We start from the raw sequence: 111565 nt of genomic DNA, 5'->3' as shown, positions 1-111565 counted from the left end.
GCTGGCCTCGACGCCCCCAACCATCGGCGCGACGAATTCGATCAGCGCGCCCTCCTTCTCCAGTGCCGATTTCAACGCCTTCACGAGGTCGATGTCGACCCCATCGGTGACGAGGGCGCCGAGCTTGCGGCCCTTGAAGCTCTCCGGACCGTTCAGGATGATCGACAGCTTCGGCGAAGCCTCGAGGTCGGTGCGCGGCTTGACTGCGGCATCGGCCGGCTTCGGCATCTCCTTCAGCCGCAGCCCCTTTGCGACCGTGTTGGCCAGATCCTGGTCGATGTTGAGCAGATGCGACACCATCCGCGAGCGGATCGCCAGCGTCTCGACCTTCGACAGCTCGAAGATCAGCGCCATGGCGATGTGGTTCTGCTCCGTCTCTGTCTGCGACACGTAGAACTGCCGGGCCTGGCTGTAGTGATCGGCGAAGCTCTCCGCACGGATGCGGCGCTTCTCACCCTCGACCGCCGTCGGATGCGTCTGGAACCCGTCCTTCGGCGCCTCGCGCGGACCACCGGCGACGCCCCACGAGTTGGGTTCGTAGTTCGCCCGTCCGACGGGGTTGCGCATGGCCATGTGGCCGTCCTGCTGGAAGTTGCGGACGGTCGTGCCCTTCGGCGTGTTCACTGGAATGTGGGTGAAGTTCGGGCCGCCGAGGCGCTTCAGCTGCGTGTCGAGATAGGAGAAGTTGCGACCCTGCAGCAGGGGGTCGTTGGTGAAGTCGATGCCCGGAACGACGTTGCCGGTCTGGAAGGCGACCTGCTCGGTCTCCTGGAAGAAGTTGTCGACGAGGCGGTCGAGCGTCAGCTTGCCGACGATCTTCACCGGCAGGATCTCTTCCGGGATGATCTTCGTCGCATCGAGGATGTCGAAGTCGAACTTGTCGGCAAAGTCGTCGTCGAAGAGCTGCAGACCAAGCTCCCACTCGGGATAGTCGCCGATCTGGATGGCGTCCCACATGTCGCGGCGGTGGAAGTCCGGGTCGGCACCGTTGATCTTGACCGCTTCGTTCCACACGACCGACTGCAAGCCCTGCTTCGGCTTCCAGTGGAACTTCACGTAGGTCGACTTCCCTTCGGCGTTGAGGAAGCGGAAGGTGTGGATGCCGAAGCCCTCCATCGTGCGGAAGGAGCGCGGAATGGTGCGGTCCGACATGATCCACATGATCATCGCCATCGATTCCGGGCTGAGCGAGGCGAAGTCCCAGAAGTTGTCGTGCGCGGTCTGGGCCTGCGGAAAGCCCCGGTCGGGTTCCTGCTTGGCCGCGTGGATCAGGTCGGGAAACTTGATCGCGTCCTGGATGAAGAAGATCGGGATGTTGTTGCCGACCAGATCCCAGTTCCCCTCCCTGGTGTAGAATCGCACCGCGAAGCCGCGCACGTCGCGAGCAAGATCAGGCGATCCCTTGTTGCCGGCGACGGTCGAGAAGCGCACGAAGACATCGGTCTTTTCGCCCTTGCGCTGGAACAGGTCGGCCGTGGTGATGTCCGACAGCGACTCGTAGGCCTCGAAGCTGCCATGCACGCCGAAGCCGCGGGCGTGGACGACACGCTCGGGAATGCGCTCATGGTCGAAGTGGAAGATCTTGTCGCGGAAGTGCTGGTCCTCCAGCAGCGACGGGCCGCGGCGTCCCGCCTTCAGCGTGTTCTGGTCGTCCGCGACGGGAACGCCCTGCGACGTCGTCAGCACCGGCACGTCGCCGCCCGCGACCTGGTGCGTCTCGCCGCCGGTGCCGCGCATCACCGCCTGGTCGCCCATCGTCGCCTTCGTCATCTTGGCATTGCTGGTCTCGGCCGCCATTGCACCGTTCCTTTACTCGCAGTCGGGAAGGCCGCGCGGAAGCGCGGCACCACGCGTCAATGGCCCGCCGGGGTGGATGTTCCGTCCTGCGACGTTCGGCGACCGGGCAGCGGCCCGTGCTGGCGCGAATACTTCCTCTATGTACCTGATCGTACAGCGCTCATTCGGCGGATCGACCGTCGGACAATTTTGTAACGGCACCGCACGATCGACGGTCCGGTCGATCCCGCTCAGGCCGGCAGCGACGACTTGCGCACGTCCTGCAGCAGTCGCACGAAGCCGGATGCGGCGTGCTCCGCGATCCGCCGGCCCTTCTCGGCCGTGCCTTTCGAGGCGTCGCCGACGGTGCCCTTGGGGTTGAGGTCGCTGGCGATCCAGGCATAGGCATGGATGCCGGTCGGGCGCAGGAGGTCGAACTCGGTCTCGTCGCGCACCGCGCTGGAGACGAAGGTCTCGGCCTTCTCCATCGCGACCGTGTCCGGACGGAAGTGCAGCATCAACGACGTCTCGACCTCCCCGCCGTGGATGCCGTAGCGCGTCTCGGCCGGATCGATCATCCCGGCCGGGTGGCCGAAGCGCGACCACGCGGTCTTCACCACCAGCATCTTCGCCCGCACCCGCAGCTCACGCGCGACGATGCCCATGATCTCCTCGTTGCCGCCGTGCGAGTTGACGATCACCAGCTTGCGCACCCCGGCGCGCGCCACCGAGAGGCCGAGCTCGGTCCAGGCCTCGATCAGCACGTTCGGCGGCAGAGTGAGCGTCCCCGGGGCGTGCAGGTGCTCGTTCGACTTGCCCACCGCCTGAACCGGCAGGATGCGCAGGTCGAGATCCTCCGGCGCCAGGCCGGCCATCGTCTCGAGCATGCCCTCGTTGATCATCTGGTCGGTGCCGGTCGGCAGATGCGGCCCGTGCTGCTCGACGGCCGCGATCGGCAGGACTGCGATGACCCGCATCGGGTCGAGCCGCTCGAACTCGGTCGTCTTGTACTGCGACCACCAGACCCGCCGCGCACCGTTCGCCATCATGCCTCCCTCACCGGCTGGACCCCGGCTTCCACCGGCCCCGCCGCCACCGCCTCGATCTCGACCACGAACTCCGGCCGCGCGAAGCCGGCCACGATCATCAGCGTCGAGGCGGGGAACGGCGCGGGGAACAGCCGGTCGCGCACCGCCATGTAGGGCGCCAGATGCTCCCGGCTGGTGACATAGGCGTTGATCCGCACGATGTCGGCCAGCGTCAGGCCCGCTTCGGCGAGGATCGCTGCGATGTTGGCGAAGCATTGCTCGGCCTGACCCTCGCAATCGGCGGCGACGCGTCCCTCGCGATCGATGCCGAGCTGCCCGGAGCAGAAGACGAGCCGGCGGCCCGGCGGCACCTCGACTCCGTGCGAATAGGCGGCGAAGGGCGGTTGGATGAAGGGCGGATTGAGACGGCGCATCGCGGATTCTCCCGATCGCAACGCTAGCTTCGCACATGCGGAAAATAAACGGCGGCTTGCGGAAAAACGCCTTGCAAATGGGCACGGCTCAAAAATAGTCTCCTCCTACCGTTCCCGCGGATCTGCAGGGTTCGGCCAGCCCGACGCCAGCCGCCGGAGCGCACGAGGAGCGACACGCATGATCTGCAGGACCGCCTTCTTCACCGCCCTCGCGCTACTGGCCGGCATCGGCGGCCCAGCGCTGGCGCAGGATCTCGACAAGGTCACCTTCGGCACCAACTGGCTCGCCCAGGCCGAGCATGGCGGCTTCTATCAGGCGGTCGCCGACGGGACCTACAAGAAGTACGGCCTCGACGTGACGATCCGTCAGGGCGGGCCGCAGGCAGCCAACCGCAACCTCCTGATCGCGGGCCAGATCGACTTCTACATGGGCGGTACGCTCGGCGCCTTCGACGCGGTCAAGCAGGGCGTTCCGCTCGTCACCGTCGCGGCGATCTTCCAGAAGGACCCGCAGGTGCTGATGGCGCACCCGGACCAGGGCGTCGACAGCTTTGCCGACCTCGCCAAGCTGCCGACGATCTTCATGGGCAAGGAGGGGTTCATCACCTACTTCTCGTGGATGAAGGCGAACTATGACGGCTTCTCCGACGAGCAGTTCAAGCCCTACCAGTTCAACCCGGCGCCCTTCATCGCCGACCCGAAGTCGGCGCAGCAGGGCTTTGTCACGTCGGAGCCCTTCGAGGTCGAGCGGCAGGCCGGCTGGGCACCGAAGGTCTTCCTCCTCGCCGACCAGGGCTATGCACCCTACGCCACCACCATCGAGACCCAGACCAAGATGGTCGCGGAGCATCCGGACGTGGTGCAGCGCTTCGTCGATGCCTCGATCGAGGGCTGGTACAACTACCTCTATGGCGACCACGCGGCTGCCGACGCACTGATCAAGCAGGACAATCCCGAGATGAGCGACGACCAGATGGCGTTCTCGCTCGCCAAGATGAAGGAGTACGGGATCGTCGTCTCGGGCGCTGCCGAGGACAAGGGCATCGGCTGCATGACGGACCAGCGCTACAAGGACTTCTTCGACACCATGACCAAGATCGGCGTCGTCGATCCGTCGCTGGACTACAAGACCGCCTATACCCTCCAGTTCGTCTGCAAGGGCGTCGGCAAGGACCTCGCCAAGTCCTGACGCGCACCGTGACGGTCGCATGATGAGCGATACCGAGACCCGCCCTTCCGGCGAAACGCGCCGCCGGCCGATCGTGGCGGTGCGCGACGTCTCCAAGCGCTTCTCCAACGGGACGCTGGCGCTGTCTCGGATGACGCTCGACGTGATGCCGGGCGAGTTCATCAGCCTGCTCGGCCCGTCCGGCTGCGGCAAGTCGACGGCGCTCCGCATCATCGCCGGGCTCGGCGACGCCTCGAGCGGGGCGATCGACTATCCGGGATCGCGCGTCGACGTTCGCGGCAAGCCGGAGGCCGAGATCGGCTTCGTCTTCCAGGAGCCGACGCTGATGCCCTGGCAGACCGTGTTCGGCAATGTCCACCTGCCGCTGCGCCTGAAGCGGATCGGCAAGTCCGAGGCGCGCGAGCGGATCATGCACGTGCTGGAGACCGTCGGCCTGGAGGACTTCGCCCGCGCCTACCCGCGCGAACTGTCGGGCGGCATGAAGATGCGCGTCTCCATCGCGCGTGCCCTCGTCACCCGGCCGAAGCTGCTTCTGATGGACGAGCCCTTCGGCGCCCTCGACGAGATCACCCGCCAGAAGCTGAACGACGACGTCCTCCGCCTCTGGCACGAGCAGGACCTGACCGTCGTCTTCGTCACCCACTCGGTCTACGAGGCCGCCTACCTGTCGAGCCGCATCGTGGTGATGGGCGCCCGTCCCGGCCGCGTCGTCTCCGACCTGCCGCTCGACGCGCCCTGGCCGCGCGTGGAGAGCTTCCGCACCACCGACGCCTATGCCGCGCTCTGCCGGCGCGTGTCGGATGCGCTGCAACTGGCGATCCACGCGCCGAGCGCTGCGGCATGAGCGACTATCCGGCCCTCAGCGGCGTCGCGGCCCCGGCCGAGGACGACGCCGGCAAGTTCGCCGCGGGGCAGGCCGGCGAGCGGGACGCGGCGGCGGCGCAGGCTGCCCGGATCGAGCGCAGCCTGAAGCTGACGATCCCGGTCGCGATGCTCGCGCTGACCATCCTCGTCTGGCAGCTCTACGTCGAGATCAACAAGGTGCCGCCCTACATCCTGCCGAGCCCGGTTGCGGTCGCGACGGCCCTGTGGACCGACTGGGGCACGCTCTACCCCGCCCTGCTCGTCACCCTGAAGATCACCGTCTCGGCGCTTGTGCTGGCGCTGATCGGCGGCGTCGGGCTCGCGATCCTCCTCGTCCAGTCGCGCTGGATCGAGCTCGCGCTCTATCCCTATGCGGTGATCCTGCAGGTGACGCCGATCGTGGCGATCGCGCCGCTGATCCTCGTCTACGCCTCCTCGACGCAGGTCGCGCTCCTGATCTGCGCCTTCCTCGTCGCCTTCTTCCCCATCCTGTCCAACATGGTGCAGGGGCTGAAGAGCGTCGATCACAACCTCCTCAACCTCTTCGAGCTCTACGGCGCCTCGCGCTTCCAGACGCTGTGGCTGCTGAAACTGCCGGCGGCGCAGCCTTACTTCATGGCGGGTCTCAAGATCGGCGGCGGGCTGGCGCTCATTGCCGCCGTCGTCGCGGAGTTCGCGGCCGGATCGGCCGGCGCCGGATCCGGCCTCGCCTTCCGTCTCCTGGAAGCGCAGTACCGGCTCAACATCCCCCGCCTGTTCGCCGCGCTGCTGCTCCTGTCGGCGACCGGCGTCGCGATCTTCGGCCTGACTTCGCTGATCTCCTGGCTGGCGCTGCGACGCTGGCACGAGAGCGCGATCAAGCGCGAGAACTGAGACGACCATGCGAGACCGACCCCCCATCGACGGCAGCGTGCTGCTCCGGAACGCCAGCCTGCCCGACGCGGCCACCGGCGAGCGCAGCGGCGCCGTCTCGCGCGTCGACATCACGATCCGGAGCGGCCGGATCGAGAGCGTGGCGCCCGCCGGAAGCGGGCTTGGCGACGACGACCTGCCCCTGCACGATTGCGACGGCGGCCTCGTCCTTCCGGCCTTCGTCGACATGCACACCCATCTCGACAAGGGTCACGTCTGGCCGCGCCAGGCCAATCCGGACGGCACCTGGCTCGGCGCGCTGCTGGCGGTGAAGGCGGACCGCGAGGCGAACTGGTCGTCGGTCGACGCCCAGCGGCGGATGGACTTCTCGCTGCGCTGCGCCTTCGCGCACGGCACCGCGGCGATCCGCACCCATCTCGACTCCGCGCCGCCGCAGCACGACATCTCCTGGCCGCTCTTCGCCGCCATGCGCGAGCGTTGGGCCGGCCGCATCGAGCTCCAGGCCGTCGCGCTGGTCGGTCCCGACCACCTGCTCGATCCCGCCGTGCTCGACGAGGTCGCCCGTATGGCGGCGGCCCATGGCGGCCTCCTCGGCGGCTCCGTTGCCGTCCACGACCGCGCGCCCGAGGCCGTCCGCGCCGCCGTCGAGACAGCCGGCCGGCATGGCCTCGACCTCGATCTCCACATCGACGAGAGCGGCGACCCCAAGGCGCGATCGCTGCGGGCGCTCGCCGAGGCCGTCATCGAGACCGGCTATGCAGGCCGCGTCACCGCCGGCCACTGCTGCTCGCTGGCGATCCAGGACGAGGGGTTCGTGCGGGATACCATCGCCCGGGTCGCAGAGGCCGGCATCACCATCGTGTCGCTGCCGATGTGCAACATGTACCTGCAGGATCGAGCGCCGGCGGACGGCCCGGCCCGCACCCCGCGCTGGCGCGGCGTCACGCTGGTCAACGAACTGCAGGCGGCCGGCGTCGCCGTGGCACTCGCCTCCGACAACACGCGCGACCCGTTCTACGCCTATGGCGATCTCGACATGCTCGAGGTCTTTCGCGAGAGCGCACGGATCGCCCAGTTCGACCATCCGGTGGCGGACGCGTGGGACTGGCTGCGTGCCGTCACCGCCCTGCCCGCCGCCACCTGCGGCTTCGACTATCAGGCGCGCATCACGCCGGGCGCGTCGGCCGACCTCGTCCTCTTCGGTGCCCGCACCTGGCACGAGCTGATGGCCCGCCCGCAGGGCGAGCGAACCGTGCTGCGCGCCGGCCGGGCGATCGACACCACGCTTCCCGACTATCGCGAACTCGACGACCTCATGCAGGACCGGTGATGGACAGAGCCTCGATGGACCTCGGCGGTTTCCGCCATGCGCTCGGCGACATTCCCGTCGAGGACAACCCGAAGCTCGTCCTGCAGAAGAGCCGGGACTTCTACTGGTACTCGCCCGTCCTCAAGCGCCAGCTCGACCACGTCACCGCAGATCTCGTCGTCTCGCCGCGCAGCGTCGAGGAGGTGGTGGCGACGCTCGCCGCGGCGCATCGCTTCGGTGTCGCGATCACCCCGCGCGGCGCCGGCACCGGCAACTACGGACAGGCGATGCCGCTCGCCGGCGGCGCCATCCTCAACCTTGCCGGCCTCGACCGGGTGATCGAGAGCGACACGATGCGGGTGCGGGCCGAGGCCGGCACGGTCCTCGCCAAACTCGATGAGGCGACGAAGGCCGGGGCCGGCACCGAGCTGCGCTTCCATCCCTCGACCTATCGCACCGCGACCATCGGCGGTTTCATCGCCGGCGGCTCGGGCGGCGTCGGCTCGATCCGCTGGGGCGGCCTGCGCAACTTCGGCAACATCCTCGGCCTGAAGGTCGTGACCTGCGAGGCGAACCCGCGCATCCTCGACCTCAAGGGCACCGACATCCTGAAGGTCGCCCACGCCTACGGCACCAACGGCATCGTCGTCGAAGCCGAGATGCCGCTGACGGCTGCCTATGACTGGGTCGACGTCCTCGCCGGCTTCGACACGATCGAGGAGGCCGTGCGCTTCGGGCGGGACGTGGCGCTGCAGGACGGCATCCTCCTCAAGGAGATCGCGCCGATCGCGGCGCCCGTGCCGCACGACTGGTTCACCCGGCACCAGAAGTTCATCCGGCGCGACCAGTCGGTCGTCGTGATGATGGCGGCGCCGCAGGCGATGGAGACGCTCGCTCTCTTCCTCGCCCACCAGAAGGGTGAGATGCTCTACCGCTCGGACCTGGCGAGCGAGGACGACAGGAAGCGTCTGCCGCCGGCCTACGAGCTCGCCTGGAACCACACGACCCTGCGGGGGCTGAAGATCGATCCGACCATCACCTACCTGCAGACGCAGTATCCTGACCTCGAAACGCTAAAGCGCATCATCGCGATCTTCGGCGACGAGCTGCCGATGCACAACGAGCTCATCCGCTTCGACGGCCGCGTCGTCTTTTCCGGGCTGCCGATCGTGCGTTTCACCTCTGAGGAGCGGCTGGAGGAGATCATCCGGATCCACGAGGACAATGGCTGCCTCGTCTTCAACCCGCACCGCTACACGCTGGAGGAAGGCGGCATGAAGCGCTCCGATCCCGGGCAGGTCGCCTTCAAGCGCGAAGCCGATCCCGCCGGCATTCTGAACCCCGGCAAGATGATCGCCTGGGAGAACCCGGACTTCGACTTTAGCGCCGGCAAGGCCTGGCTGTTCTCCGGCCTGCAGCCGGTCTCCGGCGCGGCCTGAGGGCGGTGCGCGTCCTCGTCGTCCACGCCCACCCGGTCGAAACGAGCTACAATGCGGCGCTGAACGCCATCGTGCTGGAGGAGCTGGAAGCGGCCGGCCACGCGGTCGATCACCTCAGCCTATATGGCGAAGGCTTCGACGCCGTGTTGTCGCGCGAGGAGCGGCTGCTCTACCACGACGTGCCGGACAACCTGACACCCGCGATCCGCTCCTATGTCGAGCGGGTGAAGGCGGCCGAGGCGATCGTCTTCGTCTATCCGGTCTGGAACTTCGGGCTGCCGGCGATCCTCAAGGGATTCTTCGACCGCGTCTTCGTGCCGGGCGTCGCCTTCGAGATGCGCGGCGGCACGCTGGTGCGCGTGCTGCCGCCCAAGAGGAAGATCGCGGTCGTCACGACCTATGGCGGCAAGCGCTCGCGCGCCTGGCTTGTCGGCGACCCGCCCCGCAAGGTCGCGACCCGCGTGTTCTGGACGGTCTTCCGTCCCGCGGGACCGGTTCGGTATCTCGCGCTCTACGACATGAACAACAACACCGAGCCGCAGCTCGAGGCGTTCAAGGACAAAGTTCGGCGGGCGATGGCGCGGTTCTGAGACCGCGCTCGGTAGGGCCGCGACGCGTGGAGCGGCCACACCCGATGGAGTGTGGCATAGCCCGACCGGTGCCGGGCGCGGGACGGCTGCATGGCCGTCCCAACGCGGCGAGTTTAGAAGACGCGCACGCCCGCGAAGGCGGTCGGATCGATGCCGAGCCGCTTGAGATCGGCGCCGCTCGGACGACGGCCCGATTCGATGGCGGCGGCGACGGACGCGGCGCTGCCGAAGGTCTCGGCGAAGCTGCGGATGCTGCGGCTGAGGCCCTGCGGGCTGATGGAACGGTTCGGCTGGCGGCTCATAACGATATCCCTCGTGCTGTTGCTATGGAATATGCGTTGTGCAGCGCAGCATGAGTAGACGGTGGTGGCGGGCAGCGGCCATGCGCTGAGCGCAGGCGTCCGGGCCCCCGCTGTTAAGGGTTCGGCAAGCCTGATCTGCATGCGGCATTTGCCTCAAAAGCGAAGCGACCGCGATCACACCGCCAGGTACTGGAGCCGCAGCTCCTTGTTGTCGATCACCTCGCGGGCCGCGCCGTCGAAGACGACCTCGCCCATGTCGAGGATCAGCGCCCGATCGGCGAGATGCAGCGCCGCGATGGCGTTCTGCTCGACGAGGATGGTGGTGATTCCGAGCGTCTTGATCTCCTCGAGAATGCGCTCGATCTCCTGCACGATCACCGGCGCGAGGCCTTCGTAGGGCTCGTCGAGGAGGAGCAGCTTGACCTCCCGGGCGAGCGCCCGGGCGACGGCCAGCATCTGCTGCTCGCCGCCGGACATCGTCACGCCCTCCTGCGTGCGGCGCTCGGCCAGACGCGGGAAATGCTGGTAGATCCGCTCGATCGACCAGCCGATCGGCGGGTTGATCTGGGCGAGCTTGAGGTTCTCCTCCACCGTCAGCCCGGGGATGATGCGACGATCCTCCGGCACCAGCTGCACGCCGCGCTGCGCCGCCTCGTGGCTCTTCATCTGGTGCAGCGGCGCCCCGTCGAGCCAGATCTCGCCGGCCTTCAGGTCGGGTGAGCCGGCGCGGGCAATGGTACGCAGCGTCGAGGTCTTGCCGGCCCCGTTGCGCCCGAGCAGCGCCAGGATCTCGCCTTCGCGGACGTCGAAGGAGACGCCCTGCACGATGTAGCTCTCGCCGTAATAGGCATGCAGGCCGCGCGCCGAGAAGAAGGCCGGCGCGTCCTCCTTCGCCGCCGGGCGGGCGGCGCCGGCTGCACGCGCGGGAGGATGCTTTGCCGTCGTCGTCGCCTGGCTCATAGGTGGGCACCTCCGAGATAGGCTTCCTGGACGCGCGGATCGTTCTTGATCTCGGCCGGCGTGCCCTCGGCGATCACGGTGCCCTGCGCCATCACCGACACCCGGTCGGCGAGCGAGAAGACCACGTGCATGTCGTGCTCGATGATCACCTTGGTGATGCCGCGGGCGGCAATCTTCTTCAGAAGGTCGATGGTGTTGTTGGTGTCGGCGCGCGACATTCCGGCCGTCGGCTCGTCGAGGAGCAGGAGCCGCGGATGCTGCACCAGGCACATCGCGAGCTCCAGCCGGCGCTTGTCGCCTCTAGACATCGAGCCGGCGTGATGGTCGCGCTGGTCCCAGAGGTTCAGGTCGTGGAGGATCTCCTCCGCCTCCGCCTCGACGTCGCGCCGGTCAGCAACCCGCCTCCACAAGCCGATGCGGAACGCGCCGTCCTTGCTGGCGAAGGCCGGCATCATGACGTTTTCCATCACCGACAGGTCCGGGAAGATCTCGGGCGTCTGGAAGACGCGCGCGACACCCGCTTGGTTGATCGCCTGCGGCTCGAGACCGAGCAGCGAGCGCCCGTCGAAATCGACCCGCCCCTCGTCCGGCTTGATCCGCCCGACAAGGCAGTTGAGCAGCGTCGACTTGCCGGCCCCGTTCGGCCCGATGATGGCGTGCACGCTGCCCTGCTTGATCGACAGGTTGACGTCGTTCAGCGCGCGCAGGCCGCCGAAGCGCTTGTTGACGCCGTGGATGGCGAGAAGACTCATGCTGCGAACCTCATTCGGCGGGAATGCGGCGGCCGACCTCGCGCGCCGCAGCCGAGCTGCCGGTGCGCTGGCGGCGGCTGGCGCCGGCGATGCGTCGTACGCCCTCCATGATGCCGCCCGGCAGGAAGATCACGATCGCCATGAACATCAGGCCGAGCGTCAGCTGCCAGCCCTCACCGACGAAGGGCGCGAAGATAGCCGTCACCACGTCGTCGGCCGCCCCCGGCAGGAAGTCGAAGGTGCGGTGCAGCAGCGCCTCGTTGAACGAGGAGAAGATCTGCTCGAGATACTTGATCAGCGCCGCTCCGATGACCGGGCCGAGCAGCGTGCCGACGCCGCCGAGGATCGTCATCAGCACCACCTCGCCCGACGCCGTCCACTGCATGCGGTCGGCGCCTGCGAGCGGATCGGTCGTCGCCAGCAGCGCCCCGGCAAGGCCGGCATACATGCCCGAGATGACGAAGGCGGTGAGCAGGTAGGGCTTGGCCGAGAAGCCGGTGAAGCCCATGCGCCGCTGGTTCGACTTGATCGCGAGCAGCGTCAGCCCGAACGCCGAATGACGGATGCGCATCGACACGTAGAAGGCGATCACCAGGAGCACGGCACAGAAATAGAAGCCCGACCAGCCCTGCAGCGCGATCCCGAAGAGGTCCGGTGGCTGCAGCCGCGAGGTGGTGACGAACAGCGCCCGGTCCAGGACGCGCGGGTCGCCGCCGGAGAGCTGCAGCCCCGTCTCGCCGTTGGTGATCGGAGTCAGCACCGAGTAGGCCAGATTGTAGGACATCTGAGCGAAGGCGAGCGTCAGGATCGAGAAGTAGATGCCGGAGCGCCTGAGACTCACGTAGCCGATGACGAGCGAGAAGATGCCGGCGACCGCGATGGCGAAGACGATCGCGAAGACCGCGTTGAGGCTGAACAGCTTGAAGGCCCAGACCGCGGCGTAGGACCCGGCGCCGAGGAAGGCGGCGTGGCCGAAGGACAGGTAGCCGGCGAAGCCGAACAGGATGTTGAAGCCGATCGCGAAGATCCCGAAGATGGCGAACTTCTGCAGGATGTCCGGATAGCCGGCGCCGATCGGGGCGAGCCAGATCGGCATCGTGAGGATGGCGAGCGCGAAGATCGCGAGCGTCAGGAGCTCGCGCTTCGGGCCCGGACGGGCGGTGACGGTGCTCATCGGCTCAGGCCTCCATCACGCCGCGCCGGCCCATCAGGCCACGCGGCAGCGCCAGGAGGATCACCACGGCGACGAGGTAGATGATGATCTGGTCGATCCCGGGGATGATCGCCTTCACCTGCGTCATCGAGGCGAAGGACTGCAGGATGCCGAGCAGGAATCCGGCGACCACCGCGCCGCCGAGCGAGCCCATGCCGCCGACCACCACCACCACGAAGGAGAGCACCAGGAAATCCATGCCGAGATGGTAGTTGGGCGACAGGATCGGGGTGTACATCGATCCCGCGAGCCCGGCGACGACGGCCGCGATGCCGAACACCACGGTGAAGCGCCGGCCGATGTTGATGCCGAGAAGGCCGACGGTCTCGCGGTCCGCCATGCCGGCCCGCACGACCATGCCGAAGGTCGTGAGCTGCAGGAACGCGAAGACCGCGCCGATCACGCCCAGCGAGAAGACGAAGTAGATCATGCGCCACAAGGGGTAGGAGATGCCGTGCAGGCCGACGAGGCTGCCGATGTCGGCGCTGCCGGACAGGGCTGCGGGGGCGGCGAGCGGGATCGGGTTGGCGCCGAAGAAGCTCTTGACGATCTCCTGCAGGACGATCGCCAGGCCGAAGGTGACGAGGATCTGCTCGGCGTGGCTGCGCTTGTAGAAGAAGCGGATCAGGCCGCGCTCCATCGCGACTCCGACGAGCAGCATCACGGGCACGGTCAGGAGCAGCGACAGCGGCACCGCCCAGTCGACGATCGACTTGCCGGTCTCGCCCCACCAGATCTCGAGGTACGGGACCTCCTTGTAGGCCTCGAAGAAGGTGACGCTCTCGTCGCGCACCCGCTCGGAGATGGTCAGGAGCTTGGCGAAGCTGACCGAGCAGAAGGCCCCGAGCATGAACAGCGCGCCGTGCGCGAAGTTGACGACACCGAGGGTGCCGAAGATGAGCGTCAGGCCGAGCGCGATCAGCGCATAGGCCCCGCCTTTGTCCAGCCCGTTCAAGACCTGCAGTATCAACGCGTCCATTCAAACTCCGCCGCAATATGGAAACTGCGGAAAAACCTGCCGCTCCGCCGGCCTCGTCCGACGGAGCGGCTGTGTGTGGCGATCAGGCCGCGCAGCCCTTGACCTCGGCGGGGCCGAGCTCGCCGCCGAAGATCGACGCGTCGTAGGTGACGGTGTCGCGCGGGACGATCTTGACCACTTCCATGAGGTCGAACTGGTTGGCCGGCTCCTCCTTGCCGCGCACGACCAGCACGTCCTTGAAGCACTGGTGGTCGGCGCCGCGATAGAGCGTCGGCCCGTTGCCGAGACCGTCGAACTCGAAGTCCTCCAGCGCCTTGATCACCTCCGGCGGATAGAAGGTGCCGGCCATCTCCACCGCGTTGGCGTAGAGCAGCGTCTGCGCGTAGCAGGTGTGGGCGGCCTGCGACGGCGGCCGGCCATACTCGGTGCCGAACGACTTGGCGAAGGCCTTGGTCGCGGCGTTGTCGAGCTTCCAGTCCCAGTTGGCGGTGCCGAGGATGCCCTTGGCCGCCGCACCGGCGCCTTCGGCCATCAGCTCGGAGAACAGCGGCACCACGATCTCGAAGTTCTTGCCGTTCACCTGCTTGGACTTCATGTCGAACTGGGTGACCGCCTGGCGCAGCGAGTTCACCATGTCGCCGCCGTAGTGGTTGAGGATCAGGACGTCGGCGCCCGAGTTCAGGACCGGCGTCAGATACTGGGAGAAGTCGCCGGCGCCGAGCGGGGTGCGCACGGTCTGCACCGTCTGCCAGCCCTGCGCCTCGGTGGCGTTCTTCATCGACTCCTCCTGGGTCCAGCCCCAGGTGTAGTCGGCGGTGAGGTGATAGGCCTTGCGGTCCTTGCCGTACTCCTCGGCGAGCACCGGGCCGAGCGCGACGCCCGACATGTAGGCGTTGAAGAAGTGGCGGAAGCCGTAGCGCCGCTTGTCCTTGCCGGTCGTGTCGTTCGAGTGGGTCAGGCCGGTCATGAAGATCACGCCCATGTCCTGGCACAGCGACTGCACCGCGACGGCGACACCGGACGACGAACCGCCCGAGATCATGATCGCCTTGTCGGCCTCGACCATGCGCTTGGCCGAGGCGCGCGCGGCGTCGGACTTGGTCTGCGTGTCGCCGGTGACGAAGGCGACCTTCTTGCCGAGGATGCCGTTGCCCTTCAGGCTCGACGGCTTGAAGGTCGGGATCATGCCGCCGTCGCCCTCGCCGTTGAGGTGCTTCACGGCCAGCTGGAAGGCGCGCAACTCGTCGGCGCCCTCGTCAGCGTACGGCCCCGATTGCGGCACGTTGAAGCCGAGCGTGACGGTGCCGCCGGTTGGGTTGTTGCAGAAGACCTTGTCCTGCGACCACGCGTTGCGAACGAAGACGTGGGGCGCGGCGAGCCCGGCGCCGAGCGCCGCGCTGGTGGTCAAGAAGCGTCGGCGGCTCCACTCGAGTTTGATCGACATGCTGTTCCTCCCAGACCGTTGCGATCAGTTTTTCAGCGACCGACCAGGTGCTCTTGCTCTGACACCCGTGACTCGTCGCCTCCTCCGTCTGTCATTCCTCCACGTCAAACCCCCGATTATCCAGTACGACTTTGGGATAATGCTGAAAATCGCCGCTCTATGTTGCGCAGCAACATGATTCTGCACGGTCTGTACTGCACCGCAGCGCCTGCCCGTTGAACGGGCCATCACATCTTCAGGAGCATGCAAACTCCCGCTGGGTATTCGGGGAACCATGACTCGGCCTGTGGCGCTGTCGCCGCGAGCGTGCCGCGTCGCGCGGGCGCCTGACCCAGGAGAGACTCATGCAGCGTCGTCACATTCTCGCCAGCCTCGCGGCAGCCACCACCGCCCTCGTCGTCGCGCCTGCCCTTGCCCAGTCGGGCTCGGGCGACGCGATGGCGATGAACGACACCGCCACCAAGTGGATGAACGACACCGCGATGGTCGGATCGCTGTCGCTCGCCATGAGCCGCATCGCGCTCGAGAAGGCGAGCGACGGCATGGTCAAGCAGTTCGCCACCTTCGAGACGAGCGAGCAGGAGACGATCGCCGACGTCCTGATGTCGATGCAGATGGATCCTTCGAAGGCGCAAGGCGCCCTGAAGAAGCCGACCGACGCAGAAGTCGAGCCCAAGATCGACCAAACCGGAAAGGACATGCTGGACAAGCTGCGCGGCATGTCCGGCGCCGACTTCGACAAGCAGTACGTCATGGGTCAGCTCGACGGCCACAAGAAGCTGCTGACCATCCAGGAGGACTACCTCAAGGTCGGCCAGAACCGCGAGCCGCTGGATGTCGCCAAGCTGGCGCGAGCCACTGTGCGCGAGCACATCACCCTGCTCGAGGGTCTGCAGTCGAAGATGGGCTGACCGGCGGCCTCGCCCGCCAACGTCAGACGTTCGACCCGCATCGTCCGTCCCTGCCGCCGCTGCCCGACGCAGCGGCGGTCGCGAAGCCTTCGGAAGCGTCTTCTCGTACGATCAAGGGGAACGGCGGCTTCTTTCGCGTTCCATGACATCCTCCCTTCGATGACCCCCAGCTGTTGTCGCACTGCTCGACGGCGACCTGACACACGGCTGTCATCGTCCCCGTCGTAGCGAACGGTCCTACCGAAGCATCAGCGCCGCCTCGCATCCGCACAGGATTTCGGGCGTGCGCCGGCTATCACCACGGGGGCGACCAGGATGACCGCAGGCAGGACCGGACCCCTTCTTTCGCAGCTGTCCCGTCGCTCGATCCTGAAAGGCGGCGCCGGCCTTGCGGCGAGTGCTGCCGCCGGATCGCTCTGGATGCCGCGCCCGGCGCGGGCCGCCCCGAAGAAGGGCGGCGACTTCAAGCTCGGGATCGCCTCGGGATCGACCACCGACTCGCTCGACCCCGGCACCTATGCCGACAACTACATGCAGTCGGTCGGCCACGCGCTGCACAACTTCCTGACCGAGGTCACCAACACGGGCGAGCTCCAGGGCGAGCTCGCCGAGAGCTGGGAGGCCTCCCCGGACGCCAGGACCTGGACCTTCAAGATCCGCAAGGGCGTCGAATTCCACGACGGCAAGAGCCTGACACCGGCCGACGTCGTCGCCTCGATGGAGCATCATCGGGGCGAGGGCTCGACCTCGGCCGCCACGTCGCTCCTCGACCCGGTGACCGAGGTCAAGGCCGATGGCGACGTCGTCGTCTTCACCCTCGCCGCCGGCAATGCCGACTTCCCCTACCTCGTCTCGGACTACCACCTCGCGATCCTGCCGGCGAGCGACGGCAAGGTCGACCCGACGAGCGGCGTCGGCTGCGGCGCCTACAAACTGAAGAGCTTCGAGCCCGGCGTTCGCACGCTGGTGGAGAAGAACGGCAGCTACTGGAAGAGCGACCGGGGCTGGTTCGACACGGTCGAGTTCCTGGTCATCGCCGACGTCGTGGCGCGCACCAATGCGATGGCCACCGGCGAGATCCACGCCATGAACCGCATCGACCTGAAGACGGTCAGCCTCCTCGAGCGCAACAAGGCGCTCGAGATCTACAGCGTCAACGGCGGCCAGCACTACACCTTGCCGATGAACACGCAGGCGGCGCCCTTCGACGACAAGAATGTCCGCATGGCGCTCAAATATGCCATCGATCGGCAGGTGATGCTGGACACGCTGCTGCGCGGCTACGGCGAGATCGGCAACGACCAGCCGGTCACCGCCGGCTACAAGTTCTTCAATGCCGAGCTGCCGCAGCGCGGCTACGATCCGGACAAGGCGAAGTTCCACCTCAGGCAGGCGGGCCTGGACTCGCTGAAGGTCGATCTGTCGGCCTCAGACGCGGCCTTCGCCGGCGCGGTCGACGCCGCTGTCCTCTTCAAGGAGCAGGCGGCCAAGGCCGGCATCGAGGTCAACGTCGTGCGCGAGCCGGCCGACGGCTACTGGGACTCTGTCTGGCTGAAGAAGCCCTTCTGCATGTCCTACTGGGGCGGCAAGCCGACCGCCGACTGGGCACTGACCATCGGCTACGCCAAGGACGCAGCCTGGAACGACACCCACTGGGACAACGAGCGGTTCAACACGCTGCTCGTCGCCGCCCGGGCCGAGCTTGATGAGGCCAGGCGCACGGAAATGTACGCCGAGATGCAGACCCTCCTCAACGAGGACGGCGGCGTCATCCTGCCGGTCTTTGCCAACTACAACGGCGCGATCTCGACCAGGATCGGCCACGACACGCTCGCCTCGAACTGGGATCTCGACGGCCTGCGCGCGGCCGAGCGCTGGTGGTTCGCGAGCTGATCCGGCGGCCGGCGCGCCCGATGGGCCCGCTCGCGGGACTGGTGGCCCGGCGCCTCGCGCTCGGCCTCCTCACCCTCTTCGTCGTCTCGGTGATCATCTTCCTCGGCGTGTCGCTGCTGCCGGGAGACGTCGCGACCGAGCTCCTCGGCCAGTCCGCGACCCCGGCGACGGTGGCGGCGCTGCGCCACTCCCTCGGCCTCGACCAGCCGCTGGTCGCACGCTACGGCCTGTGGCTCGGCGGCATCCTGCAGGGCGACTTCGGCACCTCGCTCGCCAACGGGCGGCCGATCGGGCACCTCGTGGCGGCCCGCTTCGGCAACACGATCTTCCTCGCCAGCGTCGCCGCGCTGATCTCGGTGCCGCTGTCGGTCGGGCTCGGGCTTCTGGCCGCGCTCTACCGCGGCAGCCTCTTGGACCGGACGATCAACGCGCTCACCCTCGTCTCGATCTCCTTTCCGGAGTTCTTCCTCGCCTACATCCTGATCGTCATCCTTTCGATGCAGGCGGGTCTCCTGCCGAGCCTCGCGACGCTGAACGAGGGGATGGGGCTCGCCGAGCAGCTCCACCGGATCGCCCTGCCCGCGCTGACGCTGACCCTCGTCGTGATCGCGCACATGATGCGGATGACGCGCGCCTCCATCCTCGGCGTCCTCGCCAGCCCCTTCATCGAGATGGCGCGGCTGAAGGGCGCCTCGCCGGCGCGGGTGATCGTCCGGCATGCGCTGCCGAACGCCTGGTCGCCGATCATCAACGTGATCGTGCTCAACCTCGCCTATCTCGTCGTAGGGGTCGTGGTGGTCGAGGTCGTCTTCGTCTATCCCGGTCTCGGGCAGCTGATGGTCGACAGCGTGCAGAAGCGCGACATCCCGGTCGTTCAAGCGTGCAGCCTGCTCTTCGCCGCGACCTTCGTCGGGCTCAATCTCACCGCCGACCTCTTGTCGATGCTCGCCAATCCGCGGCTGAGGCACGCCCGGTGAGTCCCGGCGCCGACACTCGCACCGAAAAGCTGGTCGCCGCTCCCCGCGATGGTGCGGCGGCCGGCGACGCCCTTCGGGGGCGCGGCCTCGCCCTGGTGCGCGAGGCGCCGCTGAGCGCCAAGGCGGGACTGGCGTTCATCGTCCTTTACGGCCTTGTCGCCCTCACCGCCCCGCTGATCGCGCCCTTCGGCGAGTCGCAGATCGTCGCCGCACAATTCGAGCCCTGGGGTTATCCCTATCTCCTCGGCACCGACAATCTCGGCCGCGACATGCTCACCCGGCTGATCTATGGCGCCCGCAACACCATCGGCATCGCCGCCGCGACGACCGCCATCGCCTTCCTCGTCGGCGGCACGGCAGGCCTGCTCGCCGCAGCGGTCGGCGGCTTCCTCGACCAGGCGATGTCGCGCGTCGTCGACGTCCTGATGGCGATCCCGCAGCTCGTCTTCGCGCTGCTGCTCCTCGCCATCTTCGGCACCTCGATCCCCGTCCTGATCGCCGTCATCGCCCTGCTCGACTGCACCCGCGTCTTCCGCATCGCGCGGTCGGTCGCGATGAACGTCGCGGCGATGGATTTCGTCGAGGTGGCGCGGCTGCGCGGCGAAGGGCTCCTGTGGATCCTGCGTCGGGAGATCCTGCCCGCCGTCGCGCCGACGCTGCTTGCCGAATTCGGCCTGCGCTTCTGCTTCGTCTTCCTGTTCATCTCCTCGCTCAGCTTCCTCGGCCTCGGCCTGCAGCCGCCGACCGCCGACTGGGGCTCGATGGTGCGCGACAACGCCACGTTGATCACCTACGGCGACCTCACGCCCCTGCTGCCGGCGGCCGCGATCGCGATCCTGACGGTGGCGATCAACTTCGTGGTCGATCACATCCTGCACGTCGCCGGCAGCCGCCATGCCCGCTAAGAGCGCCACACCGCCGCTCCTGAGGATGCGGGGCCTGCAGATCGAGGCCGGCGGCGCGGCGATCCTGCATCGGCTCGACCTGACGCTCGCGCGCGGGGAGATCCTCGGCCTCATCGGCGAGTCCGGCGCCGGCAAGTCCACCGCCGGCCTCGCGGCCCTCGGCTATGCCCGGCCGGGAACCCGCATCGCCGCAGGGCGGGTCGAGCTCGACGGCGAGGACATCCTGGCGCTCCCCGAGGCGGCGCGGCGCCGATTGCGCGGTGCGCGGCTCGCCTATGTGGCGCAGAGCGCCGCCGCCGCCTTCAACCCGGCGCACCGTCTGATCGACCAGCATGCGGAGCTCGCGGTGATCCACGGCCGCGATCCCCAATCCGCCCGCCAGGATGCCGTTGCCCTCTACGCCCGGCTTGGCCTGCCCGACCCCGGGCGGTTCGGCGAGCGCTCTCCGCACCAGGTGTCCGGCGGCCAGCTGCAGCGTGCGATGCTGGCGATGGCGATGGCCTGCCGCCCGGACGTCGTCGTCTTCGACGAGCCGACGACCGCGCTCGACGTGACGACGCAGCTCGAGGTCCTGATAGCCATCCGCGACGTGGTCAAGGCGGCCGGAAACGCCGCGATCTACATCTCCCACGATCTCGCGGTGGTCGCCCAGCTCGCCGACCGGATCATGGTGCTACGGCACGGGCGGCTGGTCGAGGAAGGGCCGACGGCCGCGCTGCTGTCGCGGCCGCGCGAGGACTACACGCGCCAGCTCATCGCCCCTCGCCGCCTGCAGAAGCCCGCTGCGGCAGGCGGCGGCGCGGTTCTTGCCGTTTCGGGGGTCTCGGTCAGCTACGGGACGACACGCGCGCTCGACAACGTGTCGCTGTCGTTGCCGCGCGGCACGACACTGGCGGTCGTCGGGGAATCCGGCTCCGGCAAGAGCACCCTCGCCCGCGTCGTCACGGGCCTTCGCGCGCCCGACGCCGGGACGGTCGAATTCGACGGCCGCGCCCTTCCTCCGACGCTGCGCCGACGGAGCGTCGACACGCTGCGCCGCCTGCAGATGATCTACCAGAGCCCGGACAGCGCCCTGAACCCGCACCAGACCGTCGCCGAAGCGATCGGGCGGCCGCTGCAGGTCTATGTCGGTCTGAAGGGCAAGGCGCAGCGGGCGCGTGCCGTCGAGCTGATGCGGCGGATCGAGCTCGACGAAGGCCTGCTCGACCGCTTGCCCGGCCAACTCTCGGGCGGGCAGAAGCAGCGGGTCTGCATCGCCCGCGCCCTCGCCGCCGAACCCGACTTTCTCGTATGCGACGAGATCACGTCGGCGCTCGACCCGCTGGTCGCTGGAAGCGTCCTCGAGCTCCTGCTGCGCCTGCAGCGCGAGCTTGGCCTGTCACTGCTCTTCATCACACACGACATCGCCACCGTCGGAGCGATCGCCGACGCCGTCGTCGTGATGCATCGCGGGCGCATCGTGGAGCGCGGCACCCGGGACGACGTCCTGTCGCGGCCGCAGGAGGCTTATACGAAAGCGCTCCTCGCGGCAGTGCCGCAGATGGCGCCCACCTGGCTCGACAGCGTCCTCGCCGGGCGCAACGGGGGCCCCGCCCCTCCCGTCTGATCGTCGGATATGCAAGGCGGCTGCATCGGGCAGGCGCGCGCGCGGCGGCGTTCAGGCCCGCAGCGGCACCGGATGGGACTGGCGCGGCAGGTGGTCGACCGGCTGGCGCTGGGCGAACGCGGCAAGCAGCCGCGTCGTCGTCGTCGCGTCGGCCGGGCGGGCGTAGTGGTACCCCTGCCCGAGCTGGCAACCGAGATCGCGCAGCCGCTGTGCCTGCGCCTCGCACTCGATCCCCTCCGCGACGATGCGCATGTCGAGCTTGCGGCCGATGTCGATCATGCTCTCCACGATTGCGGCGGACGGACGATCGGTGAGCAGCCTGTCGACGAAGCTGCGGTCGATCTTCAGGACGTCGACCGGAAAGGTCAGGAGGTGGGTGAGCGAGGCGAAGCCGGTGCCGAAATCGTCGAGCGCGATCAGCATCCCCTGCTCGCGCAGCTCCTTGATGGCACGCAGCACGTCCGCGCTCGTCCCGTCCATGAAAACGGCCTCGGTGACCTCGAGCACGATGTGGCGGAGCGGAACGTCGAGGGCGCCGAAGGCGCTGCGGATCGAGCTCCCGAGATCGCCGCGCATGAAGTCCACCGGCGAGACGTTGATTCCGACGCGCTGCATGGGAATGCCGGCATCCAGCCAGCGCCGCACGTCTTGCGCCACCTGCGTCAGCATCCGGCGGGTCAGGCGGTGGGCGATGTTGGGATCGGTGAAGGCCGCCTGAAACTCGCCTGCCGCCAGTATCGCGCCTTCGGCGTCGCGCAGGCGGACGAGCGCTTCGGTGCCGATGATCTCGCCGCTGTCGAGCCGCACCAAGGGCTGGTAGTGCATGACCGTGCGGCCCTCGCGCAGCGCCGAATCAACGCTGCGGATCGAGGTGATGCGGTGCGTGAGCGCGGTGCGCAGGTCATGGCGGAACGGCACGTAGCCGCCCCTGCGGGTCGCCTTGGCGTGATACAGCGCGAAGTCGGCGTTCTGCCGCAGAACTCCCGCATCGTCGCCGTCCTCGCCGGACACGACGCCGCCGATCGTCACCTGCGGAACGATCATCGAGCCATCGCACTCGAAGGGTGCCTTCATCCGGCTGAGGATGGCCGCCGCGGCCACCTGCAGCCACTGATGGTCGGGACAGGGATCGATGAACACGGCGAACTCGTCGCCGCTGAGCCTGAACGCGGCCTGCGCGAGCTCGACCTGGGCGAGCCGGTTCGCCACCTCGTTGATGAAGCGGTCGCCGACGACGTGGCCCATCGTGTCGTTGATCGCCTTGAGATGGTCGATGTCGACCAGCAGCAGTCCGAAAGACGGATCGGCCAGAGACAGCCGCTCGGCAATCGTCCGGTCGAAGGACCGGCGGTTCGGCAGATCGGTCAGCTGGTCGAAGAAGGCCAGGCGGTGATGGCGTGCCTGGACCCGCTCATGCTCGATGCCGATGCCGCACAGCTGCGCGCAGGTGCGCACGATGCTGCGCTCGAATGCAGTGGGGCTTCGCCGGGCCCGGTAATAGAAGGCGAAGGTCGCGATGACGCCGCCGTCCTTGCCGAAGATCGGCGTGGACCAGCAGGCGAAAATGCCGACGGGGAGCGCCAGCTGCTTGTAGTCCGCCCAGAGCGGATCCGCTTCGATGTCGACGACGGCAACCTCGGCGCGCCGGAACGCAGCGGTGCCACAGGAGCCGGCCGTCGGTCCGATCGGGCTGCCCTGGATCGCCGCCGTCATGTGCTTGGGCAGGCTCGGCCCGGCCAGCGGCTGCAGGCGTCCGTTCTCGACGAGGAGGATGCTGCAGAGGGCGTCGGGGACCATCTCCTCGACGCGCCGGCACAAGATGTCGGCGGCTCGGGCAAAGGGCACGCCGGTGGCGATCGCCTCCAGAATCTCGTTCTGAAGGCTCAGCAAGGTGGTCTTCGGCTCCGTCTCCACGCGATCCCCCGCCCTTTCACTCACTGATTACATGATAGGCGTTAGAAAAGCCTTGACGGGCGAGTGGCGGGACGTCGCCGAGCCAAGGGAGCGCACTTGGGAACGGACGGCGCCGCCGCGGATTGGCCAAGCGACCTCCTTTTCCCGCGATCTTTGCTCATGATCCCCACCTGGCTCCATCTTGTCTCGATCGTCGCCGTCGCCGCCGGTCTCCTCTGCGCTGTCCTGATCGCCGCCGACGAGTGGCGCGACCCGCAGCACATGTGGATCATGAACGTCGTGTGGCCGGCATCCGCGCTCTATGCCGGGCCGCTGGCGCTCTGGGGCTATCGTCGGTGGGGCAAGCTGGCTTCGCACCGCGCGATGCAGGAAGCCGAACGGCGGAACGAGCCGATGCCGAGCATGGCATCGCCTTTCGCCGTGAAAGTCGGCAAGGGGGCGACCCATTGCGGCAGCGGCTGCGCCCTCGGCGACCTCTGCGCCGAATGGATCGCCTTCGCTATCCCGACGGTCGCCGTGTGGTTCGGCTGGCACAGCCTGTTTGCCGAGAAGATGTTCGCCGTCTGGATCCTCGACTACATCCTCGCCTTCGGCTTCGGCATCGCCTTCCAGTACTTCACCATCAAGCCCATGCGGGGTCTGAGCCCTGCCGAGGGCCTATGGCAGGCGGTGAAGGCCGACACCCTGTCGCTGACCGCGTGGCAGATCGGGATGTACGGCTTCATGGCCATCGCCCACTTCTGGATCTTCGCCGGACTCTTCGGAGCCGAGGTGGAGGTGGCGAGCTTCGAGTTCTGGTTCGCCATGCAGATCGCGATGCTGTGCGGCTTCATGACCGCCTACCCGGTGAACTGGTGGCTGGTGAAGCGCGGCATCAAGGAAGCGATGTAGGCAGCCGCGATACTGCTTCCGAGTTCGGCGTTAACCACCTAGCTCGAGCCGGAAGCCGGGCAACCCTCTGCTGCAATGACGATTGATTGACGCGTCTTCCCGGGATCTTGCCGTAATCTAGAGGCATTCCAAACCTGCTCCTCCAGACGCAAGGATAGTCCCATGGCAGATCACCCCGGGACGGGAAAGAGCCGCCTTTCGCTGCATCGACGCGGCTTCCTCACCGCTGCGGCAACCGGTGCGACGGCTGCGGTCGTCGCACGTGGCGCAGAGGCACAGACTTCTGAGGCGACGCCTGCAGCCGGCGTCAATCCAAGGACCCCGCGGCCGGTGACCCTCAGCGTCAACGGCCAGACCCACGAAATCGGGCTCGACGCGCGCACGAGCCTTCTCGATGCGCTTCGCGATCACCTGCGGCTGACCGGGACTAAAAAGGGCTGCGACCACGGCCAGTGCGGCGCGTGCACGGTCCACATCGACGGCAAGCGGGCCCTCTCCTGCATGAGCTTCGCCGTGATGGCCGAGGGTCACGAGATCACCACCATCGAAGGTCTCGCAGCGCCTGCCGGCGACCTCCACCCGATGCAGCAGGCCTTCGTCGACCAGGACGCCTTCCAGTGCGGCTACTGCACCCCCGGCCAGATCATGTCAGCCGTCGCCTGCGTGAAGGAAGGTCACGCCGAGAATGACGACGACATCCGCGAGTTCATGAGCGGCAATCTCTGCCGGTGCGCCGCCTACCCCAACATCGTCGCCGCCGTGAAGCAGGCGAGAGACGCCATCAGGGAGGGCTGACGATGCATCCTTTCGCCTACCAGCGCGCGTCGAGCGAGCAGGCCGCGGTCGAAGCCGGCAATCCGGGTCCCGGCGTCAGGAGACCGCCGACGGAGGCTGCCGCGCAGTTCGTCGCCGGCGGGACCAACATGTCCGACTACATGCGCCTCAACGTCACGCGCCCGGACGTCCTGATCGACATCAATGAGCTCTCGCCCTCCGCGTACGGCCACATCGAGGCCGATTCTGCTGGTCTGAGGATCGGCGCCCTCGTCCGGATGGCCGAGGCCGAGGACCATCCGGTGATCCGCAGCGACTACCCGGTGATCCACGACACCTTGAAGCTCGCCGCGACCCGTCAGATCCGCAACATGGCGTCGCTCGGGGGCAACGTCCTGCAGCGCACGCGCTGTGAGTATTTCCGAGAAGCCTCGTTCCCGTGCAACAAGCGCCAGCCCGGTTCCGGCTGCTCCGCGCTCGACGGGTTCAATCGTCGCCACGCCGTGCTGGGCGTCAGCGACGCCTGCATCGCCACCTATCCCGGCGATTTCGCCCAGGCGCTGATCGCGCTCGATGCCAGGGTGGAGATCATGGGCCCGCAGCGCCGCCGGACGATCGCCTTCTCCGAGTTGCACCGCCAGCCGGGCGGCACGCCGAACGTGGAGACGGGACTCGCCCCGGGAGAGCTGATCACCGGCTATGTCGTTCCGGCCGGCCCACACACCCGGCGTTCGCGCTACGTGAAAACCCGCGACCGCGAGTCTTACCAGTTCGCCCTCGCCTCCGCGGCGATCGCCCTCGACCTCGACGGTGCCACGGTGAAGGACGTGCGCATCGCGCTCGGCGGCGTCGCCACGGTGCCGTGGCGCGCGCATGAGGCCGAGCAGCTTCTGGTTGGCCAGCCGCTTGACGAGACGCTCGCCCGCAGGGCCGCCGACGCTGCCTTCGCGCAGGCCCGCACGCGCGAGCACAACGGCTACAAAGTGCCCATCGGCAAGGAGACCCTCGTGCGTGCCCTCCTCGAAACCCAAGCCATGGACGTTTGACATGAGCGCCGCAGCACCTGAGCCCCAGACCAATCAGGGCAAGCCCGTTCCGCGCGTCGACGCGCGGCTGAAAGTCACCGGCGCAGCGCGCTATGCCGCCGACGAACCGGTCAACAATCTCGCCTACGGCCTGCTCGTCACCAGCGACATCGCCCGCGGCGAGGTCAACACTGTCGATCTCGAACAGGCGCGTGGCGTGCCGGGCGTGATCGGCATCCTCAGCTACGGCGACGTCGCGGAGATCGCGCCGCCCGAATTCGGCAATGCCAGTTACACCTCGCTTGGCCCTCTGCACGAGAAGAAGATCTGGCACGACGGCCAGATCATGGCGCTCGTCGTCGCCAACACGCTGGAGGCGGCGCAGGAGGCGGCCTTTAAGGTCACCGCCGAATACGATGTGCAGACACCGACCGCCTCGCTCGACTCCGACGGCGCCGAGGTGATCGAGGCCAAAGGCAACACCGAGCGCATCAAGGAGTATCCAGCCGTCGGCGACTTCGCCGCCGCCTTTGCGGCTGCGCCTGTGACCTTCGAGGCTGAATTCCGCACGCCGACGCAGCACCACAACCCGATCGAGCTGTTCTCGACCACGGCGGTCTGGAGCGGCGAGGAGCTGACCATCTACGAGCCGTCACAGAACGTCTACGGCTTCCGGTCGGCCGTCGCCAAGCAGCTGAAGATGGATGCCTCGAAGGTGCGCGTCCTCAGCCACTATGTCGGCGGCGGCTTCGGCTCGAAGGGTCCGATGACGCCACGCACGGCGATCGTGGCACTTGCGGCGAGGAAGTTCGGCCGGCCGATCCGCTGCGTCGTCACCCGCCAGCAGGGCTTCACCACGGCCAGCTATCGGGCCGCGACGCGCCAGCAGGTGAAGATGGGAGCGAACCGGGACGGCAAGATCACGGCCTTCAGCCACGAAGGGTGGGAGCTGTGCTCGCGCGTCGATAACTATGTCGTCGGCGGCATCGAGACGACCACCAAGATGTACGGCTACGGCGCCGTTGCCAGCAAGGTGAGCATCGTCAAGCTCGATCGGCAGACGCCCGGCTACATGCGCTCGCCGCCGGAGTTGCCCTACGTCTTCGCGCTCGAGACGGCGATGGACGAGATGGCCGAGAAGCTCGGCATGGACCCCGTGGAGTTCCGGCGGGTCAACGACACGATGAAGGAGCCGATCAAGGGCAAGCCCTTCTCGTCCCGCGCCGTCATGCCCTGCTACGACGCGGCGGCAAAAGCCTTCGGCTGGTCGTCCCGCAATCCCGCGCCGAAGTCGATGCGCGACGGCGACTGGCTGATCGGCATGGGCTGCGCGACGGCGATCTACCCGACCAACGTCGCCGCCTCCACGGCACGCGTGACGCTCCACGCGGATGGCCGCGTCCGGGTGCAGACGGCCACACACGAGATCGGCACTGGAGTTCGCACCGTCGCCTCCCAGATGGCGGCCGAGGAGCTCGGCACGGAGGTCGAGAAGGTCGAGATCGAGGTGGGCGACACGATGCTCCCGCCGGCGCCGGTGTCGGGAGGCTCGAACTCGACGGCCAGCGTCTGTTCGACGGTTCTGATGGCCTGCAACCAGATCAAGGCGAAGCTCTTCGAGGCCGTCGTCAAGGCCGAAGGCAACCCTCTGCAGGGCAAGGACCCCGACGAGCTGACGCTGGAAAACGGTGTGGTGCTGGCAGGCGACGGCGCTTCGCTCCCACTCGGGGACGCCTTTGCCGCGGCCGGCAAGGCGAGCATCGAGGAATACGCCGAATTCACGCCGAATGCGGTTCCCAAGGACGCGGTCAAGAAGCTCTATGACGGCAAGACCTCCATGGCCGAGGAGGACAAGCGCGAGAAGGCGATGTTCGCGTTCGGGGCGGAGTTCGTCGAGGTGCGCATCAACGCCCGCACCCATGAAATCCGCGTGCCGCGGATCGTCGGTGCTTTCGCCGCCGGACGGATCATGAACACCCGCACGGCCCACAGCCAGCTCATGGGCGGGCTGATCTGGGGCATCAGCTCGGCGCTGCACGAGGAAACCGAGGTGGACGAACGCAACGCCCGCTACGTCAATCGCGACCTCGCCGAGTACCTGATGCCGGTGAACGCCGACATCAAGTCGGTGGAGGTGATCATGCTGCCGGAGGTGGACACCGACGTGAATCCAGCGGGCGTGAAGGGTCTCGGCGAGCTCGGCAATGTCGGCACGAATGCCGCCATCGCGAACGCCGTCTACCACGCCACCGGCATCCGCGTGCGCGAGCTGCCGATCCGGCTGGAGAAGCTGCTCGCAATGAGCTGATCGGCAGACCGCGAAGCACTCGAAGCGGCGGCGGGCCTACGCCGCCGCTGTCGTACGATGCCGCACTCGGTGCGCCCGCGCGGCGATGTCTGCGACCTTGCGACGCGACGCGGGATGGGGATCACGCCGAACTGCGGGTTGGCGGGGGCACCGGTTGTTCCATATGCTGGCTCGGAGGGGTCGTAATACCGGCATGCTGTATGGCAGGCCCGGGTCTGCCGCATCGGCCGCCGATCGAGGGAGACCATGCCCGTGCTGCGCCTTGGCCTGAAAGACCTGCGTCCCAGTCTCTCCTGCAGCGCGATCGAAGCTCCCCCGCCGAGCCGGTCGGCGCTTTGCGGCACGCATGACCTGCGGCGCTGAGGCCACGTCGAGGTGGCCCAGATCTTCCGACCCGGCGCCGACACCTATGCGCGGATGGTGCTGCTTTCCATCGTGCTGCTGCCGACCCTCGCGATCTTCCTGACCTATCTCGTGATGCGCTCATCGACCGTCACCGGCCAGGACTTCGTGCTGCATCAGTGGCCGCCCTTCAGCCACGCCCACCATGCCGGCGAACTCGGCATCGGCTGCCGCATGTGTCACAACAGCGTGGAGAAGGCGGCCTCGGCCGGAATGCCCTCCACCCATGTCTGCATGACCTGCCACTCTCAGATCTGGACGAACGCGCCGATGCTGGCGCCGGTGCGCGAGAGCCTCGCCGACGACAAGCCGCTGCACTGGACGCGCGTCAACGATCTGCCCGACTACGTCTATTTCGACCACAGCGTCCACGTGAACAACGGCGTCGGCTGCTCCACCTGTCACGGGCCGGTCGACACCATGCCGCTGATGCGCCAGGCAGCGCCGCTGACCATGGGCTGGTGCCTCGACTGCCACCGCTCACCGGAGAAGTTCGTGCGCCCCACCGACAAGATCTATGACTTCGACTGGCAGCCGCCGGCCGATCAGGAGGAGAAGGGCAAGCGGCTCCTGGTGCAGTACCATATCGAGACCTCGCACCTCACCGACTGCTCGGTCTGCCACCGATGATCGTCGACCACCGCGCCACACGCCTCGCCCGATCGACCCGTCCGCCGGCCGCGCCCGGCCTCCTGTCGGAGCCGCGTCTGAACCGGCGTGACGCGCTGCGCCTTCTCGGCCTGGCATTGACCGCAGGCGTCGCCGGCTGCCGCGCACCGGAGGATATCGTTCCGGCGATCGCCAATCTCGACGGCAATGCCGCAGGCGTGCCGCTGCACGCCGCGACCACCCTCCCCCTCGGCGGCTATGGGCGCGGCGTTCTGGCAAAGTCGGTGGACGGGCGGCCGATCAAGGTCTCGGGCAATCCGGATCATCCGGCGAGCTTCGGCGCGACCGACATCTTCGCCGAAGCCGACATCCTCGGCCTCTACGACCCGGAGCGGGCCCGCTCGGCGATGAGGGGCAATCTGCCGCTCGGCTGGGAGGGCTTCCTCGCCGACCTCGCGCCACGGCTGGAGGTGCTCCGCCAGGCGGGAGGGGCCGGCCTCAGCGTCCTCACCGGCCGCGTCACCTCGCCGACGCTCATCGGCCAGCTCGCGGCGCTGAAGGGCATCTTCCCGCAGATGCAGTGGCGCCGCTTCGAGCCGCTCGGCGACGACAACGCCCGTGCCGGCAGCATCGCCGCCTTCGGCCGGCCGCTCGACCTCGTGCCGCACCTCGACCGGGCCGACGTCGTCTTCTGCCTCGGCGCAGATCCGCTCGGACCGGGTCCCGGCCAGATCCGCAACGCGCAGGGCTTTCGGCAACGCCGGACCGTGCGCCGGGGCACGACGGCGATGCAGCGGCTCTATGCCGTGGAGTCGGCCACCAGCCTGACCGGCGCGATGGCCGATCACAGGCTGGCGCTGTCGCCCGAAGCCCTCGCCGATCTCGCCCATGCGCTGGCCGCCCGTCTCGGGAGCGAGGGCGCTGTGCCGGCGGGCGCGCATGCAGGCTTCGTCGATGCGCTCGCGGCGGATCTGACTGCGGCGCAGGGGCGCGCACTCGTCCTCGTCGGCGAGGAGCAGCCGCCGGCGCTGCATGCGCTTGGCCACTGGCTGAACCAGCGGCTCGGCGCCTTCGGCGCGACCGTCGAGCTGATCGAGCCGGTCGATCCTGTGCTCGACGGCCATGGGGACAGCCTCGCTGCGCTGGTGGACGACCTCGAGGCCGGACGGGTCGACACGCTGGTGATGCTGGGGACGAACCCGGTCTACACGGCGCCGGCGGACCTCGACGTCGCCGCCGCGCTCGCCAAGGCCCCCTTCACCGTCCAGCTCGGCCTCGCGCCGGACGAGACGACGGCGCATTGCGACTGGCATCTCGCCGAAACCCATCCGCTGGAGGCCTGGTCCGACCTGCGGGCCGTCGACGGCACGGCGAGCCTCGTGCAGCCGCTGATCGCCCCGCTCTACGCAACGAAGACGTCGCACGAGGTGGTCGCGGCGCTCGCCGGCGAGACGAGCGTAGCCGCCCAGGATCTGCTACGCCGCACCTGGCAGAGCGCCGCCCCCGTCGGCGGTTTCGACGGCTGGTGGCGCAGAGCGCTGGAGACGGGCGTCGTCCCCGGGAGCGCCGCGCAGCCGGTTGCGCCACCGCGTGCCGTGCAGCTAGCGCCGCACGCAGCGGCTCCGGCTCAGCCGGCAGCCGCAGGCATCACCCTCATGCTTCGCCCCGACGCCACGATCTGGGACGGCGCCTACAGCAACAACGCTTGGCTGCAGGAGTGTCCGAAGCCGGTCAGCCATCTCACCTGGGGCAACGCGCTGGCGCTGACGCCCGAAGACGCGAACCGGCTCGGCCTCGCAGAGGGCGACGCGGCCCGGATCGGCACGAGCGGTCGCTGGGTCGAGGCGCCGGTGCGGCTCGATCGCGGCCTTGCGCCGGGCACCGCGAGCCTCTCGTTCGGCTATGGCCGCACCGGCATCGGCGCCATCGGCCTCGGGCTCGGCGCCAACGCCTATGCGCTGAGGACGCGCGGCCAGCCTTGGCAGGTGGAGGAGCTGACGGTCGAGCGCGTCGGGCGCGCGGACGAGATGCCGGTCACCCAGTTCACGCTCGACGATCAGGGCCGCGATCTCGCGCCGGTGCATCCCCTGTCGGACCTCCTCGCGGGCAAGCTGGACAGGACGAAGGACGCGCCGGCGAGCTTCTACGGCGAGCACCCCTACGAGGCGCCGTACAAGGGTCCGGAACAGGATTATGCCTGGGCGATGGTGATCGACACCACGCTCTGCATCGGCTGCAATGCCTGCGTCGTCGCCTGCCAGTCGGAAAACAACGTGCCGGTCGTCGGGCCCGACGAGATCCGCCGCGGACGCGACATGCACTGGCTGCGCATCGATGCCTACGAGACCGAGTTCGACGGGCAGATGCAGTCGGTGTTCCAGCCGGTGCCCTGCATGCACTGCGAGGAAGCACCCTGCGAACCCGTCTGTCCGGTCGGCGCCTCGGTGCACGACCACGAGGGCCTGAACGTCCAGGTTTACAACCGCTGCGTCGGCACCCGGTTCTGCCAGGCCAACTGCCCCTACAAGGTGCGCCGCTTCAACTTCTTCGGCTATGCCGACGGCCACGTATACGCCAACCTCGGCGAGGATCCGCTGCCGGCGCGCTACAATCCGGACGTCACCGTGCGGGCGCGCGGCGTCATGGAGAAGTGCACCTACTGCGTCCAGCGGATCAGCGGCGCGCGGCGCGATGCCGAGAAGGACGACCGGCGGATCCGGGAGGGTGAGGTGGTGACGGCCTGCCAGAGCGCCTGCCCGACGCAAGCGATCCAGTTCGGCGATCTTGGTGCGCCCGACAGCCGGGTGCGGCCGCTGCGCGACGAGCCCCAGCATCACGTGCTCCTCGAGGAAGTCGGGACAAAGCCGCGCACGACTTATCTTTCCCGCCTTCGCAACCCCAATCCCGCCCTCGCCGGAGACGGCGCGTGACCGCGCCTTCCGCTCTCGGTCTGCTGCCGCCGGGCGCGACCTACGCGTCGGTGACCGCTTCGGTCGCCGACCCGGTGCTGCGCGAGCAGGCCGGCCGCCGTTGGTGGCTGGTGTTCGTCGTCGGGCTCGTGCTGACCGTCGTGATGCTCGGCTCGATGTTCTGGCTGTTCTATGAAGGCATCGGCATCTTCGGCAACAACACCAGCGTCGTCTGGGGCTACCCGATCGCCAACTATGTCTGGTGGATCGGCATCGGCAATGCCGGCACGCTCATCTCCTGCATGCTGCTTCTGACGCGGCAGAAGTGGCGCTCGTCGATCAACCGTTTCGCCGAAGCGATGACGCTGTTCGCCGCTGCGATCGCAGGCCTCTTCCCCATCCTGCATCTCGGCCGGCCGATGTATTTCTACTGGCTCGTCCCCTACCCCAACACCATGGGAACGTGGCCGCAGTGGCGCAGCCCGCTCGTCTGGGACTTCTTCGCCATCGCCAGCTACATCATCTTCTCGATCGTCTTCTGGTATGTCGGCGCGATCCCCGACTTTGCGACCTTCCGCGACCGCGCCAAGAGCCGTGCGGGACAGTTGATCTACGGCGCGCTGGCGCTTGGCTGGCGCGGCTCGGCCCGCCACTGGGTGCGTTACGAGGCGTTCTACCATACGATGGCGGCGCTCGGCGTGCCGCTGGTGGTCTCGGTGCACAGCGTCGTCGGCCTCGACTTCGCGGCCGGCAACATGCCCGGCTGGCAGGAGACGATCTTCCCACCCTACTTCGTCGTCGGGGCGATGTTCTCGGGCTTTGCGATGGTGGTGGTGCTCGCCGCCGTCACCCGCAGCTTTCTCAAGGTGGAGGCGCTGGTCTCGCTCCACCACTTCGAGGCGATGGCCAAGATCCTCCTCGCCGGCTCGATCGTCATGGGCCTGTCCTACGCGACGGAGGCCTATCAGGGCTGGTACGCCGGCGACGACGTCGACCGCACCTTCCTCGCCTTCCAGTTCCACGGCGCCTATGCCTGGCTCTACTGGTGCCAGATCGCGTTCAACGTCTTCGTGCCGCAGCTGTTCTGGGCGCCGGCGATCCGCCGGAGCATCCCGGCGCTCCTCGTCATCGCCGTCCTGATCAATGTCGGCATGTATCTCGAGCGCATCCTCCTGATCATCAACACGCTGTCGCGGGGCCATCTGCCAGCGGAGTGGAGCCTGTTCGCGCCGACGCTCTGGGACTGGCTGCTGCTCGGCGGCTCGCTCGGCTTCTTCATGCTGCTCTTTGCCTGCTTCCTGCGGCTGGTGCCGGCGGTCTCGATGCACGAGGTCAAGCAGCTGGTGCCGGCGGAGGCTGCCGCGTGAGCATCCTCCTCCTCGCCGAGTTCCGCGATCCGCAGACGCTGCTCGCCGCCGCCCGGCAGACCCGGGAGGCGACGAGCTTCCGGGTGGTCGACGCCTTCACGCCGTTCTCGGTCGAGGGCATGGGCGCGCTGATCGACGAACTCCCGCCGAACCACGTCCGTCTGGCGATCCTTCTCGGCGGGATCGGCGGGGCGCTCTCCGGCCTCGGGCTGCAGCTCTACTCTGCCGTCTGGGCGCTGCCGATCGTCACCGGCGGCCGACCGCTCGCGAGCTGGCCGGACTTCTTCTTCGCGACCTTCGAGATGGGCATCCTCGGCGCGGCGCTCTGCGGCTTCGTCGCGCTCCTGTGGGGCTGCGGCCTGCCGCGCCTGCACCACCCGCTGTTCGACCTGCCGCAGTTCGAGCGGGCGACGCAGGACCGGTTCTTCCTGGCGATCGAGGCCGGCGGCGCTGATGCCGACGACGCGGACGACGGCGGCGCCCGTCTGCACCTCGCCGGTCTCGGCGCGCTCTCGGTGGCACGGGTGCCGGCATGAGGCGTCGCGCCCCCCTTCTCCCGCTGATCGCGCTGCTCGCGCTCGCCGGCTGCGACCAGAGCATGCAGGACCAGCCTTCGATCAAGCCCTATGAGGCGACGGCGATGTGGCCGGACGGCACGCCCGAGCGCGGCCTGCCGGACGGGGTGGTGACGCGCGGCGCGAGCGCGGCGCTGGCGGCTCTGTCCGAGCCGCCGCCGGTGAGCGAGGCGCTCCTCGCCCGCGGACGCCGCGACTTCGACGACTTCTGCGCGCCCTGCCACGGCTATGCCGGCGACGGCGACGGGATCGTGGTGCAGCGCGGCTTCCCGCCGCCCCCCTCCTACCATTCCGACCGCCTGCGCGCGGCGCCTGCCTCGCACTTCGTCGACGTCATCACCAACGGCTACGGCGCGATGTACGCCTACTCCGATCGGGTGGCGCCCGAGGACCGTTGGGCGATCACCGCCTATATCCGGGCCCTGCAGACCTCGCGCGATACGGCGCTCGCCGCCGTGCCCGATGCCGCGGAGGCGCTGCAATGACCCGCGCCGACCTCGAACGGTTCGCGCCCCGCGCGCTGATCGTCGCCGGCGGCGCGGCGGCGCTCTTCGTCGTGCTGGCGCTGTTCGATGCGGCCGACGCGCTGCGCGGGCTCCTCGCCGCCTTCCTCGCCTGCCTGTCGGTACCGCTCGGCGCGACCGTGCTGCTCCTGATCCACCGGCTGACCGGCGGCCGCTGGGGCGAGCTCGCGCATGGCGAGCTCGCGACGACGGCGAGCGGGCTCTTCGTCACGACGCTGCTCTTCGTGCCGATCCTCTTCGCGCTGCCGCTGGTCTATCCCTGGGCCGGCAACCCGGCCGCCGTCGCCCATCCGGACGTCGCACGCTACTATCTCAACAGCGCCGGGTTCATCCTGCGAAGCGTCGCCGCACTTGGCCTCTTTGCCCTCTTCGCCTGGGCCTTCACGCGGTTTCGCCGGCCGCCGCTGGCGGTCGCCGGCATCGGGCTGTTCGTCTACGGCCTCGCCATCAGCCATGGCGCGGTCGACTGGGTGCTCTCGCTCGACCCGCACTTCAAGAACACCGCCTTCGCCATGAGCCTCGCCACCTCGCAGCTGTTGTCGGCCAGCGCCTTCATGCTCCTCATCCGGCGGGAGGACGATCAGGCCACGGCCGACCTCGTACGGCTCAGCATCGCCTTCGCCCTCGGGCTCTTCTACCTCGACATGATGCAGCTCCTCGTCGCCTATGATGGCAACCTGCCGAGCAAGGCCGTCTGGTACCTGCGCCGGGCGACGCCGTTCTGGAGCGGCGCGATCGCCCTCGCCTTTGTCGGCGCGGTGCTGGTACCGTTCCTCGCCGGTCTTAACCCCGCCTGGCGGATCGGCCGGCTGCGCCGGGCGATCGGAGCCGCCGTGCTGATCGGGCTCCTCCTGCGCAGCCTCTGGCTGGTGCTGCCGGAATGGGACGGCGGCATCGGCCTGTGGCTCGGCACGCTGCTCGCCCTCGTCGCCGGTGTGGGTCTCGCCATCGGCGTCGCCTTCGACCCGACGCGCTGGTCCATTCTTCCCGGGCGGAGGCTTGCGCATGGCGCCTAGGCCGAACGGCAGCAGTCGCTCCGAGACGAAGCGCCCGGCACTCTGGGCGGCGGTCGGACTCGCCCTCGGCGGCCTCGTCGGGGCCGCCGCCGAAGCCGTACAGCACCGCCGGCGCCGGCCGGGCGAGCACCACGAGCCGCCGGACGTCGCGACGGGCAAGATTCTGGCGGTGGTGTTCGGGTGGGTACTGTTCGCGGCGGCGGGCATCTACGCCATCTGGGCCTTCACCAACACGCAGATCAGCACCGTCTCCGGCTATGAGAGCGTCACCGCCTTCCCCGAGCCGCAGATCCAGATCAACCCGGAGGGCGAGTTCGAGCAGCTCCGCGCGGCCCAGCAACGGCGCCTCGAAGGCTATGCCTGGGTCGACCGGCCGGCAGGCCGCATCCATGTGCCGATCGAGCGCGCGATGCAGGCGGTGATCGCGCGGGGCAGCGACGCCTATGCACCGCCCGAAGGCGCAACGCCTGCAGCGGAGGATGCACGCGCGAGAGCGGTCGGAGCGGCGAGCGATGCCCGGCTGGAGGCGCGGCCGTGATGCGCCGGCTCGCCCTTGCCGCCGCGTTCCTGACGCTCGCATCGGGAGCTGCCCGCGCGACACTGGCGCCGGCCGACCTCGCGGCTGTCGCGCTCTCGCCGCCGCCGGCCGCGGCGCTGCCGCCGGCGACGATCGTGCGGACCACCGCCGGGCAGGACCTGCCGCTCGCCGATGTCCTGCGCCGCCACCCGGCCAACCTCGTGCTGTTCGTCGACTACACCTGCAACAGCGTCTGCGGCGCGGCGCTGTCAATCGCGGCGAGTTCGCTGCGGACGCCGGAGGTCGCCGACCTCGACGCCGGCCTCGTCGTCATCGGCCTCGACCCGAAGGACGGGCCCGAGGCCGCCCGCGCGATGGCGGACGCCGCGCTGCCGCCCGACCCCGGGCTGCGCCGCAGCATCGCGTTCCTGAGTGCCGATCCGGCGGCCGTCGCGACGCTGACCGATGCGGTCGGCTACCGCTACGCCTATGATCCGCAGACCGATCAGTTCGCCCATCCGAGCGGCGTCCTCGCCACGGACGGCGGGGGCCGGGTCGCGCGTGTCCTGTCCAGCCTCTCGCTCGCGCCGGAGCCGCTGCGTCTGGCGCTCGTCGATGCCGGCAAAGGCAAGGTCGGAACGCTGCTCGATCAGATCGTCCTGCGCTGCTACGCTTTCGACCCGGCGGCCGGGGTCTACACCTCGCGCATCTGGACGATCATGCAGGTCCTCGGGACCGGCTTCACCCTCGCAGCCGGCGCCCTGATCCTGCTCCTTCTGCGGCGATCGCCGCGGCGCGCGGGAGGACCGGCATGAGCGGGAGTCCGATCTTCTGGCTGCCGGCCGCGTCCACGGAAGGCGCGCGAACCGACCACCTGTTCTTCCTCCTGTGCGGCATCTCAACGCTCATCGTGCTGCTGGTGCTGACGCTGATCGTCACCTTCGCGATCCGCTACCGGCACGGCTCGGCCGCTCCGCGCGGCCGGCTGCCGGAGTTCTTCCGCAGCGAGTTCGAGATCGGCTGGACGGCCGCCACCGCGTTCCTCTTCCTGTTCATCTTCTGGTGGGCGAGCGCGGCGCAACTCGCCGGCTACGCGCCGCCGCCGGACGCGATCGAGATGCACGTGACGGCCAAGCAGTGGATGTTCAAGACGCAGCAGCCGAACGGAGCGCGCGAGATCAACCAGCTGCACATGCCAGTCGACACCCCGGTGCGCCTCGTCATGACCTCGCAGGACGTGATCCACTCCTTCTGGGTGCCGGCCTTCCGCTTCAAGCGCGACATCCTGCCGGGCCGCGTGACGCAGGGCTGGTTCCAGGCGACTCGCACCGGCACCTTCCACCTGTTCTGCGCGGAATACTGCGGGACCGACCACTCCGAGATGGGCGGCGAGGTCATCGTCATGCCGAAAGCCGACTACGCCGCCTGGACCGCCGCGCAGCCGGAGGGCGACGATCTCGGCAAGGCGGGCGGCAAGCTCTTCGTCAAGATGGGCTGTGCCGGCTGCCATGCCGGGTCGAACGCGGTGCACGCGCCGAACCTTGCCGGCCTCTGGGGCCGCACGATCCCGCTCGCCGACGGCTCCTCGGTCGAGGTCGACGAGCGCTACGTGCGCGACTCGATCCTCCAGCCGCGGCGCGAGATCGCCGCCGGCTACGAGCCGATCATGCCGAGCTTCCAAGGGGTGGCGAGCGAGGCGGATCTCACGCGTCTCGTTGCCTACATCCGCTCGCTCGCCACCGGGGAGGACGCCGGGCAATGACCGACATGACGGCCGAGTCCGGGCTCACCGCGCCCCGGTCCGACACCTATCTCAACCACGGCAGCACGCTGTGGTCCTGGCTGACCACGACCGACCACAAGCGCATCGCGCTGCTCTATTTCGGCTCGATCACCCTGTTCTTCTTCATCGGCGGCGCGGCCGCCACGATGATCCGGCTCGAGCTGATCTCGCCGAACGGCGCGCTCTTCACCAATGACGGCTACAACCGGCTGTTCACGCTGCACGGCGTGATCATGGTCTGGTTCTTCCTTGTGCCGTCGATACCGACCACCTTCGGCAACTTCCTCCTGCCGCTGATGATCGGGGCGAGCGACGTCGCCTTTCCGCGCCTGAACCTCTTCAGCTGGTACCTCAACACCGTCGGCGGGTTGCTCGTGGTGGCCTGCCTCGTCCTCGGCGGTGTCGACACCGGCTGGACCTTCTACACGCCGTTCTCGTCGATGTTCTCCAACAGCTACGTCTTCCTGGCGGTGGCGGCGGTCTTCGTGGTCGGCTTCTCGACCATCGCGACGGGGGTGAACTTCATCGTCACGGTGCACGCGCTGCGCGCGCCCGGCATGACCTGGTTCCGCCTGCCGCTCTTCGTCTGGACACAGTACGCGACCGCAATCGTCATCATCCTGGCGACGCCGGTGCTGGCGATCTCGCTGGCGCTGATCGCCGCCGAGCGGCTGTTCGGCCTGCCGATCTTCGATCCGCAGCATGGCGGCGACCCGGTGCTGTTCCAGCACCTCTTCTGGTTCTACAGCCACCCGGCCGTCTACATCATGATCCTGCCGGCCTTCGGCGTCGTCTCGGAGCTGATCGCCTGCTTCTCGCGCCGCCAGGTGTTCGGCTACACCGCCATGGTCTGGGCGATCCTTGGCATTTCGGTGATCGGCTTCTTCGTCTGGGGCCACCACATGTTCGTCGCGGGCATGTCGCCCTTCGCCGCGCTGGTCTTCTCGTTCCTGTCCTTCATCGTGGCCGTGCCGTCGGCGATCAAGGTCTTCAACTGGACCTTCACGCTCTATCGCGGGCAGATCTATTTCGAGGCGCCGATGCTCTACGCGCTCGGCTTCATCGGCCTCTTCACCATCGGCGGCCTCACCGGGCTCTTCACCGCCTCGCTGCCGATCGACGTCCACGTCACCGACAGCTACTTCGTGGTCGCCCACTTCCACTACGTAATGGTCGGCGGTTCGGTGTCGGCCTTCTTTGGCGCCCTGCACTTCTGGTGGCCGAAGATCTCCGGCCGCATGGCGCCCGACGGCTGGGCGCGCTTCGCCGCGATCCTGATGTTCTTCGGCTTCAACTTCACCTTCTTCCCGCAGTTCGTGATGGGCTACCTCGGGATGAACCGGCGCTATCACCACTACGCGCCGGAGTTCCAGATCTACCACGTCGCCTCGTCGATGGGCGCGGTGATCCTGGCGGCGGCCTACCTCCTGCCGATGGGCTATCTCACCTGGTCGCTGTTCCGGGGGCAGAAGGCGCGCGCCAACCCCTGGGGTGCCACCGGCCTCGAGTGGCAGACGAGCTCGCCGCCGCCCAAGCACAACTTCGACCAGCGGCCGGTGGTGACCGAGCGCGCCTATGTCTATCACCCGGACCAGGAGTCGCCTCGGCACGAGGAGCCGAACGCCCGCGAGCCGCACAACCCGCAGGGGCAGCGCGGATGAGCAGCCCGGCCCTCCACGAACCGTTCGAGGCGATCGACCGCCAGCGCCTGTCGGCGGCGCTCGGCATGTGGGTCTTCCTCGCCAGCGAGATCCTCTTCTTCGGCAGCCTCTTCCTCGGCTTCACCGTCTATCGCTCGCTGCACCCCCAGGCGATCTTGGAAGCCGGCCGGGAGACCAACGTCGTCTTCGGCAGCGTCAACACCGCGATCCTCCTGATCTCGAGCGTCACGATGGCGGTCGCCGACAAGGCTGCGGAACGGGGCCTGCGGCGGATGGTCGTCGGCTGCCTCGCGGCCACCGCCGCGCTGGGGCTCGCGTTTCTGGTGCTGAAGGGGTTAGAGTATCGCGAGGACATCCACGAGCACCTCGTCCCCGGACCCGACTTCAAGCTGAAGACCCCGGCCGCGCAGCTCTTCTTCGGCTTCTACTGGTCGATGACGGCGATCCATGCCGTCCACCTGACGATCGGCATCGCCGCCGTCTGCCTCTTCGCCTGGCGGGTGTCGCGCCGCGCCTTCGATTTCACGGCGAGCGCGGCGCTGCCGAGCCTGGGGCTCTACTGGCACCTCGTCGACATCATCTGGATCTTCCTCTACCCGCTTCTCTATCTCGGCGGTCGCGCACCATGAGCCGGAACGCCCGCGACGGATCGATCACCGCCTGGCACCTCTGGGGCTCCAGCGCGCTCGTCGGCGTCGCGCTGATGCTGCTGCTCGGGCTGACGCTGTGGCTCGCCTACGAGCCGCTCGCCGGCTGGAACGCGGTCGCCAGCTACACGATCGCCCTCGCCAAGGCGCTGCTGGTCGTCCTGATCTTCATGAAGCTCGCCCGCTCGCCCTGGCTCCTGTCGCTGGCCGCCCTCGCCGGCCTCGTCTGGCTGGGCACGCTCTTTGCGATCACCTTCACCGACTACCCGTTCCGGCAGGTCGGCGAGCGCATCCAGACGATCCCCTCCGAACGCAGCCAAGGCGCCGACGCCAGGCCGCCGGGCTGGACGTTTCCGTAGCCGACCGAGCCGGGAGCGCGGCGGAGTCCGCGCGGCGGGCTCAGCCTTCTCAGCCCTCCTTAGGCGCCGGGATCGCCGGCTCCGAGGGGCTGCGGAAGGCCTTGGCGAGGCCGTGATAGAGCCGCTCCTTGCAGACGAGCGCCGAGATGCCGTCGGCGATCAGGGCAGTGGCCACCAGCGGGAGGATCATCGCCCGGCTGTCGGTCATCTCCGAGACGATCAGGACGGCCGTCAGCGGCGCCCGCACCACGCCGACGAAGTAGGCGAGCATGCCGAGGATGACCACGGCGCCGGCCGGCTCGGTCGGAACCAGCCAGGCGAGGATGTTGCCGAAGCCGGCGCCGGTCGCGAGCGAGGGGGCGAAGATGCCGCCGGGAATGCCGCTGAGCGTCGTCAGGATCGTCGCCATGAACTTCGCCGGGCCGAACCACAGCGACTGCGGGTCCCCCTCGACGAGCGCGCGCGCCGCCTCGTAGCCGGTGCCCCAGGTCGTGCCGCCGCTGGCAAGCCCGATGACGGCGACGAGGAGGCCGCAGCCGACCGCCCACAGCACCGGGCGTCGGCGCAGCATGGCGAGCGGTCCTCGCTCGAGCGTGCCGAAGCCGAGGACGCCGCGCGAGAACAGGCCACCGAACAGGCCCCCGAGCACGCCGGCCAGCGGGCAGAGGAGAAGGTCGGCGCCGAACGACAGGGTGTCGTGCATGGCGCCGAAGTAGAGGTAGTCGCCGGCGATGCCGAGGCTGACGAGGCCGGAGATCATCACCGCGCCCATCACCAGCACCGCGAGCCGCTGCTCGTAGGCCGACGCGAGCTCCTCGATGGCGAAGGCGACACCGGCGAGCGGCGTGTTGAAGGCGGCCGAAACGCCGGCCGCGCCGCCGGCGATGATGATCGCGGAGTTCACGGGAATGCGGAACAGGCGGTAGATCGACTGCATGATCGCAGCGGCGATCTGCACGGTCGGGCCCTCGCGGCCGACCGAGGCGCCCGCGCCGAGCGCGGCGAGCGTCGCCAGGAACTTGAAGCCGGCGGTGCGCAGCGAACTGAGGCCGCTGTTCTCCGTGGCGTCCGGCTTGCGGGCGGCGACGATCACCTGGGGGATGCCGGATCCCGCTGCCGCCGGCGCCCAGTGCCGGGTGGACCAGACGACGAGGCCGTAGACCAGCGGTGTCAGGACCAGCGGCACGAGGGGAGCCGCGGCGACGATCGCCTCGAACAGGCCCTGCGCGCGGTCGGCGAGCCAGGCGAAACCGAGGGCGACGAGGCCGAGGAGCACCGCGCCGCTGGTCGTCGCCACCCGGCGCCGCACCACGATCCCGGCCTCCCTGGCATGCTTCGACAGCGGCTTGCCGCCCCAGCGGGCCAGTCCCGGGCTGAAGGTCGCCTCGTCGTGGTCTTCGGGCACGCGCGGATCGTCTCCGCCAGCCGCGGCGTCCTGCCGTTCAATCTCCTGCATGCGCTCTGGAATGGCCGGAAGTGGCCGGCTTGACAAGCCTTTTCCGGCACATTTGCAGGCGTCGTCCCCGCATTGCAGCATCTTTGGCGTCAGCGTTACGTCGTCCCTCGACGGCCGCATGCGCCGGGCCGCGCAGCGGCCGGCACAGGACGCTCTCAATCGCCGCCGGTGCGGCCGAACCAGATGCCGAGCATCGCGGCGAGAGCGACGAGGCAGAGGAAGCCGTTGACGAGGATCAGCAGCCAGCGGTTGATCCGGCGCGTGTCGGGATGCGGCGGCGGCGGCCCGGGATTGATCTCTCGCCACACCGCAGCGCCGAAGCAGAAGCCGCTGAACAGGACGAGGATCGTACCGGTGGCGACGATCAGGAGGTCCGGCACGACCCCTTCGAGGAGCTTCTTGGCGCCGACGCCGCTTGCCAGTGCCGCCAGCCCGGTGCGGACCCAGGCGGCGTAGGTCCGCTCCGCGGCGAAGACCGTCCGGTCCGCCGCCAGTTCATTGCGCCTGTCCGTATCGGTCATCACCTGCCTCGCCCGGCCCTGCCGCCCGAGCGGAAGCTTCACCTCACCGGCAGCGCCTGGCAAGCGCTTCGGCCCGAGGTCATGCGCCGCGCCGTCAGCCGCCGGTCAGGGCGAGCGGCAGCGCCGCGGCGGGCAGCGACTTGCCGCAGGCATAGGACTTCAGGTCGACCGCCGGGCTCAGGCCGCTGCTGTCGTAGCGCGACAGCGGTCCGACGGGCTTCAGCCGCCCGGCGAAGCCGGCGTCGAACAGGGCGCTGACGTCGGCCGCGCGCGCCTTCGTCGACGGCTCGCCCATGGCGATCGCCAGCAACCGCCGCCCGCCGCGATAGGCCGTCGCGACGAGGTTGAAGCCGGACGGACAGGTGTAGCCGGTCTTCATGCCGTCGACGCCGGGATAGTCGCGCAGGAGACCGTTGGTGTTCTTGATCGTGCGCCCGTCGAATTGCGTCTCGGCGTTGCCGAACATGGCGAAGTTCTGCGGGTGCTCGCGCATGATCGCCAGGGCAAGCAGCGCCATGTCGTGCGCCGTCGTCACCTGCCCCGGGTCGTGCAGCCCGTTGGCATTGACGAAGTGCGTGCCGCGCATGCCGAGTCGGGCACATTCGCGGTTCATTGCTTCGACGAAGGCAGCCTCCGAGCCGGCCACGCTTTCCGCCACGGCGACGGCGAGGTCGTTGTAGCTGCGCACCAGCATGATCCGCAGCGCGTCGCGCAGCTCGATCTCGCTCCCCGGCTTCAGGCCGAAGCGCGAGGGCGGCTGCGAGGCCGCGTGGGTCGACATCGTCACGATGGTGCGCGGATCGAGTTCGCCGGCCTCGACCTCGCGCATCACCAGATGCGCGACCATCAGTTTGGTGAGCGAGGCCGGATACCACGAGGTCGCCGCATCGTCGGCGTAGAGCACCTGGCCCGTGCGGACGTCCACGAGCAGCCGTGGCGCAGCCGCCGCAGAATCGAGCCACAGGGCCGGCAGGACGGCGACCGCGATCAGGCAGCCTCCGATGAAGCGTCGCATCGACAAGACGATCCCCTCGATCTGGTGCGGGCAGGCCGCCGATTCCGCTCGCGCAACCCGGCCGATACTGCGGGAGCTAAAGCGAAAAATGCGGATTGGCTCAAGCCGCGCGGGCAGCGGCACATGCACCCACATCCTGCTGCCGCGCGTTGGCCGAAGGAACGGCATACAACGGAGACCGCACGATGTCAGACGAAAAGCGCGACGGCGACAGCGCCAAGATCTCGACCGGCCCGAACGACCGGCCGCGCGATGAGAGCATCGCCCAGACCGCAGGAGGCCTGCCGGACGACAGCTCCCGGACGGTGGAGGTGGAGACCGACGAGGCGGAGCGGATCGAGGAGCGGCTGCGGGCAGGCGGCGGCGAGCGGCAATAGCCGCGCGCCGCGCGCTCGATCAGACGGGCTCGAAGGTCAGCGCGACGCCGTTGATGCAGTAGCGCAGGCCCGTGGGCGGTGGCCCATCGGGAAAGACGTGACCGAGATGGCTGCCGCACCGGCTGCAGTGCACCTCCGTGCGGACCATCCCGTGGCTGCGGTCGACGGTGGTCTCGATCGACCCCTCGACCGGCACGTCAAAGCTCGGCCAGCCGGTTCCGCTCTCGAACTTCTGGCCGGCCTCGAACAACGGCTGATCGCAACCGGCGCAGGAGAAGGTGCCGGCGCGCTTCTCGTGCAGGAGCGCGCAGCTGCCCGGCCGCTCCGTGCCATGGCCGCGCATCACATTATATTGTTCCGGGGTCAGCAGTGTGCGCCACTCGGCGTCGCTGCGGGTCACGGGGTAGGTTCGGGCGTCCATGGCATGCTCCTCGCGTGGCGGATCGTGCGCCTGATATAGGTGGCGCGGCCGGGAGATCCGAGGCCCGCCTCTCTTCGCCGGCCGTGGTAGCGCGGTGTTTCCCGTCGACAAGTCCCTGCCCTGTCGGGACAAATTCGCGCGTCACTTCGCTCGTGCCAGCCGATTCGCCGGGGCATATAGTGATTCGGGTAGCCCTGTCCTTATGGAGGCTCCCATGAAGCACCAGAACCCGAGTGAGTTGGAGTTGGCCGCCGAGGCAGTTCCCTTCGGTGGCGGAAATGGGACCATGTCGCACAGCGAACGGTTGGATCGCTGGGTGACGCTGCTCGACCGGCATCGTGGCCCGGTCAACGCCCTGCGGGAGATCGAGTATCTTCCGCTGGCCGAACGTCGCCTTCTGCGCGGCGAAAACACGCCGCTGACCATCGCCTTCCAGGATCCGATCCTGCGCGGCGCGGGACTGTCCGGCGATCGTCTCGGTGATGCGATGGACTTCTTCGACATCTCCGAAGACGACGCCCATCACCTCTTCTGCGACTGTCACTATCACGGGACGATGACCGGAGCCGGCCTGGCGTCGCGCATGCGCCACCACCTCGACCGGGCCAACCGGCCGAGCCTGTGGAGCCGCGTTCGCGACTTCGTTCTCGGCCATCGGCTCTAGCCGGACAGCGCCGTACTGGCCGGCGCGCCGCGTCGGCCGGTCGTGCGTCGAGGCGGAGCGCCATCTCGTGACGCCGGAAGGTCAGGACGAGCCGATACGCGGTCGAAGCCTTGGCGCGCCCGCCTCCACCCCAATCCTCCGCCGCCCGCCTTGATCCGGTGTGAGGGATGCTGTTCCCAGTCGGCCGCGCGGGCGATAGAACGAAGCGCCAGCGACGTTCGGACACTGTGATGCAGATCTTTCAGGTCGATGCCTTCACCTCCACTCTCTTTTCCGGCAACCCGGCCGCGGTGGTGCCGCTGGAGAGCTGGCTGCCGGATGCGACGCTGCAGGCGATCGCGGCCGAGAACAACCTGTCGGAGACCGCCTATCTCGTGCCGGCCGGCTCTGCGGCATGGGAGTTGCGCTGGTTCACGCCGGCGGCCGAGGTGCCGCTCTGCGGCCACGCGACACTTGCCAGCGCCCATGTTCTCTTCGAGATCCTGGGCGCGCAGGCTCCGGCATTGACCTTCCACACCCGCTGGTCGGGCGACCTCGTGGTGGAGCGGGACGGCGCGCGCCTCGCCATGCGCCTGCCGCGCCGACGCACGATGCCGGTCGACCAGGCGGACGTCGCGGCCGGCGTGCTCGGCCTCCGCCCGCGCGAAACCTTCGTCGTGCCGGTGCAGGACGATGAGACGCTGCTGGCGGTGTTTGCGAGCGAGGCGGAAGTCCGCGATCTGACGCCGGATCTCGCCGCGATGCGAAGGATCGATGCGCGCGGCGTCCTCGTGACGGCGCCGGGCACACAGGCCGACTTCGTCTCCCGCTACTTCGCACCGAAATACGGCATCGACGAAGATCCCGTCACCGGCTCCGCCCACTGCGCGCTCGTGCCCTTCTGGGCCGAGCGACTGAACAAGACGGACTTCATCGCCCGGCAGCTGTCGAAGCGGGGCGGCGAGCTGCACTGCCGTCTGGAGGAGGACCGTGTCGTCGTCGCCGGCCGTGCGGTTCTCTACCTCAGCGGCGAGATCCACCTTCCCTCCTGACGGCTTCTACTCCGCCGCCTGCTGGAGCCGCACGTCGTAACGAGCGCGCGCGTCCCGTATCGCCTGATGGTTCGCTATCGCCCAGCGTCCGAGATTGCGCAGCGGCTCGAGCAGGCCGCGACCGAGATCGGTCAGCTCGTATTCGACCTTGGGCGGAATCGTCGGATGCACCGTGCGCAACACGTAGCCGTCCCGCTCGAGCCCCCGCAGCGTCACCGTCAGCATCTTCTGGCTGATCCCCTCGACGCTGCGCTTGACCTCGGTGAAGCGCTGGCGGCCCTCCCCGAGCTGGATGACGATCAAGACGCTCCACTTGTCGCCGGCGAGCGACACCACGTCGTTGACGATGCGGCATTGCAGCGGAATGGAACCGGAGGTTGGTGTCATGCAGGTGACCGAGTTTCGCGAAGGTGCCGTCTTGCGCTGTTCTACGGCGGTCGCCGATATAGCGCCAGTCACTTTTGGAGTGTGAGGCTCATATGAAAACCGTTGCCGTTCTCGTCGGGTCGCTGCGCCGCGACTCGATCAATCGCAAGTTCGCCGAGGCCGTCGGAAAGCTGGCGTCGGATCGTCTCGAGTTCAAGTTCTCCGAGATCGGCGACCTGCCGCTCTACAACGACGACCTCTGGGCCAACCCGCCCGAGAGCGTGCTGCGGCTGAAGCGCGAGATCGAGAGTGCCGACGGCGTGCTCTTCGTGACGCCGGAGTACAACCGGTCCTACACGCCGGCCCTGATGAACGCGATCAACTGGGCGAACCGGCCCTGGGGCAAGAACTCCTGGGAGGCCAAGCCCGCCGCGATGATGGGCGCGACGCCCGGTGCGACCGGTACGGCCGCTGGTCAGAACGCCCTACGGGGCCTGCTCAACGTCATCGACATGGTGCTGATGGGCCAGCCGGAGGTCTACTTCACCTACAAGCCGGAGCTGTTCGACGCGGACAACAACGTCGCTGACGAGTCCACCAAGGTGTTCCTGAACCGCTGGATCGACCGGTTCACGGCCTGGATCGAGCGGACGTCCGAGCCGCGCACCAAGGCGCAGGCCGACGCCGCCTGACCTTTCCGCTGCGACGGCGCTTCATTCGGCGCCGTCGCCAGCCTCGCCCGGCTTGGAAGACGAGGTCCAGCGCGTCTCCCAAGCCAGGCCCCGCGTCATGCTGACGCCATCGACGGCAGCGAGGATCTTTGACAGGACCGGAGCGGATCGCAGGCAGTCCGCCTGGACCGTCAGGCTCACTGATCTTGTTGTTGCCGTTAGAGCTAGCTCCGGGCTACAAAGGCGGCGCTGCGGATGGCGCAGGAGGCACGGAATGGAACGCGTATCGCCCCGACGGACCGGCTGGAGCCGCCTGAACATCTGGATGCACTGGCTCATCGTCGCGCTGATCCTCGTCCAGTACATCGACCACGAGTCGATGGTGGCGATGTGGCGCTCCTTCAGGCGCGGGACCGAGCTCAGCTCGACCGACCAGACTCTCGGCTGGGTCCACATCATCGCGGGCACGCTGGTCCTCGTCTTCGCCGCAATCCGGCTCTGGGATCGCTTCGCCCGCGGCCGTCCGCCCTATCCTGAGAACGAGCCGAGCTGGGCCTACTGGCTCGCCAAGGTCACGCACGGCCTCATCTACGCCCTGCTCTTCGTCATCCCCGTCACCGGGCTCGTCGCCTGGTTCGGCAACGTCCCCCCGGCGGGCGAGGTGCACGAGTTCCTCTGGAACCCGCTGCTGGTCCTGATCGCGCTGCACATCCTCGGCGCCCTGGCGCAGCAGTTCTGGTTCAAGACCGACGTCCTGCGGCGCATCGTCAGGCCGGGCTGACCTCGAACGCCGACCCCGATCCGCGTGGCTCCGCCGCTGGCCTAGAGCCCGGCGGCCCGCGCCAGCGCGACCATCGCCGTGCCGAGCGCGACGGTGGCGATCAGCGGCAGCCGCAGGGCGAGGAACAGCGACAGGACGATCGCCACCCGCTCCGGCCAGTCGCCGGTCAGGAGCACCGGCGCGACGAGCGTCGTCAGCACCGCTGCGGGCACGGCGTTCAGCGCTGCGGCAAGACGCGGCGGCACGCGTTCGAAGCGCGACAGGACGAGATGGCCGCCGGACCGCGTCAGGTAGGTCAGGCCGCCGCCGAGAAGCACGATCCACCAGATCTCGCTCATGCCGCGCCTCCATCCTGGGACCGGCCCTTCGGCGGAAACAGCGCCGCATAGCCGAGCCCAGCGAGCGCGCCGAGCGTGACGTGCCAGGGCGGTCCAATCAGCGCATAGACCGCGATCGATGCGACGGCGCTGATCGCGGCGACCGGATAGAAGCCGGCGCGGTGGCGGAACTCCATCACCATGGTCAGGAAGTAGACCGGCAGGATGAAGTCGAGGCCGAGCGCCGCCGGATCGCCGATGAAGCCGCCAAGGGTCGCACCGATCAGCGTCGCCACCTGCCAGCCGCCATACAGCGCCATGGCGAAGGCGAAGTAGTAGGTGGGGCTCAGGCGATGGGTCAGGACTCGCGTCTCAGCGGCGCCGAACACCGGATCGACGAGGAAGCAGAAGGCGAGCGCCTTCTGCCACCAGCTGAACGCGCCGAGATGCCGCCCGACCGACGCCGAGTAGAGGAGATGGCGCAGGTTCACCATCGTCAGCGCGAAGAGGACGACCCACAGCGGGGCACCCAGCCCGACCATCTGCAGCGCGACCAGCTGGCTGGCGCCGGCGTAGATCGTCAGCGACAGGCCGCAGGCTTCGAGCACCGACAGGCCGGCGTCGACGGCCAGAGCGCCGTAGACGATGCCGAAGGGCATGATTGCGAGGAGCACGGGCAGGACGTCGCGCAGGCCCGCGCGGAAGTCGGATCGAGATGACACGGGGCGGACTCGGGGGACGCTCTGCGGAAGGAAGGTCGTTCTAGCGGCTCACCCGCCCGAGGTCGAGCCTGCCTCCCCCCCTGCGCGCCCGATCCGCGCGAACCAGGCGTCCTCGTCGATCACCTCGATCCCGAACTCGCTCGCCTTGGCGAGCTTGGAGCCCGCGCCCGGCCCGGCGACGACGAGGTCGGTCTTCTTCGACACCGAGCCCGCGACCTTGGCACCGAGCTTCTCGGCCATCTCCTTCGCCTCGTCGCGCGTCATCTTCTCCAGTGACCCGGTGAAGACGATGGTCATGCCGGCGACGGGCGAGGACACCGGCGGCGGCGCGGCGCGCTCGTTGGTGGTCGACACCCCTGCATCGAGCAGCGCCTCCACCGCCTCGCGATTGTGCGCCTCCTCGAAGAAGTGGATCAGCGAAAGCGTCGCGACGGTGCCGATCTCGCCGTCGCTGGTGAGCTTGAGAAAGCCCTTGCCGGGCGCCTGGGCGGCCGCCTGAGCGATCGCCGCGCGCAGGCCAGCTCCATCCTCGCCGTAGCGCTCCCGCAGCGCCACGCGCTGGTTCGACTTCAGCGCGATCTCGGCGTCGCGCAGCGGGTTCCAGTCCGCCTCTGCGGCCTTTGCCGCGCCGATGGCGAGCATCCGCTCGAAGGTGCTGTCGCCGATGCCGCGCAGCGCGCTCAGCTCGGCCCAGTCCTCCCCCGGCTGGCCGTCGCGTGCCGCCGCGACGCCGTCCATCAGCGCCCGCACGTCCTCGAAGTGGCGGGCGAGCGCCTTCGCCGACGTCTCGCCGATCTCCGGAATGCCGAGCGCGAAGACGAAGCGTTCGAGCGAGACCGTCCGACGCGCGTCGATCGCGGCGAGGAGGTTCTGCGTCACGGTCGAATAGTCGTAGTCCTTGCGCTTGCCACGCGGCTTGGGCGCCAGCCCCTGCGCCGCACGCAGCGTGTCCTCGGTCTCCTCGCGCTGATCGCGCAAGGCGCGGTGATGCTCGGCGATGGCCGCCTGCAGCGGCTCGGTCCCCAGGCGGAAGATGTCGGCCGGCTGGCGCACGAGCCCGGCTTCGAACAGCGCCTCGACATAGGTCTCGCCGAAGCCTTCGATGTCGAAGGCGTGGCGCGAGACGAAGTGCTTCAGTCCCTCCTTGCCTTGTGCCGGACACGTCAGCCCCGCCGTACACCGCCGCACCGAATCCGGCCGTCCGGTGCGCGGATTGATCTCGCGCACCGCCAGCGACTGGCAGATCGGGCAGTGGTCGGGGTAGCGGAACGGCTCGGCCGTCGGCGGACGCTTGTCGAGGACGACGTCCACCACCTGCGGAATGACGTCGCCGGCCCGCTGGATCTCGATCGTGTCGCCGATGCGGATGTCGCGCCCTCCCCGGATCGGCTCCCCGTCGGCGTCCCGCCCGGCGATGTAGTCCTCGTTGTGCAGCGTGACGTTGGAGACGACGACGCCGCCGACGGTCACCGGCTCGAGCTTGGCGAGCGGCGCGAGCTTGCCCGTGCGCCCGACATTGATGACGATCTCGCGCACCACCGTCGTCGCGCGCTCGGCCGGAAACTTGTGCGCGATCGCCCAGCGCGGCGCGCGCGAGACGAAGCCGAGCTCGCGCTGCAGCGCGAGGTCGTCGACCTTGTAGACGACGCCGTCGATGTCGTAGCCGAGATGGGCCCGCTCCGCCTCGATGAGGCGGTAGTGCTCGATCAGCCCGTCCACCGTCTCCAGGCGCCGCATCAGCGGCGCGCTGCGCCCGTTCTGCGGGACGGCGTTGGTGCTGAAGCCCATGCGGCCCAGCGCCTCGACGACCTCGGTCTGCGTCTCTCCGGGCAGCTCGCTCGTCTCGCCCCAGGCATAGGCGAAGAAGCGCAGGGGCCGGGAGCGGGTGACGGCCGGATCCTTCTGGCGCAGCGAGCCGGCGGCGGCATTGCGGGGATTGGCGAACTGGCGGATCTTCAGCGACGAGGCGGCTGACGTCTCCTCGCCGATCGCCCCGTCCGGCGCGGCCTCGTCAGGCGCCTGCGCGCCCTCGTCGTCTTCGCCCGCCGTCTCCGTCGCGTCGGCCGGTGCCAGCGCGCCCGCGGTCGCAAGCCGCGCGTTCAGCGCGGCGAAATCGGCATGGGTCATGTAGACCTCGCCGCGCACCTCGAAGACCGACGGCCGGATGCCCGCGAGCCGGTGCGGGATGTCGGCGATGGTCAGCGCGTTGGCGGTCACGTCTTCCCCGACCGCGCCGTCGCCGCGGGTGGCCGCCGAGACGAGGCGTCCGTCCTCGTAGCGCAGCGACAGCGACAGGCCGTCGATCTTCGGCTCGGCGGTGATCGCCAGGAGGTCGTCCTCGCCAAGCCCGAGGAAGCGGCGCACGCGCTTCGCGAAGTCGGCGACATCCTCGTCCGAAAAGGCGTTGTCGAGCGAAAGCATCGGCAGCGCGTGCCGGATCTTGGCGAACTTCGAGGAGGCGGCGGCGCCGACCCTGAGGCTCGGCGAGTCGTCCCGCACGAGCTCCGGGAAGCGCTGCTCGATGGCGAGATTGCGCCGGCGCAGCGCGTCGTAGTCGGCATCCGAGATCGTCGGGTCGTCCTCGCCGTGGTAGCGCCGGTCGTGCTCGGCGATCTCGCAGGCCAGCGCCGCGAGTTCGGCCGACGCACCCGTCGCGTCGAGGGCCTCGACCGCTGTGTCCCGCAGACCGCTCATGCCGCGCGCCCCGCCGCGAGCAAGCGGCCGGCGGCCGCCCGCGCTTCTTCGGTCACCGTCTCGCCGGCCAGCATCCGCGCGATCTCCTCCCTGCGCCCGTCCTCCATGATCGCCACCACCTCGGTCGCCAGCCGCTCGTCTTCCGCCCGCGCCTGCCGCTTGGAGATCAGGAGGTGCGTCGAGGCGCGCGCAGCGACCTGCGGCGCGTGGGTGACCGACAACACCTGCACGCGATCGGCGAGGCGCGCGAGGCGGCGACCGATGGCGTCCGCGACCGCGCCGCCGACGCCGGTGTCGATCTCGTCGAAGACGAGGGTCGGCGCCGAGCCCTTGTCGGCGAGCGCCACCTTCAGCGCCAGGAGGAATCGCGACAGCTCGCCGCCGGAGGCGACCTTCATCATCGGGCCCGCGCGCGTGCCGGGATTGGTGCGCACCCAGAACTCGGCGGTGTCGATGCCGGCGGCGCTCGGCGAGGACGGGTCGCTGGCCATCTCGACGAGGAACTCCGCCCGTTCGAGCTTGAGGTCCGGCAGCTCGATCATGACGGCGCCCTCGAGCAGCTTCGCCGCCGTGTGCCGCCGCGCCGAGAGCTCCGCCGCCAGCCGGTCGAACAGCCGCCGGCGCTCGGCGACGTCCGCCTCCAGCTGGCCGAGGCGCTCCTCGCCGGCATCGAGATCGGCCAGGTCGCCGATCATTCGCGCCACCAGGTCCGGCAGGTCGTCGACCGGCAGGTTGAACTTGCGCCCGGCGGCGCGCAGCGCGAAGAGCCGCTCCTCGGTCCGCTCCAGTGCCTGCGGATCGAACTCGAGGCTGCGCAGCGCGCCCTCGAGGCCCATCTGCGCGTCGGACAAGGCGTCGAGCGCCGCGTCGAGCCGGGCGATCGGTTCGTCGAGGAGGCCGGGCAACTCGTCCTTCTTGCGGTCGAGGCGGCGCAGGAGGCCGGCGAGCGCCGGGATCGGCGAGGCCGGACCCGACAACTCCTCATGGGCGTCGTTGACGTCGGTTGCGATCTTCTCGGAGCGCATCATGATCTGGCGGCGCTCCGCCAGCTCCTCCTCCTCGCCGACGAGCGGCGCGAGGTCGGACAGCTCCTCGACGGACGAGCGCAGGAAGTCGGCCTCGCGCGCGGCCGCCTCGACCCGGGCGCGGTGGCGCACGAGTTCCGCCTCGCTCTCGCGCCAGCGGCGATGAGCGGCGGCGACCTCGGCCACCTCCGGCCCGAGGCCGCCATAGGCGTCGAGTAGCCGGCGATGCGCTTCCGGATCGACCAGCGCCCGGTCGTCGTGCTGGCCATGGATCTCGACGAGGCCGGCACCCAATTCGCGCATCAGCGCCACGCTGGATGGACGATCGTTGACGAACACGCGGGTCCGCCCGTCGGCACTCTGGACCCGGCGCAGGATCAGGTCGCCGTCGGCCTCCAGCCCGTTCTCCTCCAGCAGCCGGCGGGCGGGATGGCCGGCATCGATGTCGAAGACGGCAATCACCTCGCCCTGCTTGACCCCGTGCCGCACCAGGCCGCCGTCGCCGCGCCCGCCGAGGGCGAGCGCCAGGGCGTCGAGCAGGATCGACTTGCCGGCGCCGGTCTCGCCGGTCAGCACCGACAAGCCTTCGCCGAGCTGCAGGTCGAGGCGCTCGATGAGCACGATATCGCGGATCGAGAGATGAACCAGCATGGAAGATGACGTCGCTCTGCCGAGCCTCCGCGCGAGAACCGTGCGCAGCCAGACTTAGCCTTCGAACGGTCCGGCGTTAAGTGCAAAGCGAAGCGGAGACGGCAAGCGGCACCGCCGAATGACGAGGCCCCTCCCCGCGATCGGGCGCGGCCTCCAGGCCTGCGGAGCCGCGCGTCGGAAGGGTTCGGACCGGACCGCGATCAGGCGCCGGTGATCTTGCTCGCGATCTGGCCGAACCAGGACGTGCTGCTGCCCGCCTGCGGCTTCAGGCCCTTCGACTCGAGCAGCGCGTAGGAGTCCTTGTACCACTGCGAGTCGGGGAAGTTCTGGCCCAGCACGGAGGCAGCGGCCTGCGCTTCCTGAGTCAGTCCCATCGCGTAGTAGGCCTCAGTCAGGCGTGCGAGCGCCTCTTCCACCTGGCGCGTCTGCGGGTAGGTGTCGATGACGTTCTTGAATCGGTTGATGGCCGCGACGTATTCGCGCCGCTCGAGGTAGTAGCGCCCGATCTGCATCTCCTTGCCGGCGAGCTGGTCGTCGGCGATGCGGATCTTCGACTTCGCATCCTCGGCGTAGGGCGAGTCGGGGTACCGGTCGACCACCTCCTGCATCGCCGCAGCGGCCCGCGACGAGGCCTTCTGGTCGCGCGTCACGTCCGGGATCTGGCGATAGTAGCTGAGGCCGATGATGTACTGGGCGTAGGCCGCATCCTCGCTGCCGGGATAGAGCGAGAGGTAGCGCTTGGAGGCGGTGACCGCCTCCTCGTACTCGCCGCGCCGGTAGTTGGTGAAGGCGCTCATCACCAAGGCCTTGCGGGCCCACTCGGAATAGGGATGCTGACGGTCGACCGCCTCGAACTTCTTGGAGGCTTCGGTGAGCCGGCCGCCTTCGAGATTGGCGAGGCCCTGGTTGTAGAGCGAGTCCGCCGGTTCGGTCTGGGCCGCGAGCGCCAGCACGTCGACGTCCTTGTCGTCCGACATGCAGCCCGACAGCCCGGCGATCGAAGCCGCGACGGCGACGCCGACGGCCAGCCGAGCCGCGGCACGCGACGGCATTACCCGCGCAAACGGCGAATGGCGCATGCTCATGAAGTCCCGCTTTGTTCAACCCCCGCCCCTCTCTAGGCCAAGCCGAGAGGGCCGACAACGCTTCAACGCCGAGGACGCGCCTTTTTTGTGGCAGCCGCCCCTGGGGAAACGCTTCTGTTCCGGGTGTTGCGTCCTAGATGGTTTGCGGCCCGAAGGCCGGCGCGGCAGCGGCCACGACAGGCGCATGACGGGACGAAGCCCGGTTGCGCGCCGGCAGCTCCACGAACTCGAAGGCCCGCCGGTCGGCAAGCAGCGTCTGCAGCGCGATCGCGTTCAGCTTGTGGCCGCCGCGGTAGGAGCGATAGCAGCCGATCACCCGCGCCCCGGCGAGTGCCTGATCACCGACCGCATCCAGGGTCTTGTGGCGGACGAACTCGTCCGTGAAGCGCAGGCCGTCGGAGTTGATGATGCCGTCATCGTCGCCGATCACCACCGAATTGGCGAGCGAGGAGCCGAGCGCGTGACCCGACGCCCAGAGCCGCTCGACATCCTTCATGAAGCCGAACGTGCGGGCCGAAGCGATCTCGTTGCGGAAGAGGCCTTCGGTGAGGTCGCCGGCAAAGCGCTGGCGGCCGATCGCGGAGCTGGGAAAGTCGATCTCGACCTCGAAGCGCGTCGTGCCCGCCGGAACGTACTCGGCGAAGGCGCCATTCAGCTCGACACGCACCGGCTTCAGCACGCGGATGTAGCGGCGCTTCGCGCTCTGCGCCACGACGCCGGCCTCGGCGATGGCATCCACGAACGCGGCCGAGCAGCCGTCCATGATCGGCGTCTCGCGGCCGTCGATCCGCACCACGACGTTGTCGATCCCCATGGCGTACAGGGCCGCCATCAGATGCTCGACGGTGGCGACGTGCGGGCCGGCGGGATCGCCCAAGACCGTCGACAGGTCCGTCGGAACGACGTTCGACGACAGCGCCTTGATCTCGTGCAGGAGGCCGCTCTTGTCCGACAGATGGAAGACGACGCCGGTGTCGGTCTCGGCCGGCAGAAGCGACAGGCGAACCGACTGACCGCTATGGACGCCGACGCCGGTGATGTCGATCTGAGCGCCGATCGTCTGCTGGAAGGTCATCAACACTCGCACTGTCCTTTCGTCCCCGCCGCGGCCATCAATGCCTGCCGCGACGAAGAAGCCCCTGCCGCTTGCTTGCCTTTCCCCCGAAAGACGATCCGCAGCACTCTTGAACGTCTGTGCAACCTAGTTCGCAGGCGCGTTGCAGCCAAATCACGCTTGATTACCCCTTGTTACCGCTCCGCCAGGCGGCCCGAGAAGAATGCGTTATTTTTCAGCTACTTACGAGAAGGCCTGCCGCTCTTGGGAGCGGCAGGCCGATGTGACAGATGTGCAACGCGGATCGGTCAGTTGGACTGGCGGCGCAGGAACGCCGGGATCTCCAGCTGCTCGTCATCCGAGATCGGCCGGGCCTGCGGCGCCGGGCGGGCAGCCGAGTCGGCGGCCGAGCGGCGCGGCGCGTAGGCGCTGGTGTCCGGCGTCGCCGGCCGGCGAAGCTCGCCGGCCTTGGGCGCCCGGGCGGCCTCGGCCTGCGCTTCCTCTTCCTCGCGGCGCGACAGCCCGGTGGTCAGGCGGCGCAGGAGGCCCATCGGGCCCTTCTCCTCGCCGGCCGCGACCTCGGCCTTGGCCTGCATCTCGGCCTGGACCATCGGCGGGAAGTCCTCGACACGCGGCATGCGCACCGGAGCGGCGTGCGGCGCGGCCATCTGCGGCTGGTGCGTGGCGTGGGCGATCTCGGCCTCGAGCGCGACGGTGAAGTCGTCCTCGACTGCCGGAGCCTCGTCGGCCGCAGCGGTCTCCTCGTAGGTCTGGAAGTCCTGGGACAGCGGCGCGGACTGCGCGGCAGCAGCGACCGCCGGGACCGCGACCGGTGCCGGCGCAGCGGCAACCGGAGCGGACGGCGCGGTCTGCCGCGGCGCGGCGACGGTGCGGATCTCCACCGGGCGCTCGACCACCTCGGTCATCACCTTGTCGATGCCGGTGGCGACCACCGAGACGCGGATCACGCCCTCGAGCGACTCGTCGAAGGTCGCGCCGAGGATGATGTTGGCGTCGGAATCGACCTCCTCGCGGATCCGGGTCGCCGCCTCGTCCACCTCGAACAGGGTGAGGTCACGGCCGCCGGTGATCGAGATCAGGAGGCCCTTGGCGCCTTTCATCGAGGTTTCGTCGAGCAGCGGGTTGGCGATCGCGGCCTCGGCGGCGGCCATCGCACGGCCCTCGCCCGACGCCTCGCCGGTGCCCATCATCGCCTTGCCCATCTCGCGCATCACCGAGCGGACGTCGGCGAAGTCGAGGTTGATCAGGCCTTCCTTGACCATCAGGTCGGTGATGCAGGCGACACCCGAGTAGAGCACCTGGTCGGCCATGCCGAAGGCGTCGGCGAAGGTGGTCTTGTCGTTGGCGATGCGGAAGAGGTTCTGGTTCGGAATGACGATCAGCGTGTCGACGTTCTTCTGCAGATCCTCGATGCCCTGCTCGGCGATGCGCAGCCGGCGCTGGCCCTCGAAGTGGAACGGCTTGGTCACGACGCCGACGGTGAGGATGCCCTTCTCGCGCGCGGCGCGGGCAACGACCGGCGCGGCGCCCGTGCCGGTGCCGCCGCCCATGCCGGCGGTCACGAAGCACATGTGCGAGCCCATCAGGTGATCGCAGATCTCGTCGAGCGACTCCTCGGCGGCGGCACGGCCCACCTCGGGCTGCGAGCCGGCGCCCAGTCCCTCGGTGACGGCGACGCCCATCTGGATCACCCGCTCGGCGCGCGAGGAGCGCAGCGCCTGAGCATCGGTGTTCGCGATGACGAACTCGACGCCTTCCAGGCCCGCATTGATCATGTTGTTGACCGCGTTGCAGCCACCGCCGCCGACACCGAACACGGTGATCCGCGGCTTCAGCTCCGTGATGTCCGGCTTCTGCAGGGTGATGCTCATGTTTCCCGTTCCTCTCGCACAATCGTCCGGCCGGCTCGCCGCCTCGGCCATGTCCTGTTGCCGTGTCCGCCGACCTTGGCGGTGACTGTTTCAGACGACGCTGGCCCGAAGCCGACCTCGTCAGATTCCTAAAAGCTGTGCCGCAACCAGGCGCCGAAGCGACCGAGCTGCGAGGTCTCGTCGAAGCCGAAGCCAGCGCCCGCCGTCTCGGCGAAATGCTCGCTCGTCGCCACCTGGGGGTAGATCAGCAGTCCGACCGAGGTGGCGAAGGCCGGGCTCTTGTTCGCGGCCGAGAGGCCGGACACGCCGACCGGACGGCCGAGCCGCACGTTGCGCTGCATGATCGCGCGCGCCGTCTCGGGCAGGCCGGCGAGCTGGCTCGCGCCGCCCGTCAGCACCACCCGCTTGCCGATGACGTGGCCGAGGCCCGAGGCGACCAGCCGGTCGCGGATCAGCTCCAGCGTCTCCTCGACGCGCGGCTTGATGATGCGCGAGATCAGCGAGCGGGCGACCGTGATCGGCACCTCGCCCCCGTCGTCGCCGAGCGGTTCCACCTGGATCGTCTCGGCGTCGTCCATCAGCTCGCTCATGGTGGTGCCGTGCATCACCTTGAGCCGCTCGGCGTGCTCCGGCCGGATCGAAAGACCGCGCGCGAGATCCATGGTGATGTGGTTGCCGCCGAGCGCGACCGAATCGGCGTAGACGAAGCGGCCGTTTTGGAAGATCGCGATGGTGGTCGAGCCCGATCCCATGTCGATGCAGGCCGAGCCCATCGCCGCTTCGTCGTCGACGAGACAGGAAAGGCCGCTGGCGAAGGGCGTCGCGACGAAGGCCTCGACCACGAGGCGCGAGCGGTTCACCGCGGCTTCGAGGTTGCGCAGCGGCGTTTCCTCGGCAGTGAGGAGATGGAGATCCGCACCGAGCGCGCGCCCGACCATGCCTTCCGGGTTTTCGAGGCCCGTCTCGCCGTCGAGCGACAGGTCGAACGGGATCGAGTGGAGCACGAGCCGGCCGTCCTCGATCGGCGCGCGCGCCGACATGCCGAGCACGCGCTTGAGATCCTCGGAGGAGACCTGCGGACCCGCCAGCTGCGTTTCGGCCCGGCCGCGCAAGCTCTTCAGGCGCCCGGCGGTGACCGAGACGATGAGCGACTCGATGGTGACGCCGGCCATGCGCTCGGCGGCATCGACGCAGAAGCGGATCGACTGCTCGGCCGCCTCGAGGTCGACGACGACGCCCGACTTGATGCCGCGTGACCGCTGATGCCCGACCCCAATGACGTCGATGCGATGCGTGCGGTTCGGCAGCGTCTCGGTCTCGTCGCACGGGCGCAGCCGCGCGATCAGGCAGGTGATCTTGGAGCTGCCGACGTCGAGGACGGAGATGATGCGCGACCGGCGCAGCGACAGCTTGCGCATCCGGGGCAGCTTGCCGGACCGGCGGGACAGAAGGCTCATACCGGCTTGTCCTTCTCGCTGCGGGCGATCAACTTCTGCCGGGCCTTCAGCGCCGCATTGCGCCGCACCACCGCATCCGGTGTGAGCTTGATGACCATCCGGTCCTCGATCCGCATGTCGACAGCGGCGATGTCGCGCGACAGGAGGCCCTCCTCCCGGTCCATGCGCGCCACCTCGGCCGCGGCCTCGACGGGCTGCTCTTCAGGCAGACGAACGGTCACGCCGTTGTCGAGCCGCAAATCCCAGCGCCGACCACCGACGCGGATATAGGCCCGCACCCTTGCGCGAAGCTCGGGAAGCACCTCGAGCTGGTCGAGGAATTCGGCCGCATGCGTCTCGGCGCCCGTCCCCACCACCAGCGGCAGGTTGGAGAAGCGGTCGGCGCCGAACGGCACGATCGGACGCCCGTCGCGGTCAACGATGAACAGCTCCTGGCCGTTCTGCCACAGCGCGAAGGGCTTGCGCTCGGCGAGGTCGATGGCGACCCGGTCCGGATAGACCTTCGCCACCGACGCCTTCTCGATCCAGGGCATCGCCTCCAGCGCCTGGCGCGCGGCACTCGGATCCAGCGACAGGAGGCTCTGAGCACCGGTTCCCCAGAGCGTCTGGAGGATGTCGATCTCCGAGGTCTCGTGATTGCCCTTCACGTCGATGCTGTCGATGGCAAAGCCGAGCGGCTGGCCGACGCCGTCGACGACCGTCATCGTATGACCGCCGAGCGCCATCCCGTAGAGGCCCGTGACGCCCAGGAACACGGCAGCGACGGCACCGAAGCCCGGCGCACGGACGGCGCCGAGATCCTCCGAGAAGATCGCGAGGCGGCGCCCCATGATCGAAGCGCGCAACGCGAGCCGGCGCAGCGCGCCGTCCTTCACCTGCACGGGCGCGCCGGGTTTCATCGACGGCATGATGCGTCCTCCACCATCCAGCGCACGAGGTCGCCGAAGGAATGACCGGCGTCGGCCGCGATGTCGGGCACGAGCGAGGTCGGCGTCATCCCGGGCTGGGTGTTGATCTCCAGCCAGATCAGCTCGCCCTTCTTGCCGAAGCGGTCGTCGTAGCGGAAATCCGAGCGCGAGATGCCCCGGCAGCCGACGGCACGATGGGCCTTCAGCGCCCATTCCTGCACCTGACGATAGATGTCCTTGGGCAGGTCCGCCGGCACCACGTGGCGCGAGCCGCCCGGCGCGTACTTGGCGTCGTAGTCGTAGAAGGCATGGCCTTCCGAGATGATGTCGCAGACGCCGAGCGCGACGTCGCCCATGACGGCGCAGGTGAGATCGCGCCCATGCACGAAGCGCTCCACCATCACCGTGTCGCCGAAGCTCCACTCGGTGGAGAACAGCTGCTGCGGCGGCGTCGACTGGTCCTCGCGCACGATGAGGACTCCGAAGCTCGACCCCTCGCCGATCGGCTTGACGACGTAAGGCGGCGGCATGACGTGCTTGGGCGCGGCGTCCAGACGCGGCATGATCTTGGCTTCGGCGACGGCGATTCCCACCGACTTCGCGATGATCTTCGCGCGCCCCTTGTCGAGCGCCAGCGCCGAGGCCGCGACGCCCGAATGGGTGTAGGGGATCTCGAGGAATTCGAGCACGCCCTGGATCGTGCCGTCCTCGCCGAACCGTCCGTGCAGGGCGTTGAAGACGACGTCCGGACCGAGGTCCTTCAGGACGCTTGCGATGTCCCTGTCGACGTCGACGCGGGTGACGGCGTAGCCCTCGCCCTCGAGCGCGTCGGCGCAGGCCGCGCCCGAGGCGAGGCTCACCGGCCGCTCGGACGAGAAGCCGCCCATCAGTACCGCTACATGCTTGGCCATCGACCGCTGATCCCAAATCCCCGCAGAGGCTTGGATCAATTCATGCCGTGCTGATGGTTAAACGATGGTTAAACCTTATGGCGATCTGAAATAAAATCGTAAGGGCTGGCGCGGGCTTAGCCGCCCCGCCGGTCGAGGAACGGCGTGATCGTGCGATCGTCGGCGAAGCGGCCGAGCCGCTTGATCTCCCAGTCGAGCGCGATCCCCGAGGTGTCGAGGACACGGGCGCGGACCGTCTCGCCGAGCAGTTCCAGGTCGTGGCCGCTCGCGCCGTCGACGTTGAGCATGAAGTTGCAGTGCAGCTCCGACATCTGCGCGCCGCCGACCCTCAGGCCCCGGCAACCGGCCCTGTCGATCTCCTTCCAGGCCGAGGTGCCCTCGGGGTTCTTGAAGGTCGAGCCGCCGGTCTTCTCGCGCACCGGCTGCACCGTCTCGCGGTGGTGCTGCACGGCGTCCATGGCAGCACGGATCGCCTCGCGCTCGCCCGGCTCGCCCTCGAGAAGAACGGAGGTGAAGATCAGGTCCTCCGACGCCTCCGAGTGGCGGTAGCTGTAGCCCATGTCGGCATTCGACAGGACATGCAGCTCGCCGCGACGGTCGAGCGCCCGCACCTCGACCACGCGCTCGCGGGTCTCGACGCCGTTGGCGCCGGCGTTCATGCGCAGCGCGCCGCCGATCGAGCCGGGAATGCCGTGGTAGAAGTGGAAGCCGGAGAGGCCCGCGTCGAGCGCGGCCGCCGCGACGCGCTTGTCCGGTGTGGCCGCACCGGCGCGCAGCCGCGTCTCGCCCGCCGGCTCGACCTCGCCAAAGCCTTTGGCCGACAGCCGAACGACGACGCCGGCAATGCCGCCGTCGCGCACGAGGAGATTCGAGCCGATGCCGACGACGAGGAGCGGAATCTCCTCCGGCAGCGCTCGCAGGAAGGCGGCGAGATCCTCCTCGTCGGCCGGCTGGAAGAGCAGCTCGGCGGGTCCGCCGGCGCGGAACCAGGTGATCTTCTCCATGCCCGCATCCGGCGTCAGCCGGCCGCGGATCGAAGCGAGCCGATCGCCGAGGCTCGCCAGCAGCCGGGCACCGTCCATCAGGCGGTTCCGTCGAGCGCCGCGAGGTCCTTCGGCAGGGCGTAGGCCCACTGGGTGATGGACCCGGCGCCGAGGCAGATCACCATGTCGCCTGGCTCCGCGATGCCATGGATCAGCGGCGCCAGTTCCTCCGGCCCGTCGATCAGCCGCGCGTCGCGATGGCCGCCGAGCTTGAGGCGCTCGACCAGCATCTCGGAGTTGACGAACTCGATCGGGTCTTCGCCGGCGGCATAGACCGGGGCGAGGATCACCGTATCGGCGTCGTTGAAGCACGCCGCGAACTCGGAGAACAGGCTCTGCAGGCGGGTGTAGCGGTGCGGCTGGACGACGGCGACGACCCGCCCCCTGGCCGAGGCGCGCGCCGCCGTCAGGACCGCGCGGATTTCGACCGGGTGATGGCCGTAATCGTCATACACATCAACGCCGTTGGCGCTGCCGGTGAAGGTGAAGCGTCGCTTCACCCCGCCGAAGGATCCAAGGCCCTTGCGGATGTCGTCCGGCGAGATGCCGAGGCGGTGCGCGACGGCGATGGCGGCCGTCGCGTTGGAGACGTTGTGACGACCGGGCATCGGCAGCGTCAGGTCGGTGATCTCGACAGAGGCACCGGTGACGCGGTCGCGCAGCACGACGTCGAAGGTCGACTTCGGTCCGTCCGGGCGCACGTTGCAGAAGCGGGCGTCGGCCTGCAGGTTCTCGCCATAGGTGATGACCCGGCGATCCTCGATCTCGGCGACGACCGTCTGCACGACGGGATGGTCGAGGCACATCACGGCGAAGCCATAGAACGGAACGTTCTCGACGAAGGTCTTGAAGGCCTCCTTGACCTTGTCGAAGCTGCCGTAGTGGTCGAGGTGCTCGGGATCGATGTTGGTGACGATCGCGACATCCGCCGGCAGCTTCAGGAAGGTGCCGTCCGATTCGTCGGCCTCCACCACCATCCAGTTGCCCTCGCCCATCCGGGCGTTGGTCCCGTAGGCGTTGATGATGCCGCCGTTGATCACCGTCGGATCGAGGCCGCCGGCATCGAGCAGCGCCGCGACCATCGATGTCGTCGTGGTCTTGCCGTGGGTGCCGCCGATGGCGACCGCCTGGCGGAAGCGCATCAGCTCGGCCAGCATCTCGGCCCGGCGCACGATCGGGAGAAGGCGCTCGCGCGCGGCGGCGAGCTCCGGATTGGAGCGGCGGATCGCGGTGGAGACGACGACAACCTCGGCCGCGCCGAGATTTTCGGCCCGGTGGCCGATGGCGATCGCGATTCCCTTCTCGCGCAGGCGCTGTACGTTGGCGCTCTCGTTCTGGTCCGAGCCCTGAACGGTGTAGCCAAGATTGTGCAGCACTTCGGCAATGCCGCTCATGCCGATGCCGCCGATGCCGATGAAGTGCACCGCGCCGATGTTGGGCGGCATCTTCATGCCGCTGATTCGCTGGGGAGCGTCAGGATTTTGCATGGCCGGACCGCATAGACGCAACGAGATCGGCAAGCAACTCGGTCGCGTTGGTGCGCCCGAGGGTCCGCGCCGCCGCCGCCATCCCGGCGAGCCGCTCGGGTGCCTCCAGAAGCGCGCCGAGCTCGCCGGCGAACGCTTCGGCCTCGATCGTCGGCTGGCGCCGCATCAGAGCCGCGCCGGCATCGACGAGAAGTTGGGCGTTGTGGCCCTGGTCGTCGTCGAGCGCGTGGGGCAGCGGCACGAGGATCGACGGGCGGCCGATCACCGACAGCTCCAGGACGGTGGAGGCGCCGGAGCGCGACAGGACGAGGTGAGCCGCCGCCATGCGGTCCGGCAGGTCGCGGAAGAAGGGCTCGACCTCGGCCGCCACGTTGAGCGCGTCGTAGCGCGCCTTGACGCGGGCCTGATCCTCCGGCCGGGCCTGCTGCGTGATCGACAGGCGCGCGCGCAGCGGCACGGGAAGCCGAGCGATCACCTCAGGGATCATGTCGGAGAAGAAGCGCGCACCCTGGCTGCCGCCGAAGACGAGCAGACGGATCGGCGCGTCGGCCTGCGGCGGCGTGTAGGGGGTATCGGCCGCGGCGAGAACGGTGGGCCGCACCGGGTTGCCGACCTCGACGATCTTGGCCGCGTGCGGCCCGGCCTTGCGCAGGAAGCCGCCGGCGATCGCCTGCACGCGGCCGGCGAGCGTCCGGTTGGCGCGGCCCATGACGGCATTCTGCTCGTGCACCAGCGACGGCACGCCGAGGCTCGTCGCCGCCATCAGCGGCGGCAGCGTCGGGTAGCCGCCGAAGCCGACGACGACCGCGGGTCGGATGCGCTTCACCAGCCGGCGCGCGGCCCTGTAGCCGGACAGGAGCGTCCAGGCCGTCGACGCGAGCCTCACCGGATTCTTCGAGCCGAAGGTGGCCGAAGGAACGGTATGGACCGCCTCGGCCGGAAAGCTGCCGGCGAAGCGCTCGGCGCGCGCGTCCGTCACGAGGTGGACGACAAACCCGCGCCCCTTGAGCTCATGGGCCAGCGCCTCGGCCGGGAACAGATGGCCGCCGGTGCCGCCGGCGGACAGAAGAATGGTGTCGGGCATAGACTCTCCGGACGGCGGCCGACCGAGCCGCGTCAGCTTCGGGCGCGGCGCCGCCCGTTGCGGGCAGGACGCCGGCCGATCCGGTCATACACCGTGCAGCGCAGCGGTGCGATAGATCAGGTGGTCGGTCTGGGAGCGGTTCTCCGGCCGCTTGCGGGTCAGCGCCAGGATGAAGCCGGCGGCGACGGCAACCGCCATCATCGAGGAGCCGCCATAGGAGATGAAGGGCAGCGTCATCCCCTTGGCCGGCATCAGCTGGAGGTTCACCGCCATGTTGATGATCGACTGCAGGCCGAACAGGAAGACGAGGCCCGAAATCGCCAGCCGCGCGAAGGGGTCGCGCTGGCCGAGCGCGATCGAAAGGCCGCGCACCACGATGAAGCAGAAGATCGAGGCGAGCAGCATGCAGGCGACAATGCCGTACTCCTCGGCAATCACCGAGAAGGCGAAGTCGGTGTGGCTGTCCGGCAGGAGGCGCTTGACGGTGCCCTCGCCCGGCCCCTGGCCGAGCCAGCCGCCGCGCATGATCGCCTCGCGCGCCGTGTCGGTCTGGAAGGTGTCGCCCTCGCCGGTCCAGAAGCGGTCGATGCGGCTCGCGACGTGCGGGAAGACCGTATAGGCCCCGACGAGGCCCGCCGCGGCGCAGCCGCCGAGAAACGCGATCCAGAGCCAGGGCATGCCGGCCATGAAGAACAGGCCGCCCCAGGTGGCGGTGGTCAGGATGGTCTGGCCGAGATCGGGCTGCGCCACCAGGAGCGCCGCGACGATGAACAGGAGGATCAGCGCGAAGAGATTGCCCGGAATGTCGCTCCGGCGCGCCTTCTCGGCGAAAAGCCACGCGCAGATCACGATGAAGGAGGGCTTCATGAACTCCGACGGCTGGATCGAGAGCGGCCCGATGTCGACCCAGCGTCGCGCGCCCTTCACCTCGGTGCCGAAGAACAGCGCCAGCACCATCAGCACGAGCGAGACGCCGAGCATGATCAGCGCGGTGCGCCGGATGCCGCGCGGCGTCAGCATCGAGGTCGCGATCATCACCGCGATCGAGGGCAGCAGGAACAGCGCGTGGCGCTTGACGAAGTGGAAGGGCTCGAGCCCGATCTTCTCGGCGACCGACGGGCTCGCCGCGAAGGAGAGGACGAGGCCGCCGATCATCAGCGTCAGGAAGGCCGCCAGGAACCAGCGGTCGACGCTCCACCACCAGTCGGTCAGCCTCGAGTTCTTCACACGGCTCGTCATGGCTCAGCCCTTCCGGAGAAGTTGGATTTCGGGGATACGCTCGACGGCCTCGCGGAATGCGGCGCCACGCACTTCGAAATTGCGGAACTGGTCGAAACTCGCGCAGGCCGGCGACAGGAGCACGACCTCGGGCGCCCCGCTCGCGGCAGCGTCCCGCGCCGCGCGGGACACCGCCACGTCGAGCGTGCCGGCGATCTCGTAGGGCACGCGGTCGCCGAGCGTCGCGGCGAAGAGCGGCGCCGCCTCGCCGATCAGGTAGGCCTTGGCGACATGCGCAAAGAGCGGCGCCAGCGGCTCGATGCCGCCCGCCTTGGGCAGCCCGCCGGCAATCCAGTGGATGCGGTCGAACGCTGCCAGCGCGGGCGCGGCAGCGTCGGCGTTGGTGGCCTTGGAGTCGTTGACGAAAAGCACGGAGCCGAGTCGAGCCACCTCTTCCATCCGGTGCGCGAGCCCCGGGAAGGTTCTGAGCCCCATGGCGATTTCGGCGTCGGACAGGCCGCAGGCGGACAGCGCGGCAACGGCCGCAGCAGCGTTCTGGCCATTGTGGCGACCGCGCAGCGAACCGATGCCCTGCAGGGCGTAGCGGGCACGCGTTTCGCCGCCGGCGCTGCGGATCACCGCCGAGCCGTCATACCAGACCCCGTCGGCGAGCGGCGTCTCCTTGGAGATCCGCACCAGCGCACGACCCTCCGCCTCCAGCGTGTCGGCGATCGCCCGGCAGTGCGGGTCGTCGACGCCGACGACGGCCGTGTCAGACTGGCCGACGAGACGCGCCTTGATCGCCGCGTAGTTCTCCATCGTGCCGTGCCGATCGAGGTGGTCCGGCGACAGGTTGAGGAGCAGACCGACGGACGGACGCAGTCCCGGCGCGAGGTCGATCTGGTAGGAGGAGCACTCGACCACGTAGAAGCGGTCGGCCCGCGGCGGCTCGAGCGTCAGGATCGCGACGCCGATATTGCCGCCGAGCTGGGTGTCGCGGCCGGCATGCGTCAGGCAATGGGCGATGAGTGCGGTCGTCGTCGACTTGCCGTTGGTGCCGGTGATGGCGACGAACGGCGCCGCCGGCGCGCGCGAAGCCCGCTCGCGGGCGAAGAGCTCGATGTCACCGATGATCTCCACGCCCGCGGCCCTGGCGAGGTCGACGCTCCAGTGCGGCTTCGGATGGGTCAGCGGCACGCCCGGCGCCAGCACCAGCGCGTCGACCCGCGTCCAGTCCAGCCGATGCAGGTCGCCGGTCGGGATCGCCGCCCGCGCCGCCGCCTCGACCGTGGACGGATTGTCGTCGAAGGCGGTCAGCACTGCCCCGCCGGCGATCAGCGCCTCGGCGGTCGCCCGCCCCGAGCCACCCAGTCCGAAGAGGGCGACGGTCTTCCCGGCAAAGGCGGAGACGGGGATCATCCAGCCTACCTCAGCTTCAGCGTGGTGAGGCCGACGAAGGCGAGCATCAGCGCGATGATCCAGAAGCGCACCACGACCTGGCTCTCGGTCCAGCCGAGCTTCTCGAAGTGATGGTGGATCGGCGCCATCAGGAAGACGCGCTTGCCGGTCAGCTTGAACGAGGCGACCTGGATGATCACCGACATCGCCTCGATCACGAACAGCCCGCCGATGATGGCGAGGACGATCTCGTGCTTGGTGGCGACGGCGATGGTGCCGGTCAGACCGCCGAGCGCCAGCGAGCCGGTGTCGCCCATGAAGATCGCGGCAGGCGGTGCATTGAACCAGAGAAAGCCGAGGCCGGCACCGATCACCGCGCCGCACAACACCGCGAGTTCCCCGGTGCCGATGACGTAGTGGATCTGCAGGTAGTTGGCGAAGTTCACGTTGCCCGCCAGATACGCGATCAGCCCGAGTGCCGCCGAGGCGATCATGATCGGCACGATGGCGAGGCCGTCGAGGCCGTCGGTGAGGTTCACCGCATTGGCCGAGGCCACCACCACGAAGGCGGCGAAGACGACGTAGAACCAGCCGAGATCGATCAAGAGCTCCTTGACGAAGGGAAAGGCCAGCGACGAGGCGAAGCTGCCGGTGCCGGCCCAGACGATCAGCGCACTGGCAACGCCCGCGATCAGAAACTCGAGGCCGAGACGGGCCCGGCCCGAGAAGCCCTTGTGGCTCTGCTTGGTGACCTTGAGGTAGTCGTCGTAGAAGCCGATCGCGCCGAACCCGACCGTGACCAGGACGACGGCCCACACGTAGAGATTGAGGAGATCGGCCCAGATCAGGGTGGAGACCAGCAGACCGGTCAGGATCATCAGGCCGCCCATGGTCGGCGTGCCGGCCTTCTTGAAGTGGGTCTGGGGCCCGTCGGCGCGGATCGGCTGACCCTTGCCCTGGCGCACCCGCAGGCTCGCGATGACCGCGGGCCCGAACAGGAAGACGGTGATGAACGAGGTGATCATCGCCCCGCCGGTCCGGAAGGTGATGTACCGGAAGACGTTGAACATCTGAACTTCGCCGGCGAACTGTCCGAGATAGGCGAGCACGACGGTCAGACTCCTTGACGCATGGAGGACGCAGCGTCGGTCGCGGCCGTCGCCGGCGCGAAGCTCTCCGCCAGCCGCTCGACGACCCTGGCAAAGCCGATACTGTTCGAGGCCTTGATCATGACGGCGTCCCCGCCTCGCATATGCGACGCGAGGCTTGCGCCAAGCTCGTCTGTGCTGGCGTGCCAGGTGCAGCCGAGTTCTCCCGCGAGGGCGGTGTCCAGCGCCTTCATCTCCTCGCCCGCCAGATGGACCCGGTCGATGCCCGCCTCCCGCAGCGCCCCGGCGAGTTCGGCATGCAGCGCGGCCGAGCGATCGCCGAGCTCCAGCATGTCGCCGAGGACGGCGATGCGCCGCCCGCCCTCGCCCGGCTCGGTCGCGGCGAGCAGGGCGATCGCCGCGCGCATGGAGGCCGGATTGGCATTGTAGCTCTCGTCGATCAGCACGATCTCGCCATCCGGCGCTGCCAGGCGCAGGCGTGCCCCGCGTCCCTTGCCGGCGCGCCAGGTCGACAGCGCCGCGGCGCCGGCCTCGACATCGGCGCCGACGAGATCGGCGGCGCCGAGGACGGCGAGGACGTTCTGCGCGATGTGCCGGCCGGCGGCGGCGAGGCGCAGCTCGAGGACACGTCCGCCGACCTCGACGATGGCCTCCGAGCCCTCGGCGTCCGGAAGAAATGCCGTCAGCCGCACGTCGGCGCCCTGGCTCTCGCCGAAGGTGCGCACGTTGGTCACGCCCGCGGCCTGCGCCAGTGCGGTCAGGCGCGGCAACTGCGGATCGTCGGCATTGAGGAGTGCCGTGCCGCCCGGCACGACGCCCTCGAAGATCTCGGCCTTGGCGACTGCGATCGCGTCGAGGCTGGCGAAGTGTCCGAGATGGGCCGGTGCGATCAGGGTGACGATGGCGACGTGCGGGCGCACGCGCTTGACCAGCGGGCGGATCTCGTCCGGATGGTTCATGCCGATCTCGAAGACGCCGTAGCGCGTCTCGGCCGGCATGCGGGCGAGGCTCAGCGGCACGCCCCAGTGATTGTTGAACGACGCCGCGGAGGCGTGCACCGGTCCCGAGGCCGCGAGCGCATGGCGCAGAGCCTCCTTCGTCGTGGTCTTGCCGACGCTGCCGGTGACGGCCACGATCTGCGCCTTGGAGCGGGCGCGCGAGGCGTCGCCGAGCCGGACGAGCGCCTGCAGCACGTCCTCGACGACGATCATCGGCGCCTGCACGCGGCCGAGGGCCGGCAGCTTGCGCTCGGCCACCACCATCAGGCCCGCGCCCGCGGCACTGGCTGCGGTCAGGAAGTTGTGGCCGTCGAAGCGGTCGCCCTTGATGGCGAAGAAGGCCTCCCCCTCCGACAGGCTGCGGCTGTCGATCGAAATGCCGGTGATGCCCGCCGGCAGGCTGCCGATCGGCCGCCCGCCGAGCGCCGCGACCAGAGCGTCGGTTTCCCAGAGCCAGGCGGTCATCGGACGGTTTCCTCGATCGCGCGCCGCACCTCGGCGTGGTCGCTGAAGGGGTGGTTGATCGTGCCGATCAGCTGGCCGTTCTCGTGGCCCTTGCCGGCGACGATGACGGTGTCGCCGCCCGCCGCCGCCGCCACCGCGTGGCGGATCGCCTCGCGCCGGTCGCCGATCTCGACGAGGTTGGCCGCGCCCTCCTTCACCTCGGCCCGGATGGCGGCGGGGTCCTCGGTGCGCGGGTTGTCGTCGGTGAGGATCGCGATGTCGGCGAGGCGGCCGGCGATCTCGCCCATGATCGGGCGCTTGCCGCGGTCGCGGTCGCCGCCGCAGCCGAAGACGACGATCACCCGGCCGGTGGTGAAGGGACGCACGGACGTCAGGACGTTTTCGAGCGCCTCCGGCTTGTGCGCGTAATCGACATAGACGGGCGCGCCGGACGGCGTCGTCCCCGCGAGATCGAGGCGCCCGCTCGCACCCTTGATCTCTTCGAGCGCGCCGAGCGCGGTTTCGACCGGCGTGCCGGTCGCGATCGCGAGCCCGGCGGCCACCAGCGCGTTGTACATCTGGAACTCGCCGGCGAGCGGCAGCACGACGCGGTGGATCCGACCAGCGGCCTCGATCTCGGCGATCTGGCGGGTGCGCTCGTGCTCGAGCCGCTTCAGGATCAGGCCCGACCCGCGGCGGCCGACCGTCATCACCGAAAGACCGGCATTCGTCGCAACGTCGATCGCGCCTTCGGACCATGGGTCGTCGGCGAAGATGACCGCCGGCGCGCCCTTCGGCAGCAGCGTGTCGAACAGGCGCATCTTGGCGGCGAAGTACTCCCCCGCGGTCGGATGGTAGTCCATGTGGTCGCGGCCGAGATTGCTGAAGGCGCCGGCGGCGAGCCGCACGCCATCGAGGCGTCGCTGGTCGAGGCCGTGGCTCGACGCCTCCATCGCGGCGTGCGTGACGCCCTCCTCGGCGAGGTCGCGCATCAGGGCGGCGAGTTCCACCGGGTCGGGCGTCGTCAGCGTGCCGTAGTCGTCGCGCGTCGGCGACACGACGCCGGTGGTGCCGATCGAGGCGGCCGGCAGGCCGGCGGCGGTCCAGATCTGCCGAGTGAAGGCCGCGATCGAGGTCTTGCCGCTGGTGCCGGTGACCGCCACCACCGTCTCCGGCTGCTTGCCGTAGAAGCGCGCGGCCATCAGCGCGAGCGCCTTGCGCGGGTTGTCGGCGCGCAGCACCGGCAGGGGCGCATCGACGTCGGCATCGCGCGCGACGAGGATGGCCGCGGCGCCGCGGGCCAGCGCGTCTGCGACGAAGCCGGTGCCGTCCGCCTTCGTGCCGGACAGCGCCGCGAACAGGAACCCGGGTCCGACCTTGCGCGAGTCGGCCGTCAGGCCGGCGATCTCCGGATGCGATCCTTCGGCACCGTCAGCAATGCCTTCGGCGAGACGGTCCAGCTTCATGAAAATCGTTCCGCTTTGGATCCAGAGGACGTCCGCTGATCGAACGGGCGCCGGGCCGGTGCCGTTCTAAACCCTAATAGGAGACGAGCAAGGACTTTCCGCTGTCGCCGAAGTCCGGCTTGACCTTGAGGAGCGGCGCGGCGCGCCGGATGATCTTGCCGACCGTGGGAGCCGCATTCCAGCCGGCGGTGTTGAAGTGCTTGCCGACCTCGGGCTGCGGATCGTCGACGACGACGAGCACGACGTATTGCGGGTTGTCGATCGGGAAAGACGCCAGGAAGGCGTTGAAGCTCTTGGTGTGCGAGTAGCGCCCGTTGATCACCTTGTTCGCCGTGCCGGTCTTGCCGCCGACCTTGTAGCCGGGGACGTCGGCAAAGCCGCCCGAGCCGCGGGAGTCGGCGACATTGAGGCGGAAGAGGTAGCGCATTTCGTCCGACGTCTTCTTGGAGACGACCTGCTCGGCGAGCTTGTCGGCCTCCTCGCGGGTGCGCGGCAGGAAGGTCGGCGGGATCAGCTCGCCACCGTTCATCAGCGCCGCCGCGGCGACCGCCGTCTGCAGCGGCGTCGTCGCGACGCCATGACCGAAGGCGATGGTCACCTGGTTCAGCGGCTTCCAGACGGCCGGCTGGCTCGGCGTGGCGACCTCCGGCAGTTCGGTGTGCATCCGGGTGAGCAGGCCGAGCTTGGTCAGGAACGCCTGGTGATAGGCGATGCCGACCGCCTCGGCTTCCTTCGCCGAGCCGATGTTGGACGAGTAGATGAAGACCTCCGGCACGGAGAGCACCCGGTGCTTGCCGTGGAAGTCGCTGACGGTGAAGCCGCCCATGCGGATCGGGCGGGACGCGTCGAAGCTGTCGGTGATCTTCACCTTCCCGGAATCGAGGCCCATCGCCGTGGTGAACGTCTTGAAGGTCGACCCCATCTCGTAGGTGCCGGCCGACATCCGGTTCATGTTCTCCTTCTTGAGAGCAGACGCGGGATCGTTCGGATCGAAATCGGGCAGCGAGGACATCGCCAGCACCTCGCCGGTGTGGACGTCGAGGATGACGCCGCCGACGGCCTCCGGGCGATAGCGCTGCATGGCGGCAGCGAGCTCGTCGCGCACGATGTGCTGGACGCGCAGGTCGATCGACAGCTTGACCGGCTCGAGGTCCGTGCCGACGGCAAGGCCGGCGCTCTGCAGCGCGGCGAAGCCGTGGTCGTCGACATACTTCTCCATGCCCGCGATGCCCTGGTTGTCGACGTTGACGACGCCGACGATGTGGGACGCGGTGGGGCCGCCCGGATAGAAGCGGCGCTTCTCGGTGCGGAAACCGATGCCGGGGATGCCGAGCGACAGGATCTCCTGCTGCTGCTTGGGCGTCAACTCGCGCTTGAGCCAGGCAAAGCCGGCGCCGCTGGCGAGCTTGGTGTGCAGCGACTTGGCGTCGAGCTCCGGCAGCACGGTGAGGAGCAGCTCGGTCGCCTCGTCGGCGTCGACGATGCGGCGCGGCTCGGCGTAGAGCGAGGCGGTCTTGATGTCGGTGGCGAGCACCTCGCCGTTGCGGTCGACGAGGTCGGGACGGGCGGCCATGATCGGGTCGTGGCCGTTGCGGTAGCCCGGCGCATCGTCGGGGACCATGCCCCACATCGCGAGCCGGCCGCCGATCACGCCGTAGACGGCGAAGAACAGGCCGATGGCGATGACGAAGCGGCCGTTGTTTCGCGGCCCGGCCGCAGCCTTGCGGCCGCGCAGGCGGACCGGAGGAGCGGACGGCTCGGCATCGGCCGGCGTCGCGGTGTCGTCGCGCGAGATGAACTTCGCCAGCTTGATCACCTTACGACGCTCCCGGTGGTGGCGGCATAGCCGCCGAGATTGGTGTTGGGGTTGGGCACGAGATGGACCGGCTCGGCCGGCAGTTCGTCCGGCTCGACGATCTGGTCGGGCTGGATCGGCATCAGGTGCAGCTGATCCTGGAAGGCCTCGGCAAGCCGCTGCAGCCGGTTCGGCTGGTTGAGGAGGCTCCAGTCGGCCTGCAGCAGCGCGATCGTCTCGTGCTCGAGGTCGATCTTGTGCTGGACGGCCGCGACCTGATCCTCGATCAGCTCGGCCTCGTGCTTGATCTTGTAGGTCCAGGCGGCGGCGGACACCATCACCGCGATCAGGACGATATCGATGGTCTTCAGCATCGGTCAGGCTCCCGTCTGCGGCAGGTCGGCGAGGTTGGGCAGGTCGGCGAAATCGAAAGCGTCGGCCCGCGCCGGCACGCCCGTGCGGATGCCGGAGCGCAGCTTGGCGGAACGGGAGCGCGGGTTGGCGGCGATCTCCGCCTCCGTGGCCGCGACCGCCTTGCCCGGCGCCGTGAAGGTCGGCTCGGCGGACGTGACAGCCGGCAGATGGCGCGAGCCGGACGCGGCCTCGGCGCGGTCGCGGAAGAAGCGCTTCACCAGCCGGTCCTCCAGCGAATGGAAGGTGACGACGACCAGGCGGCCGCCCGGCTTCAGGGCGCGCTCGGCGCCGGCAAGGCCGCGCACCAGCTCGCCGAGCTCGTCGTTCACATAGGCTCGGAGCGCCTGGAAGGTGCGCGTCGCCGGGTCGATGCGGTCCTTGGGCGCGCGCCCCACCACCTTGCCGACGAGCTGCGCGAGATCCAGGGTGCGCTCGAACGGGCGCTCGGCTCGGCGGGCCTCGATGGCACGGGCGATCCGGCCGGCCTGGCGCTCCTCGCCAAGGAAGGAGAGAACGCGCGCGAGGTCGCCGGCCTTCAGGCGGTTGACGACGTCGGCCGCACTCGGACCCGTGGCACCCATGCGCATGTCGAGCGGCCCGTCCTTCTGGAAGGAGAAGCCGCGCTCGGCCGTGTCGATCTGCATGGAGGAGACGCCGATGTCGAGCACGACGCCGTCGAGCCCCGCCGGTGCGTGCTCGGCCGCGATCTCGGCGAGCTCGCCGAAGCATCCCTCGACCAGCCGCAGGCGCTCCGCGAAGCGCTCCTGCAGCGGCCGCGCACCGGCGATGGCGGTCGGATCCCGGTCGACCGCGACGACCGCGGCGCCCGCCGACAGGATCGCGGCAGAATAGCCGCCCGCGCCAAGCGTGCCGTCGAGAACGACCGCACCCGGCGCAGGCGCCAGCGCCCGCAGGACGGCATCGAGGAGCACCGGAATGTGGCGGACCGGTCCGCCACCGGAGGGTTTGATCCCGCCGTGATCCGCCATCATTCCGGTGCACTCTCCGACCCGCCCCGAGCCGAAGGCCGCCCGCTCAAGCGCGCGCGCACCTCGGCTCTGTGGGCCTCGAACTTCGCAGGCTCCCAAAGCTGGAAAAAATGATTCCGGCCCACGAACGCTACCCGATCCGCGATCCCCGTGTGGGTGCGGATGAAGTCGTTCACAGAAATCCGTCCCTCCCCGTCGGTCTTCAGAAAGGCGCCGTCGCCATAGGTGAAGAGGGACATGTCCGAATAGGTCTGAGAGAACGGATCCTCCGCCTCGAGCCGCTTCTCGTAGCGCTCCAGAAGGTCGATGCCCCCGACGTCGATCGCCGGCTCGTTGATCGCCTGCAGGGCATACAGCTCGCGAAACCCCTTCGCCGCGAGCACCTGACGGAATGCGGCAGGTATCGACACCCGCCCCTTCGCGTCGACGTTGTTCACCGCGCTGGAGAGGAAGCGATCCATCGACCCTTACACACGCTCCATCCCGCGCCGCCAGCATGAGGACCCCCGTCCGGCAGACGGATCGACGGGACGCACGACCACGCTCACGCCACGCGTCATCGCGTGTCGATGCTGCCCCAGCCGCGCCGGAAGCCCGTCTGCTTGCTCGTGATTGCGACCTGTCGAGGCCGTCTGATGATGACCAAAGGGATAACATGGGGCACTTTGGGCGTCAATGGGAACAGCCGCCACTAGCCGGCTGTCATGGCTTCTGCCCGGTTATGAATTATCAACCTTAAGACCCGGTTAAAGAAGAAGAATCCCTGCGCAAGATCGTTTCGCTCACTGCGCTTCCCGGCCGGTGGAGAGTGCTCCGTTTTACCGTTGAAAACCGTCGACCCGGAGCGCGCAAGTGATTGGCGAATGGAGGGTTTGGACGTGTGCCGGGGAGCACGTCCCATGCGCTCGTTCGGCGTCCCAGGATTATTTATCGGACCTGCGGATCCGGCCGCCGGATGCCGCTCCGCGCCACGGCGCGTCGCGGAGCCTTGGCTGAGGTCGAGGTGCCAGCCGGCCTGTAAGCCGGGTTCTGTGCGACGGCTTTCACCGTGCGGCGGCCATTCATCTGGGACGCCGCTTGCGCGGCGCCTCGAGCAACCTACCCGGACGACCGGCCCGGAGACCGGCTGGCGGCGAACCGCCGCGTCGTCCCTATTCGGTCTTGCTCCCGGTGGGGTTTGCCCTGCCGCTCCTGTTGCCAGTCGCGCGGTGGGCTCTTACCCCACCGTTTCACCCTTACCCCGCCAATAGTGCGGCTCGACCGTGGCGCTGCCCATGGCGGGAGCCGCACTACAGGCGGGGCGGTCTGTTCTCTGTGGCACTGTCCCTGGGGTCGCCCCCGCCGGGCGTTACCCGGCACCGTGTCTCCATGGAGCCCGGACTTTCCTCCCCCGTCGCCTTTCGGCATTGACGGGAGCGGCCGCCCGGCCGGCTGGCGCGCGCTACATGCGGGTGGCCGGGGCGGGTGTCAAGCGCGGGCGGTGGACGTGAGCTGTTCCCGGGCATGCCAGCCGCTTGTCCCATAGCGGCCCATGCCGCCGCCTGGAGGCGCAGGAGGCGGGGCCCTAAGCGTCCGCGAAGGGCGAGCGCGGCAGACTGCTCAGCAGGCGATGCAACGTCGTGACCGTCGACATGTCGGCGACGCCATCCACCTTCGCCGGCCGGAAATGCCGCTGGAAGGCGCGCGTGGCGGACTCCGTCGCCGCGTCGAAGCGGCCGCTGACCTCGACACCATAGCCGTAGGCGGCGAGCATCGACTGCAGCGCCTCCACCGGCTCGCCCTGATCGCCAAGGCCGAAGAAGCGACTGCCGGAGAGCGGCGCCGGCGGGACGAGGTGCCCGATCCCTGCCGCGTGCAGCCGGTCCCACGGGAAGCGCTCGCCGGGATCGGTCTTGCGGTCCGGCGCGGTGTCGGAATGGGCGAGCACCCGCTCGGCGAGGATCTCAGGCCGGCGCCGGAGGATGTCCTGGCAGAGGGCGATCACCGCCTCGATCTGCGCGTCCGCAAACGGGGGAAGACCGCCCGCATGACCCGCATTGACGATCTCGATGCCGATCGAGCGGGAGTTGATGTCGGTCTGGCCGCGCCAGCTGCCGGCTCCGGCGTGCCAAGCCCGGCGCGTCTCGGCGACGAGCTGGAGGATCGTGCCGTCCTCCTCGACCACGTAGTGGCTCGACACCTCGCTCGCGGGGTCGCAGAGCCAGTCCACTGCCTCCGCAGCGGTCGGCATGCCCGTGTAGTGCAGGATCAGGACGTCGGGCGGATCGGGCAGCCGCCGCTCGTTGTGGTTCGGCGAGAGCCTGACCCTCGCGACGAGCGGCGTATCGGCCTCGAACGCCGCAAGCCCTCCCTCCGGTGTCAAGCCGCGCGGGCTTTCGTCACCGCCTCGTAGGCGGTGTTGATCGCCTTCATCCGCTCGGTCGCGATCGCCTGGAACTCGTCCGGAACGCCGCGTGCGACGAGCCGGTCCGGATGGTTCTCGCGCACCAGCTCGATGTAGCGCGCCCGCACCTCGGCCAGCGAGGCCTGCGGATCGATGCCGAGGACGGCGTAGGGCGCGCCGGCCGGCCCGGCGACGTGGCGCAGCTTCACCCGCTCGAACTCGGCCTCCGAGAAGCCGAAGGTCGCCGCGATGTCGGCGAGGAAGGCGAGCTCGCGCTCGTGCACCCAGCCGTCCGCCTTGGCGATGTGGAAGAGGCCGTCGAGCACGTCGGCCAACAGCGTGCAGTCCTCCTCCGACTCGCGGCAGAAGGCGGCGAGCCGGGCGGCGTAGGCCTCGAAGCCGGCCGTGTCCTGCTTGGCGAGGTTGTAGAGGCGAAAGACGTTCGCCATCTCCGCCTCGGGCACGGAGAAGATCTGCTGGAACGCGGCCACCTCTTCCGGCCGGACGATCCCGTCGGCCTTCGCCATCTTGGCCGAAAGCGCGATCATTGCCACGGAGAAGGCGACGCTGCGCCGGGTCGCGCGGTCGCCGGCAAAGACGGTCTTGATCTGCTCGACCAGCCCGTCAAGTGTCGCGCGGCCCTTCTCGGGCAACGCGCGAAGAAGATGGCCGAGGCCGAGAAAGCTGCGCATCCAGCACCGTAGGATCGAGGGGCGTGCGAGCGGGCGGTCGCAGGCCGGGCGGTCGAGGCAGTAGCAGGTCATTCGATATGCCCCTCTTTGAACGGTCGCGCATCACAGGACGGTCCTGCGGTCATCCGCGCACGACCCCCGGGCCGCTGCGACCCGTGCGACCACCATGCGCATCGAGGGAGTGTCCTCCCGCAACGCGCCATGATCAAGGCAGGCGCTCTAACACGGCGTTCAAGAGCTCGGGCAAATTATTTGCGTCGCGCCCGGCATCGTGAACACAGCGTTCCTGGCCACCGCCATTTCGTGTCTGCTGCGCCGCCGCGACCGAGGCGCATCCGCGTCGGCGGGATTGCACGCGGCCCGACGCGCCATAGATCGCCGACATGCCGCAGCGGCAGGAGGGCACCGGCCCTCAGCCCCCGGCGCGTTCGAAGGCGTCATCATGTCCGAGATCCTCAGGCCCGCGGCGGAGCTCGCCGCTGAAGCGAGCCGTCCCTACCCCAACGACGACCCGCACTACCGTGCCGCACGCACCGCGCTCCTCGCCGAGGAGATCGAACTGCGCCGCCACATCGCCCGCGTCGCGGCGCAACGGCGCGCCCTGCCGCTCGGCGGCGAGCCGGCACCCTACGCCTTTCTCGACGCCGACGGCCGGACGGTGGCGCTCGCCGACATGTTCGGGACGCACGACACGCTCGTCACCTATTTCTGGATGTACGGGCCGCAGCGCGAACGCCCCTGCCCGATGTGCACCGGCTTCCTCGGCTCGCTCGACATCCCCTCGCGCGACCTGACGCAGCGCGTCGCCTTCGCCGTCATCGGACGTTCGCCCGTCGCACGGCAGCTGGAATTTGCCCGCGAACGCGGCTGGCGCAACCTCACGTTCTATCAGTGCGTCGGCGACGACTTCCCGCGCGACTACCGCGGGCTCGCGCCCGACGGCAGCGAATGGCCGGCGCTCGACGTCTGGGTCCGCAGGGACGGTCGGGTGCGCCACGTCTGGGCGCCGGAGGCGGCGGGCACGCAGGATCCTGGCCAGGATCCGCACCTCGCGCCCGATCCGATGCCCCTGTGGACGATCCTCGATCTGACGCCCGGCGGGCGCGGGACCGACTGGTATCCCAAGCTCGAATACTGACGCCGGCTCCGGGCATCCGCCGCTCCTCAATGTCGCCGAAGGGGCGTGCTCACTGCGCAGCAGCGTGCGAGGACTGCCCGGATACCGTTGAAGGCGGTGCGCAAGCTTCCGTTAACCCTGTTCGGGCAGGTCTTGGCGACGATGCGTCGATACGGAGGCCCAAGCCGATGCCGCAGCTGAAACGGCGCCCTGCCCCTGCGCCCGTGGCCCCTCGAGCCGGCGGCCTCGTCGCGGCGGCCGCCAGCCTCCTCGCCCTTGCGCTCCTGCCCGCGTGCACGAGCACCACCCTCGACACCGCCGAGCTCGGCATCGCCAAGACCTACGCCTATCAGCCGGAGCGCTATCCGGTGCACGGCATCGACGTGTCGAAGTTCCAGGGCGACGTGAACTGGGCGGCCGCCAGGCACGCCGGCGTCGCCTTTGCCTGGCTGAAGGCGACCGAGGGCGGCGACCGGGTCGACGACAACTTCGCCAGCAACTGGCGGGGGGCCGCAGCGGCGGGCATCCCGCGTGGCGCCTACCACTTCTTCTACCACTGCCGCTCCGGCAAGGAGCAGGCCGAGTGGTTCATCCGCAACGTCCCGAAGGATCCGACTGCGCTGCCTCCGGTGCTCGACGTCGAATGGACGCCGGATTCGCCGACCTGCACGCGGCGGATGCCCCGCAAGGAGCTGATCGCCGAGATGAAGGCCTTCCTCGACACCGTCGAGGCTTACTACGGCGTCCGTCCGATCATCTACGCGCCGATCGACATGCACCGCGACCGGCTGGTCGGGGCCTTTCCGAAGCACGAGTTCTGGCTGCGGGCGGTCAAGGACCATCCGAACAACGTCTACGAGGACCGCGACTTCCGCTTCTGGCAGTGGACGGCGACGGGCGCCGTGCCGGGCGTCGCCGGCGACGTCGACCGCAACGCCTTCGCCGGGTCGACCGCCGACTGGCAGCGCTGGCTGAAGGCGCACCGGTCGGGTTGAGGCGCGGCGCTCCATCCGCTTCTTGCTGTCGCCATCATCTTCGCTAGGGTGTCGCGCGCAACGCAAAGCCGTCACCGGAGGCCTCCGCCAACATGCCCGCAGCCCGCATCCTCGCCGCCACCGTCGCCCTGCTCGCGGGGAGCGCCTCGCTGGCGGTCGCCGCGCCGCAATGCGGCGGCAGCTTCGACGCCTTTCTCGACGGCGTGCGGGCCGAGGCCAGGGCCGACGGCATCACCGAGCCAGCGATCGACGAGGCGACGGCTGCGATGCATCTCGACCAGAAGGTGCTGTCGCGCGATCGCGGCCAGGGCGTCTTCACCCAGACCTGGGGCGAGTTCTCCAAGCGGATGATCAGCAACAACCGGCTGGAGCGCGGCCAGGCGAACCTGAAGAAGTACGCGAGCCTGTTTCGCACGATCGAGGCGCAGACCGGCGTGCCTGGCGCGGTGATCACCGCCTTCTGGGGCCTCGAGACCGATTTCGGCGCCGTGCTCGGCGACTTCGACACCCTGCCGGCGCTCGCCACGCTCGCCCATGACTGCCGCCGGCCGGAGATGTTCCGGCCGCATCTGATCGCCGCGATCCGACTGGTCGAGGCCGGCTACACCCGCCCGAGCGAGATGAAGGGCGCGTGGGCCGGCGAGATCGGCCAGACCCAGCTTCTGCCGGAAGAGTACCTCCAGTTCGGCACCGATGCCGACGGCGACGGCAAGATCGACCTGCGCAACTCCTCGCCCGACGCGCTGATGACCACGGGCAAGTACATCGCCTCGCTGGGCTGGCGGAAGGGCGAGCCTTGGCTGGAGGAGGTGCGCGTGCCGGCGAACTTCCCCTTCGATCGCGCCGCGCTCGTCTCCAAGGAGCCGCGCTCGGAGTTTGCCAGCCTCGGCGTCACCAAGGCGAACGGCGCCCCGCTGGAGAGCGACGCCGTGCCGGCATCTCTGGTGCTGCCGATGGGCCGGGGCGGCCCCGCCTTCCTCGCGTTCCCGAATTTCGACGTCTACCTCACCTGGAACAAGTCCCTGGTCTACACGCTGACGGCCGCCTACTTCGCGACGCGCCTCGACGGTGCGCCGCCGGTCGATATGGGCTCGCCCGAGCCGGGGCTCGGCGGCGACGACATGAAGCGGCTGCAGCAGAAGCTCGCCGCCAAGGGCTATGACGTCGGCGAGATCGACGGCATCCTCGGCGAAGGCACGCGCGGTGCGGTGCGCAAGGAGCAGATCCGCCTCGGCCTGCCGGCCGACGGCTGGCCGACGCAGAAGCTGCTGGGCGCGTTGGACTGAGGCGCCAGGTCGGAGTTCGATCCGAGCGCGACTTCGCCGCTCATCGCCTGCCGGCACTTCTCCCCGATGGGAGACGACGGCGGTGACGGCGCAGCCGCCCTGCCGTCCGAAGATCGGGGAGCGCGCGGCTTTGCCAGTCTTGCCGCCAACTCCGCCGGTCATTCCGTCATCTGACCCGTCTTGCTGCGATTCCCACTGCGAGCCTGGTCGTGGCTGAGCCAGCCGATCAACGGGCGCTGTTCCTCTCTCCGCTTTGGACAGGGTGGCTGCGCAGCAGCCGGGTGAGGGTCTTCCTCCCCGACCGTGACGACCTGCGCGCCTGTCAGACCCCCGCCCGTGCCCCCTCGCCTTCGACCGGCGCGCCCGCCTCTCCGTGCCGGTCCTCACCGTCGATCGGACCGATCGCCGCGACGGCTTCGGTGGCGTCGTGCGACTCGACCACCGTCTCGCTCTCGCCGCGCCGCCAGCGCACCACCCGCCGGCGGCTGACCCAGACGTGATGCACGGCCCGCAGCGGCACCACCACCCAGAGCCCCATGTCGCTCGCCCGCACCACCCGCAGCCGGCCGCCGCGCTCGGCCAGCATCTGCTGCAGCGCCGAGCGGAAGGCCCGCACGCCGAAGCGCGCCTCGCCCTCGAGCCGGCGCGTCACCGCCATCCAGGCCGGCGAGGCGAGCAACGTCACCGCCGTCACCGCAATGGCGAGACGGTAGACGTCGCCGCCGATCGCGCCGGAGGAATAGGCGGCCGCGGCGAGCACGAAGGAGAACTCGCCGATCTGCGCCATCGACAGCCCCGCCTCGACCGCCACGCGATGCGGCAGTCCGGCCATGCGGATCAAAAGGACGTTGAAGACCGTCTTCGCGGTGATGACGAAGAGCGAGGCGGTGAGCACCAGCACCCAGTTCTGCAGGATGAAGTCGAGGTCGATCAGGAGGCCGATCGACAGGAAGAAGACCACCAGAAGCACGCTCTGGATCGGCTCGACCACCGGGATGACGCGCCCGCGCAGCGTCGAGGAGCCGACGACGAGACCAGCGACGAAGGCGCCGTAGACCGGAGAGAGGCCGATCACGCCGGACAGCGAGGCAGCCGCGAAGCAGAACGCCAGCGAGCCGAGCGCCAGGATCTCGACATTGTTCTCCACCGCCGCCGCGAAGGCCGGGCGCAGCTTCGGCCGGCTGCCGAGGAACCAGAGCAGGCCGGCGAGGAAGCCGACGGCGACCGTCATCTTCGCCACGATGGTCAGCCAGTCGACCGGGCCCTGGCCACCGAGCGATTCGGCGAGGATCAGCATCGGCACGACGGCGAGGTCCTGCGCGATGAGCACGCTGACCGCAATCCGTCCCGGCTCGCTGCGCAGCTCGCCGATGTCGTCCAGCATCTTCATCGCGACGACGGTGGAGGACAGCGCGATGATGAAGCCGAGGATGATCGCCTCGGCGAACGTGGCGCGCGACACCGCCATCAGGCCGAGCGTGATCACCATCGAGGCGAGGAGCTGGCCGCCGGCGATCTTCACCGCCGGCTTCAGCGAGCCGATGAACGCCTTCAGCGACAGCTCCATGCCGATGAAGAAGAGCAGCATGAGAACGCCCATCTCGGCGAGCGACGTGACGTTTTCGGAGTTCTCGATGATGCCGAAGCCGGTCGGCCCGAGCAGCACGCCTGCCAGGATGAAGCCGACCATCGGCGGCTGGCGCAGGCGCATAAGGCCGAGGCCCGCCGTCACCGCGACGACGATGACGAAGGCGATCTCGACCAGCCCCGCGGCGTGCGCGCCCGTGTCCTCCACCTGCCCCTCCGTCGCCCGCCCCGATTCCGCGCTGCAATAGTCGCAGACTGAGGCTCCATCATGGAGCCGTGGTCTGGCAAGGCCGGCGGCACGCCAACCTCCGGAGACGGCGTGCCTCGGCAACGCGCCGGGGTGCGGCGGTTCAATCCTCCGAGCGGCCCGCCGGGTCGCGGTCGCGCTCGTAGTGATGGGCGAGCGGGAACGCCGGCAGCCAGCTTTCGCGGCGGATCGTCCAGAGCTCGTAGGTCGGCACCAGCTGATCGGGTGCGTCCAGCGAGCCGAGGTTGACCTCGATCTCGTCGCCGCTGCGTCCGAAGACAGGCGAGCCGCAGCGCGGGCAGAAGTACCGCTCGCCGAACGCGCCGGTCTTGCCCGTCACCGTCACGGCGTCCGCGGGGAAGATGCCGGACGCGTGGAACGGCGCGCCGTGATGCTTGCGACAGTCGAGGCAGTGACAGAGACCGACCCGGTACGGTCGCCCCCGCGCCACGAGACGCACGTCGCCGCACAGGCAGCCGCCGGTGAACTCGTCCATCCTGCTCCTCCCGATTTGTCCGCTCCGCCGCCGAACTGCCGACGCTGTGACAGCCTAGCGCCAAACCGGATGCGTGCCGAGCACCGGGCGCACGGGGCGGTCTCGGCCGCCGTGCCGCCGTGCCGCCGTGCCCCCTGCCGACCCGGTGGGGAACCCGCGTCGCCACTTGCGGTTCTGCCTTCGGCCGACGACATGCGAGAGGGCGATCGTCTGGCATTGGATTTCGACGAGGAGGAGAGGCATGAGCGCGACGACGGCAGGCGGGTTCGGCGGCATGCCGCGGGCGGAACGCCTGCGGCGGCTGGCGCGGCTGCAGCGGCTCAGCCGGATGATGGACAGCGCGGTCCGCATCCCCATCCTCGGCATCCGCTTCGGAGCGGATTCCGTCGCCGGCCTCGTCCCCGGCATCGGCGACGGCTTCGGCTTCCTGGTTGGCCTCTACATGGTCAACGAGGCCCGCAAGATCGGTCTGCCCGGCCACAAGCTGGCGCAGATGGTGGTCAACCTCGGCCTCGACGCGGCGCTTGGCTCGGTGCCGATCGCGGGCGATGTCTTCGACGTCTTCTTCAAGGCCAACCAGCGCAACATGGCGCTGCTGCTGGACCACTTCGAGGAAGACCGTGCCGATCTCGCCAAGGACATCACGCCACCGCGGCGGTGAGGTGACGGACGGCGATCAGCCCTTCCAGTCGGCCATCGTCTCGAGGCTCGCGTAGCTGTCGGCGCCGCTTTCGTCGAACGGGGTCGTCACCTCGACGAAGGTGTCGGGATAGAAGCCGTTGAACCGGCTGCGCAGCGCCAGCGAATAGGCGCCGATATGGCCGATCTCGATCCAGTCCCCCGTGTCGACCGTTTCCGGCAGCCAGAAGGGCCGCGACAGGATGTCGACCGAATCGCAGGTGGCGCCGCAGACGCGAAAGGCGGAGACGGTGTTGGGATCGCCGTTGCGGCTCTTGCGCGCCGGGTCCGGGATGAAGCGGGCCGGCAGGGTGATCTTACCGGTCCAGGAGTCGGACAGCGACGACCAGATGCCGTCGTTGATGTAGAGACGCCGGCCCTTGCGCAGGAGGACGCGCACGATCAGCGAGAAGGCCCGGGCGACGACGACGCGGCCGGGTTCGGCCACGAGCGGCAGGTCGGAAAAGCCCCACTCGTCGAGGTCGCTGCGCAGCCGCGACATGATCTCGCCGATCCCCGGCATCTCTGGCTTCTTGCGGCGCGGGTCGTGGCCGTACTCGGCCGGAAAGCCGCCGCCGACATCCAGCCCGGCGAGCGGAACGCCGGCGCGGCTGCGCACCCAGTCCGACGAGGCGATGGCGCGCCGATAGGTCTCGGGGTCCTCGATCTGCGAGCCGACATGGAAGCAGAGGCCGACCTTGAAACCGATCCGGTCGCAGCGCTGCAAGAGCTCGACCGCGTGCGCGGGCGCCGCGCCGAACTTCTTCGACAGCTCGTAGGCGGCCGCGCCCTTGGTCTGCAGGCGCACGAAGATGGTGATCGTCGACGGATCGATGTCGAGCGCGCGCACCACGCGCAGGATCTTGGCGACCTCGTCCTCGTGATCGAGCGCCAGCACCCGGATCCCGTAGGTCTCAAGCGCGAGCCGGATGTCCGACTGCGCCTTGACCGGGTGCATGTAGAGCATCTCGGCCTTCGGCGCGACGGCGCGCACCGCCTCGAACTCGCCGGGCGAGGCGACGTCGAAGGCCGTGACGCCGGCTGCGGCCAGCGTTTCCAGCACCATCCGCTCGCCGTTGGTCTTCACCGCATAGGCCGTCTGGCCGGGGAAGGCCTGCATGAAGCGGCGCGCGTCCTCGCGCAGCACCTCCGGCCGGAAGCAGTAGACCGACACGTCCGGCCTCATCGCGAGGGCGGCATCGGTGGCGGTCGCAAATGTCTGCATCGGTCTCCCCTTCGCATCCGAATCGCGACCGCTCCGGCCACGGCCCCGCCTTTCACGAAAACGGGTCGCAAGGCTATGGCAGACCTGCGACAGGGTCGGCTACAATCAAGCGAATCCTCTGTGATGACAGATCCCGTCCCTCCTCCGGCCTCCTCGGCTGCCATCGCCCGGCCTCCCGCCGGTCCGTCCGCTCCCGGCGTCCCGGTCGATGCGGCGCCCACCGCGGCGGCTGCGCTGACGCCACGGCTGTGGGGCGTGCTGATGCTGCTCGGCCTCCTGTGGGGCGGCAGCTTCTTCTTCAACCGGATTGCTTTGGCGGAGTTGGCGCCGCTGCCGCTGGTCGCGTGCCGGATCGGCCTTGCCGCGCTCCTGCTCGTCGGCTGGCTGAGCCTGCGCGGCGTGTCGCTGCGCCCGATCGCCGAGCGTGCGCCGGCCTTCGTGCTTCTCGGGCTCCTCAACAACGCCCTGCCCTTCACGCTGATCGGCATCGGTCAGACGGAGGTCGGCAGCGGTCTCGCCTCCGTCATCAACGCCACGACCCCGCTCTGGACGATCCTCGTCGCGACCGCCTTCACGAGCGACGACCGCATCACGCCGAACCGTCTCATCGGCATCCTGTTCGGCATCGCCGGCGTCGCCGTGCTGATCGGCCCGAACGCTGTCGGCCTCGGTGTCACCGTGCCGGTCTGGGCGATGGGCTGCATCCTCGGCGCCACCCTATCCTATGCCTTTGCCGGCGTCTTCGCGCGTCGACTGCGGGGTATCGCGGCGCCGGTGGTCGCGGCGGGCCAGCTCTGTGGCGGCTGCGTCGTGCTCGGGCCGGCGACGCTCGCGCTGTACGCGCCGGCGACCGGCCTGGCGCTTCCCTCGGCGCCTGTCGTCGCCGCAGTGTGCGGCCTCGCCGTGCTCTCGACCTGCCTTGCCTACATCCTGTACTTCCTGCTGATCGCACGCGCGGGAGCGACCAACGCCTCGCTCGTCACCTTCATCATCCCCGCCAGCGCCATCCTGCTCGGCGTCCTGTTCCTCGACGAGAGCCTGACGCTGCCCGAGATCGCCGGGCTCGGTCTCATCCTTCTCGGCCTCCTCGCCGTGGACGGCCGCGTCCTGCGCCTGAAAGGCTCGCCATTTGCCCGAACGTCCTGACCGCCCTTTGAGTCTGATCGCCCTCCGCCGGGCCATCGAGAACGGCCACTCGAGCGTCGCGGAGAGCGTCCGCGACGCACGGACGCGCGTCGACGCGCTCGAAGCGACCATCGGCGCCTTCGCTCATCGCGCCCCGCCTGAAACCATCGAGGCTGCCGAGCGCGCCGAAGGCCCACTCGCCGGCATCCCGATCGGCGTGAAGGACATCTACGACAGCTTCGACATGCCGACCGAACACGGCAGCCCGATCCATCGGGGCCGGCGGCCGCTCGTCGACGCCCCGCTGGTCGCCGAGACCCGTCGGCTCGGCGGCGCAATCCTCGGCAAGACGGTGACGACGCCCTTCGCCTTCCTCGATCCAACCGCAACCCGGAATCCGCACGATTACGAGCGCACGCCCGGCGGCTCCTCCTCGGGCTCCGCTGCCGCGGTCGCGAGCGGCATGGTCGCCGCCGCCTTCGGTTCGCAGACCGTCGGCTCGACGATCCGGCCGGCGAGCTTCTGCGGCATTGCCGGCTACAAGCCGAGCTTCCGCCTGCTGACGACTGTCGGCATGAAGACGCTCGCCTGGTCGCTCGACACGGTCGGCCTGCTGGCGGCTGGCGTCGCCGACGTCGCGCTCTTCGCCGCGCTTCTGAGCGGCCGTGACCTTGCCGTATCCGAGGGCGCGCCACAGCCGGGCGGGGGCGATGCCAGCGCCATGCCGCGCCGGATCGGCGTCTACCGCTCCACGATCGACGCCCGGCTGTCGCCGGACATGCGCGAGGCGTGGACCGAGGCATCCCATCGTCTCGCCGGCGACGGCTGCGACCTCGTCGAGGTCGCCGAGACCGCCATCCTCTCCGAAGCGCGCGAGATCCAGCCGGTCATCCTCGGCTACGAGGCCGCCCGCGCGCTCACCGACGAGCGGCTTCGGCACCACGAGGCGCTCAGCCCGAAGCTGCGCGCCCGGCTCGACGACGGCGCGGCGGTCGATCCGGACGCCTACGACGAGGCCCGCCGGATCGCCCGGCATGCCCGCAAGGCGGCGACGGCGCTGTTCGACGGAGTGGACGCCCTCCTCCTCCCCTCGGCGCTCGGCGTCGCGCCATTGGCCACGGAGGGCACCGGCGACCCGATCATGAACGCGCTGTGGACACTCACCGGGAACCCGTGCGTGTCCGTGCCCGGCGCACGCGATCCGCAGGGCCTGCCCCTTGGCCTCTCCATCGTCACCCGCTTCGGGCGCGACCGCGAGGCGCTGGCGCTGGGCCATCGGCTGGAGGCTCTGCTGGCTGCGCCATGAGGCTCTGTTTCGGCCGCCGAACGAGCCACGGAGACGATGAGGGAAACGTTTTGCGGCCTCGGTGCGCGGTATCCGCCCGCAGCAGAAAATCCTTCTACGCGAGCGCTGCAACGCAGCGACGAATCCCTCTTTACACTTCTTGCCGAGTCCTTAATTTTGACTCACTCCAACGAGGAGCTGACAAGATGGAAGTCACGCGACCGCTCAATCTTCTGATGATCTGCGCCGCGTTTGCGTTCGTCGGTGCATTGGTGGTGGGCTATATGCCCTGACGCCGCCGGCGCTCAGCGCCCTCGCCTGCCGCTTCTCGACGAGAACGAGGCGACCGAACACAGGAAAGCCGGGGTCTCGCGCCCCGGCTTTTTTGTTGTCCGTCTCCGGTGAACCGCCGCGACGCCGCCCCGCTCAGCCCGCTGCCGCCGCCGCCACCTCGGCCGCCGCCTGCGGCCGCGTCTCCCGCAGCCCGAGGATGTGGCAGATGGAGTAGACGAGGTCGGCGCGGTTCATGGTGTAGAAGTGGAAGTCGGTGACCCCGCGTTCGACGAGGTCGAGGACCTGCTCGCTGCACACCGCCGCCGCGACATGTGCCCGCGTCTGCGGGTCCGCCTCCAGCCCCTCGAAGCGCTCGGCGAGCCATCCGGGGATGGAGGCGCCGCAGGCGCCGGCGAAACGCGCGATCTTGGTGAAGTCGTGGATCGGCGCGATGCCGGGCACGATCGGCACGTAGATCCCGGCGCGGCGCACCTTCTCGACGAAGCTCTCGTACTGATCGTTGTCGAAGAAGAACTGGGTGATCGCCCGCGTCGCGCCGCTGTCGATCTTGCGCTTCAGGAGGTCGATGTCGGTGGCGAAATCCGGGCTTTCCGGATGCTTCTCCGGATAGGCGGAGACCGAAATCTCGAAGTCGGCGATCTCCTTCAGCCCGGCCACCAGTTCGGCGGCGTTGCGGTAGCCGTCCGGATGCTGGACGAACGGGCCGCCGGCGCCGTTGGTCTGCGAATCCCCGCGCAGCGCCACGAGATGCCGCACGCCCGTGTCCCAGTACTGGCGCACCACCTCGGCGACCTCGTCGCGGGAGGCGTCGACGCAGGTCAGGTGCGCCGCCGGCAGGAGGTCGGTCTCGTTCAGAAGCCGCGCCACCGTCTGGTGCGTGCGCTCCCGGGTCGAGCCGCCGGCCCCGTAGGTGACCGAGACGAAGCTCGGCTGCAGCGGCGCGAGGCGCTGGATCGACGCCCAGAGATTCTCCTCCATCTTGTCGGTCTTCGGCGGGAAGAACTCGAACGAGACCTTGATGCCCGCCTTCGAGCGCAGCGGATAGCGTGCCATGTGTCCTCCTGGTGATGGTCGGGCGCCGCGGCGCCGCACCCGTGTTTGTGTCAGGCGCTGATCGCGCTCATAGGTTCCGCGGCGGAGGCCAGCAACCTCCGCCCGTCTCTGGCCAGCCAGATGGTCACCGTCAGCTGATCGGCGCGACGCCCCTCCGGGCGAAGCGAGCGGATCGCCGTCACATCGAGCCCGGCGTCGCGCAGATGGCCCGCGAGCGCCTCGTCACCGAAGCCGAGCCGAAGGTGGGCGTGCTCCACCCGCAGGAACTCCAGCGCGTGCGGCGCGAAGTCGATGACCGCCAGCCGCCCGCCCGGCGCCAACGCGGCGGCGGCTTCGGCAATCGCTGCGGCCGGGTCGTCGAGATAGTGCAGCACCTGATGGATCAGCACGAGGTCGAAGCCGCCACGCTCCACCGGCAGGTGGAAGGCGTCGCCCTGGCGCACCACCGCATTGGAGATGTCGGCGGCGTCGAGCTTGGCGCGGGCGATCGCCAGCATCTCGCGCGAGGCGTCGATGCCGACCGCCCGGCCGCAGCGCGGCGCCAGCAGCTCGAGCATCCGCCCGGTGCCGGTGCCGATGTCGAGCAGCGCCCGGATCGGCCGGTCGCCCAGTTCCGACAGCAGCGCCGCCTCGACCACCGTGTCCGGCGCATGCAGCGAGCGGATCCGGTCCCAGCTGCCCGCGTTCTTGGCAAAGTAGCTCGCCGCATTCGCCGAGCGCTGCCGGCGCACGCCCTCCAGTCGTTCGGCGTCCCGCCGCAGCACCGGATCGGCGCGATCGAGGCGGCTGAGGACGGCGTCGGTGAACCCCATCGCCGACGGCTGGTCGGACAGTCTGAAGTAGGCCCAGGCGCCCTCCTGATACCGCGACAGGATCCCGCACTCGGTGAGAAGCTTCAGATGCCGGGAGATGCGCGGCTGCGACTGGCCGAGGATCGACATCAGGTCGGTCACCGTGAGATCGTGCCGGGACAGGAGGACCAGCAGGCGCAAGCGCGTCGGCTCTGCGATCGCCTTCAGCATGTCGACCGCATCGTCGAACGGGAACAGGGTGTCGATACGCACGCCGAACTGCCTCCACATATAAAGATATCTTTATGTCAGTCGACGTCGCGTGGCAAGCGCCGGATCGAGAGGCTGGCGGCGGTGCGTCGGGCCCGATATGCGTTGCGCATGATAGATGAAGCTCTCTTCGAGATGCGTCCCGGCGAGGCGGCGTTCGCAGTGGATCCGGCTCTGACCCGCGACGCTTCGCTCGCCTTCATCGGCCGGGTGGCATCGCCCTGGCAGGGGCGCGGCGACTGCCCAAAGAACCTGCGCGAGGCGCGCGACCGGAGTGTCCCCGCCGCGCTCCAGGTGGACGCGCCCTACCGGGCGGCCCTGCAAGGGCTGGAGCCCGGGCGCTGGATCTTCGCCCTCACCTGGCTCGATCGGGCGCGCCGCGATCTCGCGCTGCAGACGCCGCGCCACGCGCCGGAGCCACGCGGCACCTTCACGCTGCGCTCGCCGGTCCGCCCGAACCCCATCGGGCTGCATCTGGTCAGGATCGTCGAGCTCGACATCGAAACCGGGCGTGTCGGCATCGATGCCATCGAAGTCCTCGACGGCACGCCGCTGCTCGACATCAAGCCGTTCTTCGAGACCGTCGACGTCCCGCCGGCCACCGAGCCTCACCGCTGATGCCCACCGAGCGGCAGAAGGCGATCGCGCGGGCGCTGACGCTCACGATTCCGCGCGCGCCGTTCGCCGACGCCGAACCGATCCGGCAGGCGGCCGGCGCGCGGCACCTGCGGCACCTGCCGCCGCCGACCGCCCTGTGGCTCGCCGCAGTGGCGCACATCCGCCATGTCCACACCGACTACGACACGCTGATGGACGACGGCTACGGCCGCGACGCCGCCCGCTTCTTCGTGCTCGACGCGATCAACGCGGTCCTCGATGCCTGGGGCGCCACGCGCCACGTCGACGGCAGCGAGCCGCTGGACGGGACCGAGGCAGACGAAGGCGGTTCGCAGGACGAGCCGGACTGACCGCCCTTCACCGCGGCGCCAGAGCATCCCGCTCGACGCGGCGCAGGATCACGGCGCCTGCGGTCGCCAGCACCAGGACCAGCGCCGCCGCGCCGAAGATCGCGCCGACCCGCTCCAGAGCCAGATCCGGCACGTCGTAGAGAAGCCCGAGGACGGCGAGGATCGCCACCGTCAGGCAGGTGATGAAGCCGAAAGAGCTGACCGGGATCAGGCGATAGGCGAAGGGCAGCGCGACGATGCCGAAGGGCAGCGCCCAGTCGGGGCTGCCGCCGAGCCAGGCGGGGAGAAAGGCGACCGCCTTGCCCCGATGCTGCGCTCGACGAGCCTCGTCACACCAGGGCGCCGGCCGGCGCCGGGCTGTAGATCCACTGTTCGGGCAACATCGCCGTCAGCGTCTCGCCGACCGCAACGCTGCCGGGCTTCTCCACCCAGCCGACGAGTCCGCGCCGGTGCTTTGCCGCCTGCACGAAGCCGAACTCGATATCGTCTCGCCCTTCGAAGTTGCGGGCGACAGCCCTTCCGGCCGAGCGGCAAGGCCCGTTGTCTCCATCGATGCGGAGTGTCACGCCACCCGCGAAGAACAGGAGCGTGCGCGGCGGCAGCCAGGACAGCGCCTCGATCCCCTCGATCAACATGTTGCCGCCGATCCATTCCGGCTCGACCGCAGGGACGCCCAGCGCCGATGCGACCGCGGCAAGTTCGTCCGGCGCGAGGATCGAGAGCTGGCGCTCGTTGCGCATCAGGGTGCCGCGCGGATACCAGGGTTCGCGCCCGCCGCTCCGCCGGGTCGAGCCGGCATGGAGATCGCCGGCGATCCCCTCGAAGCCGAGCTCCAGCCGTTCGACCGCGGCGCTGACGAAGTCCTCGCCGGTCGCGGCGTAGAGGCCGGCGACGCGAGCCTTCAACTTCCGGCCGGGGATGCGCGTCATGCCCGTCAACTCAGTTCTCCTCGTGGATCGGGTTGTGCGCCGTCTCGCCGCTGGCGCTGCGTCGGCGCTTCGGATCGAAGGTCACCACTCGATACAGATAGACCAGCACCGCCAGCACGACGACGGCATCGGACACGGGTCCGACATAGCCTTCCACGGCGGCATAGTTCTGGCCGAGGCCGTAGCCGGCATAGGCGAGCGCTGCGGTCCAGAGGGCCGAGCCGACCGCCGAGTAGACGAGGAAGCGCGGCAGGCCCATCCGCGCGACGCCGGCCGGCACCGAGATCAGGGTTCGCACGGTGGGGATCAGGCGACCGAACAGGACCGCGGCGGTGCCGCGCCGCTCGAACCAGCGGGCCGCCGCCTCGACGTCGCCCGGCGTCAGCGTCAGCCATCGCCCGTAGCGGGCCGAGAGCTTCAGCATGCGGTTGTAGCCGACGAGCTTGCCGAGATAGTACCAGGGCGTGACGCCGGCCAGCGAACCGGCCGTGCCGGCGACGATGACGGTGCCGATCGACATCTCGCCTTTTGCCGCCTGGTAGCCCGCGAGGGGCATGATCAGCTCGGACGGTATGGGTGGGAAGATGTTCTCCAGGAACATCAGAAGCGCGATGCCGAAGGCGCCGAGGCTCGCCATCAGCTCTTGAACGAAGACATCCATTGCGGCTCCAGCGGTCGCGATTCGGTGGGCGCGCCAAGGCGCCTGCAATCGGCCGCAAGATGCACGCCTGCCCGCCATCTGTCGACCGCGACGGCGACGCCTCGACGGCCGGTTTCGGCCATGGAGCGATCGAGCGACTGCCGCGTCGGCCTCAGGCCGGCGTGCGCGGCGTCATGGCGAGACCCATCATCTCGGCAAGCTGGTTCTCGGTATAGGGCTTCTGCAGAATCGGGCAGTCGTGCCACACGGCATCGACGCCCGCGCGCCCGTACCCCGTGGCAAACACGATCGGGATCTTTCTGTCGCGGATCATCTGGGCGACCGGATAGACGCGCTCGCCGCCGAGATTGACGTCGAGGATGGCGATGTCGATGCCGGCTTCGGCTGCCATCTCGAGCGCGCGGGACAGCCGCATCGCCGGGCCGACGACGGCACAGCCGAGATCGAGCAGCATGTCCTCGAGCTGCATCGCGACGAGGCTCTCGTCCTCGACCACGAGCACCCGCAGGCCTTCGAGCGCGGACGTCTCAGTGACCGCCGCCAGCTGCTGCATCTTCCTCGACCTCCCGCATCGGTATGCAGATTTCGCACGTGAACCCGTCGCCGCCCTCGTCGCAATCCATTCGGCCGTCGAGTTCGCCCTCGACAAGACGCTTGAGCATGCGTGTCTGAAGCTTGCGCTCGCTTTGCCACACGGGCGGCAGGTTACGGGCCACCCAGATGATCTTCAGACGGGCGCCGTTGTGCCGCGACCAGTTGATCTCGACGTCGCCGAGCAGCTGTCCGTCCATGTCGGCGGGAATGGTCGCCCGCAGCTCGTGGAACAGCATCGCCAGCGCGATCGCCGCCTTCGGATTGAGCTGGACGGGCGGGTTGCCGTTGGCCGCGATCGTCGCCTCGGCGGGGCGCAGGAGCGCGGCGAGGTCGACGGCGGCCCAGTGGCTCTCGCTGAGAAGATCGTGCGCCTTCGACAGCGCGATGATCCGCCCTTCGAAGGTGCTCTTGACCTGCGGCGGCGCCCCGGCCTCGGTGAAGCTCTGGCGCGCCAGCGACTGGACGGTGGCGAGCGTGTTCTTCACGCGATGGTTGAGCTCGTCCGCCCAAAGCCGTTCTCGACGCTGCGCCATCACCGCCTCGGTCCGGTCGCTGCCCTGGACGAGAATGCCGGACACCTCGCCGCGCCCGTCGCGGATCGGGCTGAAGGTGACGTCGACATAAACGGTCGCAGGCACCTCGCCGCCGGCGCGCGTCATCGCGATCGGCAAGGCCTCGTGCCGCTCGGGGCGTCCGCTCGACCGCACCCGCTCCAGGCTCTCGAACAAGCCGGCGTCCGCCGCGCCCGGCAAGGCGGTGCGAACCGGCAGGCCGAGCACGGGACGGTCGCCGACGAAGCGGGCGAAGTCGTCATTGGCAAAGGTGAAGACGTGGTCAGCGCCCTGCAGCACGGCCATCAGGCCCGGCGCGCCTTGGAACAGTCGGCGGAAGTTCTCGCTTTCCGACCGGTTCGTCTCCGAGGCGGCCTCGGCCTCGAGCGCGCGCTGCACCAGCGCGACCTCGCTCGGCACGTCGGTGAACGGCACGGACGCCGCTTCGCGCAGCAGCACCAGTTCGGTGATGTCGACCGTGTTTTGCAGGACGAAGAGGACCCGACCTTCTGCATCCCGCAAGGGATTGTGGACCGCCGTCCAGAAGCGGCGCTCCATCGAGCCGTCCCGCCGCGCGATCTCGTACTCGATATAGGCGATCGTGTCCGGCTCGCCGGAGCTGAGAACGCCGAGCAGCGACTCACGCAGGCGACGGCCGCCGTCGCCCTCGTTGGGGAAGCACTCGAACATGTTGCGGCCGATCAGCTGATCGGCGCTTCGCATCGTGACGGCCTCGTAGGCCGGGTTGACGGCGACGAAATTCAGATCGTGATCGAGAATGTTGTGCGGGCTCGGCAGGGCTGCAAACAAGGTCTCGAAAGCAATCCGGTTCATTGTCACCGCTCGGTCAGCCGCCATCGGTGCGGCTGCAATCTAGGATCCCTGCCGGCTCCGACGACCTTTGCGCGCAAAAATGGCAGCGCCGATCTCACGGACGGTCAAGACGCCTTCGATGCGTAGGCGCCTAAGCCGGTGAGTATAGGCGAGGTGGCGGCGATGTCCCGCCCCGTCCACAATTAAATCAAGCCACATGACCAAGTCGGTGAAGGACGCCGAAGAGGACGTCGGGGCGGCAGCCGCCCGACGCCTCCTCCGGGTGTCGCAGCCCGTCGGCGGATCAGCGCGTCAGCGGCTTGTAGGTGACGCGCTTGGGGTTGACCGATTCCGGTCCGAGACGACGGATCTTGTCCTGCTCGTAGTCCTCGAAGTTGCCCTCGAACCACTCGACATGGCTGTCGCCCTCGAAGGCGAGGATGTGCGTGGCGAGCCGGTCGAGGAACATGCGATCGTGGCTGATGACCACGGCGCAGCCGGCGAAATCCTCCAGCGCGTCCTCCAGTGCGGTCAACGTCTCGGTGTCGAGATCGTTGGTCGGCTCGTCGAGCAGGAGGACGTTGGCACCGGACTTCAGCATCTTGGCGATGTGCACGCGGTTGCGCTGGCCGCCGGAGAGCGTGCCGACCTTCTGCTGCTGGTCGGTGCCCTTGAAGTTGAAGTTGCCGACATAGGCGCGCGAATTCATTTCGTATTTGCCGAGACGAATGACGTCGACGCCGCCGGAGATCTCCTCCCAGACGTTCTTGGAGCCCTCGAGCGCGTCGCGGCTCTGGTCCACATAGCCGAGATCGACCGTGTCGCCGACGCGGATCGAGCCCGCGTCCGGCTGCTCCTGGCCGGTGATCATCTTGAACAGCGTCGACTTGCCGGCGCCGTTCGGCCCGATGATGCCGACGATGCCGCCGGCCGGCAGCTTGAAGGACAGGTTGTCGATCAGCACCCGGTCGCCGTAGCTCTTGGTGAGCCCCTCGACCTCGATCACCACGTTGCCGAGGCGCTCGCCGATCGGGATGACGATCCGGCCCTCGGCGGGCTTTCTCTGCTCGGAGCGCTCCAGCAGCTCGTTGTAGGCCTTGATGCGCGCCTTCGACTTGGTCTGACGCGCCTTGGCACCCTGGCTGATCCACTCGCGCTCGCGCTGCAGGGCGCGGGTGCGCGCGTCGTCCTCGCGGCCCTCCTGCAGCATGCGCTTCTGCTTCTTCTCGAGATAGACCGAGTAGTTGCCCTCGTACGGCACGCCGCGGCCGCGATCGAGCTCGAGGATCCAGCCGGTGACGTTGTCGAGGAAGTAGCGGTCGTGGGTGACCATCAGCACGGAGCCGGTGTACTCGCGCAGGTGCTTCTCGAGCCAGGAGATCGTCTCGGCGTCGAGATGGTTGGTCGGCTCGTCGAGGAGCAGGATGTCCGGCTGCGACAGGAGCAGCTGGCAGAGCGCGACGCGGCGGCGCTCGCCGCCGGACAGATTGACGACGTTCGCCTCGCCCGGCGGGCAGCGCAGCGCCTCCATCGCCATCTCGACCTGGCTCTCGAGGTCCCACAGGTTCTGCGAGTCGATGACGTCCTGGAGCTTGGCGCCCTCGTCCGCCGTCTCGTCGGAGTAGTTCATCATCAGTTCGTTGTAACGGTCGAGGATCGCCTTCTTGTCGGCAACGCCTTCCATCACGTTCTCGAACACGGTCTTGTCCGGGTCGAGCTGCGGCTCCTGCGGCAGGTAGCCGACGGTGGCGCCCTCGGCGGCCCAGGCCTCGCCGGTGAACTCCTTGTCCTGACCGGCCATGATCTTCAGGAGCGTCGACTTGCCCGAGCCGTTCGGGCCGAGAATGCCGATCTTGGCATCGGGGTAGAAGGAGAGATGGATGTTCTCCAGCACCTTCTTGTTGCCGTAGGCCTTGGTCAGGCCGGACATGTGGTAGATGAATTGGCGGGCCATGGCGCGCGCTCGCTCCGTCTCTAAGGCAAGGCGTGGGATGAATTGGCGCCGTGTCTACGCCATTGCCTACGCGCCCGCAACGCCGCGAGGCGTCACCGCCCCGGCGCCGACGGCGATGGCGGGCCATCGGCGGAGCCGTTCGTTTCACCCGGCCGCGGCAGGGACGGCGGTTCTCCACGCGGCGGCGAGACGCGCCAGCTGGGCGTCGGATGCCCCGTCCCAGCGCGCTATTGCAGCCCGACCGCGTCGACGAAGCCGTCGCAGTCGCGCGACGGCCGAGCCTCCGGCGCTGCAGCGAGAAGCGCGGCGAGGTCGGGATTCGCCGTCACCTCGCCCTGCAGGTTGATCAGCAGCTCGCCCACGAGCCGGCGGTTGCCATCGCGCACGCAGGAAATCTGAACGCGCGCACCTGCCCCTGCCCCGAACGCCTGGTCGAAGGCGGCGCGGATGTCGCTGTCGCTGAGCGGCCGGCCGATCGCGCCGGCGAACAGCGCCTGCACCGGCGAGGCGTTGAGCTTGGTCATCAGAGCCAGCGCGTCGTCGAAGTACTCGTCGGCCGAGGTGCCGTAGCAGCTGCCATGCTTGGTCCATTCGTGACGATCGAGGTCGGACTGGCTGCCGGGCATCACCTCGTCGAGGGCCTGGCGTGTCTCGGCATCGACGGCCGTCGCCGGCAGGCTTTCCCAGTCGCTGCGATCGTCCGCGCTCCGGTCGGCGTCCGACACGCCGCAGTAGAAGGTCCCGTTCGGCTGCGGCCAGAGCCCGTGGAGGGTGAAGTGGGTGGCGTCGAAGCGGGTATCGGTCTGGCTCCTGCACTCGGCCTTCGAAGCGTGCGTCTCGCAGAAGGCCGGCTGCCAACTGACCGCCAGCAGCAGGTCCCGGTGCTGCCCGCCGGAGGCACCGGTGCCGGCGCCCGGCGTGCCGGAGGGGTCGGCCGCAGCGTCTTGGTCCACGGCGCCGCCGGCATCGCCAGCATCAGTCCCGCCGCCGCCGGCCGGCCGGTCGAAGGCCTCGGCGGCAGCCACCAGCCGCACCCAGTCGCCACAGCTCTTCTCGATCCAGCGGCGGCTCGGCTGCGCGTCCGGCAGCTCGACATAGTAGTGCGTGCCGTTCGCCCGATTCTCGCCGAGCAGCCGGTAGGCCTGGCCCACGGCGAGCACCGTCCCGCCCTCGTTCGCCGCGTTGCGGATCGACGGCGTCGCGTCGCAGGCCTTGCGGGCGATGACGAAGCCGTCGAGGGGCACCTGCGCGATGGCGGGCGCGACGCCGGCGATGACGACGGCAGCGAAAGCGAAAGCAAGGCGGCGCACGGTGGACCTCCCCAAGGGCCGATGACCGATCCAGCATAGCCCGAGCCGATGGCGATTGCATCACAGAGGATCTTCGCCCTCGACGTGCAGGGCGGCCGGCCGTCGCTGCCGCTCTGCGTGTCCGTCGCAAATACCCTATAAGGAGGCGACGTTCTGGAGTGGAGAGGTCCGTGCCCTTCGACAAGCGCCTGACGCTGGACAGCCCGACCGGGGCGGCCTTGAACCTCTACGTCAAGCACCCCGCCGGGCAGCCGCGCGCGATCCTCGTCGTCCATCACGGGCTCGCGGAGCACGCCGGCCGCTACCACCGCTTCGCCGAAGCGATGGCCGCCGCGGGCCTTGCGGTCTACGCCCACGACCACCGGGGCCACGGCTCCACCACGGCGCCCGGCGCGCCGCTGCGCAGCTTCGGGCGGCAGGACAGCCTGAAGCGGCTCCTGGCCGACGCCGCCTTCGTGCTGACGTTCGCCCGGAGTGAGTGGACCCGCCGGCCCACGATCCTGTTCGGTCATTCGATGGGTGCGGCGACGGCGCTCGCCCTCGCCTGCGATCGTCCGGAGGCGATCGCCGGCGCGGCGCTCTGGAACTACGCTGCGCCCACGTCCACCCAACGCCGTGCAGCCCTCGCCGCCTTGTCCGTCGAGCAGGCGCTGAAGGGCTCGGACGTCGCCTCGGCGGTGATGGCGCGGGCCACCTTCGACGCCTGGGCGAAAGCGGTCGAGCCCCGCGAGACCGCGTTCGACTGGCTGAGTCACGACCCGTCCGCGGTCGCCGCCTATCGGAACGACCCCTTGTGCGGCTGGAGTCCGACCGTCGGTCTCTGGCGCGACCTGATGCGTCTCTACGAGCAGCTGAGCGCAGCACCGACGCTCGACCGCCTGCCGCACGACCTGCCGCTGCACCTGCTCGCCGGCGGCGGCGATCCGGTCACCGAGCGCGGCGAGAGCGTACACCGCCTCGCCGGTGCGCTTCGCCACGCCGGCCTGCGGGACGTGGCGCTCGAGCCCCTCGCCGATGCGCGCCACGAGACGCTGAACGAAGTCGAGGCCTACCGCGCGCCGGCGCTGCGCGGTCTCACCGCCTGGATCGATCGCGTGCTCGCCGCGCAGCCCGTCGCGCCCGCCGGCTAGCGACGCGGGCCGTTGCGCACCGACCCTGAAACGCTGCGCGTGCAACGGCCATGGTGCCAGCCTCCGGAGTTCCCTCGATGCTCGACCACCTCGGACTCGACGCCAGCCTGCTCCTCGCGACGCTCGACCTCGTCTGTGCCGTCATCCTCAGCGGCGCCATCGGGTTCGAGCGCGAGATGAAGGGTCATGCGGCCGGCCTGCGGACCCACATGATGGTCGGCGCCGGCGCATGCCTGTTCACGCTGCTGCTCGGCGAGGTCGTCGCCACCTATTCGACGGGTGCGGTCCGCGCCGATCCCGCGCGCATCATCTCCGCGGTGACGTCGGGGGTGGCCTTTCTCGCGGCCGGCGCGATCATCAAGTCCGGCGACGACGTTCGCGGCCTGACCACCGGAGCCTCGCTCTGGATGGCCGGCGCGATCGGCCTCGGCTGCGGGCTCGGCAAGGTCGCGCTCGCCAGCGTCGCGCTGATCGTGACGCTCGCCGTGCTGCGCTGCGTGAACTGGTTCGAGCGCTGGCTCGAAAATCGCAAGTGACGGAAGCTGCGGCTCAGCGCATCGCCACCGCTGCACGGCCGCCGCCGGCCGCCTGCCGCTCGGCGCCCGGCGCGTCCGCCGGCGTGACGACCGCGTACTCCTGCAGCTCCGGCCCGGTCAGAACGTAGAGCTCGTCCGGCGGCGTCTGCATCGCCTTGATCCACAGCGCCGGAAGGACGCCCATGTCGAGCAGGAGCTGCTGGCACTCGGCGAGAGTCGACTGGATGTCCGAGATCGAGCGCGACGGATCGACGGTGCGTGCCACCTCCTGGCCGTCCGGCGCATAGACCTGATGCACGCCCACCCAGGCGTGATCGCCCACCCGGCGCTCCACCCCGCCGGCGAGGAGAAGCGGGCAGGCCGAGGCGCAGTAGCCGTCGGCGGGCACGGCGGTGTTGAGTTTGCGCTCGCGGATCAGGCGCGCCATCTCGATCGCGTCGCTCACCGAGCCACCGGGCGAGTGGAGCACCACGGTGCGCACCCGATCGCCGGCCTCGTCAAGCACGGCGCGGAACTGCGCGGCAGTGCCGACCGCGATCTGGCCGATCGCGCTCAACTGGCCGTCCGGTCCGTCGACGAAGCGCATCCGCCGGGCGATCGCCGGGCTGTCCACCGGCCCGTCATAGCCCGGTAGCTTCGGCTCGCCGCGGTTCGGACCGACGGGAATGGTGCGCGGGTAGTACGGCCGGATCTGGTCGCCGGGCTCCGGCAGGTCGAGGCGCACCGGTTCGGACTGCGTAAGCCGGGCGGCCGTCTGGTGGGCGGTCAGCATCGCCGATACGTCGTTGCCGACGAGCACGCCCATCACGCTGAACAACGCGACGAAGACACAGCGCAGAATCGTCCCGTCCGGGATTCGCTTGATCAGCCGCTCGAAGGCGCCGGGCGAGGCTTCGACGTCGAACATTCTAACGCACCACGTGGGGGGAATAGGGCTTGGCGTGTGGGTCGCCGACCTGGACGACGGGCTCGGCAGCGGTCGTCACCTCGACCGCCTGCGCGTCCTGCAGCCGGCGCTGGATGCGAAGGGCCTGAAGGAGCTCGGCGCTGCTCATCTCGCCGATTTCGCCCTCCTCCGCCTCCTCGCGGCGGACCACGTCCTGGACGATGCACAGGATGAAGATCAGCACCGCGGGCAGGAGGTCGATGGAGATCGCCCCGGCCCAGGAGGGCAGGAAGTCGCCGGCATAGCGGATCACCGCCTCGGGCGCCGACAGCGGCGTAAAGCGCAGCGGCTCCACCGCGGGCCGCGCCAGGATCTCGTCCGCCGCGCTCGCCAGAGCCTGGCTCTGCGCCTTCACCGCCGCCTCGACACGGGTGACGACCTGGGTCTGCCGGTCCTGGAGGTTTGCGTCGGAGCCGTCGGCCACCGGCGCGATGAAGCCGCGTCCGAGATCCTCGGCGGCACGCTTCACCGCCGGCGCGACGGAGGTCTGCTGCAGGTCGGTGATGAGACCCGACAGCTGCACGGCCTCCTCGGCATAGGCATTCGCCCGCTCTTCGATGGGACCGGAGGCCGAGACCAGCTGGCGCATCGCCGCGAGCCGCTGGCCGCCTTCGTCGAACAGCTGCTTGGCTGCGGTCGCCGAGGCCTGGATCTCGCCCTGCAGGCCGGTGAGCTGGCTCGACATCTGCGACAGGAGCTGCACGACGGTGCCGGAGCCGGAGGTGCCGGTCAGGGCGCCCGAGCGCCGCTCCTCGTCGGCAAGCGCCGAGAAGCGCTGCGCGGCGAGCTGGATGTCCGGCAGGAGACTCTGCGACGCGACCGCGTTCTCGTGCGCGGCGTTGAACTTCTGCTGGTACTCCTCGGTGGCGTTGGCGAGATGCTGTTCACGTGCGGCCGCGCCCGCCAGGGCCGACGCGTTGAGCCAGGACGACATCGCCATGATCATCGCGGCGCCGAGCGCCATGGCCAGATAGAGCAGCGCCCGGCTGCCGGCCCGGCGCACGTGCGGCATGACCCGCATCAGGTAGGTCCAGAAGGCGTAGATCGCCACGGACACCGCCGCCGAATAGATGATCGCTCCGAGGATGACGGTCGAGGGCGAGCCGTTCAGCAGTTCCTTGACACCGAGATAGGTGAACACCCCGCTCGCCATCGACAGGATCGACAGCGTCACGGTCGTCACCACCTCCAGCCGGTTCAGCTGGCCGCGCAGCATGTAGGACTGGGATGCGCTCATGCGCCGTTGCATCTCCGTCGCCCGTCCCTCGCGGCGAGCGTTAAGAGATTATTAAGGGCTTGGCGCCGTCACGGTAAGATGCGAGCGCCCGCGGATCGCTCCGCGGGCGCGTAAACTGTTCGTTAGGGTTAAGCGCGCGCGTCGGAGGCCGCCCTGCCCGAGCCGACGACCCCTCGTCAGACGGCGACGGCGAGCTCGGCCGGATCGGCGAGACCGAGCCTGCGCCGCATGAAGCTCTTGTCGTGGACGAGGCTCTCGATCGTATGGGCGCCGAGGACGCCGAGGAAAGCGTCGAGCGCGGCGCGCAGCGCCGCGTTGAGCGAGCAGCTGTCGACCAGCGGGCAGTCCTGCGCCCCGGTCTCGAAGCATTCGGCGAGCGCGAAGTTCTCCTCGGTCACCGTCACGACCTCGCGCAGCGTTATCGTCGAGGCATCGCGCTTCAGGCGGATGCCGCCATTGCGCCCGCGCACGGTTTCGACGAAGCCGGCCTCGACCAGCGGCTGCAGGATCTTGAACAGGAAGAGATCGGACACCTGATAGGCAGCCGCGATCTCGCCCACCCGGCTCAGCCGCCCGCCATTGGTGGCGCAGTACATCAGCATCCGGATGGCGTAGTTCGTCTGGCGCGTCAGCCGCATCGTCTCTCCCAACCGCCGGATTCGGCTATGAGCTCGCTGTCGCTTTTTGAATTAGAACAATTCCAAGCAAGGGGAAAGGAGATTCTGCCCGGCGGGGTCCGTGTCTACCCCTGTCATCGGGCCTCCGGCTCGCTCCGGTCGCCGCCCAGCCGTCGCGGCGGCGCGGCTACAGGCCCTTGGCCCCACCTCATCAGCGTCCGAAGTCGAGCGGTATGGCGAAGGTGAGAGAGGAGCGGCCGATAGCTTCGGGGATGGCGGGGAACGGTCCTGCCGCCCTGACCAGCGCCAGCGCGTCCCGGTCGAGCCCGGCATCGCCCGAGCTGCCCACAAGCCTTATGCCGCCGATGGCCCCGGAGCCGGTGATCGTGAAGTTCACCGTGGCGGTGCCTCGGCCGGAGCCGCGACGCGACGCGGCGGCGCGTCGGATGCGCCGTTGCACGACGCCCCGATAGGTGGAGAGCGCAGCCTCCCCCTCGCCCGACCGGCCACGGCCGGACTCGCGGGAAGCCGTGGTGCCGCCGCCGTCGCGCGAGCCGCGGCGCGAGTCGGCATCGTCCTTCCCCTCGCGTCCCGAGGCCGGCCGCGAGGCGGCGCGGCGGGTCGGCGTCTCTTCTGCAGTGCGGCGTGGCTGCGGGCGCGGCTCGGCCGCTTTGGCAGGCTCGGGCCGCTCGGGCGGCGGCGGGCGGCGCGTGGGAACCGGTCCCTCGTCGGGCAGGGTCGCCACCTCTTCGGCCGTCAACGTCTCCACCGGCGCAAGCGCCTCCAGCGGCTCGGCCGCTTCCACCGGCTGCACGGCATCGGCCCGCACGACGTCGGCAGGCTGCACAGGCTCGGCATCGAGCGGTACACTCGCGTCGTCCTCGAATGCGTCGGAGACCGCCTGCACCGGGGTCGCCTCCGATGCCGGCGCAACGGGCGCCGCCGCTGCGGTCGCCGGCAGGGCCGCGGTCGTCTCTGCAACGGCCACAGGGGATTCTGCGGGCAGAACCGCAGCTTCGGCCGGCGCCTGCGCCGTCACGCTCAGGACCTCGTCGAGTGGTTCGACCGGCGCCGCCTCGACGGCCTCCACCGGCTCGCTCGTGGGCGCATCGGCAGCGGCAACCTCGACCGGACGGGCGGGTTCGACGGCGGGAGCCACCGCCGCCGGCACGGCGGGCTCGACGTCCGACACCGCCGGCTGCGGCCTCGCAGCGCTCTCCGGGGGGACGGGATCCACGGCTGGGACGGTCTCGCTCGACATCGACTTGACGGGTTCCGGCGTCGCGGCGTCCACCGACTGAGGCCGCTCGGCTTCGGCCGGGACCGGAGCCTCGGCCGTAACGCGTCCGGCAGAGACGGCCTCGAAGGGGTCCCCGATGATCGAGACGGTGATGCTGGTCTCGCCCTCGACCTCGGGGGGCGCCGCGCTCTCGCGCGTGGCATAGGCCGCAAGCGCCGCGTGCAGGGCGACGGAGATGGCGATCGCAGCGTGGCGCATGCGCCGCGCCGGCCGGATCACGGCCATCGGAGCGGACGGCGTGGCATCGAGCACGGCCGGGACAGCCGAGCGCGCCGGCGAAGCAATGTCGAGGACGACCGCAGGCGCGGCGCCGCGATCGGTCAGCGCGTGGTCGACGGCGACGAGGCGCAGCGAGGCGAAGGCCGACATCGCCGAGACGTCAGAGATCGAACTCGACGCTGCTCCTGGTGCTCAGCGCCAGCCCGGCGGCGCAGGCTTCCTTGACCCCTGGTGCGCCCTCGCAGGCGGCGACGTCGTTGACGAGCACGCGGCTGATCTCGCCGCAGCCGAAGTCTTTCAGATCGAACTCGCGCACCTTCGTCTTGTCGGCGACGAGCTTTCCGAAATCGAGGAGGAGCAGGCGCTCGACCATGCCGGTCTTGCCGAACAGCACGATCTCGAACGCGGCCTTCTCGAGGTCGCCGCCGAGGCCGTTGCGCACGACGAAGCTCGCACGGCAGCCGTTGCCGCTCGGCTTGAGCGCGTTCAGTTCGAGCGAAAGCGCCCTCCCTGCGTCTGGTCCCGTCGACGGGTCGTTCTGCTGCGCGAGCGCCACGTTCGGCAGGAGCGCTGCCATCAGCGCCCCGATCCTCAAGCCTGTTCCCGCCATGATGGTCCCTCGCCTGCACCCTGTGGATGCTGCGTAGAAAACATGAGCGTGCGAGTCAAGTATTGCCGAGGGCGGTGCGGCACGACCCGCCCCGCGCCGTTTCAGAAGAGGTCGAGGTCGCCGCTGCTGTCCGTCTGCGGCTGGACGAAGCCCCGGCCGACGCCGCCCTCGAGGCGCAGGCGCAGAGCCGAAAGGCGCAGCGAAGTCAGCGCGCGCTCGGTCAGGAGGTGCATCTCCTCCGGGCTATCCTCGGCAAGCAGCGCGAAGAACTGCGACAGGTTCTCGAGCGTCTGGTGCGTGTGGTCGATGCTCTGGACGGCCGCGACGTAGTCGGAATTGCCGAGGTCCTGCTCGATGCTCTCGCCGAACACGGCCGAATGCATGTTCGCGGTCGCCTGCGCGAGCAGCTGCATCTCGGTCGCGAGGCTGCTCAGCAGCGCCGCCAGAGGGGTGGTGGTCACTGCCGCGCGGGCGGCGCCGGCTTCCTGCGGCGGGGCCGGTTCGGGGTCGGCCGGGGCGCGCTTGACGGTCGAGGCGGACATGAGGGCGGTTCCCTAGAAGAGTTCGAGGTCGCCGGCCGGCTCCTGCTTGACCGGCTGCAGCACCGGCATGACGCGCGGCATCGAGGTCCGGTCCATCAGGATCTGGCGGGCGCGGCCGGAGTTCGGCCAGTATTCGATGCGCCGGCCCCGGTCGCCGCCGAGGTCGCCGCCGACATAGTTGATGCCCTCGTTGAGGAGGAAGGACTTCGCCCAGGCCGCGTTCTTGGCGCCGACGTCGGAAAGACCGTCGACGGTGCGCGCGCCGCCGAAGAGCTTGGCCTCGAGGTGATTGCGCCGGGCGCCCTTCTTCAGGAGGCCGTTGATCAGCACCTCCATGAGATAGAGGCCGTAGCTTTCCGACCGCGAGCCGCCGCCGCCCTCACCGGGCAGCAGGAAGTGGTTCATGCCGCCGACGCCGACTTCCGGATCACGGATGCAGGCTGCCACGCAGGAGCCGAGCAGCGTGGTCAGGCACACGTCAGGCGCCGATTCCACCTTCCACTCGCCTTGAATGATGTTGATGCGCCGCCGCGCGACCTGAGTGTCCATTATGCGAGCTTCCCGACGACGGCCTCGATGGTCTTCTGCAGCACCGGCACGTTGACCGGCTTGACGAGGAAGTTGTTGACCCCGAGCGCCGCCGCCTTCTGGACCAGCTCCTTGTCGCCCTTGCCCGTCAGGATGATGAACGGCGTCTTCTTCGTCGGCGGATAGCTGCGGATCGCCTTCAGGAGCTGCAGCCCGTCCAGCTTCGGCATGTTGAAGTCCGAGATGATGATGTGGCACGGCGTCGTCATCATCGACTTCAGCGCCTCCTCGCCGTCAACGGCGAACACCACGTTCTCGACACCGATCTGCTGCAGCGCGTCGCGGATCAGCATGCGGCTCGTACGCTGGTCATCCACGATCAACACCTTCAGATGCTGCTTGAAGGACATGCCTTGATCCTCTTCCCACTCCGCCCGACCGCCCCGGCTGAGCGGAGGTCCTCTCGCTTCTTCTTGTTCCGCAGCGTCCGCCGTCTCGCGACGGAGCCCGGGTTCTTATGTGAATGTCGCACTCCGCGACACGCTCACTGTAGCCTTCACAGGTTAACGAACGACACCCGCCACCCCTCGAAGATGCGCTCATCGCGCAAATCCCGTCTACACTTCCCGATAGCAAGAAGATCATGCATGATCGTCCTGCGTTCATAGCCGGCTGTAGATGGCACCACTTGCCCCACCGCGCTCATGCAAAGGTTTCCTTGGCAATCTTGCCGAGCGGCAGCCGGACCTGCGCCGCCCCGATTTCCCAGGCGACGCGCGGCATTCCGTAGACGAGCGAGGTCGCCTCGTCCTGCGCCATCGTCCGCGCCCCCTGCTTGCGCATCTGCAGGAGGCCCTCGGCGCCGTCCCGCCCCATGCCGGTCAGGATGATGCCCGTCGCCTGCCCTTCGAAGCTCTGGGCGATCGACGAGAACAGGACGTCGACCGACGGGCGGTGACCTTGCACGAGGCCGTCCTCGGTGAGGTGGCAGCGCAAGCCGCCGGTGGTCTTGATCGACAGGTGGCGGCCGCCCGGCGCCAGGTAGACGTGCCCGGGCAGAATCGCCCCGCCATGCTGCGCTTCGGCGACGTGGGCCCGGCAGACCCGGTCGAGGCGCGCCGCGAAGGAGGTCGTGAACGAGGCCGGCAGGTGCTGCACGATGAGCGTCGGCGGACAGTCGGCGGGGAAGTCCGCGAGCAGGCTGATCAGCGCCTCGACGCCGCCGGTGGACGAGCCGATGCCGATCAGGTCCGGCCAGTTCGCGTGGCGGTCGTGCGTGGCGGCGGGCGCGGACCGCATGACTGCGGAGGCGTCGCGGCTCGCCGCGATCTGCGGCCGGGACGCGGCGGCCTCGCGGATCAGCTCCGGCAGCGCCTCAAAGGTGTTGCCGTGAACGCCGCTCGGCTTGGCGATGCACTCGAAGGCACCGATCTCCAGCGCTTCGATCGTCGCGCTCGCCCCGGGCGCGGTATGGTTCGACACCATGATCACCGGAGTCGGACGAAGCCGCATGATCTTGTCGAGGAAGGCAAGGCCGTTCATGCCCGGCATCTCGACGTCGAGGGTGACGACATCGGGGTCGAGCAGCTTGATCTTCTCGCGCGCTTCCTGGGTGTGCGAGGCTTCGCCCACCACCTCGATATCGGAATGCGCCGACAGCGCATGCTTCAGCAGCGCGCGCATGGTCGGCGAATCGTCGACGACGAGAACGCGTGCCGCCATTATCTAACGGCTCCGGGCATCCGGCGGTAGGCGGTCGTGCCGGCATAGGTCAGGTACTGCGCGGCCGACCCGGTCATGCGCTCGGAGTGACCGATGTAGAGCCAGGCGTCCGGCTCCATGTAGCGGCAGAATCGATACCAGATCTTCTCGCGCGTCGGCTGGTCGAAGTAGATCGTGACGTTGCGGCAGAAGATGGCGTCGAAGCTGCCCTTCATCGGCCACTCGCCGATCAGGTTGAGCTCGCGGAAGGCGATCAGCTCGCGCATCGCGTCGTCGACCTCGTAGCCGGTGCCGGAGACCGGCTTGAACCAGCGCCGGCGCAGATCCTTCGGCACCGCTTCGAGCGTGGTCTCGTCGTAGACGCCCGCCCGCGCGAAGGCGACGACGTTCGGATCGATGTCCGAAGCGAGGATCTTGACGTCGTGTTCTGCGGCATCGGGCATCAGCGACAGGATCGTCAGCGCGATCGAATACGGCTCGTGGCCGTTGGAGCAGCCGGCCGACCAGATCCGCACCCGCCCGCCCCGCTTGGCCTCGGCCAGCAGCGGCGGCAGCAGATGGGTCTTCAGGTGCTCGAAGTGATGGTTCTCGCGGAAGAAGTGCGTGACGTTGGTGGTCAGCGCCGCGAGCATCGTCATCCGCTCGCTGGCCCCCTCGGCCCCGGCGATGTACGAGCAGTACTCCTTGAAGCTGGCCAGCCCCAGGGCGCGCAGCCGCTTGGCGAGACGCGAGTAGACCAGCGTCGACTTCGACGTCGACAACAGGATCCCCGAGTCCTCGTGGAGGATCCGCGCGATCGTGGTGAAGTCGGCGTCGGTGAGCGGAAACTCCCCGCTGGCGCCGCCCTGCATCTCAGCCTGAACTCGTGACATGGTCATGCCTTCTCATCGCGCCGCGCGCAGCAGGCGCTACGGCGCAATCGGCGCCGCTTCACCGAACAGGGACCGCCCGCTCACCGGTCGCGTCCGTCGCCGCTTCAGGCGGCGACGTCCATCTGCGGCAGGATGTTGTCGACGGCGATCAGCGAGATCATGCGGCCTTCGACAGCCATCACGCCGCGCACGAAGGTGCGGGCGAGTTCGGAGGCGAGGTCGGGGGTCGGCTGCAGGAGATCGTCGGTGACCGTGAGGATGTCCGACACCGCGTCGACGAGCAGGCCGACCAGCTGCTGGCCGACACGCACCACGATGATCACCGAGCGCGCCGTCGGCTCGGTGGCGCCGAAGCCGAGCCGCGCCGCCAGGTCGACGATCGGCAGCACCGTACCGCGCAGGTTGATCACGCCGGTGACGTAGTGCGGCGCGTGCGGCAGCGGCGTCGCCGAGGCGAAGCCGCGGATCTCGCGCACCGAGATGATGTCGACGCAGAATTCCTGCTCGCCGATCCGGAAGGCGATGAGCTCGCGCGCGCCGGCACTTTCGTTGTCGCGTTCTTCAGCCATGGTCATTCCGCTGCCTGGAGGTTGTTACCGAAGTAGTTCTGTTCGAACCGCGAGGTCGCGGTCACCGCGTCGACGTCCAGGATCAGCGCCACGCGGCCGTCGCCGAGGATGGTCGCCGCCGCGATGCCGGGAACGCGGCCATAGTTCGCCTCGAGACTCTTGATCACCACCTGGCGCTGCCCCTGGATCGCATCCACAAGGAGCGCCGAGCGGGTGCCGTTCTCCGTCTCGACCAGGATCGCCACGCTGGAGGTGGCCGGCGTGGGCTTGGAGCGGTAGCCGAGCTGGCGGGCGACGTCGACGAGCGGCATGAAGTTGTCGCGCACCTCGATCAGGCGCTGGTCGTTGCCGAAGCCGCGGACCTCGCTGCCCTTCGGCTGCAGGGTCTCGATGATCGCCGTCAGCGGCACCACCAGCGTATGCTCGCCGGCCGAGACGATCATGCCGTCGAGAACGGCGAGCGTCAGCGGCAGGCTCATGGTGAACACCGAGCCCTCCCCCGGCTTGGAGGCGATCGACACGCGACCGCCGAGAGCCTGGATCGACCGCTTCACGACGTCCATGCCGACGCCGCGGCCGGAGAGCTCGGACACCTCGACCTTGGTCGAGAAGCCCGGCAGGAAGATCAGGTTGTCGGTCTCGTCGTCCGTGAGGTTCGCGTCCGGCGGGATCAGGCCCTTGGAGATCGCGATGTCGCGCACGATCGGCCGGTTGATGCCGGCGCCATCGTCGGAGATCTCGATGACGATGCGGCCGGAGCGGTGCATCGCCGCGACGTGCACGGTGCCCTCTTCGCTCTTGCCCGCCTTGAGGCGCTTGTCGGGCGTCTCGATGCCATGATCGATGGCATTGCGGATCATGTGCGTCAGCGGGTCCGACAGGCGTTCGATGACGGTCTTGTCGACCTCGGTCCACTCGCCTTCCGTCACCAGCTTGACCTGCTTGCCGGTGATGTCGGCCACCTCGCGCACCAGGCGCGGCAGCTTCTGGAACACCGACTTCACAGGCTGCGCGCGGATCGCCATGACGCTGTCCTGGATCTCGCGCGTCAGCTGCTCCAGCTCGTCGAGGCCCATCGCGACGTCCGAGGCACGGGCGATGCCGGCCTGGGTGACGCGCTGCGACAGCATCACCTGATGGATCACCAGCTCGCCGACGAGGTCGATCAGACGATCGACGCGCTCGAGATCGACGCGGATCGTCGCCGGCGGGCCGCCGGCACCGGCAGCCTTGGCGTCGGCGTCGTTGGCCGCAGCAGCGACAGCCTTGGCGGGCTTGGGCGGCGCAGCCGGGCGCGGCGCCGGAGCCGGCGCGGCAGCGGCCGGCGCGGCAGCCGCCTGCATCTCGTCATCGGCCGAATCGGGTTCGACGTGCTTGACGGTGGGATCGTCCGCCAGACCGGCGAGCAGCGCCGCCATGTCGGCATCGACGTCGCCGCCGTCCTCGCCAACGAGCGCCTCGATGGTCAGTTCGCAGTCCATCTCGGCGAATTCGAAGATCTCGCGGATCTGGTCCTCGCCGACCTCGGTCTGAAGATCGATCGTCCAGACGAGATAGGCGCCTTCCGGATCGAGCTCGCCGAGCAGCGGGATCTCGCTGGTGTCGCAGGTCACCTGGCCATCGCCGAGCGCCAGCACCTCCCGGATCAGGCGGCCGGCTTCGTTGGCCTTGGCGTACATGTCCGGGCGGGGCTTGAAGGTGACGCGCCAGCCGCTGCCGGACGGCACCATCAGGTCGTCGAGATCGATCGCGACCGGGGTGAAGTCGAGATCGTCCATCCCGTCGCTGGCGACGGCCGCCATCTTCGCCGCGGCGGCCGAAGGGGCACCGCCGGCGGCGCCGCCGCCCGATCCGGGCGAGACCAGCTCCTTCAGCTCCTCGATGAGCGCGCCGGTGCGGGACTCGTCGACCGTGCCGCCATCGCGGGCTACCGCGACGAGATCGGCCAGGACGTCGGCGGCCCGCAGCATGACGCGCACGACGTCGGGCGTCGCGTCGAGCCGGTTCGAGCGCATCTCGTCGAGCGTCGTCTCGAAGATGTGGGCGAAGTGGACGAGGTCATCGAGCGAGAAGGCGCCGGCGCCGCCCTTGATCGAATGCACCGCGCGGAAGACCGCGTTCACGGTGTCGCTGTCGGCCTCGCCGTTCTCGATCGCGAGCAGACCCGCCTCGAGTTCGCCGAGACCATCGGCGCACTCTTCGAAGAAGGTCGCCCTGATTTCCGCCATCGCGTCCATGATGAAACTTCCTCAACCCCTCGGCGTGCGCGCCGACATCGTGTGCGAGATAGGAACCGCCCGTTTATCCGGCGCAAGGCTTGCTCCAGCCCGTCCTTGTGCCGTCCCGAAGCCCCTCGTTGGCGGGCCGTCGGCCGTTTCGGCGCGCGACCCGGACCGGTGGCGTTCGCTCAGGCGGCGACGCGGCGGATGGCCTCGACCAGCTTGGTCGGATCGAAGGGCTTGACGATCCAGCCGGTGGCGCCGGCGCGGCGCGCCCGCGCCTTCTTCTCCGCGTCGCTCTCGGTCGTCAGCACCAGGATCGGGATCGCACGCTTCGTCCCGTCCTTGCGGATCTCCTCGATGAACGTCAGACCGTCCATCCGCGGCATGTTCACGTCCGTGATGATCACGTCCGGCTCGCAGCCCTGCAGGACCTCGATCCCGTGCACCCCGTCTTCCGCCTGGATCACGTTGAACCCGGCGTCATGCAGCGCCCGCTTCAGCATCTCGCGCATCGTCCGGCTGTCGTCCACCGTCAGAATGGTCTGCGTCATTGTACGATTTCCTTGTCCATCAGATCCCCCGCAGCCAGCCCGAGCAGCTGCAGACCCCTCTCGAACCCCTCGGACGGGGAGATGATCTCGATCGAGGTCATGTCCGCCTTCCAGGTCGCCACCGCCGACAGGAGAATCTGCAGGCACTGACCGCCGATCTGTTCCACCGACGAAGCGTCCAGGGTGAGGCGCTGCCCCCGCAGCGCCAGCAACTGCTCCGTCAGCGGCCCTGCCGCCGTGATATCGAGGATCGCGGGCAGCATCAGAGCACCGCTCTCCGTTGCATCCTGCACGTCAGTCATTAAAATTCCTCCCAGCCATCCTCGGAGGCAGCGACCTTCGGCGCGGCGCCGCCGGTGCCGACCGTCTTCAGCTGCGCCACCGGGCGCGGCGCGGCGGCACGAGCCGCCGGACGCGCGGCGCTCGGCCGGCTCGCGGCGCGGCGCGCCTGCTGCTGGTGGCCGCTCGAGG

Annotated in this window: 107 protein-coding genes and 1 other RNA gene (1 of these 108 cut by a window edge); 42 read left to right on the top strand and 66 right to left on the bottom strand. The window is 69.1% G+C overall.

Annotation, left to right across the window (positions count from 1 at the left end; all coding sequences use genetic code 11):
• The 3 genes from NPA30_RS17730 to NPA30_RS17720 form a co-directional block, all read right to left on the bottom strand.
• A protein-coding gene (locus NPA30_RS17730; protein WP_256804110.1) for a catalase crosses the window boundary here: on the bottom strand, positions 1–1797 show its 5' portion. 327 nt of this gene lie to the left of the window's left edge; the window shows 1797 of its 2124 coding nt (coding positions 1–1797); it begins with the start codon at positions 1795–1797; its stop codon lies off the left edge, out of view.
• 230 nt (positions 1798–2027) lie between these two features.
• Positions 2028–2822 carry a creatininase family protein gene (locus NPA30_RS17725; RefSeq protein ID WP_256804109.1) on the bottom strand — a complete coding sequence of 265 codons (795 nt, stop codon included), beginning with the start codon at positions 2820–2822 and terminating at the stop codon, positions 2028–2030.
• Positions 2822–3238 (bottom strand): RidA family protein, encoded by a 417-nt coding sequence (locus NPA30_RS17720; RefSeq protein ID WP_256804108.1) that lies wholly within the window; start codon positions 3236–3238, stop codon positions 2822–2824. Before NPA30_RS17720 ends, NPA30_RS17725 begins: the two co-directional genes overlap by 1 nt.
• A gap of 178 nt (positions 3239–3416) precedes the next feature.
• Between NPA30_RS17720 and NPA30_RS17715 the strand changes: the two genes are divergently transcribed.
• The 6 genes from NPA30_RS17715 to NPA30_RS17690 are packed head-to-tail and all read left to right on the top strand — an operon-like array spanning position 3417 to position 9502.
• Complete coding sequence (locus NPA30_RS17715; RefSeq protein WP_256804107.1) at positions 3417–4427, top strand: ABC transporter substrate-binding protein; 1011 nt, start codon at positions 3417–3419, stop codon at positions 4425–4427.
• Between the two features lie 22 nt (positions 4428–4449).
• Complete coding sequence (locus tag NPA30_RS17710; RefSeq protein WP_256804106.1) at positions 4450–5271, top strand: ABC transporter ATP-binding protein; 822 nt, start codon at positions 4450–4452, stop codon at positions 5269–5271.
• Entirely contained in the window at positions 5268–6164 is an 897-nt protein-coding gene (locus NPA30_RS17705; RefSeq protein WP_256804105.1) for an ABC transporter permease, read from the top strand. Before NPA30_RS17710 ends, NPA30_RS17705 begins: the two co-directional genes overlap by 4 nt.
• A 7-nt stretch (positions 6165–6171) precedes the next feature.
• Complete coding sequence (locus NPA30_RS17700) at positions 6172–7494, top strand: cytosine deaminase (protein WP_256804104.1); 1323 nt, start codon at positions 6172–6174, stop codon at positions 7492–7494.
• Complete coding sequence (locus NPA30_RS17695; RefSeq protein ID WP_372338854.1) at positions 7494–8912, top strand: FAD-binding oxidoreductase; 1419 nt, start codon at positions 7494–7496, stop codon at positions 8910–8912. Before NPA30_RS17700 ends, NPA30_RS17695 begins: the two co-directional genes overlap by 1 nt.
• A 5-nt stretch (positions 8913–8917) precedes the next feature.
• Positions 8918–9502, top strand: coding sequence for an NAD(P)H-dependent oxidoreductase (locus NPA30_RS17690; protein ID WP_256804103.1), 585 nt, complete (start codon positions 8918–8920; stop codon positions 9500–9502).
• Positions 9503–9615: 113 nt separating this feature from the next.
• On the opposite strand, the gene NPA30_RS17685 is transcribed toward NPA30_RS17690, so the two are convergent.
• The 6 genes from NPA30_RS17685 to NPA30_RS17660 all read right to left on the bottom strand — a co-directional run bounded on the left by NPA30_RS17685 (position 9616) and on the right by NPA30_RS17660 (position 15152).
• Positions 9616–9804, bottom strand: a complete 189-nt coding sequence (locus tag NPA30_RS17685; RefSeq protein ID WP_256804102.1) for a hypothetical protein — start codon at positions 9802–9804, stop codon at positions 9616–9618.
• 174 nt (positions 9805–9978) lie between these two features.
• Complete coding sequence (locus NPA30_RS17680; RefSeq protein ID WP_256804101.1) at positions 9979–10764, bottom strand: ABC transporter ATP-binding protein; 786 nt, start codon at positions 10762–10764, stop codon at positions 9979–9981.
• Complete coding sequence (locus NPA30_RS17675) at positions 10761–11516, bottom strand: ABC transporter ATP-binding protein (RefSeq protein WP_256804100.1); 756 nt, start codon at positions 11514–11516, stop codon at positions 10761–10763. The genes NPA30_RS17680 and NPA30_RS17675 overlap by 4 nt, the downstream gene beginning before the upstream one ends.
• A gap of 10 nt (positions 11517–11526) precedes the next feature.
• Positions 11527–12690 (bottom strand): branched-chain amino acid ABC transporter permease, encoded by a 1164-nt coding sequence (locus tag NPA30_RS17670; protein WP_306228984.1) that lies wholly within the window; start codon positions 12688–12690, stop codon positions 11527–11529.
• 4 nt (positions 12691–12694) lie between these two features.
• Positions 12695–13708, bottom strand: coding sequence for a branched-chain amino acid ABC transporter permease (locus tag NPA30_RS17665; protein WP_256804099.1), 1014 nt, complete (start codon positions 13706–13708; stop codon positions 12695–12697).
• Positions 13709–13790: 82 nt separating this feature from the next.
• Positions 13791–15152 (bottom strand): substrate-binding protein, encoded by a 1362-nt coding sequence (locus tag NPA30_RS17660; protein ID WP_256804098.1) that lies wholly within the window; start codon positions 15150–15152, stop codon positions 13791–13793.
• A gap of 344 nt (positions 15153–15496) precedes the next feature.
• Between NPA30_RS17660 and NPA30_RS17655 the strand changes: the two genes are divergently transcribed.
• The 5 genes from NPA30_RS17655 (at position 15497) to NPA30_RS17635 (ending at position 21444) form a co-directional block, all read left to right on the top strand.
• The gene (locus NPA30_RS17655) at positions 15497–16063 is read left to right on the top strand and encodes a DUF4142 domain-containing protein (protein WP_256804097.1); all 567 of its coding nucleotides are present in this window, start codon (positions 15497–15499) and stop codon (positions 16061–16063) included.
• Positions 16064–16378: 315 nt separating this feature from the next.
• On the top strand, positions 16379–17956 hold the full coding sequence (locus tag NPA30_RS17650; protein WP_256804096.1) for an ABC transporter substrate-binding protein: 1578 nt from the start codon (positions 16379–16381) through the stop codon (positions 17954–17956).
• A gap of 20 nt (positions 17957–17976) precedes the next feature.
• Positions 17977–18933 carry an ABC transporter permease gene (locus tag NPA30_RS17645; RefSeq protein ID WP_256804156.1) on the top strand — a complete coding sequence of 319 codons (957 nt, stop codon included), beginning with the start codon at positions 17977–17979 and terminating at the stop codon, positions 18931–18933.
• Positions 18930–19838: an ABC transporter permease gene (locus tag NPA30_RS17640; protein ID WP_372338853.1), complete on the top strand. Its 909-nt coding sequence runs from the start codon at positions 18930–18932 to the stop codon at positions 19836–19838. Before NPA30_RS17645 ends, NPA30_RS17640 begins: the two co-directional genes overlap by 4 nt.
• Complete coding sequence (locus NPA30_RS17635) at positions 19828–21444, top strand: ABC transporter ATP-binding protein (protein ID WP_256804095.1); 1617 nt, start codon at positions 19828–19830, stop codon at positions 21442–21444. The genes NPA30_RS17640 and NPA30_RS17635 overlap by 11 nt, the downstream gene beginning before the upstream one ends.
• 51 nt (positions 21445–21495) lie before the next feature.
• Here the strand turns inward: NPA30_RS17635 and NPA30_RS17630 are convergent, their stop codons facing one another.
• Positions 21496–23334: a bifunctional diguanylate cyclase/phosphodiesterase gene (locus NPA30_RS17630; RefSeq protein WP_256804094.1), complete on the bottom strand. Its 1839-nt coding sequence runs from the start codon at positions 23332–23334 to the stop codon at positions 21496–21498.
• 183 nt (positions 23335–23517) lie between these two features.
• On the opposite strand from NPA30_RS17630, the gene NPA30_RS17625 reads away from it, so the two are divergent.
• From NPA30_RS17625 to NPA30_RS17550, 16 genes are all read left to right on the top strand, one after another.
• Complete coding sequence (locus tag NPA30_RS17625; RefSeq protein WP_256804093.1) at positions 23518–24249, top strand: DUF4396 domain-containing protein; 732 nt, start codon at positions 23518–23520, stop codon at positions 24247–24249.
• 162 nt (positions 24250–24411) lie between these two features.
• Positions 24412–25044, top strand: a complete 633-nt coding sequence (locus tag NPA30_RS17620; protein ID WP_256804092.1) for a (2Fe-2S)-binding protein — start codon at positions 24412–24414, stop codon at positions 25042–25044.
• A gap of 2 nt (positions 25045–25046) precedes the next feature.
• A complete protein-coding gene (locus tag NPA30_RS17615) occupies positions 25047–26069 on the top strand; it encodes an FAD binding domain-containing protein (RefSeq protein ID WP_256804154.1) in 1023 nt (340 codons plus the stop codon).
• A gap of 1 nt (position 26070) precedes the next feature.
• Positions 26071–28356 (top strand): xanthine dehydrogenase family protein molybdopterin-binding subunit, encoded by a 2286-nt coding sequence (locus NPA30_RS17610; protein ID WP_256804091.1) that lies wholly within the window; start codon positions 26071–26073, stop codon positions 28354–28356.
• Between the two features lie 375 nt (positions 28357–28731).
• A complete protein-coding gene (locus NPA30_RS17605) occupies positions 28732–29388 on the top strand; it encodes a cytochrome c3 family protein (protein WP_256804090.1) in 657 nt (218 codons plus the stop codon).
• Complete coding sequence (locus NPA30_RS17600; protein WP_256804089.1) at positions 29385–32297, top strand: 4Fe-4S dicluster domain-containing protein; 2913 nt, start codon at positions 29385–29387, stop codon at positions 32295–32297. The genes NPA30_RS17605 and NPA30_RS17600 overlap by 4 nt, the downstream gene beginning before the upstream one ends.
• On the top strand, positions 32294–33643 hold the full coding sequence (nrfD, locus tag NPA30_RS17595; protein WP_256804088.1) for an NrfD/PsrC family molybdoenzyme membrane anchor subunit: 1350 nt from the start codon (positions 32294–32296) through the stop codon (positions 33641–33643). Before NPA30_RS17600 ends, nrfD begins: the two co-directional genes overlap by 4 nt.
• Entirely contained in the window at positions 33640–34179 is a 540-nt protein-coding gene (locus tag NPA30_RS17590; RefSeq protein WP_256804086.1) for a DUF3341 domain-containing protein, read from the top strand. The genes nrfD and NPA30_RS17590 overlap by 4 nt, the downstream gene beginning before the upstream one ends.
• Positions 34176–34703, top strand: coding sequence for a c-type cytochrome (locus NPA30_RS17585; RefSeq protein WP_256804085.1), 528 nt, complete (start codon positions 34176–34178; stop codon positions 34701–34703). The genes NPA30_RS17590 and NPA30_RS17585 overlap by 4 nt, the downstream gene beginning before the upstream one ends.
• Positions 34700–35758: a hypothetical protein gene (locus NPA30_RS17580; RefSeq protein WP_256804084.1), complete on the top strand. Its 1059-nt coding sequence runs from the start codon at positions 34700–34702 to the stop codon at positions 35756–35758. The genes NPA30_RS17585 and NPA30_RS17580 overlap by 4 nt, the downstream gene beginning before the upstream one ends.
• Positions 35748–36296, top strand: coding sequence for a hypothetical protein (locus NPA30_RS17575; RefSeq protein ID WP_256804083.1), 549 nt, complete (start codon positions 35748–35750; stop codon positions 36294–36296). Before NPA30_RS17580 ends, NPA30_RS17575 begins: the two co-directional genes overlap by 11 nt.
• Positions 36296–37090 (top strand): thioredoxin domain-containing protein, encoded by a 795-nt coding sequence (locus NPA30_RS17570; RefSeq protein ID WP_256804082.1) that lies wholly within the window; start codon positions 36296–36298, stop codon positions 37088–37090. The genes NPA30_RS17575 and NPA30_RS17570 overlap by 1 nt, the downstream gene beginning before the upstream one ends.
• Positions 37087–38037 carry a cytochrome c oxidase subunit II gene (gene coxB / locus NPA30_RS17565; RefSeq protein ID WP_256804081.1) on the top strand — a complete coding sequence of 317 codons (951 nt, stop codon included), beginning with the start codon at positions 37087–37089 and terminating at the stop codon, positions 38035–38037. The genes NPA30_RS17570 and coxB overlap by 4 nt, the downstream gene beginning before the upstream one ends.
• A complete protein-coding gene (locus NPA30_RS17560; protein WP_256804080.1) occupies positions 38034–39719 on the top strand; it encodes a cytochrome c oxidase subunit I in 1686 nt (561 codons plus the stop codon). The genes coxB and NPA30_RS17560 overlap by 4 nt, the downstream gene beginning before the upstream one ends.
• Positions 39716–40348 carry a cytochrome c oxidase subunit 3 gene (locus NPA30_RS17555; RefSeq protein ID WP_256804079.1) on the top strand — a complete coding sequence of 211 codons (633 nt, stop codon included), beginning with the start codon at positions 39716–39718 and terminating at the stop codon, positions 40346–40348. The genes NPA30_RS17560 and NPA30_RS17555 overlap by 4 nt, the downstream gene beginning before the upstream one ends.
• The gene (locus NPA30_RS17550; protein WP_256804078.1) at positions 40345–40725 is read left to right on the top strand and encodes a cytochrome C oxidase subunit IV family protein; all 381 of its coding nucleotides are present in this window, start codon (positions 40345–40347) and stop codon (positions 40723–40725) included. The genes NPA30_RS17555 and NPA30_RS17550 overlap by 4 nt, the downstream gene beginning before the upstream one ends.
• 49 nt (positions 40726–40774) lie before the next feature.
• Here the strand turns inward: NPA30_RS17550 and NPA30_RS17545 are convergent, their stop codons facing one another.
• The 3 genes from NPA30_RS17545 to NPA30_RS17535 all read right to left on the bottom strand — a co-directional run bounded on the left by NPA30_RS17545 (position 40775) and on the right by NPA30_RS17535 (position 43717).
• A complete protein-coding gene (locus NPA30_RS17545) occupies positions 40775–42130 on the bottom strand; it encodes a chloride channel protein (RefSeq protein WP_256804077.1) in 1356 nt (451 codons plus the stop codon).
• 206 nt (positions 42131–42336) lie between these two features.
• A complete protein-coding gene (locus NPA30_RS17540) occupies positions 42337–42702 on the bottom strand; it encodes a YidH family protein (RefSeq protein ID WP_256804076.1) in 366 nt (121 codons plus the stop codon).
• 94 nt (positions 42703–42796) lie between these two features.
• On the bottom strand, positions 42797–43717 hold the full coding sequence (locus tag NPA30_RS17535; RefSeq protein ID WP_256804075.1) for a D-alanyl-D-alanine carboxypeptidase family protein: 921 nt from the start codon (positions 43715–43717) through the stop codon (positions 42797–42799).
• Between the two features lie 185 nt (positions 43718–43902).
• Between NPA30_RS17535 and NPA30_RS17530 the strand changes: the two genes are divergently transcribed.
• On the top strand, positions 43903–44094 hold the full coding sequence (locus tag NPA30_RS17530) for a hypothetical protein (protein WP_256804074.1): 192 nt from the start codon (positions 43903–43905) through the stop codon (positions 44092–44094).
• A gap of 19 nt (positions 44095–44113) precedes the next feature.
• Here the strand turns inward: NPA30_RS17530 and msrB are convergent, their stop codons facing one another.
• Entirely contained in the window at positions 44114–44515 is a 402-nt protein-coding gene (msrB, locus tag NPA30_RS17525; RefSeq protein WP_256804073.1) for a peptide-methionine (R)-S-oxide reductase MsrB, read from the bottom strand.
• A 286-nt stretch (positions 44516–44801) separates the two neighbouring features.
• Here msrB and NPA30_RS17520 point away from each other — a divergent pair, with 286 nt between their 5' ends.
• Entirely contained in the window at positions 44802–45179 is a 378-nt protein-coding gene (locus tag NPA30_RS17520) for a hypothetical protein (RefSeq protein WP_256804072.1), read from the top strand.
• A gap of 230 nt (positions 45180–45409) precedes the next feature.
• Positions 45410–46210: a PhzF family phenazine biosynthesis protein gene (locus NPA30_RS17515; RefSeq protein WP_256804071.1), complete on the top strand. Its 801-nt coding sequence runs from the start codon at positions 45410–45412 to the stop codon at positions 46208–46210.
• Positions 46211–46216: 6 nt separating this feature from the next.
• Here the strand turns inward: NPA30_RS17515 and NPA30_RS17510 are convergent, their stop codons facing one another.
• Positions 46217–46597: a winged helix-turn-helix transcriptional regulator gene (locus tag NPA30_RS17510; RefSeq protein WP_256804070.1), complete on the bottom strand. Its 381-nt coding sequence runs from the start codon at positions 46595–46597 to the stop codon at positions 46217–46219.
• Positions 46598–46689: 92 nt separating this feature from the next.
• Between NPA30_RS17510 and NPA30_RS17505 the strand changes: the two genes are divergently transcribed.
• Together NPA30_RS17505 and NPA30_RS17500 are read left to right on the top strand one after the other, a co-directional pair.
• Positions 46690–47268, top strand: coding sequence for an NADPH-dependent FMN reductase (locus tag NPA30_RS17505; RefSeq protein WP_256804069.1), 579 nt, complete (start codon positions 46690–46692; stop codon positions 47266–47268).
• Between the two features lie 253 nt (positions 47269–47521).
• A complete protein-coding gene (locus tag NPA30_RS17500; protein ID WP_256804068.1) occupies positions 47522–48028 on the top strand; it encodes a cytochrome b in 507 nt (168 codons plus the stop codon).
• 41 nt (positions 48029–48069) lie between these two features.
• Here the strand turns inward: NPA30_RS17500 and NPA30_RS17495 are convergent, their stop codons facing one another.
• From NPA30_RS17495 to NPA30_RS17375, 25 genes are all read right to left on the bottom strand, one after another.
• Positions 48070–48366, bottom strand: coding sequence for an AzlD family protein (locus NPA30_RS17495; RefSeq protein ID WP_256804067.1), 297 nt, complete (start codon positions 48364–48366; stop codon positions 48070–48072).
• A complete protein-coding gene (locus NPA30_RS17490) occupies positions 48363–49067 on the bottom strand; it encodes an AzlC family ABC transporter permease (RefSeq protein ID WP_256804066.1) in 705 nt (234 codons plus the stop codon). The genes NPA30_RS17495 and NPA30_RS17490 overlap by 4 nt, the downstream gene beginning before the upstream one ends.
• A gap of 48 nt (positions 49068–49115) precedes the next feature.
• Entirely contained in the window at positions 49116–51761 is a 2646-nt protein-coding gene (gene ligA / locus NPA30_RS17485; RefSeq protein ID WP_256804065.1) for an NAD-dependent DNA ligase LigA, read from the bottom strand.
• Positions 51758–53437 carry a DNA repair protein RecN gene (gene recN / locus NPA30_RS17480; protein ID WP_256804064.1) on the bottom strand — a complete coding sequence of 560 codons (1680 nt, stop codon included), beginning with the start codon at positions 53435–53437 and terminating at the stop codon, positions 51758–51760. The genes ligA and recN overlap by 4 nt, the downstream gene beginning before the upstream one ends.
• Before the next feature lie 200 nt (positions 53438–53637).
• Positions 53638–54489: an outer membrane protein assembly factor BamD gene (locus NPA30_RS17475; protein ID WP_372338855.1), complete on the bottom strand. Its 852-nt coding sequence runs from the start codon at positions 54487–54489 to the stop codon at positions 53638–53640.
• A gap of 166 nt (positions 54490–54655) precedes the next feature.
• On the bottom strand, positions 54656–55597 hold the full coding sequence (gene lpxC / locus NPA30_RS17470) for a UDP-3-O-acyl-N-acetylglucosamine deacetylase (RefSeq protein WP_256804153.1): 942 nt from the start codon (positions 55595–55597) through the stop codon (positions 54656–54658).
• 287 nt (positions 55598–55884) lie between these two features.
• Entirely contained in the window at positions 55885–57468 is a 1584-nt protein-coding gene (gene ftsZ / locus NPA30_RS17465; RefSeq protein ID WP_256804062.1) for a cell division protein FtsZ, read from the bottom strand.
• Positions 57469–57596: 128 nt separating this feature from the next.
• A complete protein-coding gene (gene ftsA, locus NPA30_RS17460; RefSeq protein WP_256804061.1) occupies positions 57597–58925 on the bottom strand; it encodes a cell division protein FtsA in 1329 nt (442 codons plus the stop codon).
• On the bottom strand, positions 58922–59833 hold the full coding sequence (locus tag NPA30_RS17455) for a cell division protein FtsQ/DivIB (protein ID WP_256804060.1): 912 nt from the start codon (positions 59831–59833) through the stop codon (positions 58922–58924). Before NPA30_RS17455 ends, ftsA begins: the two co-directional genes overlap by 4 nt.
• Complete coding sequence (locus NPA30_RS17450) at positions 59821–60744, bottom strand: D-alanine--D-alanine ligase (protein WP_256804059.1); 924 nt, start codon at positions 60742–60744, stop codon at positions 59821–59823. Before NPA30_RS17450 ends, NPA30_RS17455 begins: the two co-directional genes overlap by 13 nt.
• A gap of 116 nt (positions 60745–60860) precedes the next feature.
• The gene (murB, locus tag NPA30_RS17445) at positions 60861–61826 is read right to left on the bottom strand and encodes a UDP-N-acetylmuramate dehydrogenase (protein WP_256804058.1); all 966 of its coding nucleotides are present in this window, start codon (positions 61824–61826) and stop codon (positions 60861–60863) included.
• Complete coding sequence (gene murC / locus NPA30_RS17440) at positions 61826–63238, bottom strand: UDP-N-acetylmuramate--L-alanine ligase (RefSeq protein WP_256804057.1); 1413 nt, start codon at positions 63236–63238, stop codon at positions 61826–61828. The genes murB and murC overlap by 1 nt, the downstream gene beginning before the upstream one ends.
• A 22-nt stretch (positions 63239–63260) precedes the next feature.
• A complete protein-coding gene (murG, locus tag NPA30_RS17435; RefSeq protein WP_256804056.1) occupies positions 63261–64358 on the bottom strand; it encodes an undecaprenyldiphospho-muramoylpentapeptide beta-N-acetylglucosaminyltransferase in 1098 nt (365 codons plus the stop codon).
• An 84-nt stretch (positions 64359–64442) separates the two neighbouring features.
• Entirely contained in the window at positions 64443–65597 is a 1155-nt protein-coding gene (ftsW, locus tag NPA30_RS17430; protein WP_256804055.1) for a putative lipid II flippase FtsW, read from the bottom strand.
• A gap of 3 nt (positions 65598–65600) precedes the next feature.
• On the bottom strand, positions 65601–66995 hold the full coding sequence (gene murD / locus NPA30_RS17425) for a UDP-N-acetylmuramoyl-L-alanine--D-glutamate ligase (RefSeq protein ID WP_256804054.1): 1395 nt from the start codon (positions 66993–66995) through the stop codon (positions 65601–65603).
• A gap of 5 nt (positions 66996–67000) precedes the next feature.
• Positions 67001–68044 (bottom strand): phospho-N-acetylmuramoyl-pentapeptide-transferase, encoded by a 1044-nt coding sequence (gene mraY, locus NPA30_RS17420; RefSeq protein WP_256804152.1) that lies wholly within the window; start codon positions 68042–68044, stop codon positions 67001–67003.
• Between the two features lie 44 nt (positions 68045–68088).
• On the bottom strand, positions 68089–69546 hold the full coding sequence (locus NPA30_RS17415) for a UDP-N-acetylmuramoylalanyl-D-glutamyl-2,6-diaminopimelate--D-alanyl-D-alanine ligase (protein WP_256804053.1): 1458 nt from the start codon (positions 69544–69546) through the stop codon (positions 68089–68091).
• Positions 69543–70991 (bottom strand): UDP-N-acetylmuramoyl-L-alanyl-D-glutamate--2,6-diaminopimelate ligase, encoded by a 1449-nt coding sequence (locus tag NPA30_RS17410; protein WP_256804052.1) that lies wholly within the window; start codon positions 70989–70991, stop codon positions 69543–69545. The genes NPA30_RS17415 and NPA30_RS17410 overlap by 4 nt, the downstream gene beginning before the upstream one ends.
• 73 nt (positions 70992–71064) lie before the next feature.
• Complete coding sequence (locus NPA30_RS17405; RefSeq protein WP_372338852.1) at positions 71065–72807, bottom strand: peptidoglycan D,D-transpeptidase FtsI family protein; 1743 nt, start codon at positions 72805–72807, stop codon at positions 71065–71067.
• Positions 72804–73160 (bottom strand): cell division protein FtsL, encoded by a 357-nt coding sequence (ftsL, locus tag NPA30_RS17400; protein WP_256804051.1) that lies wholly within the window; start codon positions 73158–73160, stop codon positions 72804–72806. Before ftsL ends, NPA30_RS17405 begins: the two co-directional genes overlap by 4 nt.
• A 3-nt stretch (positions 73161–73163) precedes the next feature.
• A complete protein-coding gene (rsmH, locus tag NPA30_RS17395) occupies positions 73164–74192 on the bottom strand; it encodes a 16S rRNA (cytosine(1402)-N(4))-methyltransferase RsmH (protein WP_256804050.1) in 1029 nt (342 codons plus the stop codon).
• Entirely contained in the window at positions 74189–74650 is a 462-nt protein-coding gene (mraZ, locus tag NPA30_RS17390) for a division/cell wall cluster transcriptional repressor MraZ (protein WP_256804049.1), read from the bottom strand. The genes rsmH and mraZ overlap by 4 nt, the downstream gene beginning before the upstream one ends.
• A 541-nt stretch (positions 74651–75191) precedes the next feature.
• Positions 75192–75624, bottom strand: an RNA gene (rnpB, locus tag NPA30_RS17385) — RNase P RNA component class A.
• Positions 75625–75753: 129 nt separating this feature from the next.
• On the bottom strand, positions 75754–76551 hold the full coding sequence (locus NPA30_RS17380) for an N-acetylmuramoyl-L-alanine amidase (protein WP_256804048.1): 798 nt from the start codon (positions 76549–76551) through the stop codon (positions 75754–75756).
• Positions 76548–77264 carry a J domain-containing protein gene (locus NPA30_RS17375; protein ID WP_256804150.1) on the bottom strand — a complete coding sequence of 239 codons (717 nt, stop codon included), beginning with the start codon at positions 77262–77264 and terminating at the stop codon, positions 76548–76550. The genes NPA30_RS17380 and NPA30_RS17375 overlap by 4 nt, the downstream gene beginning before the upstream one ends.
• Positions 77265–77706: 442 nt before the next feature.
• On the opposite strand from NPA30_RS17375, the gene NPA30_RS17370 reads away from it, so the two are divergent.
• From NPA30_RS17370 to NPA30_RS17360, 3 genes are all read left to right on the top strand, one after another.
• Positions 77707–78402, top strand: coding sequence for a DUF899 family protein (locus NPA30_RS17370; protein ID WP_306228982.1), 696 nt, complete (start codon positions 77707–77709; stop codon positions 78400–78402).
• Between the two features lie 167 nt (positions 78403–78569).
• Positions 78570–79376, top strand: coding sequence for a glycoside hydrolase family 25 protein (locus tag NPA30_RS17365; RefSeq protein WP_256804047.1), 807 nt, complete (start codon positions 78570–78572; stop codon positions 79374–79376).
• Between the two features lie 92 nt (positions 79377–79468).
• Entirely contained in the window at positions 79469–80662 is a 1194-nt protein-coding gene (locus NPA30_RS17360) for a lytic murein transglycosylase (RefSeq protein WP_256804046.1), read from the top strand.
• 322 nt (positions 80663–80984) lie between these two features.
• On the opposite strand, the gene NPA30_RS17355 is transcribed toward NPA30_RS17360, so the two are convergent.
• The gene (locus tag NPA30_RS17355) at positions 80985–82457 is read right to left on the bottom strand and encodes a cation:proton antiporter domain-containing protein (RefSeq protein ID WP_256804045.1); all 1473 of its coding nucleotides are present in this window, start codon (positions 82455–82457) and stop codon (positions 80985–80987) included.
• A gap of 142 nt (positions 82458–82599) precedes the next feature.
• Complete coding sequence (locus NPA30_RS17350) at positions 82600–82992, bottom strand: GFA family protein (protein ID WP_256804044.1); 393 nt, start codon at positions 82990–82992, stop codon at positions 82600–82602.
• Between the two features lie 241 nt (positions 82993–83233).
• On the opposite strand from NPA30_RS17350, the gene NPA30_RS17345 reads away from it, so the two are divergent.
• On the top strand, positions 83234–83653 hold the full coding sequence (locus tag NPA30_RS17345; RefSeq protein WP_256804043.1) for a DUF4112 domain-containing protein: 420 nt from the start codon (positions 83234–83236) through the stop codon (positions 83651–83653).
• 15 nt (positions 83654–83668) lie between these two features.
• Here the strand turns inward: NPA30_RS17345 and NPA30_RS17340 are convergent, their stop codons facing one another.
• Positions 83669–84895 (bottom strand): alanine racemase, encoded by a 1227-nt coding sequence (locus tag NPA30_RS17340; RefSeq protein WP_256804042.1) that lies wholly within the window; start codon positions 84893–84895, stop codon positions 83669–83671.
• 123 nt (positions 84896–85018) lie between these two features.
• Here NPA30_RS17340 and NPA30_RS17335 point away from each other — a divergent pair, with 123 nt between their 5' ends.
• Together NPA30_RS17335 and NPA30_RS17330 are read left to right on the top strand one after the other, a co-directional pair.
• The gene (locus tag NPA30_RS17335) at positions 85019–86041 is read left to right on the top strand and encodes a DMT family transporter (RefSeq protein WP_256804041.1); all 1023 of its coding nucleotides are present in this window, start codon (positions 85019–85021) and stop codon (positions 86039–86041) included.
• 7 nt (positions 86042–86048) lie between these two features.
• Positions 86049–87326: an amidase gene (locus tag NPA30_RS17330; RefSeq protein ID WP_256804040.1), complete on the top strand. Its 1278-nt coding sequence runs from the start codon at positions 86049–86051 to the stop codon at positions 87324–87326.
• 405 nt (positions 87327–87731) lie between these two features.
• Here the strand turns inward: NPA30_RS17330 and metF are convergent, their stop codons facing one another.
• Both metF and NPA30_RS17320 read right to left on the bottom strand, forming a co-directional pair.
• Positions 87732–88652, bottom strand: a complete 921-nt coding sequence (gene metF / locus NPA30_RS17325; RefSeq protein WP_256804039.1) for a methylenetetrahydrofolate reductase [NAD(P)H] — start codon at positions 88650–88652, stop codon at positions 87732–87734.
• 50 nt (positions 88653–88702) lie between these two features.
• Entirely contained in the window at positions 88703–89674 is a 972-nt protein-coding gene (locus NPA30_RS17320) for an ArsR/SmtB family transcription factor (protein ID WP_256804148.1), read from the bottom strand.
• 150 nt (positions 89675–89824) lie between these two features.
• On the opposite strand from NPA30_RS17320, the gene NPA30_RS17315 reads away from it, so the two are divergent.
• Positions 89825–90331 carry an SAM-dependent methyltransferase gene (locus tag NPA30_RS17315; RefSeq protein WP_256804038.1) on the top strand — a complete coding sequence of 169 codons (507 nt, stop codon included), beginning with the start codon at positions 89825–89827 and terminating at the stop codon, positions 90329–90331.
• Entirely contained in the window at positions 90331–90681 is a 351-nt protein-coding gene (locus tag NPA30_RS17310; RefSeq protein WP_256804037.1) for a DUF2293 domain-containing protein, read from the top strand. The genes NPA30_RS17315 and NPA30_RS17310 overlap by 1 nt, the downstream gene beginning before the upstream one ends.
• Positions 90682–90688: 7 nt before the next feature.
• On the opposite strand, the gene NPA30_RS17305 is transcribed toward NPA30_RS17310, so the two are convergent.
• The 7 genes from NPA30_RS17305 to NPA30_RS17275 all read right to left on the bottom strand — a co-directional run bounded on the left by NPA30_RS17305 (position 90689) and on the right by NPA30_RS17275 (position 97493).
• Positions 90689–90850, bottom strand: coding sequence for a hypothetical protein (locus NPA30_RS17305; RefSeq protein WP_256804036.1), 162 nt, complete (start codon positions 90848–90850; stop codon positions 90689–90691).
• 160 nt (positions 90851–91010) lie between these two features.
• Positions 91011–91610 carry an MOSC domain-containing protein gene (locus NPA30_RS17300; protein WP_256804035.1) on the bottom strand — a complete coding sequence of 200 codons (600 nt, stop codon included), beginning with the start codon at positions 91608–91610 and terminating at the stop codon, positions 91011–91013.
• A 10-nt stretch (positions 91611–91620) separates the two neighbouring features.
• On the bottom strand, positions 91621–92271 hold the full coding sequence (locus NPA30_RS17295; RefSeq protein WP_256804034.1) for a DedA family protein: 651 nt from the start codon (positions 92269–92271) through the stop codon (positions 91621–91623).
• A gap of 151 nt (positions 92272–92422) precedes the next feature.
• The gene (locus NPA30_RS17290; protein ID WP_256804033.1) at positions 92423–92824 is read right to left on the bottom strand and encodes a response regulator; all 402 of its coding nucleotides are present in this window, start codon (positions 92822–92824) and stop codon (positions 92423–92425) included.
• The gene (locus NPA30_RS17285; protein ID WP_256804032.1) at positions 92799–94250 is read right to left on the bottom strand and encodes a sensor histidine kinase; all 1452 of its coding nucleotides are present in this window, start codon (positions 94248–94250) and stop codon (positions 92799–92801) included. The genes NPA30_RS17290 and NPA30_RS17285 overlap by 26 nt, the downstream gene beginning before the upstream one ends.
• A 283-nt stretch (positions 94251–94533) precedes the next feature.
• On the bottom strand, positions 94534–96183 hold the full coding sequence (gene ettA, locus NPA30_RS17280; protein WP_256804031.1) for an energy-dependent translational throttle protein EttA: 1650 nt from the start codon (positions 96181–96183) through the stop codon (positions 94534–94536).
• Between the two features lie 227 nt (positions 96184–96410).
• Positions 96411–97493, bottom strand: coding sequence for a ribonuclease T2 (locus NPA30_RS17275; protein ID WP_256804030.1), 1083 nt, complete (start codon positions 97491–97493; stop codon positions 96411–96413).
• Positions 97494–97663: 170 nt separating this feature from the next.
• On the opposite strand from NPA30_RS17275, the gene NPA30_RS17270 reads away from it, so the two are divergent.
• Both NPA30_RS17270 and NPA30_RS17265 read left to right on the top strand, forming a co-directional pair.
• Entirely contained in the window at positions 97664–98623 is a 960-nt protein-coding gene (locus NPA30_RS17270) for an alpha/beta fold hydrolase (protein WP_256804029.1), read from the top strand.
• A 77-nt stretch (positions 98624–98700) separates the two neighbouring features.
• Entirely contained in the window at positions 98701–99159 is a 459-nt protein-coding gene (locus NPA30_RS17265) for an MgtC/SapB family protein (protein ID WP_256804028.1), read from the top strand.
• A 13-nt stretch (positions 99160–99172) separates the two neighbouring features.
• Here NPA30_RS17265 and NPA30_RS17260 read toward each other — a convergent pair whose 3' ends face one another.
• The 14 genes from NPA30_RS17260 to NPA30_RS17195 all read right to left on the bottom strand — a co-directional run bounded on the left by NPA30_RS17260 (position 99173) and on the right by NPA30_RS17195 (position 111396).
• Positions 99173–100066: a COG3904 family protein gene (locus NPA30_RS17260; RefSeq protein WP_256804027.1), complete on the bottom strand. Its 894-nt coding sequence runs from the start codon at positions 100064–100066 to the stop codon at positions 99173–99175.
• Between the two features lies 1 nt (position 100067).
• A complete protein-coding gene (locus NPA30_RS17255; protein ID WP_256804026.1) occupies positions 100068–101342 on the bottom strand; it encodes a hypothetical protein in 1275 nt (424 codons plus the stop codon).
• Positions 101343–101518: 176 nt separating this feature from the next.
• Complete coding sequence (gene rirA / locus NPA30_RS17250) at positions 101519–101980, bottom strand: iron-responsive transcriptional regulator RirA (RefSeq protein WP_256804025.1); 462 nt, start codon at positions 101978–101980, stop codon at positions 101519–101521.
• A gap of 190 nt (positions 101981–102170) precedes the next feature.
• A complete protein-coding gene (locus NPA30_RS17245) occupies positions 102171–103628 on the bottom strand; it encodes a TonB family protein (protein WP_256804024.1) in 1458 nt (485 codons plus the stop codon).
• Positions 103629–103638: 10 nt separating this feature from the next.
• Positions 103639–104055 (bottom strand): hypothetical protein, encoded by a 417-nt coding sequence (locus tag NPA30_RS17240; protein WP_256804023.1) that lies wholly within the window; start codon positions 104053–104055, stop codon positions 103639–103641.
• Positions 104056–104189: 134 nt separating this feature from the next.
• Positions 104190–104630 (bottom strand): hypothetical protein, encoded by a 441-nt coding sequence (locus NPA30_RS17235; RefSeq protein ID WP_256804022.1) that lies wholly within the window; start codon positions 104628–104630, stop codon positions 104190–104192.
• A 12-nt stretch (positions 104631–104642) separates the two neighbouring features.
• Entirely contained in the window at positions 104643–105179 is a 537-nt protein-coding gene (locus NPA30_RS17230; protein ID WP_256804021.1) for a chemotaxis protein CheD, read from the bottom strand.
• Positions 105179–105568 carry a response regulator gene (locus NPA30_RS17225; protein WP_256804020.1) on the bottom strand — a complete coding sequence of 130 codons (390 nt, stop codon included), beginning with the start codon at positions 105566–105568 and terminating at the stop codon, positions 105179–105181. Before NPA30_RS17225 ends, NPA30_RS17230 begins: the two co-directional genes overlap by 1 nt.
• 292 nt (positions 105569–105860) lie before the next feature.
• Positions 105861–106880, bottom strand: coding sequence for a protein-glutamate methylesterase/protein-glutamine glutaminase (locus tag NPA30_RS17220; RefSeq protein WP_256804019.1), 1020 nt, complete (start codon positions 106878–106880; stop codon positions 105861–105863).
• Positions 106880–107758 carry a CheR family methyltransferase gene (locus tag NPA30_RS17215; protein ID WP_256804018.1) on the bottom strand — a complete coding sequence of 293 codons (879 nt, stop codon included), beginning with the start codon at positions 107756–107758 and terminating at the stop codon, positions 106880–106882. Before NPA30_RS17215 ends, NPA30_RS17220 begins: the two co-directional genes overlap by 1 nt.
• Before the next feature lie 98 nt (positions 107759–107856).
• Positions 107857–108321, bottom strand: coding sequence for a chemotaxis protein CheW (locus NPA30_RS17210; RefSeq protein ID WP_256804017.1), 465 nt, complete (start codon positions 108319–108321; stop codon positions 107857–107859).
• Between the two features lie 2 nt (positions 108322–108323).
• A complete protein-coding gene (locus tag NPA30_RS17205; RefSeq protein ID WP_256804016.1) occupies positions 108324–110558 on the bottom strand; it encodes a chemotaxis protein CheA in 2235 nt (744 codons plus the stop codon).
• A gap of 170 nt (positions 110559–110728) precedes the next feature.
• Positions 110729–111094: a response regulator gene (locus NPA30_RS17200; protein ID WP_256804015.1), complete on the bottom strand. Its 366-nt coding sequence runs from the start codon at positions 111092–111094 to the stop codon at positions 110729–110731.
• Entirely contained in the window at positions 111091–111396 is a 306-nt protein-coding gene (locus NPA30_RS17195) for an STAS domain-containing protein (RefSeq protein ID WP_256804014.1), read from the bottom strand. The genes NPA30_RS17200 and NPA30_RS17195 overlap by 4 nt, the downstream gene beginning before the upstream one ends.
• Positions 111397–111565 lie beyond the last annotated feature (169 nt).

Origin of the sequence: Mangrovibrevibacter kandeliae, assembly GCF_024519155.1 — a bacterium.
In the GTDB taxonomy this organism is placed as follows: domain Bacteria; phylum Pseudomonadota; class Alphaproteobacteria; order Rhizobiales; family Rhizobiaceae; genus Mangrovibrevibacter; species Mangrovibrevibacter kandeliae.
Note: the sequence above shows the minus strand (reverse complement) of the source record. Positions and strands in the feature narration are given on the sequence as shown.

What these genes read in the sequence shown, in the direction of transcription:
- rsmH (WP_256804050.1), bottom strand. Translation starts at nt 74,192, where the DNA reads ATGATGGCGGATCACGGCGGGATCAAACCCTCCGGTGGCGGACCGGTC.
- NPA30_RS17410 (WP_256804052.1), bottom strand. Translation starts at nt 70,991, where the DNA reads ATGAAGCTGGACCGTCTCGCCGAAGGCATTGCTGACGGTGCCGAAGGA.
- NPA30_RS17575 (WP_256804083.1), top strand. Translation starts at nt 35,748, where the DNA reads ATGGCGCCTAGGCCGAACGGCAGCAGTCGCTCCGAGACGAAGCGCCCG.
- NPA30_RS17580 (WP_256804084.1), top strand. Translation starts at nt 34,700, where the DNA reads ATGACCCGCGCCGACCTCGAACGGTTCGCGCCCCGCGCGCTGATCGTC.
- NPA30_RS17310 (WP_256804037.1), top strand. Translation starts at nt 90,331, where the DNA reads ATGCCCACCGAGCGGCAGAAGGCGATCGCGCGGGCGCTGACGCTCACG.
- NPA30_RS17295 (WP_256804034.1), bottom strand. Translation starts at nt 92,271, where the DNA reads ATGGATGTCTTCGTTCAAGAGCTGATGGCGAGCCTCGGCGCCTTCGGC.
- NPA30_RS17495 (WP_256804067.1), bottom strand. Translation starts at nt 48,366, where the DNA reads ATGAGCGAGATCTGGTGGATCGTGCTTCTCGGCGGCGGCCTGACCTAC.
- NPA30_RS17660 (WP_256804098.1), bottom strand. Translation starts at nt 15,152, where the DNA reads ATGTCGATCAAACTCGAGTGGAGCCGCCGACGCTTCTTGACCACCAGC.
- NPA30_RS17265 (WP_256804028.1), top strand. Translation starts at nt 98,701, where the DNA reads ATGCTCGACCACCTCGGACTCGACGCCAGCCTGCTCCTCGCGACGCTC.
- NPA30_RS17555 (WP_256804079.1), top strand. Translation starts at nt 39,716, where the DNA reads ATGAGCAGCCCGGCCCTCCACGAACCGTTCGAGGCGATCGACCGCCAG.
- NPA30_RS17375 (WP_256804150.1), bottom strand. Translation starts at nt 77,264, where the DNA reads ATGCGCAGCTTTCTCGGCCTCGGCCATCTTCTTCGCGCGTTGCCCGAG.
- NPA30_RS17200 (WP_256804015.1), bottom strand. Translation starts at nt 111,094, where the DNA reads ATGACGCAGACCATTCTGACGGTGGACGACAGCCGGACGATGCGCGAG.
- NPA30_RS17345 (WP_256804043.1), top strand. Translation starts at nt 83,234, where the DNA reads ATGAGCGCGACGACGGCAGGCGGGTTCGGCGGCATGCCGCGGGCGGAA.
- NPA30_RS17230 (WP_256804021.1), bottom strand. Translation starts at nt 105,179, where the DNA reads ATGGACACTCAGGTCGCGCGGCGGCGCATCAACATCATTCAAGGCGAG.
- NPA30_RS17715 (WP_256804107.1), top strand. Translation starts at nt 3,417, where the DNA reads ATGATCTGCAGGACCGCCTTCTTCACCGCCCTCGCGCTACTGGCCGGC.
- NPA30_RS17620 (WP_256804092.1), top strand. Translation starts at nt 24,412, where the DNA reads ATGGCAGATCACCCCGGGACGGGAAAGAGCCGCCTTTCGCTGCATCGA.
- NPA30_RS17510 (WP_256804070.1), bottom strand. Translation starts at nt 46,597, where the DNA reads ATGACACCAACCTCCGGTTCCATTCCGCTGCAATGCCGCATCGTCAAC.
- NPA30_RS17350 (WP_256804044.1), bottom strand. Translation starts at nt 82,992, where the DNA reads ATGGACGAGTTCACCGGCGGCTGCCTGTGCGGCGACGTGCGTCTCGTG.
- NPA30_RS17720 (WP_256804108.1), bottom strand. Translation starts at nt 3,238, where the DNA reads ATGCGCCGTCTCAATCCGCCCTTCATCCAACCGCCCTTCGCCGCCTAT.
- NPA30_RS17340 (WP_256804042.1), bottom strand. Translation starts at nt 84,895, where the DNA reads ATGCAGACATTTGCGACCGCCACCGATGCCGCCCTCGCGATGAGGCCG.
- NPA30_RS17515 (WP_256804071.1), top strand. Translation starts at nt 45,410, where the DNA reads ATGCAGATCTTTCAGGTCGATGCCTTCACCTCCACTCTCTTTTCCGGC.
- murG (WP_256804056.1), bottom strand. Translation starts at nt 64,358, where the DNA reads ATGCCCGACACCATTCTTCTGTCCGCCGGCGGCACCGGCGGCCATCTG.
- coxB (WP_256804081.1), top strand. Translation starts at nt 37,087, where the DNA reads ATGAGCGGGAGTCCGATCTTCTGGCTGCCGGCCGCGTCCACGGAAGGC.
- NPA30_RS17335 (WP_256804041.1), top strand. Translation starts at nt 85,019, where the DNA reads ATGACAGATCCCGTCCCTCCTCCGGCCTCCTCGGCTGCCATCGCCCGG.
- NPA30_RS17360 (WP_256804046.1), top strand. Translation starts at nt 79,469, where the DNA reads ATGCCCGCAGCCCGCATCCTCGCCGCCACCGTCGCCCTGCTCGCGGGG.
- NPA30_RS17615 (WP_256804154.1), top strand. Translation starts at nt 25,047, where the DNA reads ATGCATCCTTTCGCCTACCAGCGCGCGTCGAGCGAGCAGGCCGCGGTC.
- NPA30_RS17710 (WP_256804106.1), top strand. Translation starts at nt 4,450, where the DNA reads ATGAGCGATACCGAGACCCGCCCTTCCGGCGAAACGCGCCGCCGGCCG.
- NPA30_RS17665 (WP_256804099.1), bottom strand. Translation starts at nt 13,708, where the DNA reads ATGGACGCGTTGATACTGCAGGTCTTGAACGGGCTGGACAAAGGCGGG.
- NPA30_RS17570 (WP_256804082.1), top strand. Translation starts at nt 36,296, where the DNA reads ATGCGCCGGCTCGCCCTTGCCGCCGCGTTCCTGACGCTCGCATCGGGA.
- NPA30_RS17455 (WP_256804060.1), bottom strand. Translation starts at nt 59,833, where the DNA reads ATGCCGTCGATGAAACCCGGCGCGCCCGTGCAGGTGAAGGACGGCGCG.
- NPA30_RS17685 (WP_256804102.1), bottom strand. Translation starts at nt 9,804, where the DNA reads ATGAGCCGCCAGCCGAACCGTTCCATCAGCCCGCAGGGCCTCAGCCGC.
- NPA30_RS17600 (WP_256804089.1), top strand. Translation starts at nt 29,385, where the DNA reads ATGATCGTCGACCACCGCGCCACACGCCTCGCCCGATCGACCCGTCCG.
- NPA30_RS17535 (WP_256804075.1), bottom strand. Translation starts at nt 43,717, where the DNA reads ATGCGACGCTTCATCGGAGGCTGCCTGATCGCGGTCGCCGTCCTGCCG.
- NPA30_RS17540 (WP_256804076.1), bottom strand. Translation starts at nt 42,702, where the DNA reads ATGACCGATACGGACAGGCGCAATGAACTGGCGGCGGACCGGACGGTC.
- NPA30_RS17415 (WP_256804053.1), bottom strand. Translation starts at nt 69,546, where the DNA reads ATGACCGCCTGGCTCTGGGAAACCGACGCTCTGGTCGCGGCGCTCGGC.
- NPA30_RS17645 (WP_256804156.1), top strand. Translation starts at nt 17,977, where the DNA reads ATGGGCCCGCTCGCGGGACTGGTGGCCCGGCGCCTCGCGCTCGGCCTC.
- NPA30_RS17240 (WP_256804023.1), bottom strand. Translation starts at nt 104,055, where the DNA reads ATGGCAGCGCTCCTGCCGAACGTGGCGCTCGCGCAGCAGAACGACCCG.
- mraY (WP_256804152.1), bottom strand. Translation starts at nt 68,044, where the DNA reads ATGTTCAACGTCTTCCGGTACATCACCTTCCGGACCGGCGGGGCGATG.
- metF (WP_256804039.1), bottom strand. Translation starts at nt 88,652, where the DNA reads ATGGCACGCTATCCGCTGCGCTCGAAGGCGGGCATCAAGGTCTCGTTC.
- NPA30_RS17670 (WP_306228984.1), bottom strand. Translation starts at nt 12,690, where the DNA reads ATGAGCACCGTCACCGCCCGTCCGGGCCCGAAGCGCGAGCTCCTGACG.
- NPA30_RS17290 (WP_256804033.1), bottom strand. Translation starts at nt 92,824, where the DNA reads ATGCAGCAGCTGGCGGCGGTCACTGAGACGTCCGCGCTCGAAGGCCTG.
- lpxC (WP_256804153.1), bottom strand. Translation starts at nt 55,597, where the DNA reads ATGACCTTCCAGCAGACGATCGGCGCTCAGATCGACATCACCGGCGTC.
- ftsL (WP_256804051.1), bottom strand. Translation starts at nt 73,160, where the DNA reads ATGCTGAAGACCATCGATATCGTCCTGATCGCGGTGATGGTGTCCGCC.
- murD (WP_256804054.1), bottom strand. Translation starts at nt 66,995, where the DNA reads ATGATCCCCGTCTCCGCCTTTGCCGGGAAGACCGTCGCCCTCTTCGGA.
- NPA30_RS17505 (WP_256804069.1), top strand. Translation starts at nt 46,690, where the DNA reads ATGAAAACCGTTGCCGTTCTCGTCGGGTCGCTGCGCCGCGACTCGATC.
- ftsZ (WP_256804062.1), bottom strand. Translation starts at nt 57,468, where the DNA reads ATGAGCATCACCCTGCAGAAGCCGGACATCACGGAGCTGAAGCCGCGG.
- NPA30_RS17680 (WP_256804101.1), bottom strand. Translation starts at nt 10,764, where the DNA reads ATGAGCCAGGCGACGACGACGGCAAAGCATCCTCCCGCGCGTGCAGCC.
- NPA30_RS17625 (WP_256804093.1), top strand. Translation starts at nt 23,518, where the DNA reads ATGATCCCCACCTGGCTCCATCTTGTCTCGATCGTCGCCGTCGCCGCC.
- NPA30_RS17500 (WP_256804068.1), top strand. Translation starts at nt 47,522, where the DNA reads ATGGAACGCGTATCGCCCCGACGGACCGGCTGGAGCCGCCTGAACATC.
- NPA30_RS17245 (WP_256804024.1), bottom strand. Translation starts at nt 103,628, where the DNA reads ATGTCGGCCTTCGCCTCGCTGCGCCTCGTCGCCGTCGACCACGCGCTG.
- NPA30_RS17450 (WP_256804059.1), bottom strand. Translation starts at nt 60,744, where the DNA reads ATGGCCAAGCATGTAGCGGTACTGATGGGCGGCTTCTCGTCCGAGCGG.
- NPA30_RS17650 (WP_256804096.1), top strand. Translation starts at nt 16,379, where the DNA reads ATGACCGCAGGCAGGACCGGACCCCTTCTTTCGCAGCTGTCCCGTCGC.
- NPA30_RS17560 (WP_256804080.1), top strand. Translation starts at nt 38,034, where the DNA reads ATGACCGACATGACGGCCGAGTCCGGGCTCACCGCGCCCCGGTCCGAC.
- NPA30_RS17285 (WP_256804032.1), bottom strand. Translation starts at nt 94,250, where the DNA reads ATGAACCGGATTGCTTTCGAGACCTTGTTTGCAGCCCTGCCGAGCCCG.
- NPA30_RS17255 (WP_256804026.1), bottom strand. Translation starts at nt 101,342, where the DNA reads ATGAGCGCATCCCAGTCCTACATGCTGCGCGGCCAGCTGAACCGGCTG.
- NPA30_RS17520 (WP_256804072.1), top strand. Translation starts at nt 44,802, where the DNA reads ATGTCGCACAGCGAACGGTTGGATCGCTGGGTGACGCTGCTCGACCGG.
- NPA30_RS17675 (WP_256804100.1), bottom strand. Translation starts at nt 11,516, where the DNA reads ATGAGTCTTCTCGCCATCCACGGCGTCAACAAGCGCTTCGGCGGCCTG.
- NPA30_RS17530 (WP_256804074.1), top strand. Translation starts at nt 43,903, where the DNA reads ATGTCAGACGAAAAGCGCGACGGCGACAGCGCCAAGATCTCGACCGGC.
- murC (WP_256804057.1), bottom strand. Translation starts at nt 63,238, where the DNA reads ATGAAGATGCCGCCCAACATCGGCGCGGTGCACTTCATCGGCATCGGC.
- ftsW (WP_256804055.1), bottom strand. Translation starts at nt 65,597, where the DNA reads ATGACGAGCCGTGTGAAGAACTCGAGGCTGACCGACTGGTGGTGGAGC.
- ligA (WP_256804065.1), bottom strand. Translation starts at nt 51,761, where the DNA reads ATGAGCGGTCTGCGGGACACAGCGGTCGAGGCCCTCGACGCGACGGGT.
- rirA (WP_256804025.1), bottom strand. Translation starts at nt 101,980, where the DNA reads ATGCGGCTGACGCGCCAGACGAACTACGCCATCCGGATGCTGATGTAC.
- NPA30_RS17365 (WP_256804047.1), top strand. Translation starts at nt 78,570, where the DNA reads ATGCCGCAGCTGAAACGGCGCCCTGCCCCTGCGCCCGTGGCCCCTCGA.
- murB (WP_256804058.1), bottom strand. Translation starts at nt 61,826, where the DNA reads ATGGACGGTGCCCGGCTGCTGGCGAGCCTCGGCGATCGGCTCGCTTCG.
- NPA30_RS17585 (WP_256804085.1), top strand. Translation starts at nt 34,176, where the DNA reads ATGAGGCGTCGCGCCCCCCTTCTCCCGCTGATCGCGCTGCTCGCGCTC.
- NPA30_RS17195 (WP_256804014.1), bottom strand. Translation starts at nt 111,396, where the DNA reads ATGACTGACGTGCAGGATGCAACGGAGAGCGGTGCTCTGATGCTGCCC.
- recN (WP_256804064.1), bottom strand. Translation starts at nt 53,437, where the DNA reads ATGCTGGTTCATCTCTCGATCCGCGATATCGTGCTCATCGAGCGCCTC.
- NPA30_RS17260 (WP_256804027.1), bottom strand. Translation starts at nt 100,066, where the DNA reads ATGTTCGACGTCGAAGCCTCGCCCGGCGCCTTCGAGCGGCTGATCAAG.
- NPA30_RS17210 (WP_256804017.1), bottom strand. Translation starts at nt 108,321, where the DNA reads ATGGCTGAAGAACGCGACAACGAAAGTGCCGGCGCGCGCGAGCTCATC.
- NPA30_RS17475 (WP_372338855.1), bottom strand. Translation starts at nt 54,489, where the DNA reads ATGCCGTCGCGTGCCGCGGCTCGGCTGGCCGTCGGCGTCGCCGTCGCG.
- NPA30_RS17700 (WP_256804104.1), top strand. Translation starts at nt 6,172, where the DNA reads ATGCGAGACCGACCCCCCATCGACGGCAGCGTGCTGCTCCGGAACGCC.
- NPA30_RS17610 (WP_256804091.1), top strand. Translation starts at nt 26,071, where the DNA reads ATGAGCGCCGCAGCACCTGAGCCCCAGACCAATCAGGGCAAGCCCGTT.
- mraZ (WP_256804049.1), bottom strand. Translation starts at nt 74,650, where the DNA reads ATGGATCGCTTCCTCTCCAGCGCGGTGAACAACGTCGACGCGAAGGGG.
- NPA30_RS17315 (WP_256804038.1), top strand. Translation starts at nt 89,825, where the DNA reads ATGATAGATGAAGCTCTCTTCGAGATGCGTCCCGGCGAGGCGGCGTTC.
- NPA30_RS17370 (WP_306228982.1), top strand. Translation starts at nt 77,707, where the DNA reads ATGTCCGAGATCCTCAGGCCCGCGGCGGAGCTCGCCGCTGAAGCGAGC.
- NPA30_RS17235 (WP_256804022.1), bottom strand. Translation starts at nt 104,630, where the DNA reads ATGTCCGCCTCGACCGTCAAGCGCGCCCCGGCCGACCCCGAACCGGCC.
- NPA30_RS17695 (WP_372338854.1), top strand. Translation starts at nt 7,494, where the DNA reads ATGGACAGAGCCTCGATGGACCTCGGCGGTTTCCGCCATGCGCTCGGC.
- NPA30_RS17550 (WP_256804078.1), top strand. Translation starts at nt 40,345, where the DNA reads ATGAGCCGGAACGCCCGCGACGGATCGATCACCGCCTGGCACCTCTGG.
- ettA (WP_256804031.1), bottom strand. Translation starts at nt 96,183, where the DNA reads ATGGCCCGCCAATTCATCTACCACATGTCCGGCCTGACCAAGGCCTAC.
- NPA30_RS17320 (WP_256804148.1), bottom strand. Translation starts at nt 89,674, where the DNA reads ATGCTGAAGGCGATCGCAGAGCCGACGCGCTTGCGCCTGCTGGTCCTC.
- ftsA (WP_256804061.1), bottom strand. Translation starts at nt 58,925, where the DNA reads ATGAGCCTTCTGTCCCGCCGGTCCGGCAAGCTGCCCCGGATGCGCAAG.
- NPA30_RS17220 (WP_256804019.1), bottom strand. Translation starts at nt 106,880, where the DNA reads ATGGCGGCACGCGTTCTCGTCGTCGACGATTCGCCGACCATGCGCGCG.
- NPA30_RS17205 (WP_256804016.1), bottom strand. Translation starts at nt 110,558, where the DNA reads ATGGACGCGATGGCGGAAATCAGGGCGACCTTCTTCGAAGAGTGCGCC.
- msrB (WP_256804073.1), bottom strand. Translation starts at nt 44,515, where the DNA reads ATGGACGCCCGAACCTACCCCGTGACCCGCAGCGACGCCGAGTGGCGC.
- NPA30_RS17705 (WP_256804105.1), top strand. Translation starts at nt 5,268, where the DNA reads ATGAGCGACTATCCGGCCCTCAGCGGCGTCGCGGCCCCGGCCGAGGAC.
- NPA30_RS17225 (WP_256804020.1), bottom strand. Translation starts at nt 105,568, where the DNA reads ATGTCCTTCAAGCAGCATCTGAAGGTGTTGATCGTGGATGACCAGCGT.
- NPA30_RS17215 (WP_256804018.1), bottom strand. Translation starts at nt 107,758, where the DNA reads ATGACCATGTCACGAGTTCAGGCTGAGATGCAGGGCGGCGCCAGCGGG.
- NPA30_RS17300 (WP_256804035.1), bottom strand. Translation starts at nt 91,610, where the DNA reads ATGACGCGCATCCCCGGCCGGAAGTTGAAGGCTCGCGTCGCCGGCCTC.
- NPA30_RS17635 (WP_256804095.1), top strand. Translation starts at nt 19,828, where the DNA reads ATGCCCGCTAAGAGCGCCACACCGCCGCTCCTGAGGATGCGGGGCCTG.
- NPA30_RS17725 (WP_256804109.1), bottom strand. Translation starts at nt 2,822, where the DNA reads ATGGCGAACGGTGCGCGGCGGGTCTGGTGGTCGCAGTACAAGACGACC.
- NPA30_RS17655 (WP_256804097.1), top strand. Translation starts at nt 15,497, where the DNA reads ATGCAGCGTCGTCACATTCTCGCCAGCCTCGCGGCAGCCACCACCGCC.